Origin of the sequence: Streptococcus devriesei DSM 19639 (assembly GCF_000423725.1) — a bacterium.
GTDB lineage: Bacteria > Bacillota > Bacilli > Lactobacillales > Streptococcaceae > Streptococcus > Streptococcus devriesei.
Genome location: NZ_AUIN01000012.1, coordinates 1 through 115,343, shown reverse-complemented (window position 1 = coordinate 115,343; position 115,343 = coordinate 1). Strand labels below are relative to the sequence as shown.

At 42.1% G+C, this 115,343-nt stretch carries 104 protein-coding genes, 1 other RNA gene, 3 pseudogenes and 1 other annotated feature (1 of these 109 running past the window's edge); of the genes and pseudogenes, 101 read left to right on the top strand and 7 right to left on the bottom strand.

Annotated features, from left to right (window positions below; genetic code table 11):
• The 3 genes from tsf to G573_RS0102000 form a co-directional block, all read left to right on the top strand.
• On the top strand, positions 1 to 659 hold the 3' portion of the coding sequence (tsf, locus tag G573_RS0102010) for a translation elongation factor Ts (protein WP_027975155.1). The gene continues 388 nt to the left of window position 1, outside the view; only the last 659 of its 1,047 coding nucleotides appear in the window; its start codon lies beyond the left edge, outside the window; it ends in the stop codon at positions 657 to 659.
• A 304-nt stretch (positions 660 to 963) separates the two neighbouring features.
• Entirely contained in the window at positions 964 to 1,428 is a 465-nt protein-coding gene (locus tag G573_RS0102005) for a CtsR family transcriptional regulator (protein ID WP_027975154.1), read from the top strand.
• Positions 1,425 to 3,866, top strand: a complete 2,442-nt coding sequence (locus G573_RS0102000) for an ATP-dependent Clp protease ATP-binding subunit (protein WP_027975153.1) — start codon at positions 1,425 to 1,427, stop codon at positions 3,864 to 3,866. Before G573_RS0102005 ends, G573_RS0102000 begins: the two co-directional genes overlap by 4 nt.
• A gap of 84 nt (positions 3,867 to 3,950) precedes the next feature.
• On the opposite strand, the gene dusB is transcribed toward G573_RS0102000, so the two are convergent.
• Both dusB and hslO read right to left on the bottom strand, forming a co-directional pair.
• Positions 3,951 to 4,931 (bottom strand): tRNA dihydrouridine synthase DusB, encoded by a 981-nt coding sequence (dusB, locus tag G573_RS0101995; RefSeq protein ID WP_027975152.1) that lies wholly within the window; start codon positions 4,929 to 4,931, stop codon positions 3,951 to 3,953.
• Complete coding sequence (hslO, locus tag G573_RS0101990) at positions 4,918 to 5,790, bottom strand: Hsp33 family molecular chaperone HslO (RefSeq protein WP_027975151.1); 873 nt, start codon at positions 5,788 to 5,790, stop codon at positions 4,918 to 4,920. The genes dusB and hslO overlap by 14 nt, the downstream gene beginning before the upstream one ends.
• 154 nt (positions 5,791 to 5,944) lie before the next feature.
• Between hslO and G573_RS0101985 the strand changes: the two genes are divergently transcribed.
• Complete coding sequence (locus G573_RS0101985) at positions 5,945 to 6,547, top strand: nitroreductase family protein (protein ID WP_027975150.1); 603 nt, start codon at positions 5,945 to 5,947, stop codon at positions 6,545 to 6,547.
• 99 nt (positions 6,548 to 6,646) lie between these two features.
• Here G573_RS0101985 and gshAB read toward each other — a convergent pair whose 3' ends face one another.
• Entirely contained in the window at positions 6,647 to 8,917 is a 2,271-nt protein-coding gene (gene gshAB, locus G573_RS0101980) for a bifunctional glutamate--cysteine ligase GshA/glutathione synthetase GshB (protein ID WP_037586699.1), read from the bottom strand.
• 321 nt (positions 8,918 to 9,238) lie between these two features.
• Between gshAB and G573_RS0101970 the strand changes: the two genes are divergently transcribed.
• The 22 genes from G573_RS0101970 (at position 9,239) to ulaG (ending at position 34,101) form a co-directional block, all read left to right on the top strand.
• Positions 9,239 to 10,531, top strand: coding sequence for an adenylosuccinate synthase (locus G573_RS0101970; protein WP_027975148.1), 1,293 nt, complete (start codon positions 9,239 to 9,241; stop codon positions 10,529 to 10,531).
• A 296-nt stretch (positions 10,532 to 10,827) separates the two neighbouring features.
• Complete coding sequence (locus tag G573_RS0101965; protein ID WP_027975147.1) at positions 10,828 to 12,765, top strand: BglG family transcription antiterminator; 1,938 nt, start codon at positions 10,828 to 10,830, stop codon at positions 12,763 to 12,765.
• Positions 12,766 to 12,800: 35 nt separating this feature from the next.
• Positions 12,801 to 13,274 carry a PTS sugar transporter subunit IIA gene (locus G573_RS0101960; protein ID WP_027975146.1) on the top strand — a complete coding sequence of 158 codons (474 nt, stop codon included), beginning with the start codon at positions 12,801 to 12,803 and terminating at the stop codon, positions 13,272 to 13,274.
• Positions 13,275 to 13,287: 13 nt separating this feature from the next.
• Positions 13,288 to 13,587, top strand: coding sequence for a PTS sugar transporter subunit IIB (locus tag G573_RS0101955; RefSeq protein ID WP_027975145.1), 300 nt, complete (start codon positions 13,288 to 13,290; stop codon positions 13,585 to 13,587).
• 37 nt (positions 13,588 to 13,624) lie between these two features.
• A complete protein-coding gene (locus G573_RS0101950) occupies positions 13,625 to 14,893 on the top strand; it encodes a PTS galactitol transporter subunit IIC (RefSeq protein WP_027975144.1) in 1,269 nt (422 codons plus the stop codon).
• A gap of 32 nt (positions 14,894 to 14,925) precedes the next feature.
• The gene (locus G573_RS0101945; protein ID WP_027975143.1) at positions 14,926 to 15,993 is read left to right on the top strand and encodes a zinc-binding dehydrogenase; all 1,068 of its coding nucleotides are present in this window, start codon (positions 14,926 to 14,928) and stop codon (positions 15,991 to 15,993) included.
• Between the two features lie 165 nt (positions 15,994 to 16,158).
• On the top strand, positions 16,159 to 18,522 hold the full coding sequence (locus G573_RS0101940; protein ID WP_027975142.1) for a phosphoketolase family protein: 2,364 nt from the start codon (positions 16,159 to 16,161) through the stop codon (positions 18,520 to 18,522).
• Between the two features lie 375 nt (positions 18,523 to 18,897).
• Entirely contained in the window at positions 18,898 to 20,355 is a 1,458-nt protein-coding gene (locus G573_RS0101935; RefSeq protein ID WP_027975141.1) for a PTS ascorbate transporter subunit IIC, read from the top strand.
• A gap of 65 nt (positions 20,356 to 20,420) precedes the next feature.
• Positions 20,421 to 20,699: a PTS sugar transporter subunit IIB gene (locus G573_RS0101930; RefSeq protein ID WP_027975140.1), complete on the top strand. Its 279-nt coding sequence runs from the start codon at positions 20,421 to 20,423 to the stop codon at positions 20,697 to 20,699.
• Between the two features lie 87 nt (positions 20,700 to 20,786).
• A complete protein-coding gene (locus G573_RS0101925; protein ID WP_027975139.1) occupies positions 20,787 to 21,272 on the top strand; it encodes a PTS sugar transporter subunit IIA in 486 nt (161 codons plus the stop codon).
• 38 nt (positions 21,273 to 21,310) lie between these two features.
• Positions 21,311 to 21,976, top strand: a complete 666-nt coding sequence (locus tag G573_RS0101920) for a 3-keto-L-gulonate-6-phosphate decarboxylase UlaD (protein WP_027975138.1) — start codon at positions 21,311 to 21,313, stop codon at positions 21,974 to 21,976.
• Between the two features lie 3 nt (positions 21,977 to 21,979).
• On the top strand, positions 21,980 to 22,843 hold the full coding sequence (locus tag G573_RS0101915; protein WP_027975137.1) for an L-ribulose-5-phosphate 3-epimerase: 864 nt from the start codon (positions 21,980 to 21,982) through the stop codon (positions 22,841 to 22,843).
• Positions 22,844 to 23,554: an L-ribulose-5-phosphate 4-epimerase gene (locus tag G573_RS0101910; RefSeq protein WP_027975136.1), complete on the top strand. Its 711-nt coding sequence runs from the start codon at positions 22,844 to 22,846 to the stop codon at positions 23,552 to 23,554.
• A gap of 225 nt (positions 23,555 to 23,779) precedes the next feature.
• The gene (locus tag G573_RS0101905; protein ID WP_027975135.1) at positions 23,780 to 24,034 is read left to right on the top strand and encodes a hypothetical protein; all 255 of its coding nucleotides are present in this window, start codon (positions 23,780 to 23,782) and stop codon (positions 24,032 to 24,034) included.
• Positions 24,035 to 24,127: 93 nt separating this feature from the next.
• Positions 24,128 to 24,337 (top strand): Blp family class II bacteriocin, encoded by a 210-nt coding sequence (locus G573_RS0101900; RefSeq protein ID WP_027975134.1) that lies wholly within the window; start codon positions 24,128 to 24,130, stop codon positions 24,335 to 24,337.
• Between the two features lie 23 nt (positions 24,338 to 24,360).
• Positions 24,361 to 24,771, top strand: coding sequence for a hypothetical protein (locus G573_RS0101895; protein ID WP_003089710.1), 411 nt, complete (start codon positions 24,361 to 24,363; stop codon positions 24,769 to 24,771).
• 1,074 nt (positions 24,772 to 25,845) lie between these two features.
• Entirely contained in the window at positions 25,846 to 26,094 is a 249-nt protein-coding gene (locus G573_RS0101880) for a hypothetical protein (protein WP_245543126.1), read from the top strand.
• Positions 26,095 to 26,336: 242 nt separating this feature from the next.
• On the top strand, positions 26,337 to 26,516 hold the full coding sequence (locus tag G573_RS10825) for a hypothetical protein (protein ID WP_037586696.1): 180 nt from the start codon (positions 26,337 to 26,339) through the stop codon (positions 26,514 to 26,516).
• A gap of 674 nt (positions 26,517 to 27,190) precedes the next feature.
• Entirely contained in the window at positions 27,191 to 29,476 is a 2,286-nt protein-coding gene (locus G573_RS0101860) for a peptide cleavage/export ABC transporter (RefSeq protein ID WP_027975131.1), read from the top strand.
• A 14-nt stretch (positions 29,477 to 29,490) separates the two neighbouring features.
• Positions 29,491 to 30,435 carry an HlyD family efflux transporter periplasmic adaptor subunit gene (locus G573_RS0101855; RefSeq protein ID WP_027975130.1) on the top strand — a complete coding sequence of 315 codons (945 nt, stop codon included), beginning with the start codon at positions 29,491 to 29,493 and terminating at the stop codon, positions 30,433 to 30,435.
• 412 nt (positions 30,436 to 30,847) lie between these two features.
• Positions 30,848 to 32,530, top strand: coding sequence for a BglG family transcription antiterminator (locus G573_RS0101845; RefSeq protein ID WP_027975129.1), 1,683 nt, complete (start codon positions 30,848 to 30,850; stop codon positions 32,528 to 32,530).
• Positions 32,531 to 33,009: 479 nt separating this feature from the next.
• Complete coding sequence (ulaG, locus tag G573_RS0101830; protein ID WP_027975127.1) at positions 33,010 to 34,101, top strand: L-ascorbate 6-phosphate lactonase; 1,092 nt, start codon at positions 33,010 to 33,012, stop codon at positions 34,099 to 34,101.
• 22 nt (positions 34,102 to 34,123) lie between these two features.
• On the opposite strand, the gene G573_RS11685 is transcribed toward ulaG, so the two are convergent.
• Positions 34,124 to 34,255, bottom strand: coding sequence for a hypothetical protein (locus tag G573_RS11685; protein WP_281168687.1), 132 nt, complete (start codon positions 34,253 to 34,255; stop codon positions 34,124 to 34,126).
• Positions 34,256 to 34,381: 126 nt separating this feature from the next.
• Between G573_RS11685 and tkt the strand changes: the two genes are divergently transcribed.
• The 44 genes and pseudogenes from tkt to G573_RS0101600 all read left to right on the top strand — a co-directional run bounded on the left by tkt (position 34,382) and on the right by G573_RS0101600 (position 80,220).
• Positions 34,382 to 36,355: a transketolase gene (gene tkt, locus G573_RS0101820; protein ID WP_027975126.1), complete on the top strand. Its 1,974-nt coding sequence runs from the start codon at positions 34,382 to 34,384 to the stop codon at positions 36,353 to 36,355.
• A gap of 165 nt (positions 36,356 to 36,520) precedes the next feature.
• Positions 36,521 to 36,763: a binding site (T-box leader), on the top strand.
• A 51-nt stretch (positions 36,764 to 36,814) separates the two neighbouring features.
• On the top strand, positions 36,815 to 38,200 hold the full coding sequence (locus G573_RS0101815) for a cation:dicarboxylate symporter family transporter (protein ID WP_027975125.1): 1,386 nt from the start codon (positions 36,815 to 36,817) through the stop codon (positions 38,198 to 38,200).
• Between the two features lie 87 nt (positions 38,201 to 38,287).
• On the top strand, positions 38,288 to 39,025 hold the full coding sequence (locus tag G573_RS0101810) for a cyclase family protein (RefSeq protein ID WP_027975124.1): 738 nt from the start codon (positions 38,288 to 38,290) through the stop codon (positions 39,023 to 39,025).
• 1,159 nt (positions 39,026 to 40,184) lie between these two features.
• Positions 40,185 to 41,090: a helix-turn-helix domain-containing protein gene (locus G573_RS0101800; RefSeq protein WP_027975123.1), complete on the top strand. Its 906-nt coding sequence runs from the start codon at positions 40,185 to 40,187 to the stop codon at positions 41,088 to 41,090.
• Between the two features lie 471 nt (positions 41,091 to 41,561).
• Positions 41,562 to 43,025, top strand: a complete 1,464-nt coding sequence (locus tag G573_RS0101795; protein WP_027975122.1) for a BglG family transcription antiterminator — start codon at positions 41,562 to 41,564, stop codon at positions 43,023 to 43,025.
• Positions 43,015 to 43,431, top strand: coding sequence for a PTS sugar transporter subunit IIA (locus G573_RS0101790; protein ID WP_027975121.1), 417 nt, complete (start codon positions 43,015 to 43,017; stop codon positions 43,429 to 43,431). The genes G573_RS0101795 and G573_RS0101790 overlap by 11 nt, the downstream gene beginning before the upstream one ends.
• 14 nt (positions 43,432 to 43,445) lie before the next feature.
• A complete protein-coding gene (locus tag G573_RS0101785; protein WP_027975120.1) occupies positions 43,446 to 43,757 on the top strand; it encodes a PTS fructose transporter subunit IIB in 312 nt (103 codons plus the stop codon).
• Positions 43,758 to 43,772: 15 nt separating this feature from the next.
• Complete coding sequence (locus G573_RS0101780; RefSeq protein WP_027975119.1) at positions 43,773 to 44,225, top strand: PTS sugar transporter subunit IIA; 453 nt, start codon at positions 43,773 to 43,775, stop codon at positions 44,223 to 44,225.
• Between the two features lie 10 nt (positions 44,226 to 44,235).
• Positions 44,236 to 45,335: pseudogene (locus G573_RS10820) on the top strand (PTS fructose transporter subunit IIC).
• 18 nt (positions 45,336 to 45,353) lie between these two features.
• A complete protein-coding gene (gene alsE, locus G573_RS0101770; RefSeq protein ID WP_027975118.1) occupies positions 45,354 to 46,040 on the top strand; it encodes a D-allulose 6-phosphate 3-epimerase in 687 nt (228 codons plus the stop codon).
• A 273-nt stretch (positions 46,041 to 46,313) separates the two neighbouring features.
• A complete protein-coding gene (locus G573_RS0101765) occupies positions 46,314 to 48,200 on the top strand; it encodes a BglG family transcription antiterminator (RefSeq protein WP_027975117.1) in 1,887 nt (628 codons plus the stop codon).
• The gene (locus tag G573_RS0101760) at positions 48,187 to 48,642 is read left to right on the top strand and encodes a PTS sugar transporter subunit IIA (protein ID WP_027975116.1); all 456 of its coding nucleotides are present in this window, start codon (positions 48,187 to 48,189) and stop codon (positions 48,640 to 48,642) included. The genes G573_RS0101765 and G573_RS0101760 overlap by 14 nt, the downstream gene beginning before the upstream one ends.
• Before the next feature lie 11 nt (positions 48,643 to 48,653).
• Positions 48,654 to 48,968, top strand: a complete 315-nt coding sequence (locus G573_RS0101755) for a PTS fructose transporter subunit IIB (RefSeq protein ID WP_027975115.1) — start codon at positions 48,654 to 48,656, stop codon at positions 48,966 to 48,968.
• A gap of 18 nt (positions 48,969 to 48,986) precedes the next feature.
• The gene (locus G573_RS0101750; RefSeq protein ID WP_027975114.1) at positions 48,987 to 50,021 is read left to right on the top strand and encodes a PTS fructose transporter subunit IIC; all 1,035 of its coding nucleotides are present in this window, start codon (positions 48,987 to 48,989) and stop codon (positions 50,019 to 50,021) included.
• Positions 50,022 to 50,556: 535 nt separating this feature from the next.
• Positions 50,557 to 51,828, top strand: a complete 1,272-nt coding sequence (locus tag G573_RS0101745; protein WP_027975113.1) for a class II D-tagatose-bisphosphate aldolase non-catalytic subunit — start codon at positions 50,557 to 50,559, stop codon at positions 51,826 to 51,828.
• Positions 51,829 to 52,009: 181 nt separating this feature from the next.
• On the top strand, positions 52,010 to 52,507 hold the full coding sequence (locus tag G573_RS11610) for a DUF2798 domain-containing protein (protein ID WP_027975112.1): 498 nt from the start codon (positions 52,010 to 52,012) through the stop codon (positions 52,505 to 52,507).
• A gap of 137 nt (positions 52,508 to 52,644) precedes the next feature.
• A complete protein-coding gene (gene polA, locus G573_RS0101735; RefSeq protein WP_027975111.1) occupies positions 52,645 to 55,281 on the top strand; it encodes a DNA polymerase I in 2,637 nt (878 codons plus the stop codon).
• 32 nt (positions 55,282 to 55,313) lie between these two features.
• The gene (locus tag G573_RS0101730) at positions 55,314 to 55,748 is read left to right on the top strand and encodes a CoA-binding protein (protein ID WP_027975110.1); all 435 of its coding nucleotides are present in this window, start codon (positions 55,314 to 55,316) and stop codon (positions 55,746 to 55,748) included.
• A gap of 249 nt (positions 55,749 to 55,997) precedes the next feature.
• Positions 55,998 to 57,140 carry a tRNA guanosine(34) transglycosylase Tgt gene (gene tgt / locus G573_RS0101725; RefSeq protein WP_027975109.1) on the top strand — a complete coding sequence of 381 codons (1,143 nt, stop codon included), beginning with the start codon at positions 55,998 to 56,000 and terminating at the stop codon, positions 57,138 to 57,140.
• Between the two features lie 397 nt (positions 57,141 to 57,537).
• Positions 57,538 to 58,548: a YdcF family protein gene (locus G573_RS0101720; protein WP_027975108.1), complete on the top strand. Its 1,011-nt coding sequence runs from the start codon at positions 57,538 to 57,540 to the stop codon at positions 58,546 to 58,548.
• Positions 58,549 to 58,656: 108 nt separating this feature from the next.
• Positions 58,657 to 59,433, top strand: coding sequence for an MBL fold metallo-hydrolase (locus G573_RS0101715; RefSeq protein WP_027975107.1), 777 nt, complete (start codon positions 58,657 to 58,659; stop codon positions 59,431 to 59,433).
• The gene (tadA, locus tag G573_RS0101710; RefSeq protein ID WP_027975106.1) at positions 59,433 to 59,903 is read left to right on the top strand and encodes a tRNA adenosine(34) deaminase TadA; all 471 of its coding nucleotides are present in this window, start codon (positions 59,433 to 59,435) and stop codon (positions 59,901 to 59,903) included. Before G573_RS0101715 ends, tadA begins: the two co-directional genes overlap by 1 nt.
• Positions 59,904 to 59,934: 31 nt before the next feature.
• Positions 59,935 to 60,020: signal recognition particle sRNA small type (ffs, locus tag G573_RS11205), an RNA gene on the top strand.
• 78 nt (positions 60,021 to 60,098) lie between these two features.
• Positions 60,099 to 60,995 carry a helix-turn-helix domain-containing protein gene (locus G573_RS0101705; RefSeq protein ID WP_027975105.1) on the top strand — a complete coding sequence of 299 codons (897 nt, stop codon included), beginning with the start codon at positions 60,099 to 60,101 and terminating at the stop codon, positions 60,993 to 60,995.
• 227 nt (positions 60,996 to 61,222) lie between these two features.
• Positions 61,223 to 61,972, top strand: a complete 750-nt coding sequence (locus tag G573_RS0101700; RefSeq protein WP_027975104.1) for a hypothetical protein — start codon at positions 61,223 to 61,225, stop codon at positions 61,970 to 61,972.
• Positions 61,973 to 61,982: 10 nt separating this feature from the next.
• A complete protein-coding gene (locus tag G573_RS0101695) occupies positions 61,983 to 62,561 on the top strand; it encodes a CPBP family intramembrane glutamic endopeptidase (protein WP_027975103.1) in 579 nt (192 codons plus the stop codon).
• Between the two features lie 9 nt (positions 62,562 to 62,570).
• Positions 62,571 to 63,026, top strand: a complete 456-nt coding sequence (locus tag G573_RS0101690; RefSeq protein ID WP_027975102.1) for an Msa family membrane protein — start codon at positions 62,571 to 62,573, stop codon at positions 63,024 to 63,026.
• Positions 62,992 to 63,858, top strand: coding sequence for an ABC transporter ATP-binding protein (locus G573_RS0101685; protein WP_027975101.1), 867 nt, complete (start codon positions 62,992 to 62,994; stop codon positions 63,856 to 63,858). Before G573_RS0101690 ends, G573_RS0101685 begins: the two co-directional genes overlap by 35 nt.
• Before the next feature lie 2 nt (positions 63,859 to 63,860).
• Positions 63,861 to 64,610 carry a hypothetical protein gene (locus G573_RS0101680; RefSeq protein WP_027975100.1) on the top strand — a complete coding sequence of 250 codons (750 nt, stop codon included), beginning with the start codon at positions 63,861 to 63,863 and terminating at the stop codon, positions 64,608 to 64,610.
• A 7-nt stretch (positions 64,611 to 64,617) separates the two neighbouring features.
• Positions 64,618 to 66,327: an ABC transporter ATP-binding protein gene (locus tag G573_RS0101675; RefSeq protein WP_027975099.1), complete on the top strand. Its 1,710-nt coding sequence runs from the start codon at positions 64,618 to 64,620 to the stop codon at positions 66,325 to 66,327.
• Positions 66,328 to 66,391: 64 nt separating this feature from the next.
• Positions 66,392 to 67,102 (top strand): SDR family oxidoreductase, encoded by a 711-nt coding sequence (locus G573_RS0101670; protein ID WP_027975098.1) that lies wholly within the window; start codon positions 66,392 to 66,394, stop codon positions 67,100 to 67,102.
• 736 nt (positions 67,103 to 67,838) lie between these two features.
• Positions 67,839 to 68,456, top strand: coding sequence for a phosphate-starvation-inducible PsiE family protein (locus G573_RS0101665; protein ID WP_027975097.1), 618 nt, complete (start codon positions 67,839 to 67,841; stop codon positions 68,454 to 68,456).
• A 138-nt stretch (positions 68,457 to 68,594) separates the two neighbouring features.
• Positions 68,595 to 69,944, top strand: coding sequence for a glucose-6-phosphate isomerase (locus G573_RS0101660; protein ID WP_027975096.1), 1,350 nt, complete (start codon positions 68,595 to 68,597; stop codon positions 69,942 to 69,944).
• A 216-nt stretch (positions 69,945 to 70,160) separates the two neighbouring features.
• Complete coding sequence (locus tag G573_RS0101655; RefSeq protein WP_027975095.1) at positions 70,161 to 70,961, top strand: SDR family oxidoreductase; 801 nt, start codon at positions 70,161 to 70,163, stop codon at positions 70,959 to 70,961.
• 20 nt (positions 70,962 to 70,981) lie between these two features.
• Positions 70,982 to 72,847 (top strand): BglG family transcription antiterminator, encoded by a 1,866-nt coding sequence (locus G573_RS0101650; RefSeq protein WP_027975094.1) that lies wholly within the window; start codon positions 70,982 to 70,984, stop codon positions 72,845 to 72,847.
• On the top strand, positions 72,847 to 73,326 hold the full coding sequence (locus G573_RS0101645) for a transcriptional regulator GutM (RefSeq protein WP_027975093.1): 480 nt from the start codon (positions 72,847 to 72,849) through the stop codon (positions 73,324 to 73,326). The genes G573_RS0101650 and G573_RS0101645 overlap by 1 nt, the downstream gene beginning before the upstream one ends.
• Positions 73,327 to 73,689: 363 nt before the next feature.
• On the top strand, positions 73,690 to 74,232 hold the full coding sequence (gene srlA, locus G573_RS0101635) for a PTS glucitol/sorbitol transporter subunit IIC (protein ID WP_027975092.1): 543 nt from the start codon (positions 73,690 to 73,692) through the stop codon (positions 74,230 to 74,232).
• A 120-nt stretch (positions 74,233 to 74,352) separates the two neighbouring features.
• Positions 74,353 to 75,357, top strand: coding sequence for a PTS glucitol/sorbitol transporter subunit IIB (srlE, locus tag G573_RS0101630; RefSeq protein ID WP_027975091.1), 1,005 nt, complete (start codon positions 74,353 to 74,355; stop codon positions 75,355 to 75,357).
• Between the two features lie 38 nt (positions 75,358 to 75,395).
• Complete coding sequence (locus G573_RS0101625) at positions 75,396 to 75,761, top strand: PTS glucitol/sorbitol transporter subunit IIA (protein WP_027975090.1); 366 nt, start codon at positions 75,396 to 75,398, stop codon at positions 75,759 to 75,761.
• A 186-nt stretch (positions 75,762 to 75,947) separates the two neighbouring features.
• Positions 75,948 to 76,508 (top strand): DUF4352 domain-containing protein, encoded by a 561-nt coding sequence (locus G573_RS0101620; protein WP_156888784.1) that lies wholly within the window; start codon positions 75,948 to 75,950, stop codon positions 76,506 to 76,508.
• A gap of 102 nt (positions 76,509 to 76,610) precedes the next feature.
• Complete coding sequence (gene dapD, locus G573_RS0101615; RefSeq protein WP_027975088.1) at positions 76,611 to 77,309, top strand: 2,3,4,5-tetrahydropyridine-2,6-dicarboxylate N-acetyltransferase; 699 nt, start codon at positions 76,611 to 76,613, stop codon at positions 77,307 to 77,309.
• A 187-nt stretch (positions 77,310 to 77,496) separates the two neighbouring features.
• Positions 77,497 to 78,630 (top strand): N-acetyldiaminopimelate deacetylase, encoded by a 1,134-nt coding sequence (locus G573_RS0101610; RefSeq protein WP_027975087.1) that lies wholly within the window; start codon positions 77,497 to 77,499, stop codon positions 78,628 to 78,630.
• Positions 78,631 to 79,025: 395 nt separating this feature from the next.
• Positions 79,026 to 79,562: a 5-formyltetrahydrofolate cyclo-ligase gene (locus tag G573_RS0101605; RefSeq protein ID WP_027975086.1), complete on the top strand. Its 537-nt coding sequence runs from the start codon at positions 79,026 to 79,028 to the stop codon at positions 79,560 to 79,562.
• A complete protein-coding gene (locus G573_RS0101600; RefSeq protein WP_027975085.1) occupies positions 79,549 to 80,220 on the top strand; it encodes a rhomboid family intramembrane serine protease in 672 nt (223 codons plus the stop codon). The genes G573_RS0101605 and G573_RS0101600 overlap by 14 nt, the downstream gene beginning before the upstream one ends.
• Before the next feature lie 28 nt (positions 80,221 to 80,248).
• Here G573_RS0101600 and galU read toward each other — a convergent pair whose 3' ends face one another.
• Both galU and G573_RS0101590 read right to left on the bottom strand, forming a co-directional pair.
• Complete coding sequence (gene galU, locus G573_RS0101595) at positions 80,249 to 81,169, bottom strand: UTP--glucose-1-phosphate uridylyltransferase GalU (protein ID WP_027975084.1); 921 nt, start codon at positions 81,167 to 81,169, stop codon at positions 80,249 to 80,251.
• A gap of 4 nt (positions 81,170 to 81,173) precedes the next feature.
• Complete coding sequence (locus G573_RS0101590) at positions 81,174 to 82,190, bottom strand: NAD(P)H-dependent glycerol-3-phosphate dehydrogenase (RefSeq protein ID WP_027975083.1); 1,017 nt, start codon at positions 82,188 to 82,190, stop codon at positions 81,174 to 81,176.
• Positions 82,191 to 82,438: 248 nt separating this feature from the next.
• Here G573_RS0101590 and G573_RS0101585 point away from each other — a divergent pair, with 248 nt between their 5' ends.
• The 31 genes and pseudogenes from G573_RS0101585 (at position 82,439) to G573_RS0101435 (ending at position 114,986) form a co-directional block, all read left to right on the top strand.
• Positions 82,439 to 82,882: a dUTP diphosphatase gene (locus tag G573_RS0101585; RefSeq protein ID WP_027975082.1), complete on the top strand. Its 444-nt coding sequence runs from the start codon at positions 82,439 to 82,441 to the stop codon at positions 82,880 to 82,882.
• Between the two features lie 41 nt (positions 82,883 to 82,923).
• Positions 82,924 to 83,019: pseudogene (locus G573_RS11200) on the top strand (cysteine hydrolase); the annotation flags it as partial.
• Positions 82,977 to 84,377, top strand: coding sequence for a DNA repair protein RadA (radA, locus tag G573_RS0101580; RefSeq protein WP_027975081.1), 1,401 nt, complete (start codon positions 82,977 to 82,979; stop codon positions 84,375 to 84,377). The pseudogene G573_RS11200 and the gene radA, both read left to right, overlap by 43 nt.
• A gap of 95 nt (positions 84,378 to 84,472) precedes the next feature.
• Positions 84,473 to 84,967 carry a beta-class carbonic anhydrase gene (locus G573_RS0101575; RefSeq protein ID WP_027975080.1) on the top strand — a complete coding sequence of 165 codons (495 nt, stop codon included), beginning with the start codon at positions 84,473 to 84,475 and terminating at the stop codon, positions 84,965 to 84,967.
• Positions 84,968 to 84,989: 22 nt separating this feature from the next.
• Positions 84,990 to 85,463, top strand: a pseudogene (locus tag G573_RS10815) (AIM24 family protein); the annotation flags it as partial.
• A gap of 211 nt (positions 85,464 to 85,674) precedes the next feature.
• Positions 85,675 to 87,132 carry a glutamate--tRNA ligase gene (gene gltX / locus G573_RS0101565; RefSeq protein ID WP_027975079.1) on the top strand — a complete coding sequence of 486 codons (1,458 nt, stop codon included), beginning with the start codon at positions 85,675 to 85,677 and terminating at the stop codon, positions 87,130 to 87,132.
• 234 nt (positions 87,133 to 87,366) lie between these two features.
• A complete protein-coding gene (locus tag G573_RS0101560; protein ID WP_027975078.1) occupies positions 87,367 to 87,891 on the top strand; it encodes a transcription repressor NadR in 525 nt (174 codons plus the stop codon).
• Positions 87,892 to 87,959: 68 nt separating this feature from the next.
• On the top strand, positions 87,960 to 88,502 hold the full coding sequence (locus G573_RS0101555) for a hypothetical protein (RefSeq protein ID WP_027975077.1): 543 nt from the start codon (positions 87,960 to 87,962) through the stop codon (positions 88,500 to 88,502).
• Positions 88,503 to 88,633: 131 nt separating this feature from the next.
• Entirely contained in the window at positions 88,634 to 89,896 is a 1,263-nt protein-coding gene (locus G573_RS0101550) for a hypothetical protein (RefSeq protein WP_027975076.1), read from the top strand.
• 240 nt (positions 89,897 to 90,136) lie between these two features.
• The gene (locus tag G573_RS0101545) at positions 90,137 to 91,336 is read left to right on the top strand and encodes an argininosuccinate synthase (RefSeq protein WP_027975075.1); all 1,200 of its coding nucleotides are present in this window, start codon (positions 90,137 to 90,139) and stop codon (positions 91,334 to 91,336) included.
• Between the two features lie 249 nt (positions 91,337 to 91,585).
• On the top strand, positions 91,586 to 92,962 hold the full coding sequence (gene argH / locus G573_RS0101540; RefSeq protein ID WP_027975074.1) for an argininosuccinate lyase: 1,377 nt from the start codon (positions 91,586 to 91,588) through the stop codon (positions 92,960 to 92,962).
• Positions 92,963 to 93,056: 94 nt separating this feature from the next.
• The gene (gene rnpA, locus G573_RS0101535) at positions 93,057 to 93,416 is read left to right on the top strand and encodes a ribonuclease P protein component (RefSeq protein WP_027975073.1); all 360 of its coding nucleotides are present in this window, start codon (positions 93,057 to 93,059) and stop codon (positions 93,414 to 93,416) included.
• Positions 93,400 to 94,215: a YidC/Oxa1 family membrane protein insertase gene (locus tag G573_RS0101530; RefSeq protein ID WP_027975072.1), complete on the top strand. Its 816-nt coding sequence runs from the start codon at positions 93,400 to 93,402 to the stop codon at positions 94,213 to 94,215. Before rnpA ends, G573_RS0101530 begins: the two co-directional genes overlap by 17 nt.
• A gap of 12 nt (positions 94,216 to 94,227) precedes the next feature.
• Complete coding sequence (gene jag, locus G573_RS0101525) at positions 94,228 to 95,223, top strand: RNA-binding cell elongation regulator Jag/EloR (RefSeq protein WP_027975071.1); 996 nt, start codon at positions 94,228 to 94,230, stop codon at positions 95,221 to 95,223.
• Positions 95,224 to 95,719: 496 nt separating this feature from the next.
• Complete coding sequence (gene rpmH / locus G573_RS11195) at positions 95,720 to 95,854, top strand: 50S ribosomal protein L34 (RefSeq protein ID WP_002885866.1); 135 nt, start codon at positions 95,720 to 95,722, stop codon at positions 95,852 to 95,854.
• Between the two features lie 276 nt (positions 95,855 to 96,130).
• A complete protein-coding gene (locus G573_RS0101510; protein ID WP_027975069.1) occupies positions 96,131 to 98,554 on the top strand; it encodes a helix-turn-helix domain-containing protein in 2,424 nt (807 codons plus the stop codon).
• 178 nt (positions 98,555 to 98,732) lie between these two features.
• A complete protein-coding gene (locus G573_RS0101505) occupies positions 98,733 to 100,586 on the top strand; it encodes a glycoside-pentoside-hexuronide (GPH):cation symporter (RefSeq protein WP_027975068.1) in 1,854 nt (617 codons plus the stop codon).
• 394 nt (positions 100,587 to 100,980) lie between these two features.
• Positions 100,981 to 102,081: a Gfo/Idh/MocA family protein gene (locus tag G573_RS0101500; RefSeq protein ID WP_027975067.1), complete on the top strand. Its 1,101-nt coding sequence runs from the start codon at positions 100,981 to 100,983 to the stop codon at positions 102,079 to 102,081.
• Between the two features lie 30 nt (positions 102,082 to 102,111).
• Entirely contained in the window at positions 102,112 to 103,182 is a 1,071-nt protein-coding gene (locus G573_RS0101495; protein WP_027975066.1) for a Gfo/Idh/MocA family protein, read from the top strand.
• A gap of 402 nt (positions 103,183 to 103,584) precedes the next feature.
• Positions 103,585 to 104,499 carry a sugar phosphate isomerase/epimerase family protein gene (locus G573_RS0101490; protein ID WP_027975065.1) on the top strand — a complete coding sequence of 305 codons (915 nt, stop codon included), beginning with the start codon at positions 103,585 to 103,587 and terminating at the stop codon, positions 104,497 to 104,499.
• A gap of 13 nt (positions 104,500 to 104,512) precedes the next feature.
• Positions 104,513 to 105,517 carry a sugar phosphate isomerase/epimerase family protein gene (locus G573_RS0101485; protein WP_027975064.1) on the top strand — a complete coding sequence of 335 codons (1,005 nt, stop codon included), beginning with the start codon at positions 104,513 to 104,515 and terminating at the stop codon, positions 105,515 to 105,517.
• A 10-nt stretch (positions 105,518 to 105,527) separates the two neighbouring features.
• Complete coding sequence (locus G573_RS0101480) at positions 105,528 to 105,920, top strand: C-glycoside deglycosidase beta subunit domain-containing protein (protein WP_027975063.1); 393 nt, start codon at positions 105,528 to 105,530, stop codon at positions 105,918 to 105,920.
• 229 nt (positions 105,921 to 106,149) lie between these two features.
• A complete protein-coding gene (locus tag G573_RS0101475; RefSeq protein ID WP_027975062.1) occupies positions 106,150 to 106,473 on the top strand; it encodes an ATP synthase subunit B family protein in 324 nt (107 codons plus the stop codon).
• Positions 106,463 to 108,460, top strand: coding sequence for a V-type ATP synthase subunit I (locus tag G573_RS0101470; RefSeq protein WP_027975061.1), 1,998 nt, complete (start codon positions 106,463 to 106,465; stop codon positions 108,458 to 108,460). The genes G573_RS0101475 and G573_RS0101470 overlap by 11 nt, the downstream gene beginning before the upstream one ends.
• Position 108,461: 1 nt before the next feature.
• Positions 108,462 to 108,938, top strand: a complete 477-nt coding sequence (locus G573_RS0101465) for a V-type ATP synthase subunit K (RefSeq protein WP_003089546.1) — start codon at positions 108,462 to 108,464, stop codon at positions 108,936 to 108,938.
• Between the two features lie 45 nt (positions 108,939 to 108,983).
• Positions 108,984 to 109,568: an ATP synthase subunit E gene (locus G573_RS0101460; RefSeq protein WP_027975060.1), complete on the top strand. Its 585-nt coding sequence runs from the start codon at positions 108,984 to 108,986 to the stop codon at positions 109,566 to 109,568.
• Positions 109,569 to 109,579: 11 nt separating this feature from the next.
• On the top strand, positions 109,580 to 110,596 hold the full coding sequence (locus G573_RS0101455) for a V-type ATPase subunit (protein ID WP_027975059.1): 1,017 nt from the start codon (positions 109,580 to 109,582) through the stop codon (positions 110,594 to 110,596).
• Positions 110,586 to 110,906 (top strand): V-type ATP synthase subunit F, encoded by a 321-nt coding sequence (locus G573_RS0101450; protein ID WP_027975058.1) that lies wholly within the window; start codon positions 110,586 to 110,588, stop codon positions 110,904 to 110,906. Before G573_RS0101455 ends, G573_RS0101450 begins: the two co-directional genes overlap by 11 nt.
• Before the next feature lie 229 nt (positions 110,907 to 111,135).
• On the top strand, positions 111,136 to 112,911 hold the full coding sequence (locus G573_RS0101445) for a V-type ATP synthase subunit A (RefSeq protein ID WP_027975057.1): 1,776 nt from the start codon (positions 111,136 to 111,138) through the stop codon (positions 112,909 to 112,911).
• Between the two features lies 1 nt (position 112,912).
• Positions 112,913 to 114,310: a V-type ATP synthase subunit B gene (locus G573_RS0101440; protein ID WP_027975056.1), complete on the top strand. Its 1,398-nt coding sequence runs from the start codon at positions 112,913 to 112,915 to the stop codon at positions 114,308 to 114,310.
• 46 nt (positions 114,311 to 114,356) lie between these two features.
• On the top strand, positions 114,357 to 114,986 hold the full coding sequence (locus G573_RS0101435) for a V-type ATP synthase subunit D (RefSeq protein ID WP_027975055.1): 630 nt from the start codon (positions 114,357 to 114,359) through the stop codon (positions 114,984 to 114,986).
• Between the two features lie 68 nt (positions 114,987 to 115,054).
• On the opposite strand, the gene G573_RS0101430 is transcribed toward G573_RS0101435, so the two are convergent.
• Positions 115,055 to 115,343: transposase (locus tag G573_RS0101430; protein WP_027975054.1), on the bottom strand; the 289-nt coding region annotated here is incomplete at its 5' end.

The window sequence follows — 115,343 nt, the reverse complement described above, 5'->3', positions numbered from 1 at the left end:
CAGCAACAATTGGTGAAAAAATTTCTTTCCGCCGTTTTGCCCTTGTTGAAAAGGCAGATGACCAAGTCTTTGGTGCTTACCAGCACAATGGCGGTAAAATTGGTGTTGTAACAGTGCTTGAAGGTGCAGACGAAGCCCTTGCTAAACAAGTAGCTATGCACGTAGCAGCAATGAATCCGACTGTCCTTTCTTATCAAGAATTGAGCGAAGAATTTATTCATGACGAATTGGCTCAAATGAACCATAAGATTGAACAAGACAACGAAAGCCGTGCCATGGTCGATAAACCAGCGCTGCCGCTTCTTAAGTACGGTTCAAAACTGCAATTAACTGATGAGGTTATTGCTCAGGCTGAAGAAGACATCAAAGCTGAGCTTAAGGCTGAAGGTAAACCAGAAAAAATTTGGGATAAGATTATTCCAGGTAAAATGGGCCGCTTCATGCTCGACAATACTAAAGTTGACCAACAATACACCTTGCTGTCCCAAGTTTACATCATGGATGACAGTAAGACAGTTGAAGCTTACCTTGAATCAGTAAACGCTAAAGCAATCAGCTTTGTCCGTTTTGAAGTTGGTGAAGGTATTGAAAGAGCTGCTAACGACTTTGAAAACGAAGTTGCTGCAACAATGGCTGCTGCCTTGAACAACCAAGACTAACAGTCCGTTTAAGACTGAAATAAAAATCGGAATTCCTCTAGGGTTCCGATTTTTTATAATGTCATCCTGAAAATAAGGATTAAAAAACAGTGTGATAGCTGTCGCTAAGCTTTTAACCTGCTTCAAGGTTTGCTGATAGTGACTGCGTCTTCACGGTCTTAGGGACCTGCATGCAGCCACGGCTGCTTTAAAAGCTGCTGTTATCATAGAATTATAACTTTCAAGGCTCCTGCTTTCCAAAAGTACTATTTTTCGGTATAATAAGGTCAGTTATAGTCAAAGTGACTGGGAAGGAGTCGATATCATGACATCAAAAAATACGTCTGACAGTATTGAAGAATATATCAAAAAGATACTGGCTCAGTCTGGTTTTGCAGAAATTAAGAGAAGTGCTTTAGCGGACAGTTTCAGCGTTGTTCCCAGTCAGATCAATTATGTTATTAAGACGCGTTTTACTGAGAGCCGCGGCTATATTGTTGAGAGTAAGAGAGGCGGCGGCGGTTACATTCGAATTGCTAAGATTCGTTTTTCAGACCAGCATCAGATGCTTAATAATCTGGAAGCAAATATTGGTGAGCAAATCAGCGAGCAGGTTTTTGCAGATATTATTCAGCTTCTCTTTGATGAAAAAATTATCAGCGAGCGTGAAGGGAATATTATTTTGGCAGCTGCCGGAGACGATGTTCTAGGTGCAGACAGTCCTAAAATCCGAGCCCGCATGCTTCGCAGGATATTACAACGTTTAGACAGAAAAGGATACCATCTATGACCGATTATTCATTGAAAATGCAGGAAGTATTCCGACTGGCTCAGTTTGAGGCTGCTCGTTTTGAAAGTTCCTATCTTGAAAGCTGGCATGTCCTTCTTGCCATGGTTGAAATTGACAGTTCAGTAGCCGGTTTAAGCTTTGCTGAATTTGAAGACGATGTCCAATTTGAAGATTATCAGGCAGCGGCTATTTTGGCAGTTGGCAGAAAGCCTAAGAAACCGAGCGGAGACATTACTTTGCTGGAGCAGTCCAATGCCCTAAGCAGGATCTTATCAGAAGCTTATGCAATCAGCCAGGCAACTCATGCTAAAGAAGTCGGGACAGAGCATGTTTTATTTGCCATGCTGCTCAACCCCAATTTGCTGGCAACGCGGATTTTAGAATTGGTCGGCTTTCAAATCAAAGATGACGGCGAGTCTGTTCGCCTGCTTGATTTGCGCAAGGCTGTTGAACGCTATGCAGGTTTTTCAAAAGAGGATATCAAGGCCATTTTTGAAATGCGCAAACCTAAGAAAAACAAAAATAGCGGTCAATTTTCTGACCTGATGAAACCGCCCAGCATGACAGGTGAACTGGCAGATTTTACACGGGATCTTACTGATCTGGCCCGCAAAGGACGCTTAGAGCCTGTTATTGGCCGGGAAAAAGAAATTTCGCGCATGATTCAGATTTTAAGCCGCAAGACAAAAAACAATCCGGTTTTAGTCGGTGATGCCGGAGTTGGTAAAACAGCACTGGCTTACGGTCTTGCTCAGCGCATCGTGGACAGTGCCGTGCCTTTTGAATTGGCAGATATGAAAGTCTTAGAGCTGGATATGATGAGTGTTGTAGCGGGAACACGTTTCCGCGGTGACTTTGAAGAACGCATGAATCAGATTATTGCAGATATTGAGGCGGACGGGCACATTATTCTCTTTATTGATGAACTGCATACCATTATGGGCTCTGGCAGCGGAATTGACAGCACGCTTGATGCGGCTAATATTCTCAAGCCGGCTCTGGCACGCGGCAGTCTTAGAACGATTGGCGCAACGACCCAAGAAGAATACCAAAAGCATATCGAAAAGGACTCTGCTCTGTCCCGCCGCTTTGCCAAGGTAACCATTGAAGAGCCGAGTGAAGAAGAAGCTTACCAAATTTTGCTTGGCTTAAAGAAAAATTATGAAGACTATCACCATGTGACGATTTCTGATGGAGCTGTCAAAACGGCAGTTAGAGCAGCGCACCGTTACCTGACCAGCAAGAATTTGCCCGATTCAGCTATTGACCTGTTAGATGAGGCCAGTGCTACAGTGCAGGGTTTGGTGAAAAAAGAGGCTCCTGCCTTTTTGACAGATTTGGATCAAGCGATTATTGATAAAGATATAACTGCTGCCCGCCGTTTATTAAAAAGAGAAGAAAAACCTCTGCTTAAAAAACGAGTGGCAGTCAGCGAAGATGCGATTTTAGAAACCTTGAGCAAACTTTCCGGAATTCCGGTAAGCAAGATGACTCAGGCAGACAGTAAAAAGTATCTCAATTTAGAAAAGGAACTGCATAAGCGGGTGATCGGTCAAGATACGGCGATTTCTGCAGTGAGCCGGGCTATCCGCCGAAATCAGTCGGGCATTCGAATCGGCAAACGTCCGATTGGATCCTTTATGTTTCTGGGGCCTACAGGTGTCGGTAAAACAGAATTAGCCAAGGCTTTGGCAGAAGTTCTTTTTGATGACGAGTCGGCACTCATACGTTTTGATATGAGTGAGTACATGGAAAAATTTGCTGCCTCACGCCTCAACGGTGCTCCTCCGGGATATGTCGGCTATGAAGAAGGAGGCGAGCTGACCGAAAAAGTTCGCAACAAACCCTATTCTGTACTGCTTTTTGATGAAGTTGAAAAGGCTCATCCGGATATTTTTAATGTCCTTTTGCAGGTACTGGATGACGGTGTTCTGACTGACAGCCGCGGCCGCAAGGTTGATTTTTCAAATACGATTATTATCATGACCTCAAATCTCGGAGCAACAGCTCTGCGTGATGATAAGACTGTCGGTTTTGGAGCCAAGGATTTTTCTCATGATTATCAGGCTATGGAAAGCCGTATTTTAGAAGAACTCAAAAAAGCTTACCGTCCTGAATTCATCAACCGTATTGATGAAAAGGTTGTTTTCCATAATCTTACTGAGGAAAACATGCGTGATGTTGTCAAAATTATGGTGCAGCCGCTGATTTCTCATCTGGCCGAGCAAGGTATTACCCTTAAATTCCAGAGCTCAGCGCTTAAACATTTGGCGCAGATCGGCTATGATGCGGAAATGGGAGCGCGGCCGCTTCGCAGAAGTCTTCAGACCGAAGTCGAAGATAAACTGGCTGAGCTTGTTCTCTCCGGGGAACTGGCCAGCGGTCAGACACTGAAAATCGGTATTCAAAAAGATAAACTCAAATTTGATATTGTCTGATATATAAAACAAGGAGATCGGAACTTTTTTCCGGTCTCCTTTGTTTAGTATTGTGTAGAACAGCTTAAGGTAAAGATTGTACTGTCAGGACTGAATCTGAGCAAAAATGCTGCTCACTTCAGTAAGGGTTTCTGCTCGGGATACGGCAGATCGGATTTTAGCTGCACCAGATGTCCCGCGGAGGTAGTGCGGTGCCAGACCGCGAAATTCTCTGACAGCGATAGTCTCTCCTTTAAGATCGACTAAGCGTTTCAGATGGTCTTGGGCAATGTCCAGCATTTTACTAAAGGGCAGATTGTCTAAGACTTCTCCGGTTTCAAAATAATGGTTTATCTGGGTAAAGATATAAGGATTGCTTCTAGCAGCGCGGCCCACCATAACAGCATCGGCACCTACCTCATCAATCATAAATTTAGCATCTTCGACAGAGCGGATATCCCCATTAGCAATGAAAGGAATCTTGGTGAGGGATTTGGCTACTTTAGCCAGTGTTTCATGGTCGCATTTGCCGGTGTACATTTGTTCGCGCGTACGTCCGTGCATAGCTAAGGCAGCAACGCCGGCAGATTCAGCTGCTAAGGCATTTTCAACGGCTAAGGAAGGCTCTGACCAGCCTGTCCGCATTTTGACGGTCAGCGGAATATCAAGGACAGATTTAACCGTTGAGACAACGGAATAAATCTTGTCAGGATCCTTGAGCCACATGGCCCCTGCTTCATTTTTAACGATTTTATTAACCGGACAGCCCATGTTAATGTCAACAAGGTCAGCCTGAGTGTTGGCCTGAATGAATTCGGCTGCGCGTGCTAAGCTGTCACCGTCGCTGCCAAAGAGCTGGATGGAAACAGGATGCTCTTCCTCATCAATATGAAGCATGTGCAGTGTTTTTTCGTTGTTGTACTGAATTCCCTTGTCAGAGACCATTTCCATCACCACAAGTCCTGCTCCGAATTCCTTAGCAATGGTGCGGAAAGCAGAATTAGTGACACCAGCCATGGGTGCTAAGACAGTTCGATGGGGGATTTCTACGTTGTCAATCATAAATGAGCTGTTAAGCTTGGTCATGAATCATCTCCTCTAAATCATTTTCATTAAAGTTGTAGGTTTTTCCGCAGAATTGGCAGACAATTTCTGCTCCCTGATCTTGCTCTTTCATTTCTTGAAGATCGTGAGCAGGCAGGGTTTTAAGAGCTTCTTCAAAACGCTTGCGCGAGCAGTCGCAGGCAAAGCGAATTTTTTCTTCAGAGAGCACCTTGTAGCCGTCTTCGCCGTAAAGTGCCAAAAGCAGAGCTTCAATAGGATTATCAGATTCCAAAAGGCTTGAAATGGCAGGCATCTCTTGGATCCGTTTTTCATAGCGGCTGATTTCTTCATCAGAAGCGCCGGGCAGAGCTTGCAGCATGAAACCGCCGGCTACCTTGACCTTGTCTTGGTCATCCAAAAGAACATTTAAACCGACTGCTGAAGGTGTTTGTTCACTTTCTGTCAGATAGTAGGCCAGATCTTCTCCGATTTCTCCAGAGACTAAAGGCGTAGATGAGGTATAGGGATTGCTGATACCGTAGTCTGTGATAACGACGAACTGCCCATTTCCCATGAAAGGACCGACAAGTACTTCGCCTGTTGCGGTTTTTTTAATGTCAACCCCTTTATTTTGAATGTAGCCTTTGACATTGCCCTTGGTATCACCTACTGAGATGATATGTCCAAAAGAAGAATCGCCAATGACTTTGACGGTTACCTTACTGTCACCTTTTTGATTGGCTGCCAGAATTTGATTGGCAATAAGTGTGCGGCCTAAGGCGACGGTAGAGCTTGAAAGGGTTTGATGTTTTTCCTGTGCTGTCCGAACTGTCTCAGTGCTGTCCAGCACATAAGCACGGAAAGCCCCTGATTGTGAAATTGATTTAATAAGTTTATCCATGTCTTTTATTTTAACATAAATTGGGGGAAGTGGCAGGCTGGGAACTTTGTAAAAAAGTTTGCGGGCAGTTTTACAAAAAACAAGCAAATTAATTGCTACTAATTAGTAATAAATGTATAATAGCCTTACAAATACAAATGGAGGATATTACAATATGTCAAACTTTTTAGATTTACAAACACAACGTCGCAGCATTTATGCCTTGGGTAAAAATGTTTCCTTATCAGAAGCTGAACTTACGGACTTGATTAAAAATGCCATTAAGCAAGCACCTTCAGCCTTTAACTCACAAACCAGCCGAGCAGTTATTCTGTTTGGTGAAGAATCTGAGAATTTCTGGAATAAGATTGCTTACAGTGAATTAGAAAAGGTAACGCCAGCTGAGGCTTTTGAAGGAACAAAAGCTAAATTAGAAAGCTTTGCAGCCGGTGTCGGAACCATTCTCTTTTTTGAAGATCAAGACATCGTTAAAAATCTGGAAGAAAACTTCCCGCTTTATGCGGACAATTTCAAGCCATGGTCTGAACAAGCACACGGCATTGCACTTTATGCAGCTTGGCTGGCTTTAGCAGAGCAAAACATTGGAATGAGCGTTCAGCATTACAATCCTCTGGTTGATGCTCAGGTTGCTGAAAAATATGGTTTGCCGGCTAATTGGAAACTGCGTGCTCAGGCACCGTTTGGTTCTATTGAAGCTCCGGCAGGCGATAAAGAATTTGCAGCCGACGAAGACCGCTTCAAAGTTTTCGGAGCTTAATCAGGAAAATCCTTGCAAAGCAAGCTTTTACATGCTTTAAAAATAAAAGCGACATGCAAAACAGATTTACTTACTGTCAGCATGCCGCTTTTTTTCGTTTTAGTCGAAATGAATAGGAACTTCAGGGAATAGTTTAGCCAGTATTTTTCCGGTGATAATTTGTCCCGGGCCTTCCTGACAATAGGTATGCATGTACATAGACGGATTAAAATTGAGCTCAATGCAGGTACAATGCGGATTTTCCTTGCTTGCTGTTAGAGCTGTATCCGGAATAATCAAGTCAACACCGCAGGCCCAAGCTCCCATGGCCTTAGCCATATCAGCCGCCAGTTGTTTGTAGCTAGGATCCATAGTTTCTGTAACATCAATAGAATCGCCGCCTGTTGAAATGTTTGAGTTACCTCTCAGGTTAACCTTAACCCCGGCTGGTAAAATACTTTCCGGTGTGTAGCCTTGCTGCTGCAGCATGAGGCGTTCAATGTCACCGAGTTCGATGATTTCAAGCGGTGAGCGGTGATTTCGGCCCCGCAGCGGGTTTTTATTTTTTTGCTCAACCAGCTGAGAAACAGTGCTGTGACCATCACCAACTACATTTGCGGCAACCCGCAGCAGAACAGCTTCACATTTGCCATCGAGGACAAAAAAGCGATATTCAGTACCGGCGACAAATTCTTCAACAAGGACAGAAGAGTCTTCAAGAAAGGCAATATCCAGAGCTTTTTCATAATCAGTCAAGCTGGCCGGCGCTTCAAAAATGGAAATGCCCAGACCGAAATTAGTTGATTTGGGCTTGACAACGATTGCCTGCTTTTCAATTTGCTGATAATAGCGCAGAGCTTCATCTTTGCTGTCAAATTCTGCTCCGGCAGGAACCGGATAGCCGTGCTCTCTTAGGATTTTTTTGGTCACGACTTTGTTAGCCATGGCTAAGGGAACAACATAATTATCTTTAGAGGTCATGTTGCCGTTTTTGACGTATTCCGTATGACTATCGTGCCAGAGCTTAAGAAACTGATCGCTCTCATCCAAAATGTCAAAATGAATGCCTTTTTGGATAGCATCAAAAAGCAGCATTTGTGTGGAAAGTTCCATGGTTTCATAGCCTTTGAGCGCATAGTAAGCCTCCCAGGCATAGTCATGATACTCCTTTCCTTTTTGCTGACCGAATGTTTCCAAGGACAGCTTGTCAATGTGTTCTAAAAGGCGGCCGCCGACAGTCAGTTCGGGATTATTGACTTGCTCTTTGATGTCGGTCAAAAGCTGTTCATAATAAGCCGGCAGCCCGAAGTGCTCAATAAGTTCTTCCATAGCTGTCAGGATATTTTGGTAAGGAGCTTCTTGCGGCAGTTTGTCCAAAGGATGGCTGAGCGCGATTTTTTCGTTAAGTTCTGCAGCCTTCTCCACTGTCTGATTGACTTCCTGAGGAGCGTCGAGCCAAAGCATAGCTAAGGTAAAGAGGTGGACGCTGTCAATGGTTTCCTGTGTAATCCCGCGGTTATCAAACGGGTTTAGATCAAAGCAGCGGAATTCTAAGTAAGTAATGCCCTTGGTGAGATAGTCTCGGCTGTACTTGCTGCCGCGCAGGCGAACAGCTGAGTAAAATTCTTTCTCGGCAGATAAGGCGCCTGTGTCAACATAACGTTCAATGCTTGCGACGTAATTTTCCAGCCGATCAAAAGGAACCTTGACATCTGAGGTATTGACATAGCCTAAATGACTGTTTCTGAGCGAACGAACAGGGGCGGTTAATTCTTCTTCAAAGAAGCCTTGTTCGGCCAAGGGGCTGGCGCCATAGAGATAAGTCAAAAACCAGCGATAGGTCAGGAAATTTTGAGCTAATTTTAAATAGAGATCGTTTTTAAAGGCGATCAGAGACTGATAGCCGCTGCGCTCAAACAGTGATTTAAGCAGGTCGGCACCTAATTCGATATTGTAATGAATACCCGACATAGATTGGAGCATCTTGCCGTATTTTTCAGCCAGATGCTGACGGTAGGATAGCTCAAAAGGGTCTTCTAATCGAGCAATTTCAATCTCATCTTCTCTGATTTGCGGCGGCATGGATAAGGGCCAGAGGTACTGATCGTTATCTATGCTGCGCTGAGCGACATCGGTAATAGCTCCTAAAAAGCGCAACACTTCCTTGCTTGATTTAGCAATAGGGGTGATTAATTCTAGCTGAGGTTCGCTGTAGTCTGTTTGAATGTATGGATGATAGCTGCGAGATCCTAGTTTATAAGGATGAGGAGTCTGTGCTAAGCGCTGCGTCTTTTGATCAATACGCAGGCTCTCTCTTTCCAGTCCAAAAGTAGCTTGTAAGACGGGGAGGTTCTGCGGACTTTGCTGTAAAATCTGATCAATGTTTGACATATTCTTTCTCCTAAAAGATATTCTAGTTCTAGTTTACAAGAATGTTCGGAAAAACGCATGTTTCTGATACGAAATATTGAAAAACAGTCAGAAATTTCTTATAATAAATTGTAAGGCAAACCTGCAGGTGAAATTCCTGCCATGTTATAGCTGCTTAATAAGTTTGAGACCCTGCTGCTGGCAGAAATTTTCATTGGTTTCTGCTTTTATTTTGGCTTTCAGTATGTCTGAGGAGTGCCGGAGCTTAGGCAATCTGCTTTTTAGGGGTTATAGTTTTTAAGAAAGGATGAGGACTCTCTTTGTCAGAGTTCGTATCAGCATATGACATCAGTAGTAGTAGTTGGAACCCAGTGGGGAGATGAAGGCAAGGGGAAAATCACCGATTTTCTGTCAGCAGATGCCGAAGTAATTGCACGCTATCAAGGCGGTGACAATGCCGGTCATACGATTGTTATCGACGGTAAGAAATTTAAACTGCACTTGATTCCGTCAGGAATTTTCTTCCCGGAAAAAATTTCAGTTATCGGCAACGGTGTAGTAGTCAATCCTAAATCTTTGGTTAAGGAGCTGACTTATTTGCACGAAGAAGGCATTACGACAGACAGTCTGCGCATTTCTGACCGCGCTCATATCATCCTGCCTTATCATATCAAACTTGATCAGCTGCAGGAAACCGCTAAGGGAGACAACAAAATCGGAACGACCAATAAAGGAATCGGACCGGCTTATATGGACAAAGCAGCGCGTGTGGGCATTCGGATTGCTGATTTACTGGATAAAGATATTTTTGCAGAGCGCCTGCGTACTAATTTAGAAGAGAAAAACCGTCTTTTTAGCAGAATGTATGAATGTGAAGAAATCGCTTTTGAAGAGATCTTCGAAGAATATTATGCCTACGGTCAGGAAATCAAACAATATGTGACGGATACTTCCGTTATCTTAAATGATGCGCTTGATAAGGGCAAACGTGTTCTTTTTGAGGGTGCACAAGGGGTCATGCTGGATATTGATCAAGGAACCTATCCTTTCGTGACATCTTCTAATCCGGTTGCTGGCGGTGTGACCATCGGATCAGGTGTTGGTCCAAGTAAAATCAACAAGGTTGTCGGTGTCTGCAAGGCCTACACCAGCCGTGTCGGTGACGGGCCTTTTCCTACCGAACTCTTTGATGAAGTTGGAGAGCGCATCCGTGAAATTGGTCATGAATATGGAACAACGACAGGCCGTCCGCGCCGGGTAGGCTGGTTTGACTCAGTTGTTATGCGCCACAGCCGCCGTGTATCAGGCATTACCAATCTCAGTCTCAACTGTATTGATGTTCTCTCAGGGCTTGAGACAGTTAAAATCTGTGTCGCTTATGATTTGGACGGTCAGCGTATTGACCACTATCCAGCCAGCCTTGAGCAGCTCAAGCGCTGCAAGCCAATTTACGAGGAGCTGCCGGGTTGGTCTGAAGATATTACGGGGGTTCGCAGCCTTGAAGAGCTGCCGGAGAATGCCCGCAACTATGTTCGCCGCGTCAGTGAACTTGTCGGGGTTCGCATTTCGACATTTTCTGTCGGACCGGACCGCGATCAAACCAATATTTTAGAAAGTGTCTGGGCTAATATTTAGCAAGGACGGTTAACTGCATCAGTTTAACAAGAACAGAAGGCAAAATGACTTTTTGCTTTCTGTTCTTTTTTTGTCTGCTTTTTTTGAAAATAATACTTGCAGAAAATAGATTTAATGAATTAGAAAATATTACGTTATTAATTTAATTAAATATTTATGAGAAAATTGAGGGGGTTTGCATTAAAGCGATAATAGCGGCATTAGCAGCGCTTCCACATTAATGGAGAAGTAACTTGGCTTTGTTTTGTAAACGCAAACATTTATAATGAAACATATCAAAGAAAGGGGAATGACGTGTGAATTACAGACAGATAAGTATTTTACGAGATTTACTGTTAGTCGATGATTTTATCGCTGGCAAAACACTGGCTAATAAGTACTCCGTCTCGACAAAAACCATCTACTCAGACCTGTCTTTCTTAAACAAAGAGATAGAAGAACTGTCTAATAAAATCGAAAAAATTCCTCGGCGCGGCATACGTTTAGCCGTTAATGCCAATGAAAAAAAGCGTTTGGCAGATTTGTTAAATCATTTTCAGGCTGAGGAAATTAAGGACATTTCCAGAGAATATCTGCTGCTGAAATCTCTGTTCTTTGATCAAAAGGAGATTGACATTATTGATTGGTCTGTTCAGTATTTTGTTAGTGAAACATCCGTAAGAAGGGATATTGATAAACTAGAAAATAAATTTACAGGTTATAAGATTCACATGGAGCGCCATAACGGCAAGTACAGCATTGTCGGGCAGGAGCAGGAAATAAGAAAGTTTCTTAGAAACTATTTAATAACAGAATTCCATTTGGGACTGCATACGGTGACACACAACAGCCAGTTTGTCTATTTCTTCCCCAAAGAAGAAATAGAACGGGTTATTTCCATTGTAAATCACTATGCATCGACCTATCATTTCATACTGAGTGAGCAGTACAGCATTTATTTGATTGTTGATTTGCTGGTTGCAAAGATGCGCTATTTAAATGGCAATACAATCATATCAAATGATATGGTTCATTTCATTGAAGATCTTTCTTACTACGAAGTCTACACCTTTGCCGGTGATCTATTCAGGGAATTTGTCGGGCTTAAAGACAAGCCCATGCCGCTCTTGGAGATTATTAATCTATCTTACACCTTATTGTCCGTTGGTTATGAAACCAATGATTTGATTGTTGGAGATCAGATTAATAATATTATCAAAAATCTGATTGAGCGCGTCAGCCAATTGCTCAGTATTGATTTGAGCGGCGACAGACACCTTTTTAAGATGCTGATCAGTCACGTGCAGCCCATGATCTTTCGTCTGAAAAACAGAATCATGGTCAACAGTGACATCACAGAAGAAATCAAAAAGAAGTACAGTGTTCTCTACAATATTGTTTGGCTGTCCTGCCGTGAGTTGTCGGACGCCTTCTCAATTGATATGACAGACGGGGAAATGGCCTTTTTGACAGTGCATTTTGAAATAGCTATTGAAAAGCTGGCTAAACCTTTGATGATTTATGTGGTCTGTCCTCAGGGCTTAGCAACAACTGAGCTGATTATGACATCGTTATCGCATGTTATCTCCAACTTTGACCATCTGATAAAAATTGATGCCAGTGAATTAACACCGGACAAAATAAAACAGGCGGATATGATTATCAGTTCTATTTCACTGTCGGATATGGACGTGGATGAATCCAAGGTTATTTTTATCAGCCCGGTTCTGACTGATGCTGATTTGGAGAATTTGCAAAATCAGTATTTACAGCTCCAAAAAGGGAACAGGCGCGTCTTATCCGTCATCGAAAATAAAGAGGCTTATACGAAATCGCTGGTTCATAAACTGATTGGCAAAAATGTCTTTTTGAAAGTTGACCAAAAGACGGTTAATGATTGCATCAACTTTTTAGTTGAAAAATCGAGCGTTCAGAATCGCCAGAATCCCTTGTACCGTAAGTCGATATTGATCCGTGAGGAGTTAGGGAGCACCAGTGTTTATACCGGGATAGCTCTTCCGCACGCCCTGCCGGTCGCTGTGAGCGAGTCACAATTGGTGATGATGACATTGAAAAAGCCTATTCGCTGGGGAAGTAACATGGTTAAAGTGATTATGTTAATTTCGATGTCTCAGGAAGATGAGTTTTTTTACAAGGACGCCTTAATCAGCATCTATTCTAAAATTGACAGTTCAGAATACATTGATAAACTGTGGTGCTCGCCGACTGTCAGTGACTTTATAGAGTTATTGTAAAAAAACAGCTAATAATAACGGAGGAGGTTAGCATAATGGCTGAAAAAATGAAACTTGAAGATTATATAAGACCAGAACTTATTTTTGTTAATGAAAATTTTAAGTCAAGCAGTGATATGTTTGAAACAATCTATAAAAAAGCTTTTGATTTAGGTTATGTTCATGACACTTTTCTTGACAAAATCATAGAACGGGAAAAGAATTTTCCAACAGGACTGCAGCTTGAAAAAATGGGTGTTGCCATCCCTCATACAGATGCTGAGTGCATCAAACAAGAGTTTGTCGCGATTGTCACCACTCAGCCGATTTCTTTTGTCAGTATGGAAGATTTTAATCAATCGGTGGCAGCTGAGATCGCTTTCGTTTTAGGCTTGAAAGAGCCCCATGCCCAGCTTGAAATGCTTCAGTCATTGATGGGCTTATTGCAGAATGCAGAATTATTGACGCAAATGAGAAATGCGCAGTCTGCAGATGACATTATAACTATTGTAAAAACAAATAACATTTAAAGGAGACGTCATTATGTCACAAGTTAAAGTATTGGTAGCCTGCGGAGCAGGCATAGCAACTTCTACCGTTGTTATGAAAAAAATTGAAGATTTGTTTGCACACAACAATATCGATGCGCAAATCACACAGATTAAAATCGCCGAAGCTGCGTCTAAGCAAGATTCAAACGATTTATTGATTACGACAACCATGCTGCCGACAGAGTATAGGATCCCTGCAATTAAAGCCATGGCTTTCTTAACAGGAATCGGACAGGACAAGGTTGAGGCTCAGATTTTGGAAGAAGTGGCTAAGATACAGGCTAATAAATAATTTGAAGTACCTAATTATCATTTAAAAGGAGACGGTTATGGATACATTAACAACTGTTGTTCAAGGGATTTTGAATATGGGATCAAGCGTTGTGCTTCCGATAATCATTTTTACTTTGGCAGTCATTTTTCGAGTTCCGGTACGAAATGCGATCACTTCAGGGCTAACTGTAGGGATTGGTATGTTAGGGATTAGCCTGGTATTAGGACTCTTATCCGACAATGTTGGTCCTGCAGCGCAGGCCATGGTTGAAAGGTTTGGTTTGGAGCTTACCGTTGTGGATGCCGGCTGGCCGGCAGTTTCGGCGGCAACATGGGCTCAGCCGATTGCAGCGGTGATGATACCGGTTATCTTGATTGTTAACTTAATCATGCTGGCCTTCAATTGGACAAAGACACTCAATATTGATATTTGGAATTATTGGCACATGAGTGCTGCCGCAGCAACTGGCTACATTGTCACTAAAAGCTTCTTCTGGGGCATTGTCTGCGGGATTGGCTACACGATTATTGTTCAAATCATTGCCGATAAAACAGCTCCTTATGTTCAAGAATACTATGGACTTGAAGGGGTTTCGATATCAACAGGTTCTGCTCAAGGCTATGCGATTCTAGGTATTCCAATTGCCTGGGCTGTCAGCAAAATTCCCGGTATCGGCAAACTCGATGTTGAGCCTGAAACCATTCAAAAACGCTTCGGTATCTTTGGTGAACCAATGATCATGGGGATTATTATCGGCGGAGCGCTTGCTATCTTGGGTGGCTATGATATCACGAAAATTCTTCAAACAGCTATGGCCATGGGTGCCGTTATGTTTATTCTGCCGCGGATGGTTAAGATCCTCATGGAAGGACTTATCCCAATTCAGGAAGCTGCTCAGTCAATGCTGCAAAAACGCTACGCTGATCGCGAAATCTTCTTGGGAATGGATGCAGCCCTTGCAACAGGTTCTCCAGCAGCACTGTCAACAGGTCTGTTGATGGTTCCAATTACCCTGCTTATTGCTGTTTTGCTGCCAGGCAACCGCGTACTGCCTTTTGCCGACTTAGCAACGATTCCTTTCTTCGCTGCCTTGGTTGTACCAACTCGAAAAGGAAATATCCTGCACTCTGTTATTGCTTTGACGGTTGTTATTACCTTTGCTCTGTGGATGGCAACTGACTTTGCCCCTGTAATGACTAAGATGGCAGAAGGGGTTGTCAAATTCCCTAAAGGAGCATCACAAATTTCTAATTTTGACACAGGGGGAAATCTCCTTAACTGGATTTTCTTAAAACTCTCAGAATTAGTTAAATCAGTATTCTAATGTAGATCATTAATAGTATGGAGGTCATTTAAATGAATATTCCTAAGAAAATGCAAGCTGTAGTAAAATCAGCCCCCGGTTTTGATAACATGTCTCTGGAAGAAATCGATGTTCCAGAGGTCAAAGGGGACCGTGTATTGATGAAAGTAGCCTACACAGGTATTTGCGGGACCGATATTCATACCTACAAAGGCGAATATAAAAACGCTGTCACTCCCCTAGTGCTGGGACATGAATTTTCCGGACAGGTTGTGGCTGTCGGCGAAGACGTTACCAAGGTCAAAGTGGGTGACCGCGTTACCAGTGAAACAACTTTTGATACCTGCGGCGAGTGTGTTTACTGCAAAGAAAAACAATACAACCTATGTGAAAAACGCTCCGGAATTGGAACCAAAGCTTTCGGCAGCATGGCTAATTATGTTCTGACACGCGAAGAAAGCGTGCATATTCTTCCGGATAATGTCAGTTATAAATTGGCAGCTATGTCAGAACCTCTGGCTTCTTGTGTACACGCCATGTATCAGCTGACACCGCTTGATTTTCATGATACCGTTTTGATTATCGGTCCCGGACCTATGGGTTTACTGTCCCTGCAGATTGCCAAGGAAATCGGAGCCTTTACCATTGTTTCGGGGGTTACTAAGGATGCAGACCGGCTGAAAATTGCTAAAGAGTTAGGCGCAGATATTGTTGTCAACACACAAGAAGAAGACTTAGCTAAGATTGTAGCAGATGTCACCAATGGCGTGGGAGTAGATAAAGTCTATGACTGCTCAGGTGCTATTCCTGCTGTCAATGCTGCCCTTCCTCTGATTCGTAAGGGCGGTGTGCTGCAGCAAGTAGGACTTTTTGCAAAAGATATGAATGAACTTGATGAAAGAACGATCATTCAGCATGAAATCACTTACCAAGGCTCACGTTCACAAAATCCATACGACTGGCCAATTGCTATTCATTTGGAAAGCAAGGGCGCTATCAATGAAGACAAAATGGTGACTGCTGTTTTTGACTTGGAACATTGGCGTGATGCCTTTGAAGCAATGATGGCCGGTAAAGAGCTGAAAGTTCTCATTGCTTCTAATCCCGGAGAATTAGACTAAGGTAAAAAAAGAGTCTGGAAATAGAGTTACAGTTGGCTGATCTCATCTTTGAGCTATCCTTAGATTGTGAAGATGAGACACCTTCTTCCTCTTAAATGACTGACTCCCAGACTCTTTTTCTGCAAATGTATATGTTCATAAAATCACAAGGAGAGAATAAGAAATATGAATTTTGAATCAGATGACTATTTGAAAAAAGTAGATGCGTGGTGGCGTGCAGCCAATTACCTATCAGCAGCTCAGATGTATTTGAAGGATAATTCTCTTTTAAAAAGAGAACTTGTTCAAAATGACCTCAAAGTCCATCCTATCGGACACTGGGGCACTGTTCCGGGGCAAAACTTTATCTATGCTCATTTAAATCGGGCAATTAATAAGTATGATTTAGACATGTTTTATATTGAAGGGCCTGGACACGGCGGACAGGTGATGGTGTCTAATTCCTATTTGGACGGCAGTTACACTGAATTAAACCCTGAGATTACTCAAACAGAGGAAGGCTTTACCAAGCTCTGTAAAATCTTCTCCTTCCCAGGCGGCATTGCTTCGCACGCGGCTCCTGAAACACCGGGCTCTATCCATGAAGGCGGTGAATTGGGTTACGCCATGTCACATGCGACCGGTGCGGTACTGGATAATCCGGATGTCATCGCTGCGACGGTTATCGGAGACGGCGAAGCCGAAACAGGTCCTTTAATGGCCGGCTGGCTGTCAAATACCTTTATCAATCCTGTTAATGACGGTGCTGTTCTGCCGATCCTCTATCTCAATGGCGGAAAAATCCACAACCCAACCATTCTTTCCCGCCGTACAGATGAAGAACTGCAGCAATTCTTCCAAGGCTTGGGCTGGGATCCGATTTTTGTTGAAGTTAAGGAACCTACTCTAAAATCTCATCAGGTTATGGCAGCAAAACTTGATGAAGCTATTGAAAAGATTAAAGCTATTCAAACTCAAGCCCGCAAAAATCCGGCGGAAGAGGCAGCTATGCCGGCATGGCCAGTGCTTGTTGCTCGTATTCCTAAGGGTTGGACAGGTCCTAAAGAATGGGAAGGAACACCTATCGAAGGGGGCTTCCGTGCGCACCAAGTTCCTATTCCGGTTGACGCTCACCATATGGAACATGTTGATGCTCTTTTGAAGTGGCTGAAATCTTACCGGCCTGAAGAGCTGTTTGATGAAGCGGGACGGTTGGTTCCTGAGATTGCCGCTATTTCACCAAAAGGTGACCGGCGGATGTCAACCAACCCAATCACCAATGCAGGTGTCCTTAAGCCAATGAATACGGCTGACTGGAAAAAATTTGCCATTGACACCGCAAAACCGGGTGCTGTAGTTGCTCAGGACATGATTGAATTTGGGAAGTATGCAGCTGATTTGGTTGAAGCAAATCCTGATAATTTCCGTATTTTCGGTCCTGACGAATCAAAATCCAATCGCCTGAATGAAGTCTTCAAAAAGACCAACCGGCAATGGCTGGCTCGCCGGGATGACAGCTATGATGAATGGCTCAGCCCAGCTGGCCGTGTGATTGATTCACAGCTGTCAGAACATCAGGCAGAAGGATTCTTGGAAGGCTATGTTTTAACAGGACGCCATGGTTTCTTTGCATCATACGAATCCTTCCTGCGTGTGGTAGACACGATGATTACTCAGCATTTCAAATGGCTGCGTAAATCCAAAACGCATACGACCTGGCGTAAAAATTATCCATCCTTGAATTTAATTTCAACCTCAACTGTCTTCCAGCAAGATCATAATGGCTATACCCACCAAGATCCGGGCATTCTGACTCATTTATCAGAAAAAACGCCTGAATTTATCCGTGAATATCTGCCGGCAGATACCAACTCTTTACTGGCCGTGATGGATAAGGCTTTAAAAACCGAAGATAAGATCAACTTGATTGTAACTTCTAAGCACCCTCGTCCGCAGTTCTATTCTGTCCAAGAGGCACAAGAGCTGGTTGAAAAAGGCTACAAGGTGATTGACTGGGCTTCTACCGATAAGGGTCAGGAACCGGATGTGGTCTTTGCGGCTGCAGGAACGGAGCCAAACTTAGAAGCCTTGGCAGCTATCAGCATTTTGCACAAAGCATTTCCAGATCTGAAAATTCGTTTTGTCAATGTTGTTGATATCCTGAAGCTGCGTCATCCTAGCGTAGATGCAAGAGGCTTGAGCGATGAAGAATTCGATGCCGTCTTTACAGCAGATAAGCCTGTTATCTTTGCCTTCCATGCTTATGAAGGAATGATTAGAGATATCTTCTTCACCCGCCACAACCATAATCTTCATGTCCACGGTTACCGTGAAAATGGAGATATCACCACGCCGTTTGATATGCGGGTCTTATCTGAATTAGACCGCTTCCACTTAGCTCAGGATGCTGCTGTAGCTTGCTTGGGAGATGGGGCTGCTGCCTTCGCCCAAACGATGGATGAGAAAGTTTCTTATCACAGACAGTATATCCGGGAGCATGGTGATGACATTCCGGAAGTGAATCAGTGGCAGTGGGAAAAGTTGGACTGATGACTGCCGCTTACTAAGACGCTGATACGATTTGCTGAAAAACTCCGCTTTCTTTAAAAAGCGGAGTTTTTTGAATGCTTTTAGACGAAGAGTAGGCAGAACATATCTTTTTATAGAAAGAGATAGGTTTTTTCAGAGCTTGATAGAGGATTTTTATATCCGCTATCAGGCTCTTTTTTTATTGCTAAAATATTTATTTTTCAAAGCAGCATATAACTGCCTAGGTTCCAGAAGACTCCTTTTGATGACGTCATAAAATCTTTCAGCCCAATTTTGAACACTCGCATGTGTGATTATTGGTCTTGTTGTTAGCGTTTTCAGCAATTATAATAAAGCTATAAAACGTAACAAACTTTTTAGAAAAGAGGAAAAACAATGAACATTCTTTTAGATGTCCTTAACTGGTTCTCGCAAAATATTTTGCAAAAACCGGCCTTCTTCGTTGGTTTGCTGGTGCTTATCGGCTACCTGCTTTTGAAGAAGCCTTTACATGATGTTTTTGCAGGATTTGTCAAAGCGACAGTTGGTTATATGATTCTGGATGTGGCCGCTGCTGGTCTGGTAACCACTTTCCGCCCTATTTTGGCAGCTCTTAATTACAAGTTTAATATCGGTGCGGCGGTTATTGACCCTTACTTTGGGCTGACAGCAGCCAATGAAAAAATTGCTCAGGAATTTCCTCAATTTGTCGGTACGGCAACATCAGCCCTCTTGATTGGCTTTTTCTTTAACATTCTTCTTGTTGCTCTTCGTAAAGTAACAAAGATTCGCACTCTGTTCATCACAGGACACATCATGGTGCAGCAGGCTGCAACCGTTACCTTGATGGTTATTCTATTGATTCCGGCTTTCCGCAATCAATTTTGGGGAACCTTAGCGGTGGGTATTATCTGCGGTCTCTACTGGGCGGTCAGCTCTAATATGACAGTTGAACCAACTCAGCGTCTGACCGGCGGAGGCGGTTTTGCTATCGGGCACCAACAGCAATTTGCTATTTGGTTCGCTGATAAATTTGCGCCAAAACTCGGTAAAAAAGAAGAAAATCTGGATAACCTCAAACTCCCGGCTTTTCTCAACATTTTCCACGATACAGTCGTTGCCTCAGCAACCTTGATGCTGGTTTTCTTCGGTGCTATTCTGGCGGTCTTAGGTCCGGAAATTATGGCCAATCCTAAGGTCATCACAACAGGAACCCTGTTTGATCCGACGAAACAGTCTTACTTTATGTATGTTATCCAAACAGCCTTCACCTTCTCCGTTTATCTCTTCATTTTGATGCAGGGTGTACGTATGTTCGTTGGTGAGCTGACCAATGCCTTCCAAGGGATTTCTAACAAACTTCTGCCCGGTTCATTTCCGGCGGTTGATGTGGCAGCATCCTATGGCTTTGGTTCGCCAAGTGCAGTGCTCTTTGGTTTTGCAACTGGTCTCATCGGACAGCTGATTACCATTGTTCTGCTCATTGTCTTTAAAAATCCAGTCTTGATTATTACAGGATTCGTTCCGGTCTTCTTTGATAATGCGGCTATTGCGGTTTATGCGGATAAGCGCGGCGGCTGGAAAGCAGCTGTGATTCTATCCTTCATATCAGGTGTGCTCCAAGTTGTTCTGGGTGCAGTAGCAGTTGCTCTTCTTGGTCTTGCTAACTTTGGCGGTTACCATGGTAATATTGACTTTGAAATTCCATGGGTACCATTTGCCTATCTCTTCAAGTATGCCGGTTCTATTGGTTACGCGCTTGTGGCTCTCTTCTTGCTGGCTATTCCGCAAATTCAGTTTGCCAGAGCAAAAGACAAGGAGGCTTACTATCGCGGAGATGTCCAAGGACAATAGCATCTTAATCACATTTAAACAGAATTAATATTATCATAAGCAAAAATTTTAGAGGAGGAATTATCATGGTTAAAGTTCTTACAGCATGCGGCAATGGCATGGGATCATCTATGGTTATCAAGATGAAAGTTGAAAATGCTCTTCGGCAGTTAGGCGTGACGGATATCGAGTCAGCTTCCTGCTCAGTCGGCGAAGCTAAAGGGTTAGCTGCAAATTATGATATTGTTGTGGCTTCAAACCACTTGATTCATGAATTGGACGGACGGACAAACGGTCATCTGGTAGGTCTTGACAATTTAATGGACGATAATGAAATTAAAACAAAATTACAAGCAATTTTGTAATGATCTAAGGTAAGAGGGTGTTTTCAAAATTTGGAAACACCTTCCACTTTAAAAAAGATAAAGAATTTTGGTAAGAGAGGTTTTTTGATGAACTTAACAAAATCATTTAAAGAAAATAACTCCATTCGACTGGGGCTGTCAGCGAAAACGTGGGAAGAAGCTGTAAAATTATCTGTTCAGCCCTTGATCGACAGCGGTGCAGTCACAGAAAAATATTATGACAATATTATTGCTTCTACAGAGGAGCATGGTCCTTACTATGTCCTCATGCCAGGGATGGCTATGCCCCATGCAATGGCTGGTGAAGGAGTCAATCGTGACGCTTTTTCACTCATTACTTTGACAGAACCAGTGACATTTTCAGATGGGAAAGAAGTGTCGGTGCTGCTGTGCCTAGCTGCTACTAGTCCCGCTATTCATACGTCTGTAGCCATTCCGCAGATTATTGCCCTCTTTGAACTGGAAAATTCAATCCAGCGCCTGCTGGACTGTAAAACACCGGAAGACGTGCTGGCTATGGTTAATGAATCCAAAAGCAGTCCTTATCTTGAAGGCTTGGATTTAGATTCTTAAAACAGCCTCTTTGTATCTTTAATGAAAGGAAGATAAATATGACCAAACAATTACCAAATTTACAAGTTGCTCTTGACCATTCTGATCTGCAGGGTGCTGTTACAGCAGCTGTTTCGGTGGGACAGGAAGTGGATGTTATTGAAGCAGGGACTGTCTGTCTGCTCCAAGTCGGCAGCGAACTGGTAGAAGTACTTCGCAGCCTTTTTCCTGACAAAATCATTGTTGCTGATACCAAATGCGCCGATGCCGGCGGAACGGTGGCAAAAAACAATGCTGTTCGCGGGGCTGACTGGATGACCTGTATCTGCTGTGCCACCATTCCAACCATGGAAGCAGCCCGCAAAGCTATCGAAGAAGTCCGCGGAGACCGCGGTGAAATTCAGATTGAACTTTATGGCGATTGGACTTATGAGCAAGCGCAGCAATGGCTGGATGCTGGAATTTCGCAAGCCATTTACCACCAATCGCGCGACGCCCTTCTTGCCGGTGAAACGTGGGGAGAAAAAGACCTTAATAAGGTTAAAAAACTGATCGACATGGGCTTTCGTGTATCTGTTACAGGCGGCCTCAGCGTCGATACCTTAAAACTCTTTGAAGGAGTGGATGTCTTTACCTTTATCGCCGGCCGCGGTATCACCGAAGCACCGGATCCGGCAGCCGCTGCACGTGCTTTCAAGGATGAAATTAAACGAATTTGGGGGTAGATTATGACACGTCCAATCGGTATTTACGAAAAAGCAACTCCCAAGCATTTCACTTGGCTGGAGCGGCTCAATTTTGCCAAGGAATTAGGCTTTGACTTTGTAGAGTTATCCATTGATGAAAGCGATGAACGTTTAGCGCGTCTCGATTGGTCGAAAGAAGAGCGTTTAGACTTAGTTAAAGCTATTTTTGAAACGGGTGTGCGGGTGCCAACCATTACCTTCAGCGGCCACCGCCGCTTCCCGATGGGGTCCAATAATCCTGACAAGGAAGCGCGTGCTATGGACATGATGAAGAAGTGCATCATCTTTGCTCAAGACATCGGCATTCGTAATATTCAGCTGGCAGGCTATGATGTCTACTACGAAGAAAAATCGCCTGAAACCAGAGCTCGCTTCATTAAAAACCTGCGTCAGGCCTGCACCTGGGCAGAAGAAGCTCAGGTCATTCTTTCCATTGAAATCATGGACGATCCCTTCATCAATTCGATCGAAAAATATCTAGCCATTGAAAAAGAGATTGATTCTCCTTACCTTTTTGTCTATCCAGATACGGGTAATGTTTCAGCCTGGGGAAATGATCTCTGGAGTGAATTTTATATGGGGCATCAATCCATCGCAGCCCTTCACCTAAAAGACACTTATGCTGTTACGGAAACTTCAAAAGGCCAATTCCGTGATGTGCCGTTTGGGCAAGGCTGTGTTGACTGGGCAGCCATGTTTGAGGTGTTAAAGAAAACAAACTACAACGGCCCGTTTCTGATTGAAATGTGGTCAGAAAACTGTGAGACCGTTGAAGAAACACGGGCAGCTATCAAGGAAGCGCAGGATTTCCTTTATCCACTAATAGAGAAAGCGGGGTTACGATAAATGTTAGTACCAGAATTAAGAAAACGTGTTTACGATGCTAATATGGAGCTACCAGTTCATGGTTTGGTAAAATTTACCTGGGGCAATGTCTCGGCCATTGACCGCGAGCAAGGCTATATTGCTATCAAACCATCAGGTGTTGCTTACGACAAGCTCTCTCCTGAAAACATGGTCGTGACTGACCTTGACGGAAATATCGTTGAAGGCGATCTCAACCCATCGTCTGATCTGCCAACCCATGTTGAGCTTTATAAGGCATGGCCTGAAATCGGTGGCATTGTCCACACTCACTCAACCGAAGGAGTAGCCTGGGCTCAGGCCGGCCGTGATATTCCTTGTTACGGAACGACTCATGCAGATACTTTTTATGGTCCGATTCCTTGTGCCAGAGCGCTGACAGCCGAGGAAATTAACGGAGAATATGAAAAAGAAACCGGCAAGGTTATCATTGAGGAATTCGCTAAGCGCAGTCTGGAGCCTTTAGCCGTTTCAGGTGTGACAGTGCGCAACCACGGCCCATTTTCTTGGGGCAAGGATGAAAAATCAGCTGTTTACAATGCCGTTGTTTTGGAAGAAGCCGCTCGTATGGCTCGCTATACCGAAGCAATCAATCCTGAAGTTGAAGAAGTGCCGCAGGCATTGAAAGACAAACACTATCTGCGCAAACATGGGAAAAACGCCTACTATGGGCAAAAGGGAGATAGCCACTAACAAATCTTTGTAAGAAAAAATTCAGAAGTCTGAAACAGTATGTTTCAGGCTCTTTTATTGAGGATGAGTAGAACTGTAAAAGTATTAAAGAAACGCTATGATTTATCAGAAATTTTATGCATTTCTTTCGTTTTATTACCATGACTGTTAAAATTCTGGAATATTATTGTGTGTGTCGTTTTAAAATGTTAAAATGGCAGCAATATTTAGAAAAGGAGAAGTTTTATGAATGTAGTCACTTTAGATTCAATGGCATTTGATCATTTTGAGGTAGTAGATAGGAGTTCGCTTTCTGAAATTGAAGGAGGAAACTTTGGGGAAGGTATGCTCGGCGCTGCTACTACATTTGGGTGTGCTGGAGGATGTGCTGAAGGAATTGCAGCGGTAGCTGCGGGGACAGCCACTGTTGCAACTCCTATTGGTTGGGGAGCATTAGCTATCGGCGCTGCAGCTTATACTGTTTATGCTTTTACTCATTGATTGACTGGACTAATTAATATAACCCTTACATAATAATCTTGATAAAACATACAAAGGAGAAAAATTATTATGAACACAACAACATTAGACACAATGGCATTCGAGAATTTTGATGAAGTAGATATGAATCATCTTGCTAGTATTGAGGGAGGATTCGATATAAAAGGGGTTGCTGGTTCTTATCTTGCCATGGGAACTGCCATTCTCGGGGGACTATCGTGTACTACTCCTGTTGGTGCTGCGTTCTATCTAGGTGCTGAAGTCTGTGCAGGTGCTGCAGCCGTTTACTATGGCGCTAATTAATAATTGGGATGGGATACATTAATATGATAATAAAAGATGAAAAAACACGAAGGCTAATGACTTTGCTTTCTTGGCTTTTGCTTGCTACAAGTCTTGCCTTGATCGAATGGTCAAATTCAAAAATCATAGCAACAATAATATTTATTCTTATTACAGCCATGGCTCTTTTCAGCTTTTTTTCTATAAAGAAAGCCGAAGAAAAAAATAATGAGAGAGATCAAAAAGCAAATGATTCAATCGCTAATACACGGGAGAATCAAACACGAAAGATAATTTATTTGCTTTCTTGGTTTGTACTTGCGACAGTCACTGCTGTCATTATATGGCGCTATTCAAAAATTATAGCAGCCTTGGTATTTATTCTTATTACAGCCATGGCTCTTTTCAGCTTTTTTTCTATAAAGAAAGCCGAAATGAAAAATAATAAAGATTAATAAATTAATAGTTATCAGAAGTTTTACACTTGCTTTTCGCTTTATTCCCATCAACGTTAAAAATCAGAAATATTATTGCACCTGTCATTTTAAAGTGCTAAAATGACAGCAATATTTAGAAAAGAAGAAGTTTTATGAATGCAGTCACTTTAAACTCCATGGCATTTGATCATTTTGAAACAGTAGTAGAAGATTACCTTGCTGGAGTTGAAGGCGAAGGACTTCTTGGCGCCGTTGCCTATGGACTTTGTCAAGGAGCTGTGGGTGGCATTTCTGGTTTTGGAGCTGGCCTCGGGGCAAGGCATTGCATTGGCGCGAGTTTCTCCGCCTATGGCAGCAGAAGCAGCCCCTTGGCTAATTGGAGTTGGGACTATTGCAGGTGCTGTGGGTGGATTGGTACAGGGATCCGCTGAAGGTTGGAAAAACGGATGGTAATAACATGTGGAGTATTTTAAGTCGTCTTTTTATGATTAGCTGCATAGTATGTCCGTTAATCGCTGCTTATGGCAAAGGTACAATCATTAGGCTGATTTCTTTTGGGGTCTTTGTATTAGAGTGTATTGCAATAACATTTTATGGTTTATATTTGTTATTTTTTTAACAAGAACTGATTGTAAGTTAAATGTCACTCTAGTATAACTGTTTACGAAATTCTGGATGATTCTCATGATTGATAATTGATGTCCGATGGGAACGATAGGTGATAATATGCAGAATGTCAATTTTTACTTAACCATGTTCATTTTTCTAGTACTGCCGCTAATTGCTGCGGCTAGTAAGAGCAAAGCTGTTAAATTATTATGTTTCGGACTTTTTATGTCATTTTGCATAGCCCAATTTATTGTTATGCTCTCTTCGTTTTTTTAATGAATTAAAAAGTCAATTAGTTTAACTAATCTGCCATTTGGCGTTTTTTAAAAAAGCTAAATGGCATTAATAAAATAATAATCGTCAGAAAATTTTATTATTTTTTGCGATTTATTACTATCTGTGTTAAAAAACAGAAATTTTATTGCATCTGAAAAATTGAAGTATTATAATGGCGATATTAGCAGGTAAAAAAAGACTAATTTGATGAATTCATTAGCATTTGACAATTTTGAAGCACCCGGAGAAGATTATCTTGCTGGAGTTGAAGGTGAAGGGCTGGATGCTGTAATTGGTCTAGGCATCACTGAAGGGATTGCCAGAGTTGCTACAGGGTTTAATGTGGAAAGTAAAGGTCTGTTAATTCCTGGTCTTGGTGAACTGACGACTGGTGGTATGATTATTGGAGGAACCGTTGGCCTTATCCATGGGGTTATCACGGGATGGAATATGTGATAAGTAGAGTAGGTGATATAATGAAGTTTGGCGGTAATATTATTTTGTTTTTTACGCTGGCTCTAGTGATTTGCTCGACCGCATCGGTTATCGCCTCTTCCAGCAGCAGTCAAAGCGTTAGGCATATCTGCACTGCAATTGTAATTCTTGTGCAGTTTTTATTGTTAGCTTATATTGGTTTTTCTTATTTAAAAAACAAAAATAAGTAAGGTCACATGATTTTTAAGGAGGTGTACAGTTTAATGATGATTAAAGTCATGCTGAAAAAAGCTTTGCTGCCGCTTTTTGTGGGGCTGGCCTTGATTGCTGTATATACTCCTATCAGAACTGTGCAGTATATTGCTGTAGGATTAATGGTGTTAGAAAGTCTTTCTTTCATTGTAGTGGATGGGAGAAGGCTACTTAAAGCTATCAAACATTGAAATCATTCTGTTAGCTGGTCTTGGTAGTGTAGGAGGAGCCGCAGGAGGATTTGTTGCAGGAGCAGCTGTAAATACTTGATAAATAGAATAGTTAAGGAGGTGTACAGTGTTATCACCTAAGCTTTCTCGTTTCGTTTTGGCAAGTTACCTTATTATATTGCTTATACCTTTGCTGTTTCCGCATGTAAAAAATATTAATCTGATTGCGTTTTCTATAATTATGTTAGAAAATTTACTAGTAATAGCTCTTTATTTAAAAGATAAATATTTTTCCTAAGTTTAGTAGATTATTTCCGCTTTCTCGTGATCTGATTTCTTTTTTACTATTAAAGGTCAGGTCCTTTTTTGTATAAGGTACTGTGTTTAGAAAAAGCGATTAATAGTTTTTACCGTTTTATGTATTGAATCAATAATCACTCCTATTATTTGCTGAATCAGTACATTTTAAGGATTACAATGACGAATAGTCAAGTGAATAGAAAATGCAGAATTTTTAGCAGAATGTTTGACTGTACTGAAACTTGGAAGCTGCTCGTCTGTTCGGCTTAGCAGAGGATCCAGTAAATATCATATGAATTATAGCTGGTAATTTAGTTTCCTGAGTTCTCCTTTGAACAGGGTCGGATTATTTTTCTAAAAAAAGCTAGTTTAAATTTATTTTAGAGAGACATCTTATGAAACAAACAACTTTTTACATCATTTTAATTATCGTTTTGGTGGTTGTGGTTAACATTCTTTTAGAGGTAATCAAGCGATTTTTGAGGCCGGGAGCGCCTGTTCAGGCACGGCCGGAAGGTACTTCTCGTCTTTTCTGGCGCAGACATTATAAGATGGTGCCTCAGATTGATACCAGAGACTGCGGTCCGGCTGCTTTGGCTTCTGTGGCTAAGCATTATGGTTCGGATTACTCTATTGCCCATCTGCGGGAGCTGTCAAAGACAGATAAGCAGGGGACAACGGCCCTTGGTATCGTTGAAGCTGCTAAAAAGATAGGCTTTGAGACGCGTTCAATCAAAGCAGATATGACACTTTTTGATTATGATGATCTGACCTATCCTTTTATTGTTCATGTAATCAAAGGAAAGCGCCTGCAGCATTATTATGTAATCTATGCTAATGAAAAGAACAGTCTTATTATTGGCGATCCGGACCCTTCGGTCAAGGTGACAAGAATGAGCAAGGAACAGTTCCAATCAGAATGGACAGGAGTTGCTATTTTTCTGGCGCCTCAGCCCAGCTATAAACCGCACAAAGAGCGTAAGAACGGCTTGGCCAGCTTTTTCCCGCTGATCTTTAAGCAAAAAGCGCTGATGACTTATATCATTCTGGCCAGCTTAATTGTAACCTTGATTGATATTGTCGGTTCTTACTATCTTCAAGGTATATTGGATGAATATATTCCCGATCAGCTGATCTCGACCTTAGGCATCATTACTATTGGTTTGATAATTACCTATATTATCCAGCAGATGATGGCCTTTGCCAAGGAATATCTTTTAGCAGTTCTGAGTCTGCGCTTGGTGATTGATGTCATCTTGTCTTATATCAAGCATATTTTTACCCTGCCTATGTCTTTCTTTGCGACAAGACGTACCGGGGAGATTACATCTCGCTTTACTGATGCGAATCAAATTATTAATGCGGTAGCTTCCACTATCTTTTCTATCTTTTTAGACTTGACTATGGTGATTTTGGTCGGCGGTGTCTTGCTGCTGCAAAACAGCAACCTTTTCCTCTTGACGCTGCTGTCAATTCCAATTTACGCTGTCATCATCTTTTCTTTCTTAAGACCTTTTGAAAAGATGAATCATGAGATGATGGAAAGCAATGCTGTAGTCAGCTCTTCTATCATTGAAGATATCAATGGTATGGAGACTATTAAATCACTTACCAGTGAAGATGCCCGCTACCAAAGCGTTGACAGTGAATTTGTTGATTATCTGGAGAAAAGCTTTAAGCTGAATAAATACACTGCCATTCAAAATGCCCTCAAAACAGGTGCTAAGCTTATTCTGAACGTTGTTATTCTCTGGTACGGTTCGCGGCTGGTTATGGATAATAAAATTTCTGTCGGTCAGCTTATTACCTTCAATGCCTTATTGTCCTACTTTTCAAATCCTATTGAAAATATTATCAGTCTGCAGACCAAGCTTCAGTCCGCCCGTGTTGCCAACACACGTCTGAATGAGGTTTACTTGGTTGAATCTGAATTTGAAAATGGGGGAGAACTGTCAGATAGGAGCTTCTTAGATGGTGACATCAGCTTTGAAAATCTCTTCTACAAATATGGTTTTGGGCGTGATACTCTGTCAAATATCAATTTAACCATCAAAAAGGGAGATAAGGTCAGTATTGTCGGCCCCAGCGGTTCCGGTAAGACGACTCTGGCTAAGATGCTTGTCAATTTTTATGAACCCAACAGAGGTATTGTCCGTATCAACGGCAATGACTTAAAGGTGCTTGATAAGACAGCCCTGCGCCAGCATATTAACTATCTGCCTCAGCAAGCCTATGTGTTCAGTGGTTCCATTATGGATAATTTGACACTGGGAGCCAAAGAAGGAACAACTCAGGAAGAAATCATTCGTGCCTGTGAGATGGCTGAAATCCGCTCAGATATTGAGCAAATGCCGCTGGGCTATCAGACAGAATTATCAGATGCTGCGGGTGTTTCCGGCGGTCAAAAGCAGCGTATTGCCCTGGCCAGAGCACTCTTAACCAAGTCACCGGTTTTAATCCTTGATGAGGCGACCAGCAGTCTGGATATTCTGACCGAAAAGAAAATTGTTGATAATCTTTTGCAGATGACGGATAAAACCATTATCTTTGTTGCTCACCGCTTGAGTATTTCCCAACGGACTAACAATGTTATCGTCATGGATCAGGGACGGGTAGTTGAGCAGGGAACACCTGAGAGCCTTTTGGCTGCTAAGGGTCTCTATTATGAGCTGTTTCATTGAAAGTGAGGAATAAGATGGATCCTAAATTTTTACAAAGTGCAGAATTTTATAGGAGGCGCTATCATAATTTTGCGACCCTCTTGATTGTTCCTTTGGTCTGCTTGATTATCTTTATAATAGTCTTTCTTTGTTTTGCCAAAAGGGAAATTACCGTTACATCTACAGGTGAAGTGGCTCCGACAAGAGTGGTATCGGTTATTCAGTCCTACAGTGACACATCTATTATTAAAAATAATCTGGATAATAATGCCAGTGTGAAAAAGGGCGACCTGCTGATTGAGTATTCAGAAAATGCCAACTCCAAACGGCAGGCTGAACAAAGGAAGATTGTAGAAGAACGGCAAAAACGAGCAGAAGAAGCAAAGAAAAAAGATAAGAAGACAGATAAAAAAGATACTGATAAAAAAAGCAAAAAGAAGTCTGAAAACAAAGATTCTAAAAAGACTGACAAAAATCAAGATAATAAAGACAGCAAAAATAAGAAAAACGAAAAGAAAGATTCCGGTGATACACCTGAACAAAAGAAAATTGCTATCTTTGCTGCAGACGACGGAATCATCCATGTCAATCCCAAGTATGAAGGGGCAAATCTCATTCCTAAGTGGGCCGAAATCGGTCAGCTCTATCCTGATATCCGAAAGACCAAGAAAGTTTTGATTACCTATTATGTCACTTCTGATGATGTCGTTTCTATGAAGAAGGGGCAAAAGACCCGGCTTTCTTTGGAAAGAAAGGGAAACGATAAGGTTACTCTTGAAGGTAAAATTAATAATGTTGCCTTATCAGCTACCAGAACTAAAGACGGCAATCTCTTTAAGGTAACAGCCAAAGTGACTGTTTCTAAAAAAGACAGTAAGCTTGTTAAATACGGTATGACTGGCAAAACCGTTACAGTAACGGATAAAAAGACCTACTTTAACTACTTCAAAGATAAACTGCTGCATAAGCTTGAAAATTAAGCTTGCTTCTTTGAAATACTTGGCCTGTCAGCAGGCTTTCTGTGATAGGCTGATTCACTGTCTGTTGGGCTTATAACAAGCTGACTCATTGTAAAATAGTAAAAGCCTGCTTTTCCTATAAGGAGAACAGGTTTTTTGCATGATTAATTTATAGCATGCGGCCTAATAACAGCTGGAGCAACATCCGGTCAGTTAAAGAAATGAGCTTGGCTCTTTTAAAAGTATGTTATAATGAAGCTAATATAGTATTTTAATTTGTTTTTCATGATTTTGCCGGTGCTGCTTGGAAATGGCTCTTTTGAGCAACCAAAGATTCCTGAATCCAGCTTTCCGTCTTTATCAGAATGAACTGTCAATTTGTGCATTTGCTTTGCACTGCAAAGCTGCGATAGATTAATAAAGGATGTGAAAAATGATTATCCTGGATCGAAATAGTTATGATCTTTTGGCCTATCTCATTGAATTAGAGGAGCCGGAGACTGTTATGACTATTTCAAAAGTTTTAGGCCAGTCGAGGCGCAAAGTTTATTACCATTTAGATAAAATAAATGAAGCCTTACCGCCTCAGATTCCTAAAATTATCAGTCATCCGCGGGTGGGAATTCTCCTGTCTCTTAAGCAAAAGGAAGCCTGCCGAACCCTTTTAGCCGGTTTGGATGATTATTCTTATGTCATGAGCGTGCATGAACGAATGCTTCTTAGCATTACTTACATTGCTGTTTCCAAAGACCGTGTGACAATTGAGAAGCTTATGCAGTTAAATGACGTTTCCCGCAATACGATTTTAAACGATCTTAATGAAATTCGTGAGAAGCTTTCTTTTGAGCAATACAGTATCCAGCTGCAAGTTACCAGATCTCAGGGCTATCATCTAAAATGCCACCCCCTGTCTAAAATTCAGTATCTTAATAAACTGCTCTATACCATTTATATGGACAGCAACCCCAACTATACTGCCATGGTTCGGGATAAATTGCGGAATTTTACGGGGCTGTCCGGCTATTTTTCAGGTGATATTTCTTCCTTTATGGACAAGGAGCTGCAGGCATCTCAGAAATTGCTGGGGAAAAAGATTAATTCTCAGGATATCCGTTTGATGGTTGAGACGCTGCCTTATCATATTTTAAGCTATCGTAATCTGAAGTTGTCTGAGGCAGAACAAAGCGACTTACTGCAGGAATTTTCGCCCATTAAAGAACGAAAAGAGTATGAGATTGCCAAAAATCTGACTGGGAATCTCAAAAAAGAATTTGGTATGGAACTTGATGAAATTGAAACATCCTTGGTTGCCGTTTTGTTTCTGTCTTACCGCAAGGACCGGGATACCCATTTGGAAAGCCATGATTATGATGATATGCGCCGGGTTCTGGGGAATTTTATCAATACTTTTGAATTGGATTACCATGTTCATTTTCAAAATAAAAAGCTGTTGCTCGATCAGCTGCTGACGCACTGCAAAGCTCTGCTCTTTCGAAAAACCTACGGCATCGCAGCCAATAATCCTTTGACCGAACAAATCAAAGATAAATATGCCGACTTATTTGCCATGACCAAGGCCTGTATCTCTATTTTAGAAGAATCTTGGTTTATCAAAATGAATGATGATGATATTGCCTATATTACGATTCATATTGGCGGCGAATTAGAGCATGCTGAATCGAAGCCGACACCGCCGGCAACGCTGGCCCTGGTCTGTGATGAGGGTATCGGTGTTCAAAAGCTGTTCATGCAGCAGTGCAGCCAGTACCTGCCCCATAGTAAAATTGAAGCGGTTTTAACGTCTGAGCAATTCTACAGTATTACTGATATTATTGCGGTTGATCTGGTTATTTCAGCTGCTGATAAGCTTGAGACCAAGCTGCCGACGCTCTTTGTTCATTCCATTTTGACGGATGATGATGCGATTAAACTAATCCGCTTTGCCAAGCAGCACGCTCAGGCAGGACAGGATGATTTTGATAAAAAATTAGAAAGCTATATCCGCCATTATGTCAAAGACGATGATGACTGCTATGTTTTGAAAACAAAAATTGAGCGCTTAATTAACCAAGAGCTGCTTTATGATACACAGCTGAAAACTGCAACTGAAAACTAGCTCTGGTTTGAAGCAGGCTTGCAGTCAAAAAACCGCAGCTAAAAGCCTGCGGTTTTTTGTTAAGCTTACATCCAGCTGATGTCTGGTTGAATTCGTTTTGCTGTATAGAAATTTTGAAATGTTATAAGATACGTACAAAATCATGCACCAGTCACAGTGCCGTTTTTTGCTTTCTTGATTTAACAAATACTCCTTTCTTTATTTTACCTAACGGCAGACTTCAGCTTTGGAATATTAAAGCAGTGTCCTGTTCAGCACTGCCAAGTAGAAGGAACCTTTTTAGCCTTCTAATACTACTATTCGTAATTGCACTTGATTTTTCAGCTAAAAAATTGGAAACAGCATAGTTTATTGATGAGACCTTTAAAAACAGTCCAAATGTGAACACAAATTTGTGTTTTATTTGGTCTTTTTTTAGGATTATGATAGGGGTATCATAAAAGTGTATAAAATATATCCATATAGAGGAGGAAGCGTCAATGGCTAATGTTAAAGACATTACAAGAGAATCATGGATTTTAAGCACTTTTCCTGAGTGGGGAACTTGGCTCAACGAAGAAATCGAAGAAGAGGTCGTTCCTGCTGATAATTTTGCCATGTGGTGGCTGGGCAACTGCGGTGTCTGGATTAAGACGCCGGGCGGTGCCAATGTTGTCATGGATCTTTGGTCTAACCGCGGTAAATCAACCAAGAAAGTGAAAGATATGGTACGCGGCCACCAAATGGCTAATATGGCCGGTGTGCGCAAATTACAGCCTAATCTGCGCGTGCAGCCCATGGTTATTGATCCTTTTGCCATCAATGAACTGGACTACTATCTGGTTTCCCACTTCCATAGTGACCATATTGACATTAATACAGCTGCGGCCATTGTTAATAATCCAAAACTGGATCATGTTAAATTTGTCGGCCCTTACGAATGCGGGGAAATCTGGAAAAAATGGGGTGTCCCAGAAGATCGCATCGTTGTTATTAAACCGGGTGAATCTTTTGAATTTAAGGATATCAAAGTAACAGCTGTTGAGTCCTTTGACCGGACTTGTCTGGTAACTTTACCGGTGGACGGTGCAGATGAGCAAGATGGTGAGTTGAAAGGTTTAGCTGTTACAGATGAAGAAATGGCTCGCAAGGCTGTCAACTATGTCTTTGAAACACCTGGCGGAACTATCTATCACGGTGCTGATTCTCACTTCTCAAACTATTTTGCCAAACACGGTAAAGACTTCAATATCGATGTTGCCATCAATAACTATGGTGACAATCCGGTTGGTATTCAGGATAAAATGACCTCTATTGATCTTCTTCGTATGGCTGAAAACCTGCGTGCAAAAGTCATCATTCCGGTGCACTACGATATTTGGTCTAACTTCATGGCGTCAACCGATGAAATTTTAACGCTTTGGAAGATTCGCAAAGAACGTCTGCAATACCAATTCCATCCATTCATCTGGGAAGTTGGCGGTAAATACACTTATCCACAAGATAAGGACAGAATTGAATACCATCATCCGCGCGGCTTTGACGACTGCTTCGAACATGACTCCAACATTCAGTTCAAAGCCTTGCTGTAATTGATTTTGGCTGCTTATGTTTTTAAAGTAAGGAAACTTTGGCTGGTGCCGCCCCCTTACTTGTCTGAGCGGCAGAAGCAAAGCAAATTCGGGCAGCTGTCCATCTAACTGCTTTTGTCAAATCCGTAGGCAGGATAGCTGCTAAAATGACCATTTATATCCGCATATCGGCTCGATGTGTGGATATTTTTTAAAAGAAACCGGCTTGCTTTCTTAAGAATGATGGAAGAAGTAAGCGTTTTATGCTAAAATAAGGGTATCACTTATAAAGGAGAATATTATGTCAGATTTATCGGTTAATGCCATCCGTTTTTTGGGCGTGGATGCTATTGAAAAGTCGAAATCAGGCCATCCGGGTGTTGTTATGGGGGCTGCTCCTATGGCTTACAGCCTGTATACAAAGCACTTAAGGGTTAGTCCGAGTCAGCCAAACTGGATCAACCGTGACCGCTTTGTATTGTCGGCAGGCCACGGATCCATGCTTTTGTATGCACTCTTGCACTTGTCAGGCTTTGAAGACGTGAGCATGGACGAAATCAAACAATTCCGCCAGTGGGGTTCCAAAACACCGGGACATCCTGAATACGGCCACACTGCCGGTGTTGATGTGACAACCGGTCCGCTCGGCCAAGGCATTTCGATGGCTGTTGGTTTGGCACAGGCAGAGCGCTTCTTGGCAGCCAAATACAACCGCGAAGGCTATCCTATTTTTGATCACTATACCTATGTTATTGCCGGTGATGGTGATTTTATGGAAGGTGTTTCGGGTGAAGCTTCTTCCTATGCTGCTAAACAAAACTTAGATAAACTGATTGTCCTTTACGATTCCAATGATATTTGTTTGGATGGTGAAACACAGGCTGCCTTTACCGAAAATATCCGTGCCAGATATGAGGCTTATGGCTGGCATACCAGCTTGGTTGAAGACGGTACAGATGTTAATGCCATCAGCCTTGCTATTGAAGAGGCTAAAAGTGCCGGCAAGCCAAGTTTGATCGAAGTGAAAACAGTGATTGGCTACGGCGCTCCGACTAAGGGCGGAACCAATGCTGCTCACGGTGCACCGCTTGGAGAAGAAGAAGCGGCTGCAACCCGCAAAGCTCTTGGCTGGGATTACGCACCGTTTGAAGTACCCGAAGATGTTTATGCTGACTTTAAGGAAAATGTTGCTGACCGCGGGGAAGCTGCTTATGCCGCTTGGTCAAATCTGGTAGGAGAATACCGTCAGGCTTATCCTGAAGAAGCACGTGAAGTTGAAGCCATTATCTCAGGCAAAGATCCTGTTGAAATCAAGGAAGCAGACTTCCCTGTCTATGAAGACGGCTTCTCCCAAGCAACCCGCAATTCTTCACAGGATGCTATCAATGCAGCGGCAGCTGTCCTGCCTAATTTCCTTGGCGGATCAGCCGACCTGGCTCATTCTAACATGACCTATATTAAAGAAGACGGACTTCAAGATGCTGATAATCCGCTCAACCGCAATATCCAGTTTGGTGTGCGCGAGTTTGCTATGGGAACTGTTTTGAACGGTATGGCTCTTCATGGGGGCTTGCGTGTTTACGGCGGTACCTTCTTTGTCTTCTCAGATTACCTGAAAGCTGCTGTGCGTCTGTCAGCTCTTCAAGGTGTGCCGGTGACCTATGTCTTTACCCATGATTCGATCGCTGTCGGTGAAGACGGCCCTACCCATGAACCGATTGAACATCTGGCTGGTTTGCGTGCTATTCCTAATTTGACAGTTTTCCGTCCGGCAGATGCGCGTGAAACACAGGCTGCTTGGCACTATGCTCTGACAAGCAAGACTACGCCAACAGCTCTTGTCTTAACCCGTCAAAACTTAGCCGTTGAAGCAGGGTCAAGCTTTACGGCGGTTGCTAAGGGTGCTTATGTCATCTATGAAACAGGTACTGATTTTGACACGATTCTTCTGGCGTCCGGCTCAGAAGTCAATCTGGCTGTTAAGGCGGCAAAAGAACTTGAAGCCCAAGGCAGCAAGGTACGTGTTGTATCTGTTCCGTCAACCGAGCTCTTTGATGCTCAATCCGATGATTACAAAGAAGCTATTTTACCAAATTCAGTACGCCGCCGCCTTGCTATTGAAATGGCAGCTACACAGCCTTGGTATAAATATGTCGGTTTAGACGGTAAGGTTCTTGGTATTGATAAGTTCGGTGCCTCAGCTCCGGCTGCTGAAGTCATTGAAAAATATGGCTTTACGGTGGATAATATTGTCAATATTGTGAAAAGCTTATAAGACTGACATCAATTAAGATATTAAGGGTCTTCGCCAAAGGCGGAGGCCTTTTGATTTTGCCGGGAGTTACTCCTATAAATTTTAATTATGGCAGTCCATAAGTAAGGTTAATGGCTGAATTGGTTGATTTCAAAGGGTTTTACGGCTATAATAAAAACAATTAAATACATCATGCTGATAAGAAAAAGTAAAAGTTTTCCGCTAAGCAGAGAGTCTTCGTTAGGTGTGAGAAGATTAGCCGGTCGCTTTGAACATGGTCTTTGAGTGATAGCAATCAAGGAAGTTTTTTCTGAAATTGCTACGGGTAAGCCCGATACAGCTTTCCGGTATACTTAGGTGTACTGATGGAGTTGGTATTTGTGAGAATGCCATAAATTCAAGGTGGTAACACGTTTTAACGTCCTTGCAAGGCAGCAGCTTTGCAAGTTTTTTATTTGGATGATGTCAAAGGAGGATTTTATGAATGATACATTTTCAACATTAATTATTGTAGCAGCAGCGCTTGTTTTATTAGCGGTCTTAGCTTTTGTCCATAGAAAAAGAGTGGGCTTTACGAGTTTAGTCTTGCTGTCGCTGGTTTTAGGAGCGGCTTTTGGCTTTGTCCTCCAACTGATTTTGGGGGCAAAAAGTCAGGTTTTAGCCCAAGCTCTTGATTGGATTGGGATTGTTGGAAACGGCTATGTGTCTCTTCTTAAGATGCTGGTCGTTCCCTTAATCTTCCTATCCTTGGTTGGGGCTTTTACGCAGCTGGAAGTAAGGCAAAATCTTAAGAAAATTACGGGGATTGCCTTGAGTGTGCTGCTGGGAACAACAGCTATTGCCTCTTTGATAGGTTTTTTCACGACAGTCCTCTTTAAGCTGCAGGGAGCTAATTTCACCGGAGGAGCAGGCAAAGAAGCTCTGGCCAGCATTCAGGAACACCAAGGTGAAATCAAGGGGCTCACGCTGCCTCAACAGATTGTCAGTTTTCTGCCCAGCAATATTTTTGCCGATTTTTCCGGCAGTCGGGCTACCAGCACGATAGCAGTTGTTATTTTTGCACTTTTGGTCGGTTTTGCTTATTTGTCTGTTCAAAAAAGTGAACCTGAGTATGCAGCCGTTTTTGCCAAGGGGATAAAGGCACTGCAGCTGATTATCAACCGGCTTGTTAAATTGGTTTTAGCACTGACACCTTACGGAACCTTTGCCTTGATTACCAATACCATTGCTGTCAACTCTCTGGCTAGTATCGGTCATCTGGGACTGTTCATTGCAGCTGTATACACAGCCTTGATTCTCGTTTTGCTGGTTCATACGCTGCTATTGCTCATCAATCGTATTAATCCATTCTTATACTATAAAAAGGCACTGCCGGCCCTGCTTTTTGCCTTCAGTTCGCGTACCAGTGCTGGAACTCTGCCCTTAAATGTCAAAATTCAGACAGAGTCTCTGGGTGTCAGCCCGACCGTTGCTAATTTTGCTGCCAGCTTTGGTCTGACGATCGGACAAAATGGCTGCGCCGGGGTTTACCCGACCATTGTTGCTACCATTATTGCACCGACTGCCGGTATCAATATCTTTTCTTGGCAGTTTATCTTGATGCTTGTTCTGATTGATGTCATTGCCTCTTTTGGTGTTGCCGGTGTTGGCGGCGGAGCCTTGTTTACAACTTTGATTGTTTTAGGAGCGCTCAATCTCCCTGTAACAACTCTGGGCGTTTTGATTGCAATCGATCCGATTGTGGATATGGGCCGGACTTTGGTAAATGTTAACGACAGTATTTTAGCAGGGCTGATTACGGCCAAACAGACCAGTCAGCTGGATACTGCTATTTTAAATGATGCCACTGCTGTTCATTCCGTATAGAGTGAAAAAATTTGCTGTGTTTATAGATGAGTTGTTGGCTTATCATCTGCCAACCGGCACACATTGTATAATAAAGGAGAAAATATTATGACAAATCTACTAGCAGCCTATCAAACCTTAAAATCAGCTAAATGGGTGGATCTGACCCATCAAATTAATGACCAAAGCCCGCATTTTCCACTTCTGCCAGCTTTGGAAAAGAAAGATATTTTTACTTTAAAAGATGGTTTTCATGTGCAGCAGTTTTCTGTTGTCGGTCAGTATGGCACTCACATTGATGCCCCTATTCACTTTGTAGAAGGCGGCCGCTGGCTGGATGAGATTGATTTAAAAGATTTGCTTTTGCCCTTGATTGTGATTGATAAATCGCAAGAGGTAGCAGAAAATCCCGACTATGAACTCACAAAAGCAGATATTTTGGCTTTTGAAAGAGAGCATGGCAGCATTCCTGCCGGCAGTTTTGTGGCCTTTCGCAGTGACTGGTCAAAACGCTGGCCAGATCAAGAAGCCATTCGCAATCTTGACGATCAAGGAGTGCAGCATACACCCGGCTGGTCGCATGAGGCTTTAGAATTTCTGATCCATGAACGAAACATTTCAGCCTTGGGTCATGAGACCTTAGACACTGACAGCGGTATCCGGGCTGCCCAAAACGGCCGTTTAGCCGAAGAATATTATGTACTGGAGCAGGATATCTATCAGCTTGAGGTTCTGGCAAATCTTGACCAAGTACCCGCAACAGGAAGTCTGATAGCCATCGCTTACCCGCATTGGGAAAAAGCCACAGGTTCACCGGTCAGGGCAGTAGCTATTTTACCGGAGTGAGCCTAGGGAAGGGCAATTTAATATAATATTAATAATAAGGAGGAAGATTTGCTTAGAATCTTCCTTTTTTAATATCAGACGACATTAATGTCGCTATTTTTTTAGGACTTATTTTCTTACAATGGGGTTATAGAACTTTAAAAGGCTAGATTGAATAATTTCACAAGATTATTTTTCTTGAAATTGACATAAGAAGGGGAATGATATGACTTACAAAGGATATAAGATAAAAAACGACTTGCTATTGCAGTGAACAATGATGACTAGTCTATCTTTAATGACAGCAGGTACCATTGAGACGAAGACAAATAATCAGATTCAGTCAGTCCTCAGCAACTCCCCCTGATGACCAAGTATCAGCTACAGATGCTGTCGTTACTGATATGACGACATCGCTTAAAAATTAGCAAAGCCACCATATTCGCAAATATGAAAATAAAAAATCAGCTTTGAGAAAATAGTGACTTTGCTTCTAAATTAAGGTTGTTTATAAATGAATCGAAACTTAATAGTTGTGATTAAAAAAATAATAGTTATTCGAATAACTATATAAAGTGATGAATTTACTCAGTAGATTATCATTATTTATAATGTTACTGGTATTTTTATGGAAGTTTTTGGAGGAAATAATATGTCTAATACGTTTTGGTTTATTGTCCTTATTTTAGTTATAAGCGGCTCGTTTTCGTCAACAGCTTACAGAAAAAATAAAAAGAATAAGAAAAATAATGACAAAAAAGATAGGTAATCTTGATGATACTAATTGATTTGTAAAAGGGAAATATCTGTTATGAATACGAAGAAAATATTTGTTTTAATTGGGAGTCGACAGTAGGTGAACTGAGGGGAATTTAGTTTTTAAAACAAGTATTCAATAATCAAGTCATAGCGACAATATCCACTGAGCTTATCTGTGGATAGAGACTAGCAAGAAATTACTAAATCTCTCCTTAGAATTGATGGTGAGGAAAGAATTACCAGATACTAAGGAGAGATTTTTATGTCTAAAAAGCAGCAGCCATATTACTGTTGCATAATTGTAATATTCCTTAATATTAAGAAGCTATTTTTTTGGGTACAATTGATTTGAACAATTGGATTCATCTATAGGAATTGCATCACACTCTTTTAACCTTAATGGAAATTAGGAGATATGATTATGGTTATTAGAAAAAAAGAATTGGGACAGCTTATTAGGGATAAAAGAGAAGGTAAACGCTTATCACAAAGAAATCTTTGTGGGAACGAAGAGAAATTGACTATCCGTCAGTTGCAACGCATTGAAAAGGGGATATCCTTGCCGACATTAGAGAAGTTGGAGTATATTGCCAGGATGCTCGAGGTACCGATTTCTGATTTGCTTGGAGGAGGCGGCCTCCAACTATCTGAAGGTTATCTGGATATGAAAAATCAGATTGTTAAATTTCCAACCTATGGGGACAAGAAGCGCATCCAAAAAAAGATAGATTTGATTGAGGATATCTATGAGAAGTACTTTGATGTACTCCCAGAGGATGAGTTGCTTTTTTTAGACCTATCTGAAAAGCTCATGGGTGCGCTTCAAGGGGGTAAGCTGCCTGATATCAAAGAAATCTATGACGATGCCTTTGAACAAACCCTTCAAAAGAAAAAATTTGCTTTTAATGACTACCTTTACTTAGCTTATTTCTTGCAAAAATCTGCCTATGAAACCTACTACGATATAAAGACAGTTAAAAAAATTGCGCGAAAGTTGCTCCGGCAAGAACTTGAAGCAAATGAACTCTATAATGTTGAGTTACTATTAACAGTAACGAATATGGCAGCGGTCTATGCTTTGCATGGTGACTATAAGAGTGCTAAACCTCTTATTGATAAAGCTCAGCAGATTATTGATAGAACCCAGCTGTACACTTATAAACCAGCAGTAATAGAACTAGAAGCGATGTATAAAGTCAGGGAAGAAGGGAATAAGACTCGAGCGAAGGAACTCTATCATCAGGCTCTGATGTTGGGAGAAATCCTTGAAGATGCTGCTGTAATTGCCGATGTTAAGATGGAGATGGAAAAAGACGGAATCGACTAATTGATAGAGCCATGATTTTCAATAGCGACATTGATGTCGCTATTTTTTTAAAAGAAAACAGGTAGAATAAAATCATCAACTGAAAGAGAGAAATTTGTAAAATGAAAATGAAAGTAAGAAAAGTACTCGAAATTTTAACAATAGCTATCATGCTAGGGATAGTGATTCATTAAAATTTGATATCTGCCTTGAACTTAGATAATGGGACATAATAGTTAGAAAAGATTTATTTTGAAAAAGTATCTTTATATTCTCAGGTAGATGAGCGTAATTGTGGTGTGGTTGCTCTGGGAATAATTCCCAAGCAGTTCTCTTTATAATAATCAAAAATAAAGCTTTGTGACAGAGGCTTTATTTTTTTACTGTAATTTTATTAGATAATTCAAATAAATGTCTGTTGCTATGGACAATAATTAGTAAAATACTGGTAAGAAATATTGCTATCATAAGGATGTAAAGGAGGAAGCTTAGATGAGTCTGAAAGGCAAAAGTGAGGAACTCATATATCTCCTGCTAACTCAAAGGGATTTTATCACGTCTGATGTTTTGGCGCAAAAGTTAAAAACCTCAGCCAAGACTATTTACAGATGGGTTAAAAGCATCAATGAAGCTTTGCCGGACGGTCCCTTGATTATCTCTGAAAAAGGAAGGGGGTACAAGCTGGACTATGATCGCTACTTGCTGCTGTATGAAAATAAGCTGCATGTCGATTATTCGCCCCAGCAAAGAAGAAATAAGCTAAAACAATTATTGCTCCTGCAGGCACCAAAGCCCGTCAGTGTTTTCGATGTTATGGAGGAGTTCTTTTTAGGGGAATCTGTTTTGATTGCCGATGAGAGGATTATTGCTCAGGAGATTGAGAAATTTGATCTGAAGCTGCTGCGCAAAAAGCGAACGCTGGCTGTTGAGGGAAAAGAAGAAAATATCCGCCGCGCGATACTGGCAGGTATTCAGCACGATCAATTATTAGATTTTGTTGACTTAAAAGAACACTCTGATCTGGATATTGACGAGAAAGATGCAGCCTTTATTCTTTACCAGTTAGAGATCATTGAGAGACGTCTCTCGGGTAAAATTCCTTATCCCTATAACATCAACATCTTTTTGCACTTGTATATTTTGATGGAACGGATCAGGGCGCATCAAACCTATGCCTACGATATGGGAAAAAAGGAATTAAAGGAAATATCTGATGTCTTGCTGGATATATCTCAGGAAGTCATCAAGCATTTGGAGAGTTACTTGCAGCTGCCGATTCCAAGGATTGAAGTCTATTATCTTTATCAGTACCTGTCAGCTTCAAGGCTGGAAAAGGCTAGTTCTGAAAGTATTTCATTTTCAGAAGAAGTGGTGAGCATCACGCGGACTTACCTGAAGCTGATGAATCAAAAATGGGCCTTTGATATTGATAATGAGGATATTTTCTTTGATCTGGCTAATCATATCAAACCCATGCTCAAGCGCTTGGAACAAAAGATTATGGTGCAAAATGGCTTACTCAGTCAAATCAAGCTGGTGTATCCTAATCTTTTTGACAGGGTTTATCAGACGTCAGAAGAAATCAGCCAGATTTATCATCTGGCACCCATTTCGGCGGATGAAAATGGCTTTATAACCCTTTACTTTGCCAAATTGCTGGAGACTAGTAGCCGTAAACTGAGAACCTTGATTGTCTGCACAACTGGTATTGGTATTTCAGAATTGCTGCGGGTTAAAATTGCCAATAATTTTTCAGAATTGGAAATTGTTGATGTTATCGCTTCGCGTGAGGTTGAACACTTAGAGGAAACCTACCCTGCGATTGACCTGTTAATCTCAACCATTCCCCTTAAGCAATCGCCATCTTATCACTTTTTATTAGTAACGGGGATGTTTACTGCAGAAGATCAGGAGCGGCTGCGGCAAAAGATTGGAGAAATCAAAAATGAGCGCTGAATTAGTTAAACAAGTGTTTGTCGGAAAATCTTTTCAAAAAGCGGAAGAGGTCTATCACTTTTTAGCTGAGCAGATTGATGCTTCTATCAGTCAACATTTGAAACAGAAACTGTTTTTACGTGAAAAACTGGCTAATATTCAGATTGACAAGCAGACAGTCCTGCCGCATCTTGAATCAAGCGAGCTTAGGCAAAGCCAGCTTTTGATTCTGCGTTTAGCTGAGCCTATTGAGGACTGGAGTGAGACCATCAAAAACATCAGATTAGTGATCTGTCTGGCTTTGAAAACGAATGACGAAAGGGCTGTTAAAGATGAGATCAGACACTTTATGACAAATCTGGCAGATGATGCTTACGTTGACAAGCTGTTAACAGACAGCAAAACAACTATCGAAAAGAATTTATAAACAGGAGGAAGACTATGAAAATCGTTGGAGTAGCAGCATGTACAGTCGGGATTGCCCATACTTACATTGCTCAGGAAAAATTAGAAGCGGCAGCTAAAAAAGCGGGTCATACGATCAAAATCGAAACGCAAGGCACTATCGGCATTGAAAATGAGCTGAGCCCTCAGGATATTGCAGAAGCCGATATTGTTATTCTAGCCATTGATGTCAAGATTTCCGGAGAAGAGCGCTTTGCTGGCAAAAAGACGGTCAAAGTTCCGACCGAAGTCGCTATTAAGTCGCCTAATAAACTGATTGCCAAACTGGCAGAAGTCGCCGCTCAATAATAGGAAGGACAAGCAATGGAAGCAAAGGATGCTATTGATGTCAAATTGATTGACACTCATTTATCGGTAAAAACCAAAGAAGAAGCTCTTCGGGTTTTGTCCGGCCTGATGTTTCAGGAAAACAAGATTTCTGATCAGGAAGCCTTTATCAAAGATGTCTATGAACGTGAAACGCAGGGTCAAACAGGTATCGGCAATTTTGTAGCGATTCCGCATGGCAAAAGTCCCTTTGTTACTGTTCCTGCTGTGGCCATTGGTATTAATGACCGGGAAATTCCTTGGGAGAGCCTTGATGGCAAAGGCGTGCGCGCAGTGATTCTTTTTGCGGTTGGTTCGGATGCTAAGGCAGCGAGGGAACATTTGAAGCTGCTCGCTCTTTTTGCTAAAAAATTAGGCAGCGATCAGGTCGTAGCAAGGCTCTTACAGGCTGAAAGCCCAGAAGATGTTTTGACTGCATTTTCATCATAGGAGGAAAGAAATGAAAGATTTATTGAAAAAAGCTAATTTGAAAGGCCATTTGCTGACAGCTATTTCCTATTTAATCCCCATCGTTTGCGGGGCTGGCTTTTTAGTTGCCATTGGGATGGCTATGGGCGGTCAGTCTCAGGATGCGCTCATCATCGGGAAATTTTCATTTTGGGATGCTATGGCAACCATGGGAGGCAAGGCTTTGGGTCTCTTACCTGTTGTTATTGCGACTGGGATTGCCTTCTCTGTTGCCGGAAAACCGGGAATTGCACCGGGCTTTGTTGTCGGTTTAATTGCTAATAGTATCAGCGCCGGTTTTATCGGTGGCATTTTAGGCGGTTATATTGCTGGCTTTCTGGCTCTTTATCTATTAAAAAATCTCAAAGTTCCCAACTGGGCAAAGGGCTTGATGCCAACCTTGATTGTGCCCTTTGTGACAGCCTTTGTCAGCAGTCTGATTATGATTTACCTGATTGGCGGTCCGATCAGCGCCTTTACCAGCTGGCTGACAACCTTCTTAAAAGGTCTCAGTTCATCATCCCGTATTGTCTTTGGCGGTGTTGTCGGAGTGCTCAGTGGTGTTGATTTTGGCGGTCCGCTCAATAAGACGGTCTATGCCTTTGTCTTGACCCTTCAGGCAGAAGGCGTCAAAGAACCTCTGACGGCCCTGCAGCTAGTCAATACGGCTCTGTTGGTTTCGGTCTGGCTTATTTTATTGCCAAACTGATGAGAAAAAACATCTACAGCAAGGATGAAATTGAAACGCTGAAATCAGCTGTTCCCATGGGGATTGTCAATATTGTTGAAGGGGTCATTCCCATTGTCATGAATAATCTGATACCGGGCTTGATCGCAACCGCCATAGGAGGCGCAGCGGGCGGTGCTGTATCTATGACTATGGGAGCCGATTCATCAGTGCCTTTTGGCGGGATTCTGATGATTCCGACCATGACACGGCCGCTGGCCGGGATTTGCGGATTGCTGATCAATATTTTGGTAACAGGCTTAGTTTATGCCGTGATCAAAAAGCCTGTTTCCGAAGAAGCAACAGCGGAAGTCAATCCAGAGGATGAAGCAGATATCAGTCTTGATGACTTTGAAATTCTATGAGAAAGCGAGGAAGTAGAGATGTCAGCAGTTGAAATATCACCTTCTTTGATGTGTATGAATCTGGATAAATTTAAAGAAGAGCTTACGTTTCTTAATCAGCATGCGAGCTCTTACCATATTGACATTATGGACGGGCATTTTGTTCCCAATATTACGCTGTCTCCCTGGTTTATCGGCGAGGTCAGAAAGCTCTCCAACCTGCCCTTGTCCATTCATCTGATGGTTAGCGATCAGGCCTTCTGGGTGGCTGAAATGATAAAGATGAACTGTGAGTGGATTTGCATGCATGCCGAGGCTCTTAACGGCTTAGCCTTTCGGTTAATCGATCAGATCCATGATGCCGGTTTAAAGGCGGGAATTGTTCTTAATCCTGAAACACCAGTAAGTGCCATTCTGCCTTATATTGACTTGCTGGATAAGGTCACCGTGATGACGGTTGACCCGGGTTTTGCAGGGCAGCGTTTCTTAGAATCAAGCTTGGAGAAAATTGTTGAGCTAAGACATCTAAGAGATGAGCACTCTTACCATTACGTGATAGAAATGGATGGTTCGTCCAACCGCAAAACCTTTAAGCGCATTGATGAGGCGGGACCGGATATCTACATTGTCGGCAAGAGCGGCTTGTTCTCCCTGACGGATGATATTGCGCAGTCATGGGCAATCATGGAAAAAGATTATGAAGAGATGACGGGGAAAAGGCTGTGAAAAGCTTTTACAAGCGAGCTGCTCTTTCTTTAAAATACTTATAAAATCTTAAAAGTTGCAGGAACTTCCTGCAGCTTTTTGTTATTTACAGGGCTGTAAGGGATTGTTTATAATGAATTTATCACAAGGGCAGCTGCTATAGTGAATGCTAACTGGTTTGACAGAATTTCGGCTTGTTTGGTTTGTGGCCTTTTCCTGCGGGAAATTTTCTCGTCTGAAGCTGCTTAAATCCACTATAAGTAATAGGTAGGTGTGTCAGGAGGTGATTTGGAAATGCTCACCAAAAGACAGTTAAAATTGCTGGGTCTGCTTGAGCAGGAGCCGTCGTTTCAAACGGCTGCCCATTTAGCTGCAAAATTGGGGATTTCTGAGCGAACGGTGTACACAGAAATGAAAGCGCTTCAAAATTCTGGTATGAGGATTATTAGAAAGCGCGGTGTGGGCATTGCTGTTGATAAAAAATTGGGCAGCGAAAACCCGGCAGAAGACGAGGATCAAAGCCTGAAAAGAAGAGTTGCCATCATGATTCGGCTGATTTTCAAAGGTCAAACAGTAACCTTTAATGCCTTATCCGAGGAATACTTCGTCAGCAAAACCTCTATCAAACAGGATTTCACGTTTATCGAAAAGACTTTGGGCAAGGGTAATGACTTCCATCTGCTTAGCAATCATAAGGGCACCAGAGCTGTTTGGAAGGACTCTGAAGAAAAGCTCAATGCTCTGCTTAATTTTAATCAGCTCCTGATCGAGCACGCCCAGTCTCTAAGTCCGTTACCGTTAGAAGATGATATCGATATTCTGTTGACTTCTTATCCTCACGAAGCTGTGGGGGTCTGTACAAATATCCTGTACAGCTATATCAAGGAGAACATTAATACCATCTCTGAGGTTTACATTCAAAGTTTTCTCAGTGTTCTCATTGCCCTAGTTTATCAGCTTTTGCAGGGAGAGCACTTGTCTGTAAAAGAGGGGCTTTTGAATCAAAAAACACATGCCTTTTATATTGACAGTGCGGTGAAAATTTTGCATAAAGCATCTGTGCGCTTAGGCTTCGCCTACACAAACGGCGATATCGAATATTTATCCTACATGCTCCTTAATTACCGCTTTGAGCCGATTCCGGCAGCTTACGTCGATGATGGTTTGGTTGAGCGTTTGATCGAAGAGGTGTCACAGGCTTTAACGATTGATTTTTCAAGTGATGAGCATTTGCTGGAGCAGTTAAAAATTCACATTCCCGCCATGCTCCAGCGCCTGCAGTCGCATACCTTTGTCAAAAACCCTTTTACAGAGCAGATAAAACTGGAATACTCAGTGGTCTTTAATATTTTATGGCTGCTGATGACGGATTTTAGTGATGAATTGGGGCTTGACATCAATGAGGATGAGATTGCTTTTTTGACGATTTACTTCCAGCTGGCGATTGAAAAAGCCGGTATCAGCCGAAAAATTTTAGTGATCTGTCCGACAGGTATTGTGACCTCAGAATTGTTAATCAATCGCATCAAAAATGCCCTGCCTTCGCTGGATACGCTGGAAGTTGCTTCGGTGCCGGAAGCCGCAGAGCTCGATCTAAACCAATATGATTTTGTTTTGACCACGGTCAAGCTAAAGCATCAAGAAAGCAATTGTTACTATGTTTCACCCTTTATCAGCAATAGGGAGCTTATCAGTATTTTCAGTGAAAAAACCAAACCGAACAAGATTTTGGCTAAATCGCCGGAAATTCTGAAGCACTACATTTTGCCGCATTTGGTTTTCACTGATAAAAAATATGCTTCCAAAAAAGATGTCATTTTAAGTGTTGGCGAGCATTTGGAGGAAGAAAAGCTGGTAACCGGAGATTTTAAATACGACGTTTTGAAGCGTGAAGAGCTGGGCGGAACTGACTTGCCCTTAGGTGTTGCCGTTCCTCATGGCAAGCCGGTGCATGTTTTAAAAACCTTTGTTGCTCTCATTACCAGCTGTAAAAAGTATAAGTGGAATACTTACTATGTTGATACTGTTTTTATGATAGGAATTGCCCAGAAAGATTTAAAACAAGCCAGGGCCATTATTGCCAGCATTTATCAGATTATTAATGATGAAGCAAAATTGAAGACACTCAGACAGGAAAAAGACGTTAAGGAGGTTTTAAAGATCGTTTATGGAAAAGACTGATATTATCCGGCAGGAATTGATTTTTCTTGATTATGACAGTAACAGCAAGGATCAGATTATTAAACTGATTGCCAAAGCAGCCGAGGCTATTGACTATGTCAGCGATGCTGATTTGTTTTTTCAGGCGGTTTTAAAAAGGGAAGCTGAAGTGCCGACAGCTATCGGTTATAGCATTGCTATTCCGCACGGGAAAACAGATGTCGTCAAAAAGCCTTTTATCGCTTTTTTACGGACTAAGAAAAAATTTAGGTGGAGTCAAGAAGATAATGAAAAGGTTCAGCTGATTTTTCTGATCGGGGTTCCGGAGACAGGGACTGAAAAACTGCATTTAAAGTTCATTTCGCAGGTCAGCAAAAAGTTATTGGACGAACACTTCCGAGAGGAACTGCTGCAGCAAGATAAAGACAAGGTTTTTCAGCTATTAAATGCGATTGATGTATAAGGAGGTTCAAAATGAAAATAGTTGCCGTAACAGCCTGCCCGACAGGCATTGCCCATACTTACATGGCTCAGGAGGCGCTTGAAAAAGAGTGTGAAAAACGCGGTTATGACTACCAGGTTGAAACGCAAGGCGGTATGGGGATTGAAAATGAATTGGAACAAGAAACTGTAGATGAGGCAGATCTTGTGATTTTAGCTATCGCCGTTGAAATTGAAGGACAGGATCGTTTTGATGACAAGCGAGCTCAGGGAAAGGTTCTGACAATTGATCCGGGAGAGGCTATTAAACATCCGTCTAAGGTTTTAGATCAGGCAGAAGCACTATAAAAATAAGAGGGTGAAATAATGAATAAAAAAATATGGAAAGACTTGCAAAAAGCTTTCAACACTGGGGTTTCTTACATGCTGCCTTCGGTTGTGGTCGGCGGTGTTTTTCTGGCAATCGCTTTGTCGACCGGAAAGCCAACGGACAAAGGGATGGAAATCACCAATCAATTCATGAAAAATTTAAATGATCTGGGAGCTGCCGGCTTTGCCATGATGATTCCGCTTTTGTCGGGCTATATCGCTTATTCCATTTCCGGAAAGCCGGCTCTGGCTCCGGCTATGATTCTAGGTTATATTGCCAACAATCCGATCGGTGCTGATCAAGTCAAAACAGGTTTTTTAGGAGCTATGCTCTTGGGTGTGCTGACAGGCTATTTTGTCAAATGGACTAAGACTTGGAAGACACCGCAGCTAGTCAGAACCTTGATGCCCATTTTGATTGTTCCCATCATAACGACCTTTGTTTTGGGGATGGTTTACATCTATATCATTGCTGTTCCGATCGGTCTTGTCATGGATTGGCTGGTGAAAACACTAGGTGAGCTGCAGGGAGGCAGTGCCATTGTTTTGGGCTTGATTATCGGCGCTATGACAGCTGTTGATATGGGCGGGCCCATCAACAAGACAGCAACAGCTTTTACGCTTGCTTTGATGGCAGAAGGCATCTATTCGCCTAACGGTGCTCACCGGATTGCGGTAGCTATTCCGCCTTTAGCTGTTGCCATTTCGACCTTTATTGATGGCAAGAAGTACAGCAAAGAAGACCGTGATTTGGGGCTGTCTGCTTTCTTTATGGGTCTTATTGGTATTACCGAAGGTGCCATACCTTTTGCGGTAAAGGATATGAAACGTGTCCTGCCCGCGATTATTATCGGCAGTGCTGTCGGCGGTGCTCTTGGGATGGTGAATAATGTTGAGGCCCTGGTACCTCACGGCGGTTTAATCATTTTGCCTGTTGTTAACGGAAAGCTCTGGTATATTATCGCCATGCTGATTGGAACCTTGATTTCGGTCGCTATCCTGCATTTTACCAAACCGGATATTGAAGAATGAAAAATTATTAACTGAACACGGGCTAAAATCCTAGTAAAAAAGATAAACGTCCTTGTGTCTTGGGGACACGACGTCTGCTTCCTATTTTTATACGGATTTGAAACGCCCTTAGCGACACGTCGTTTGCTTAGTCGATTTTACTAAGCAAACGAAGTTAGCGGGAGAGGCAGCCAAATCACTATGGTGATTGGCGTTTGTTATCAAGTGAGAAACACTTAGATAACAATCCTCTGCCGTATCTTAGTAATTGAACACGGCTACGACACTGTGCAAAAAGATACACAACTGTTTCAACTTTAGTTGATTACAGGTGTGGATACTTTTAAGTATAAAGACTTCCTAGATGCTAGGCATCTTCGTCAGCTTTCCTATTTTGCTGTGTGTCGCTTACGCCTTTGTATCTTGTTAATTGAACACGGGCTAAAAGCGTCGAGAAAAAGACAGCCTGCCTTATGCGCAAAGCGCATGGCGCGAGGCTCCTATTTTCTTCTCGCTTTCTTAACGCCCTTTGTATCTTAAATAAAGGAGGAACATCATGACAAAACTTTCAATTAAAGAGACCGTTCAAGGACTCTTGGAACTGCAGAAAACCGGCGAAAGTGCCACTCTTTTAGGAATCGGCCCCATGTCTAAAAACTGTGTGCAGGCAGCCTTGGAACTCTCGCAAGAAGATGACTATCCGGTCATGTTTATTGCCAGCCGCAATCAGGTTGATTTGGATGAGCTTGGCGGAGGCTATGTTAACGGCTGGAATCAATTCACCTTTGCTCAGGCGGTCAAAGAAGTTGCAGAAGATATTCATTATGACAATCTTTACTATCTCTGCCGCGATCACGGCGGCCCCTGGCAGCGTGATAAGGAGCGCAACAGCCACTTGCCAACAGATGAGGCCATGAAACTGGGAGAGCAGTCTTATGTGGGAGACATTGAAGCAGGCTTTGACCTGCTTATGATTGATCCGACTAAGGATCCTTTTGAAATCGGCAAGGTCATTCCGCTTGATACCGTTTTAGAACGCACAGTTGCCCTGATTGAATTCTGTGAGAATGAACGCAAAAAACGCAATCTGCCGGAAATCGGTTATGAAGTCGGCACGGAAGAAACAAATGGCGGTTTAACCTCAACTGAAACCTATGAAACCTTTATCAAACAGCTACAGGCAGAGTTAGGCAAGCGAGGTCTGCCCATGCCAACTTTTATCGTCGGCCAGACAGGAACCCTGACGCGAAAGACAGAGCAAGTCGGACATTTTAATTTTAAAAATGCCTATGATCTGGCTCAAATGGCGAAAAGATACGGTGTCGGTCTCAAAGAGCACAACGGTGACTACCTCGATGATGTTACGCTCTTAGAACACCTGCCTTCAACCATTACAGCAACCAATGTAGCACCGCAGTACGGTACGGAAGAAACAAGAGCCTATCTCAATTTGGCTCAAGTTGAAGCCAAATTAGTTGAATACGGCTTGGTTAAAGAAGCTTCCAAAATTCGCGAAACCCTGCTGGTAAAAGCGATTGAAAGCCAACGCTGGAGAAAGTGGATGGTGGGAGATCAGGTCAATCTGACAGTTGAAGAAATCAAAGCAGATGAGGCCCTGTCGGAAGAAATTTTGGACATTGCCGGTCACTATACTTTCAATGATCCTGCTGTAAAAGCGGAAATTGAAAAGCTTTATGCCAACTTAGCAGCTCACCATATTGACGGCAAGCGCTATGTCATTGATCATATCAAGCGGCCTATCAGAGACTATGCAGAGTGCTATAACTTGAAAGGTGTTACCAGCCGTATTAAAAATCTCAAAATCTAAAGACATACAGCCTGCTTGATTTCACAGATAATATAACGATCAGCCTATCAGAAACTCTTGATAACGTTTTTGATAGGTTTTTTGGTTTGAAATACTATTTCAGAAAATTTTCAAAAAAGAACTTACGTGGCCGTGTAAATTATGATATGCTAGTTTTCAGAACAAAAAAAGGAGGCGAGTAATGCCAAGAAATTTTAAAGAAGCCATGCTTTTTACAACGATGATGTGCGGGTTAATGGTGCTGGGAATGAGTGCCTATAATTTAACAGTGGTCGGCCATTTCAGCTGGAAAGCCCTAGCTTTGGGCTATATCCCCGGATTTGTCCTTGCTTTTCTAGCTGATACTTTACTAGTGGGTCCGCTGGCCAAAAAGATTGCCTTTCGTTTTTTGAAAGATCATCATAAACGCTGGCAAAAAATCGTAACAATCTCAGGCTTGATGATTCTTGGAATGGTTTCTATCATGTCTTTATATGGTTTGCTGATTAATCGGGTTGCCTTGACGCTGCCGGTTTATCTGGGAGCCTGGCTGACAAACTTTGTGATGGCAGTTCCCTTAAATTTTCTGCTTGTGGGACCTGTTTCACGCTTTATCTTAGGCCATCTGCAAAAGCCCTTCCCTAATGAAGACAAAGTGGAAGATTTTGACGATGACGATGAAATACCAACCATTATTTAAGTAAACATAGCTATAAAAATGAGACAGGATGCAGCGAAATGTTCCTGTTTTTTCTTTTGGCTTTTCTTAGGGCTTAACAGCTTCATGCTAATGAGTTTTAAACTTTTAAACAGTGAGAATTATGTTACAATAGAGCTATGACAAACAAGAAAAAATTACTGTTAATTGACGGCTCTTCTGTCGCCTACCGTGCTTTTTTTGCACTCTACAATCAAATTGACCGTTTTAAAAATCCTGCCGGTCTTCACACCAATGCTATTTATGGTTTTCACCTGATGCTGGATCATATGATCAAGCGGGTAGAACCTACGCACATTTTGGTCGCCTTTGATGCGGGCAAGACTACGTTTAGGACTGAGATGTTTACGGATTATAAGGCCGGACGTGATAAAACACCGGCAGAATTTCGCGAACAGCTCCCCTATATTCGTGAAATGCTGACAGCGCTCGGTGTGCCTTTTTATGATCTGGAAAATTATGAAGCCGATGACATTATTGGAACGCTGGATAAACTGGCAGAAAATGAAGATGAGTATGACGTAACGATTGTCAGCGGAGACAGAGACCTGATTCAGCTGACTGACAGCAATACGACCGTTGAGATTTCTAAGCGGGGTGTTGCAGAGTTTGAGGAGTATACGCCGGCTTATCTCAAGAAAAAAATGGGACTGACACCCAAGCAGTTTATCGATCTGAAAGCACTCATGGGAGACAAGTCGGATAATATTCCGGGGGTCACCAAGATTGGCGAAAAAACAGGGCTGAAATTGCTGCATGAACACGGCAGTTTGGAGGCCATCTATGAAAACTTGGATAGCTTTAAGGCCTCTAAGATGAAAGAAAATCTGGTCAATGATAAAGAGCAGGCTTTTTTGTCGAAAACCTTAGCGACGATTGATGTTCAGGCGCCAATCACCATTGGTTTGGAAGATATTGTCTACGCCGGCCCCCAATTTGACAGTCTGGCTAAATTTTATGATGAGATGGACTTCAGGCAGTTTCGTTCGCAGCTGGGCTCATCGCCTAAGGCTGAAAATTTTGAGGCTGATTATACTGAGGTCAGCCAGCTCAAAGCAGACATGTTTGCAGACGATCAGTTCTTTTATTTTGAAATTTTAACCGACAACTATCACACAGAAGATATCATCGGTTTTGCCTGGGGCAACAAGCAGGCTATTTATGCCAGCAGTGACATCAGCCTGCTCAATGATGAACTCTTTAAAAAAGTTCTGTCAAAACCCATCAAGACCTATGATTTTAAGCGCAGCAAAGTTTTGCTCCATCATCTGGGAATTGATCTGCCGACAGCCAGCTTTGACAGCCGCTTGGCCAAGTATCTGCTGTCGACTGTTGAAAACAACAATACGTCTACCATTGCCAGACTCTATACGGATTTGCCGCTTGCGACCGATGAAGAAATTTACGGAAAAGGTGCCAAACGGGCGGTTCCTGACAAGGATACGCTGCTCAGCCATTTAGCCAAAAAGGTCAGTGTCCTGATTGCCAGTGAAGAGCCCATGCGCAGCAAACTCTCTGACAATGACCAGTTAAGCCTGCTCTTTGAAATGGAGCTGCCGCTGGCCAATGTCCTTGCTAAAATGGAAATCGCCGGCATCTCCATCAAGGAAGAAACGCTCAAAGACATGGAGCGGGCCAATGAGATTGAACTGGAAACCCTAACGCAGGAAATCTATGCTTTGGCAGGAGAAGAGTTCAATATTAATTCGCCTAAACAGCTGGGGGTTATTCTCTTTGAAAAATTAGGCCTGCCCTTATCGGCGACCAAAAAGACAAAGACCGGCTATTCGACAGCTGTTGATGTTTTAGAACGCTTGGCTCATCGCTCACCCATCGTAGCTAAAATTTTGGAATACCGTCAGATTGCCAAACTTCAGTCGACCTATATTATCGGGCTGCAAGAAGCGATTTCTTTTGATGGTAAGATTCACACCCGCTATTTGCAGGATTTGACACAGACCGGACGCCTGTCCAGTGTTGACCCCAATCTGCAAAATATACCTGTTCGCCTAGAGCAGGGCCGCTTGATTCGCAAGGCCTTTGTTCCGGAATGGCCGGACAGTGTCTTGCTCAGTTCGGACTATTCACAGATTGAACTGCGGGTGCTGGCTCACATTTCAGGAGATGAGCACTTGATTGCGGCCTTTAAAGAAGGAGCTGATATTCATACTTCCACAGCTATGCGTGTCTTTGGTATTGACAAGCCGGAAAATGTGACACCGAACGACCGCCGCAATGCAAAGGCTGTTAATTTCGGTGTGGTTTACGGCATTTCAGACTTTGGTCTGGCTAATAATTTGGGCATCAGCCGCAAGGCCGCCAAAAATTATATTGACACTTACTTTGAACGCTATCCGGGTATTAAAAACTACATGGATAGAGTTGTCAGAGAAGCGCGTGACAAAGGCTATGTAGAGACGCTCTTTCACAGACGGCGTGAGCTGCCGGATATCAACTCGCGCAATTTCAATATTCGCTCCTTTGCCGAGCGTACAGCCATCAATTCCCCTATTCAGGGAAGTGCAGCTGACATTCTCAAAGTAGCTATGATTAATCTGGACAAGGCGCTGACGCAGGGAAATTACCAAGCGCGCATGCTGCTGCAGGTGCATGATGAAATTGTCCTTGAGGTTCCCAACAAAGAACTAGAGCCTGTCAAACGGCTGGTCAAAGAAACCATGGAATCTGCTATTGAATTATCCGTACCGCTTGTTGCCGATGAAAATGCCGGTCAGACTTGGTATGAAGCTAAATAATGTACTGTCAAAATAAATGAAGGAGGTTATCCATGACCTATCAATTTCAAAATCCCAGTCAGGAAGTCATTTTTGATTATTTAAAAGTGGCTAAGACTATTGCAGTTGTTGGCCTGTCTGCCCGAGAAGAAACAGCTGCCTATGAGGTTTCTCAGGTGATACAAAGGGCCGGCTATAAGATTATTCCTGTCAATCCGAGAGCTGCGGGCAGCACGATTTTAGGTGAAAAAGTCTATGCCCGCTTGCAGGATATTACTGAGCCGGTTGATATTGTTGACGTTTTTCGCCGCAGCGAATTTTTAGCAGACGTGGCCCGTGATTTTATCGAAACAGATGCCCGTGTTTTTTGGGCTCAGCTGGGTCTGGAAAGTGAAGAGGCCGAAAAAGTCCTGCGTGAGGCAGGACGCAACGATATTGTCATGAATCGCTGCATTAAGATTGAATATCAAAAAATGGCTAATCAATAAGTAAGAAATAATGTGAGCATGGGCAGATAACTGCCTTTTCCAAAGACTGCAAGATTTAATTGTGAAAGTTTTTAATGAATAGCACAAAGTCAGAAGGCCGGGGCAGAAGTGTTCCGGTCATTTCTCATACGTCATTTACAGCTAAAAGCCTCCTGTAAAAAATGAGTGGATTTCATCTTGTGACAAGCTCAGCTATTTTTGATAAAATTTATAAGGTTATGTCCAAATAATTGGAAACAAGGAGTAAAAATGACAGATTTGCCCATTCAATATCGCTTAATAAAAAAAGAAAAACACACGGGAGCCCGTCTGGGAGAGCTCATCACGCCTCACGGAACTTTTCCGACCCCTATGTTTATGCCGGTGGGAACCCAGGCAACCGTTAAAACACAGTCTCCCGAAGAGTTAAAAGAGATGGGTTCAGGAGTTATTCTGGCTAATACGTATCATCTGTGGCTGCGCCCCGGAGATGAGCTGATTGCGCGGGCAGGCGGACTGCATCAGTTTATGAACTGGGATCAGCCTATTTTGACAGACAGCGGCGGTTTTCAAGTTTATTCGCTGGCTGACAGCCGCAATATCACTGAAGAAGGTGTAACCTTTAAAAACCATCTCAACGGTGCTAAAATGTTTCTGTCACCGGAAAAGGCTATCTCTATCCAAAACAATCTGGGTTCAGACATCATGATGTCTTTTGATGAATGTCCTCAATTCTACCAGCCCTATGATTATGTTAAAAATTCGATTGAGCGGACCAGCCGTTGGGCAGAACGCGGTCTCAAGGCTCATCAGCAGCCGCAGGAACAAGGCCTCTTTGGGATTGTTCAGGGAGCCGGTTTTGAAGATCTCAGACGTCAATCCGCAGCTGATTTAGTCGCTATGGATTTTCCGGGCTATTCTATTGGCGGTTTAGCAGTTGGTGAATCACATGAAGAAATGAATGCTGTGCTTGATTTCACAACACCTCTCCTGCCGGAAAACAAGCCGCGTTACCTGATGGGCGTAGGAGCGCCTGACAGCCTGATTGACGGCGTTATCCGCGGTGTTGACATGTTTGACTGTGTCCTGCCCACCCGGATTGCCAGAAATGGAACCTGCATGACCAGTGAAGGGCGTCTGGTTGTCAAAAATGCCCAGTATGCAGAAGACTTTACGCCGCTTGATCATGACTGTGACTGTTATACCTGCAAAAATTACACGCGCGCCTATCTGCGCCATTTGCTTAAAGCTGATGAGACTTTCGGTCTGCGCTTGACCAGCTATCATAATCTCTATTTCCTGCTTAATCTCATGCGAAAGGTCCGTCAGGCCATTATGGATGACAACTTGCTTGAATTTCGTGAAGATTTTGTCGAACGCTACGGCTACAATAAGTCCAAACGCAATTTCTAAACGGGCCGAAAATGTATCATTACAGACAGAAATTGCTTTGACTGGAGCAAAATCCACTTGTGGGTACAGCTCCAGTCTTTTTAGGTGTCAAAAATTAAGAGATTGGGCAGTCGCTTTTGAACATAGTTTTGGATTTCTTATTGGTCGCCCAGTGCTTACCGGCCGGCTTACAAAAGTGTAAGTTTGGTTTATGATTTTTCCAGTAAAATAAAGGTAGAAAATGGCTGCCGCTGATTTGGCAGCAGATTTGTAGCGAAGGAGGATCAACTGATGACAAAAGCCGATCGCTTAAGATACTTTATTATGATTTTTATGCTCTGTGATTTAATCCTGCTTACCTTAATCATTTGCTGGTACTGCATGTGATTGTCACTTAGAAGATTTATAAGGAGAAGCAATGTTAGAAGTCATTACGCTGATACTCTTTATGGTGCTGGCTCTTTCTATATATCACGATGCCCGCAGTCTGATCAATCCAGTTCTGTTAATCATCTTTTTGTTTTTTGCCTATATCACGGCTGTTAGTTTTTTCTACCGGCAGGGCTACACAACGGCTTACTTGATTTTCGTACTGGGATTTCTGCTGGTTCCTGCTTTTCTCTTTTTTAGCGGCCTGTTTCTCATTTATAATGGTTTTATCCTTTTGAAAAGGGAGGGGCGCTCAAAGACTAATTTCTTATCCCTTTTTCTGGGAATCGCTATCCTAGGCTTCTTTCTTTTCGTTTATTTGGGCTCATCTTTTTTGAAAAATCTTTCACAAAACAGTTTGCTCTATTTTCTCTACTTTCTTTTGATATTTACGTTTTTACTGTTTGGAATGTCCTTTGTTGCTTTTATGCTCTATTCCATTTTGTATCTGATTATTCCTAAAAATAAGCACTATGACTTCATTATCATTCACGGGGCAGGACTTAGAAACGGAAAAGAGGTAACGCCTTTACTGCAAAAGCGAATTGATAAGGCGCTTGAGGTCTTTCGAAAATCCAGCAATCCCAAAGCTAAGCTGATTGCAAGCGGCGGTCAGGGACCTGACGAAAAGATTTCAGAAGCCAGAGCCATTGCTGCTTACATCAGACAGCAAGGGGATATTCCCAGCAATAAAGTTCTTTTGGAAGAGAAGTCACGCTCAACCTATCAAAATCTGTTGTTTTCAAAAGAGCTGGCTGAAAAAGAAATGAGTCATCCGCGGTTTCTCTTTGTCACCAATGCCTACCATGTTTTTCGGACCAGTGTCTATGCGCACGGGCTTCACATGTCCGGGGACGGTTTAGGCTGCTCAACAGCTGCCTACTATATTCCCAGTGCCTTTATCCGGGAATTTGCAGCGATTGTTGTCCGTCTCAAGTGGGTTTTTATTGCTATTTATGCAGTCTTTATAGGACTTTTAATAATTAGCTGTTTGAGATAAAACACTTAGAGGGTCTGTTTCAGAGAAGTTCTTTGAAGCAGGCCCTTGTTTAGTTGTTGCAGGAAATTTGCTATAATAAAGCTAACAGGAAATAAAGAAGGTGTTTTTATGAAGTTAACAACCATTGGCTGCTGGGGAGCCTATCCTTATCAAGATGCGGGAACAACCTCCTATCTTTTAACGGGACGCGATGGCTTTCAGCTCTTGATAGACTGCGGCAGCCGTGCTGTCAATGAACTGGAAAAGGAAATCTCGCCCCTTGATTTGGATGCTGTCATTATCAGTCACTACCACCCGGATCATGTCGCTGATTTAGGGGTTCTGCGTCACTATTTCCAGCTTTATCCTAAGCATCTGTGGGAACCAAAAATTCTGCCGATTTATGGTCATGATGAAGACAGCCAAGAGTTTGCTAAGCTGACACTTGACGGTGTTTCTAACGGGATTGCTTATGATGTTAAGGGCACTGAGAAAATTGGCCCCTTTGACATTACTTTCATTAAAACTGTGCACCCTGTCGTTTGCTATGCCATGCGCATTGTCGAGCGTGAGAGCGGCCAGGTTCTTGTTTTTACAGGGGACAGCGGTTATTTTGACGGACTGGCTGATTTTGCTAAGGATGCTGATGTGTTCCTTGCGGATGTCTACCTTTATGAAGGCAATGAAAACCACCCTGCCCACCTGACGTCCAAAGAAGCAGGACAGATTGCCGCCCAAGCAGGGGTCAAAAAATTAGTGCTGACACACATGCCGCCGCTGCCGCCCGCAGGGATTGCCCCAGACAATCATTTGGAAGTCCTCAGAAGCCAGACTGAGACTTACTCAAAGGGTATTCCTGTAGAATTGGCAGAGCCTCATAAATCATGGGAAATCGGTGAATGCTGATGACCGACTTCACTCAGGAAGAAAAAGAATTTTTCATGGCAGAAGCCCTGAAAGAAGCTCAAAAATCATTGGCCAAAGAAGAGATTCCTATCGGCTGTGTCATTGTTAAGGACGGGCATATCATCGGTCGCGGGCACAATGCCCGTGAGGAGCTGAGTCAGGCCATTATGCACGCCGAAATCATGGCCATCACAGAGGCCAATAAGCATGAAAACAGCTGGCGTCTGCTGGATACGACCCTTTTTGTGACAATTGAACCTTGCGTCATGTGCAGCGGTGCGATTGGCCTTGCCCGTATTCCGCAGGTCATCTACGGAGCTGCCAATCAAAAATTTGGCGGTGCCGGCAGTCTCTATGATATTCTGACAGATGAGCGGCTCAACCATCGGGTACAAGTGGAAACAGGAATCCTCGAAGAAGAATGTGCCAGAATTATGCAGGAGTTTTTTAGGCAGAGGCGAAAGTCTTAAGTTGGCAGTTTGCTCAATCTATGTTATAATACTCTTGGAGCAACATCTGCGCGTGAAGCGGGTCAGGGGAGGAATCCAGCAGCCCTAAGCGATGTCAGGTGTGTGCTCTATTTTTTAATGTAAGAAGAGACCATAACTAGCCAGAGTCATTTTATAAATTCAGGATAGCAAGCGATATAAATTTAGTGGAAAAGTATGAGTATAAAAGAAACAATTGGGAAAAAGATTCGAGAAGAGCGTGAGAAAAAGGGATTATCGCGTGAACAACTGTGTAACAGTGAAGAGGAGCTGACAGTTCGTCAGCTGGTACGTATTGAACTGGGACAGTCGTTACCTTCTATTGTAAAATTGGAATATATTGCAAAAGTGTTGGAAACTGATTTAGGAACCTTACTTGCGGGTGAAAATATTACGATACCGGATGAGTATTTTACCATGAAGTATCAGCTTTTCAAATTTCCCACTTATGGGGATCCTGAGCGTCTGGAACAGAAAACGCAAATGATTGAAAGCATCTATGAAAAGTATTTTGAAATTTTGCCAGAAGATGAGCTTTTTACTTTGGAACTGTTAGATAATGCTCTAGATTATATTTCGACAGGTAAAACAGCAGCGGCTGAAGTTATTTTTGAAGATTTTTTTAAGCAGTTGTTATTAAAAGAAAGGCATACATTCAATGATTTATTATTGATATCGTGTTATGCTGTTCAATACCAAGATAAAAATTATAATAAAAAAACGTTAAAAACATTGGAAAAAGCTATTTTGAAGCAGGAAGTCTCAGGTGATGAATATTATAATATTGAACTTTTAGGAGCATTGACAGCCGTAGCAGGCGTTTATCTGGATCATGCTGAGTATTCTAAATTGAAAAACTTAGCAGACAGAATGCATGAAGTGATTGCGGAGACACAGCAGTACAGTGCTAAGCCTATAGTATTAATTTATGAGGCTAAATACTATCTCTATAGTGAACAAAATAAGGAGAAAGCAAAAGAATGCTATGATTTAGCTGCTTTGCTGGCTCAGAATTTTGGTGATGATATTTTAGAGACAAAACTTAAAGCTGAAAGAAAAAAAGATCAGGTATAGAAAAATAAGGCCATGACATTTATGTCATGGTCTTATTATTTAGCTTTTTTTATAATAAGAGCATAAAGTTTGAAGCAACAGGTTAAGTTTAACTTAATTGGTGCTTTGGCTACAAAGGTAAAAAATATCATTGGTAAAATAAATTAATTGAGAAGAGATAAGCGGCAAAGTTCGCTTATCTATAACTCAATTAAATTTTGGGAAAATACAATTAAAAAGAGGAAAAAATGAAACAAGTCTTTACACCGATTTACAAATCAATACTAAAGCGCAGGGAGATAGCAGCTTTCTTGTTTTGTTCTCTCTATCCGCTGCTGGCTTCGGCAGTCAGTCTGTTTCAGACAGGATTAAAAAGTATGGCTCATGGGAGAAGACTGAGCTTTTTGGAGTATTGGTCTATTAATGTTCAAACACAGTGGCAGTTAGCCATACCAATTTTATTGTTAGCCTATGCTGTTACGACTGTTTTTTATACTGAAATCCATTCTGGTATTTTATTTTTATATAAAGATCTAGAAAAAAAGGTGATTTTTAAAGCAAAAATCCTGAGTCTCATCAAAATCTTAGGCATTTTTACGGTACTGACTTTTTTGGCATCGCTTTTGTCTTATTACACTCTGATGCTTTATCAAAGTTACATATCAGGGCATCTTTTTCCTGAAAATTGGTCTATTGTTCAGATGAGTTTACTGACTATTTTGTCGCGAATGATTATCTATGTGATTGTTATCTTGCTGGTATCAGCTTTATCCAGTCACTATAATAATTCCATCTCGGTTTTAGCAGGTTTGTTTTTTATGTTATTAGCAAATGTAGCACCGCAGCTACCGCTGGGAAGGTATCTCTTTCCAACAGGGTATGCTGGAACAGGAATGCCTTTTCTTCTTTCGCTCATTTTGATGTGTCTGATCAGCTCGATTTATATAATATCAACTTATAGTTTAGGACTTAAAAAATTTGAACAAATTGAATTTTAGGATGACGAATATGCTAGCAAAAAATAGAATTGAACATCTTATTTTAATCTTGGCACTCATCTTGTTAGCTGGTTTAATTTATAATTTAGGCAATATAGTCATGATTTTGATCCCTGAATTGCAGCAAGAGCTGGGAATGACAGTGGTCAAATTTCTATCAATGACTTTAGGGTTTATTGTTATTCCAACATGGATTGCTAAAAAGATCGATTTAGATGTCAAGAATATACCTGTTAAATTAAATAAAAAATCAGCAATTGTACTGCTGCTCTTAGTTTTTCTATTTAATTTCTTAATTTTGAGATCACATGAACTATATACGGCATTGATTGTAGCAACATGTGAAGAGTATCTTTTCCGCTATTTACTTTATGGTATTTTAGTAAGAACATTTAATAAAAATCAAGCGATTATTATTACTGCAGTTTTATTCGGGGTGCTGCTGCATCTTAATGGGAATTTATTAGTAAATATTTTTACTAAAATACCTGCAGGAATTATTCTGTCACAGCTTGCTGTTAGGTTTGGTTTACAGTATTCCATTTCTTTCCATTGGCTTTACAACATGGCTGTTGGCAGATTATTTTAAGGAGGACATATGATTATTATTACGATTTTAGGTATTATTTTTTATACTTTATTAGCATTCTTAACAGCATCTTTTTTAGGAAATATTTCAACCTTGTTATTTATCGGACTCTTTTATTTATTACCGCTGGTTGTAAATGCTATTTCTGTCAATTTGGCTTCTTTTAAGAAGAAAAAGCGGCTGCTCCCGCTTACCTTAATTTTTCCAACCTTATCTCTATTATCCTATACGCTATTTTCAAAATTGGTTTTATCAGGGTCAGCTTGGGAAAATTTTGTGGAGCGTAACAGTGTTCAAGCACATGATTTTTCTGTAGAAATCAGCGGCAATTTATTGGATATGTCGCAAATTATATTTGTGACTCTGCTGTACTTCAGTCTTTCAGGGCTCAATTATCTCATTCAAAATAAAAAGAAAGGAAAAAACAAGAATGCTCAAGATCGAAAATTTATCCAAACAATTTAAGGGAAACGATTTTTATTCACTTCAAGATGTGAGTTTAATGGTCAATCGAGGAGATATCGTTGGTTTAATCGGAAAGAACGGTGCTGGGAAATCTACCCTTCTCAAATTAATTGCTAAATCGATCAAACCCAGCAGCGGACGGATAATGTATTTGGGAAAGGATATTAGTCAACGGCCAAACGCTCTGGAAGATTTTGGTGTAATGATCGATCCTGTTTTTTATCCAGAAATGACTGTAGCTGACAATTTAAAATTCTATTTGGATCTTCATGGGAAAAAAGAATACTATGAAAATATCGAAACTATTTTAAAGTTAGTTGATCTATGGAAAGTACGCCATCGCAAGCCCAAAGGATTTTCTTTTGGAATGAAACAGCGCACTGCCTTGGCCATTGCCTTGGTCGCAGAACCGGAGTTTCTTTTGCTGGATGAGCCGTTTGTCGGTTTAGATCCAATCGGTGTGCGGCAGCTGATTGATATTCTGAAAAAATGGTCAGAAGAACGGAATATTTCAATGATTATTTCCAGCCATCAATTGGGAGAGTTGGAAGCCTTGTGCAACCGTTATATTTTTATTGAGAATGGCCGCCTCGCTGAAGAATTTGAAAAGCAGCAGGCTCCAAGTGTAATTGTCAATGTAACAGCGGCAGCTAAAAATCTTGATCTACCGTCTTCTATAGAGGTCAGAGACGATCTCACAGTAGAAATTCCAACAGATTTGGATGCTAAAACACTGAATCAGATATGGTTCCTTTTATCCAGCAAGGAGGCTATTGAAGGAATAGCTGTCAAAGAAAACCATCTGAGCGATTTTTTCGGAAGTGAGGAATAATCATGTCTGTTTTCTATCCTATTTTACGTTCAGTCCTTAAGCGCAAAGAAGTGAAGGTGTTTTTGGCACTTAGTCTGACCCCACTTCTTTATTTCCTTTCAACATTTTTAAAAACGAAATTGTTTTCTTTTTCCGGGCCTGCCGGCAGTAAAATTGCCTTTTTTGATTTCTTTTACGGTCAGTTTAATCTGCAGTTTAATTCTATTATTTCATCATTGGCGCTGGCTTTTCTGGCAATCAGTGTGTTTCGGACAGAGATCTCTGCGCATATTCTTTTTTTATACAAGGATATTGACAAAGGAAAAATATTTCTATCAAAAATTTTCAGTCTGATGACTGTCGTATTACTGTATTGCGGAATTTACTTCTTAGCAGCTCTGTTTACCTATTATACACGCGTAGCCCATCTTTCTTATGGCAGTCTTCAGTTTTGGAGTGATGATTTCACTTATTCCATTATTTCAAGTCTTGGTGTTGTTTTGGCTTATGTCCTTGTAGTCATGCTGTCCAGTCTGGCCTCTTTATATCTGAGCAACGGAATAGTCATTACCCTGATTTTGATTTTCAATATCTTTATGAGTTTGTCTGGTATTATTGCTGGGCTTCATTGGCTGTTTCCTGTAGGTTATGCCGATTTTGCAGAAGCAAATGGTCTGGAGATAGGCTTGCTGGCAATTACAGGGCTGACTTTTTTATACAGCGCACTTATCTATTTTTGCAGCCTGCATAAATTTAAAAACTTAGAATTTTAGGGGAATTATGGCATATAGAGAATTATGGTATTTAATTTATAAAAAAATGCCTAAAGCTTATTTTGTAATTGGTGTTGTTTTAAGTGTTATCAGTACAATCGCTGCTTTATGGCTACCCCAAATGATTAGCCAGCTGCTAAATAGGAAAATCCTAGAAAAGATTTTATCGCATAAATTACTATTAGTGGCGATGCTGGCATTTTTTATCGGAGTCTATATTCTAAGAGGTTTATCCAGTTATTTAGTAGGTCTGAGCGGGAATAGAGCTATGGTCAAACTGCAGCGATACTTTTTTAACCATATTTTAAATCTACCGGTTACTGCTTTGGATAGCTTCCAATCAGGCGATTTATCAAGCAGAATCACCTCTGATATATCTGGTTTGGTTAGAATTGCGACTGTTGTTTTTCCTCAATTATTTCTTAACATACTATCCATTATAGGAGGAGTTGTCTTTCTGTTAAGAATTAACGTGCAGTTAACGTTGGTTAGTTTGTCATTGGTTCCTTTGATAGTCTTTGTATTATGGCCTCTTAATAAAAAATTAGAATATTATTATCAAAAGCATCAGGAATATTTAGGGAAAATTTCTGGCGAAGTCAATCATAAGTTAAATCATATCCGCCTAGTAAAAGCTATGCTTGCTGAAGAAGATGAAAAGAAAGGAATCAGCAGGCTGCTGAATGATTTCATGCTAAACTTCAATAAAGTGTTGATTGTTATCGCTGCTGAATCTTCTTTGATAAGCAGTATGATTTTATTTATTATTGTGGTCTGTCTGCTTGTGGCAGGTGTCGAAGTTTCAAGAGGCAGTATGAGTTTTGCAGCTTTGACGGCTTTTATTTTATATATTACACAAATGATAGAGCCAGTCTCAGATTTATCAGATCTGTTTTCAGAACTAGCCGAAATACGCGGAATCTCTTATAGAATTATGGAAATTTTACATTTAGAAAAAGAGAAAACACTGTCTGACGATAGTAATTTAGAAGGCAGCATTGTTTTTGATAACGTTTCTTTTTCGTATGATAAATCCAAAAAAGCTTTAAACAACGTAAGCTTTAAAATTGATTCCGGGCAGCACATAGCGATTGTAGGTCCCAGTGGTTCTGGGAAGAGCACTGTCTTTTCACTGTTAATGAAATTTTATTCTGATTATCGGGGATCTATCAAAATCGGCGGAAGAGAATTAAAAGAACTCAGTCATTATGAAGCAAGAAAAAACTGCAGTTATGTGTCCCAAGAGAATACGATGCTTCAAGGCACCATTTTAGATAATTTGATGTATGGTAAAAATAAAAAGACCGCTCATTTTAGAATAGGTCGTATATTATCAGATTTAAAGCTGACTGATATGGTTGTTAACTTATCAAAAGGATTAGACACCCCAATTACTGAGACAGGAACTGGCCTATCTGAGGGACAGAAACAGCGGTTAAATATAGCCAGAGGCTTCATGTCTGACAGCAGTATCTATTTACTGGATGAAGTGACTGCCAATCTGGATGTTGAAACGGAATCTTATGTTGTTAAGGCCATTCAAAAATTAGGGAAACATAAAACCATCTTGACAATTGCTCACAGATTGAAAACGATAAAAAATGCTGATGCTATTATGGTCTTAGATGAGAATGGCAGCATCAGTGATATCGGGAAACATTCAGATTTGACTAAGAGAAGTATCTTATATCAGCGTTACCTGCAAGATCTAAATTGATTGTTATCAAATATATTGATTTTATGATAGCGAATGTCTATAGAAATAAAGAGAGGAGTAATCAATGGCAACTAAAAATTTATTATTAATTGGATCAGAAAGTTATGTTTGCCAAGATTTTCTGGAACGATACGGTCATCAATACAATGTTATTGCAGGAATTGATTTTCCTAAAACATCTGAGCGTGTGAAAAATTATTTATCGGTTGATTTTCGCGACGATAATTCATTTGAAAAAATCGAATCTTTTTTGAAAAAGCTGAGTTTAAACTTTTCGCATATTATTTTTGCGTCAGGCATTAATTATATGAACAATGTTTTTAGCGTGACATCTAAAGATTGGGATGCAACATTTAATGTCAATGTCAAGGCAGCCCTATTTTCAATGAAAGCTGTTTACGATTATTTATCAGAAAAAGCTGCAGTCGTTTTTATTGCTTCACAAGAGGGCGTTGTTGCTAACAGCATGCGAGCAGATCATGGGCCTTCTAAAAGCGCCTTAATTCATTTGGCTAAAAATTTATCAGTAGATTATTCCTTGGTAGAGGATAAAGATATTAGAGTCAATGCTATATCGCCCTTCTATATAAAAACAGCTGCCAACAGTGATTTATTAGACTCTTATTTCGGACAGCGTCTGCAAGCTAGGATTCCTTATCAAAAATTTGTTGATTTAGAAGACGTCAGCCATTCCATCCAATTTTTATTAAGTGAGCAGAGCAAGTCAATTAGAGGGCATAATCTCATCTTAGATTACGGCTATACCATTGTGTAACAAAAGTAAGTACTAATTAAGACGCTGACAATTAAATTTTATTAAAATTTAAAAGTGCTGATTGATCCGGCACTTTTCTTTTGCTTTGTCACCCTATCTTTTCCGCTGAATATCAGTTATAATAAAGTAAAGCTTTTTTAGAAAGCGTTTAATTGAACACAGGCTAAAAGCGTCGAGAAAAAGATAGCCTGCCTTATGCGCAAGCGCATGGCGTTAGGCTCCTATTTTCTTCTCGCTTTCTTAACGCCCTTTGCGACACGTCGTTTAGTTGGTCGATCTTACTAACCAAACGACGTTAGCGGGAGAGGCAGCCAAATCACTATGGTGATTGGCGTTTGTTATCAAGTGCAAAGCACTTAGATAACAATCCTCTGCCGTATCTTGTTAATTGAACACGGCTACGACACTGTGCAAAAAGATAAAGACTTCCTAGATGCTAGGCATCTTCGTCAGCTTTCCTATTTTGCTGTGTGTCGCTTACGCCTTTGTATCTTGTTAATTGAACACGAGCTAAAATCCTAGTAAAAAAGATAAACGTCCTTGTGTCTTAGCGACACAGCGTCCGTTTCCTATCTTTATACGGATTTCTTTACGCTCTTAGTATCTTATGTAATTGAACACGGGCTAAAAGCGTCGAGAAAAAGACAGCCTGCCTTATGCGCAAGCGCATGGCGCGAGGCTCCTATTTTCTTCTCGCTTTCTTAACGCCCTTTGTATCTTAATTAAAGGAGGTTCTATGCGAAAGTTTTTACAGGTAAGTTTTTATGAAATGTCATTTTATGTTGAAATCTTGATTTCTTTCATTTTAATGATTGTGCTTGTCATTTCAACATCTTTTTTAGCTGTGGATGTTCTGGGAATTTTTACTTCTCAGAGGTCTATTGAAGACTATCTGCAGAATTTTCTCAATCAGGCCATGAGTATTGCCATCGGCGTGGAGTTAATAAAAATGCTGAGCAAGCATACCTCGGCTACTATCATTGAGGTGCTGCTCTTTGCCATTGCCAGACATGTCGTTATCGATCAGAGCAACAGTCTGAATTCTCTGTGGAGTATCTTAGCCATCGTGGCTCTGTTTGCGACGCGCAAATATCTTTTTACTAATTTTGATGATTCGACCAACATTATTGTCCGGGGAAGTCAGAAGGTTAAGATTGCCAATGTTTTGGCGCGTGTCAATCTGGAAGGTAAAAACGGTGAATTGCTCAGAGATTTTGTCGTACGGCATTTGGAAGCTGAGGAAAAGCATGTCACCATTGGTGCAGCTGTTTATCTGAATGATGTTGCTTTGCGGGTTGACAGTATGAAAGACGGCGTCATTACACGGGTGGAAATCATCAAGTCACTTTCGTAAAGCGACTGAAAATTTCGATCAATTTTCAGAAAGGGAATGATTATCTCTTTTTTGTGAAATCGTACTCAAAATCATTGAAAAAACCCTTACAAAAGAGTATGATAGTAAAGAAACTGAAATTTACAAGGGAGTATGAACATGACACATATTAAATTTGATTATTCTAAAGTATTGGACCAATTCGTAGCACCGCACGAGCTGGACTACCTGCAAATGCATGTGACAGCTGCGGATGCGGCTCTTCGCAATGGTACCGGACCGGGTGCGGAAATGACCGGTTGGCTCAACCTGCCGGAAGATTATGACAAGGAAGAATTTGCCCGCATTCAAAAAGCGGCTGCTAAAATTCAATCTGACAGCGACGTTCTCATTGTCATTGGTATCGGCGGTTCTTACTTAGGAGCGCGTGCAGCCATTGATTTCTTGAACAGTTCATTTGTCAACCTGCAGTCTTCTAAAGACCGCAAAGCACCGCAAATTCTGTATGCCGGAAATTCTATTTCTTCAAACTACCTTGCTGATTTGGTGGATTACGTGGCCGACAAAGATTTCTCAGTCAATGTTATTTCAAAATCTGGTACAACAACAGAACCGGCTATCGCATTCCGTGTTTTCAAAGATCTTTTGGTTAAAAAATACGGCCAAAAAGAAGCCAACAAGCGTATCTATGCGACAACTGACAAAGCTAAAGGGGCTGTTAAGGTTGAAGCAGATGCCAGCGGCTGGGAAACCTTCGTTGTTCCGGACAGTGTCGGCGGACGGTTTACTGTTTTGACACCTGTTGGCCTGCTTCCAATTGCAGCAAGCGGTGCAGATATTACCAAATTGATGGAAGGTGCCAATGCTGCGCGCAAAGACTATTCTTCAGACAAGATTGCTGAAAACGAAGCTTATCAGTATGCTGTGATTCGTAATATTCTTTACAGAAAAGGCTATGTGACAGAAGTTCTGGCTAACTATGAACCAACACTCCAATATTTCAGTGAATGGTGGAAACAATTAGCCGGTGAATCAGAAGGTAAGGACCAAAAAGGAATATATCCGACATCAGCTAACTTCTCAACAGACTTGCACTCACTTGGACAATTTATCCAAGAAGGCTACCGCAACTTATTTGAAACAGTTATCCGTGTGGATAAACCGCGGAAAAACATCTTGGTGCCGGAAGCTGCAGAAGATCTGGACGGTCTTGGCTACCTGCAAGGCAAGGACGTTGACTTTGTTAACAAAAAAGCCACTGACGGTGTGCTTCTTGCCCATACCGACGGCGGAGTGCCAAATACTTATCTGACTATTCCTGAACAAGATGAGTTCACGCTTGGCTATACAATCTATTTCTTTGAACTTGCTATTGCCCTGTCAGGCTACCTCAATGGTGTCAATCCATTTGACCAGCCGGGTGTTGAAGCTTATAAGAAGAATATGTTTGCCCTACTTGGCAAACCGGGATTTGAAGATCTTGGTGCTGAACTCAATAAACGTCTTTAAACAAATAAGAATATACATCAGAGAATCACTCACAGTGGTTCTCTTTTTTTGCCTGATTGAAGACTTTATTTGCTATTGGGACGATTATAGGATTGGACAGTTTTAATTAGTACACTAAATTTTGCTGCTTACAAAAAAAGACTGTCTTAATTATTTTTTGAAAGCGTTTTATAATAAAGGCACAAAAATAATTAAAACAGTAAAGGAGTCACCAAAATGACAGATTGGCTAAGTATTGCAGGTAAAACTGTCGTTGTCACAGGAGCCTCATCCGGGATTGGCCGGGCAGTTGTTGAAGAATTACTCGCCTTAGACGTCAATGTCGCCAATTTTGATATTGCCGACAACGATCTTAAGCATGACCATCTTTTGTTTCAAAAGGTGGATGTCACTTCCCGTGAGCAAGTAGAAGCTGCTGTAGCAGCAACGATTGAAAGATTTGGAACCGTTGATGCCGTTGTTAATAATGCAGGCATTAACATTCCGCGGCTGTTAATTGACCCTAAAGCCCCTCATGGCAAGTACGAACTGGATGATGCTGTTTTCGATAAGATCACGACGATCAATCAAAAAGGCCTTTATCTGGTCAGTCAGGCTGTCGGCCGGGTGCTTGTTGATAAGAAAGAAGGCGTTATTATCAATATGGCCTCAGAAGCAGGACTTGAGGGTTCTGAAGGTCAGAGTGCTTATGCGGCTACCAAAGCGGCGGTTTACAGCTATACCCGCTCATGGGCTAAAGAACTGGGCAAACACAATGTTCGTGTCGTTGGAGTAGCTCCCGGCATTATGGAAGCAACTGGTTTGAGAACGCTTGCCTATGAAGAAGCACTCGGTTATACTAGAGGCAAAACGGTTGAAGAGATTCGTGCGGGCTATGCGTCGACAAGCACAACCCCACTTGGTCGCAGCGGTAAGCTGAGCGAAGTGGCTGATCTTGTGGCTTATCTCCTTTCTGAGCGTTCCAGTTATATTACTGGCGTGACCATCAATGTGGCCGGAGGTAAGACACGCGGATAAAAATTATAGGATGGTAAAAGGTGGCATTAGTTAATCGTTGGTATCGTATCTTAGATACCTTAATAGCACAGCACAGCGTCACTTTAGAAGATCTGCGGGCAGATCTTAATGTCAGCATGCACACCTTGCAAAAGAGTATTGAGCAGCTTAATGACCTATTAGACGCTGACATTCAAATTAGGCAGAGAGGCAATCAGCTCTTTCTTGAAGTTTATGATTATGCCAGGCTTGAGGATATTATGGCAGGAAGTCTCAGAAAAGAAAGCGACTTTAATTCTGCCAGCAAGCGCTGCTCTTATCTGATCAAACAGCTGATAAGAAGCACCTCGCCCCTTCTTATTGATGATTTGGCTGAATCAATCGGTGTCAGCCGAACGACAATCAATAAGGACTTAAAGCAGGTTAAGAGTTTAGCCAAGGGCTATCACATTCATATTGTAGGCAAGCCCAATCACGGTTTGGAGATTGTTGGTGAAGAACTAAATCTGCGGCTCTTTTATATCCATTATGTCTACTCTTATTTTGATTCGGATACGCTGACAGATGAGACGCTTGATTTTTTGGAAAACTTATATAGCGACTTTAAGATTCCCAGAAAAACACAGGAGCTGCTGACCAAGGTCGTCTCTATCACGATAGCGCGTATCAAGCGGGGCAAACCGCTGGAAGATTTTATCAAGTATTATACAAACGAAGTTAAGCAGTCGTCGTTTGTCGAAGCGCTGATTTATCATATTGCAATGGCTTATCAGATTTCGCTGAGTCAGTATGAACAAGATTTTCTGGTCTTTCCGCTGAATACACAGTTTATTGACGGCTTAACTTATACGCAGACGCATATCAAAGATTTACAGGCTCTCTATCAGCGCCTGGTTAAGCGTATCAAGGAGACCTTGCTGCTTAGTTTTGATGAAGAACGCTTGTTTGTGGAAATCCATACCCACTTAAAATTTTTAATTAACCGGCTTATTTTTCGGGTTCAGATCAATGATATTTTCCACGGAGAAATTCAGCAGAAATACCCTCTAGCATTTGAAATGGCTAAGGTTGCCGGAGAAGAGCTGAAAAGCCACTTCGGCTATCAGCTGGAGCAGTCAGAAATGAGCTATCTGGCCCTTTATTTTGAAATGATTTTACACGAAAATGAGCCTGCTTCTGATGGGAAGAAACGCAAAATTGCTGTTGTCTGTACGACAGGCAGAGGGACAGCAAACATGATTTATCGGCAGCTGATGCGGGTGCTTGGGCATGACATCGAAATTGTTCAGTATTCAGAAGAAGCTTTTAATCCCAGAGCAGATGACGACTATTTTGCCATCTTTACGACAGTTCCGCTGAAATTCAGCAACCTGAAATCGCCTGTTATTCATATCACCAATTTATTTGATGACCAATGGCTGCGCGAAGAATGGCAGCGGGTCAAGCACTATCATCAAAAGAACCTCAAGACGATTAATCTGCAGTTTGTCAGACTGTTAAATTCCGCAAGCTACAAAGATTATTTGAAGCAGATGGCAGACCTTTTAGGGGCTAACCAATTAGTGGACAGTGACTTTAGCCGGCGCATTTTAGAGCGGGAAGAAAAGCAGTCAACAGTCTTTGGCAACGGCATTGCCTTTCCCCACACGGTCAATCAGACACAAGGGAAAACCATTTTAATGCTGGGTCTGCTGGAAAATGGTCTTAGGGTTAACAATGAGCTGGTGGAATTTGTCTTTTTGGTAGCTATTCCTCAAGAAGTTGAATCGCAAATGGAAAGCGAATTGTTAGAACTCTATGATGATATTTTCAGAATTGCCGGTGATGATGATCTAAAAGATGACTTGAGAAAGGTAAAAACGCAAGCCGATTTTATTGCTTTAACCAGACAGAAAGGAATTTTCTAATGAATGCTATGATTGTTTTTGGAAGCATAGTGCTTGCTGCCTATGCCTTGCAGATCATGTTTGGCTTGAGACAGATTAAGCATTTCAACCACGTTTATGCCGCCTTGCGGCGTCAGGGACGTGTAGCCATAGGCCGCAGAGCCGGTAGGGTGAAATCAGGCACGATTGTCATGTTTGCTCTTGATAAAAAAGGCCGTGTTTTAGATGCACGGAAAATGCAGGGCGTGACCGTAGCCGCCCGTTTTAAAAAGATGCCTTCCTATATCGGAGAGGACATCCATTATTTTGACAGCTATAATCCCTTGGTGCGTCAGGAAAATAAGCTGCTGCAGATCGCGATTGAAGATGCCAGAGAAGTCTTTCTAAGAACAGAGGCCGGCGTTTACAAAGATGTGCCTAAGGCTGCGCCTTTGGTTGATATTGGCCTGCACGCCAAGATGCTCTTGGCTCGTCTTAAGTTGCAATTTAAAAAATCATAATTGAACACGCCTACGACTCTGTGGAAAAAGAAAAAGTTTCCTAGATGGACACAGCATCTTCGTCAACTTTCCTATTTTCCTTTGAGTCGCTTAACGGCTTAGTATCTTGGTTAATTGAACACGGGCTAAAAGCGTCGAGAAAAAGACAGCCTGCCTTATGCGCAAAGCGCATGGCGTCAGTCTCCTATTTTCTTCTCGCTTTCTTCACGCCCTTAGCGACACTTCGCTTGGTTAGTCGATTTTACTAACCAAGCGAAGTTAGCGGGAGAGGTAGCCAAATCACTATAGTGATTGGCGTTTGTTATCAAGTGCGAAGCACTTAGATAACAAGCCTCTACCGTATCTTAATAAAAGGAGTTTGTTATGAAGTATATTACAAAATTTGCTGAAGGTTTCATGAAACTGTTCCAAGCCGGCGGTGACAATTTTATCAGCTGGATGTCAGGGATTGTTCCGGTAGTCTTGATGCTTTTGGTAGCCATGAATGCGCTGATTGCTTTGCTGGGAGAAGAACGAGTCAATAGACTGGCTCAGATTTCTGCTAAGAATCCAGTCAGCCGCTACATGATTTTGCCCTTTATTTCAGCCTTCATGCTGGGGAATCCGATGGCTATCAGCATGGGACGCTTTATGCCGGAATATTATAAACCAAGCTACATAGCGTCACAAATGCAGTTCTGCCATACCTCAAACGGGGTCTTCCCTCATATTAATCCGGGTGAATTATTTGTCTGGATGGGAATCGCCTCAGGGATAAAGACACTGGGTCTCAGCCAAATGGATCTGGCTATCCGCTATTTGCTGGTTGGTTTGATTATGAACTTTATCGGCGGCTGGGTAACCGACCTCACAACCGCTTGGGTCTGCAAACAGCAGGGAGTGACTTTAAGCAAGACTCTTGATTGATAGATCAGACAGAGTTTTTTAGCTTTAGTTTTAGACAACTGTAAGGAGCTGGGCTGCGGTGAGAAGTAAAAAAATTCCGCAGAATCAGTTAAGCTTAATGAATTGAAAGAGAGAAGCCTTATGACATACAGAAGCATTAAAGTTGTAAAAGGAAGCGGCGGTTTTGGCGGACCGCTGACCATCACACCGACAGAAGAAAAACACAAGTTTATTTACATCACAGGCGGCGGCGAAAAGCCGGAAATCGTTGATAAAATCGTTGAATTGACAGGGATGGAAGCTGTTAACGGCTTTAAAACTTCTATTCCGGATGAAGAAATAGCTCTTGCCATTGTGGATTGCGGCGGCACCCTTCGCTGCGGCATTTATCCTAAAAAAGGCATACCGACCATTAATATTGTAGCGACTGGGAAAAGCGGACCTCTGGCACAATATATTACAGAAGATATTTATGTATCGGCCGTAGGTCCTGAACAAATCACTGCTGCCCAAGCTAGCGATGAAGCCGCTGCTCAGGGACAGTCTCAGCCGGCAGAACCCAAAGTTCAGACGGAAAGTTATGACACCAGTAAGAAAATTACGGAGCAGCGCGCTGAAAGCAGCTTCATCGCCCGTATCGGTATGGGAGCCGGTAAAGTGGTTGCCGTCTTCAATCAGGCAGCGCGTGATGCCATTCAAACCATGCTGAACACCATTCTGCCTTTTATGGCTTTTGTATCCCTGTTAATCGGTGTTATCCAAGGCTCCGGTATTGGCAATTGGATTGCTAAGCTGATGATTCCGCTGGCAGGTAATATCTGGGGATTGATACTCATTGGCTTTATCTGTTCACTTCCTTTCTTGTCACCATTACTTGGCCCCGGTGCTGTTATTTCACAAATCATTGGAACCCTTATCGGTGTTGAAATCGGCAAAGGAACCATTCCGCCGCAAATGGCTCTTCCAGCTTTATTTGCCATCAATACGCAAAACGGCTGTGACTTCATTCCGGTTGCCCTAGGGTTATCAGAAGCCGATGCTGAAACAGTAGAAGTGGGTGTACCATCCGTGCTTTATTCACGTTTCTTAAACGGTGTACCAAGAGTTATTGTGGCATGGCTGGCAAGCTTTGGTTTATATCAATAAAAAGAGTATAATAGCAATAAAAAGGAAGTGAGAGAAAAATGACTAAAATTTTTGAAGCCAAGGTCCTTAAAGTCGGTCCTGAGGCAGCTGGCATGATTAAGGATGCCAACATGCTGATTCTCTTTGGCGAAGAAGCTCCGGAAGATTTGGCAGAGTACTGCTACAAGATTGACAATAAAGACTTATCGGGAACGATAGCAGCAGGCGGCCGGCTGGTTATTGATCATCAAGAATTCCCGATTACCGCAGTCGGTGATGTCGTTGAAAAGAATTTAAAAAATCTGGGCCATATTACCATCTCCTTTGATGGTTCAAGCGAAGGCTCGCTCCCGGGAACCCTCCATGTTCAGGCAAGCAATCCCGCCGTCCTGGGAGCCGGCTCGATCATTCAGCTGTTCAGCTAAAGACAAGTTTCTTCAAAACAATCTGACCTAGTTTTGGAAATCTAAAAGACAAGACCAAGCGTTATAAAAGACCTCTTTAGGAGGTTTTTTATTTTGTGTGTAAATATTCTGTTACAGTATTGACATTGTATAGAGATAAACATATAATGATTTTGTAAAGGCTTTCAAAACAGGAGGATGGAAATAATGAAAAAAAGTTCTGCAAAGCATTTGGTAGCAACTATGATAGGAGCTGGAGTTCTATCGATGTCTATAATGTTAGGAGAATTTACACCACTGTATCCAAAGAATACTGACTACATTTCATCTGCAGTAGTTCACGCAAAAACAAAAAAGAGAAAAGTTTACAAAAAAGGTCAGCTTGTGAAAGTTGGTAAAGTAGAATATACAATCAATTCTGTAACAACAAGCACTAATGTAGGCGGTGAATTTGGTGATAATGCTTCTGGGACGTTCCTTATTTTAAATGTTACAATTACCAATAAAGGTACGGAACCATTAACTATTTCTGATGACTTTTTTACTTTGATGAAAGGTAAAACCAGTTATTCTGCAGATTCATCTGCAGGTGTTTTTGCAAATGAAGATGCAAACTTTTTATATTCTGAATTGAACCCAGAGAACTCAATGTCTGGAAATATTGTTTTTGATATTACTCCAGAGACTGCCAGTGATCCAAAACTTATGGTTAAGGTCCAAACAGGTATTTGGGGAACTCAAACGGCCAAAATTTATGTTAATCAGTAATATTTAGATCTCGTTTCGGGGTCTTTTTTATATGCCTCTAGCAAAACTATAATTTTCTGCTATAATAATAACTAACTACTTTTGAATTTGGAGAAATCATATATGACTGCACAAAAAATGTCAGCGCAAGAAATTATTGCGTTTATTGGAAATGCTGAAAAGAAGACTAATGTCAAGGTAACTTTTGAAGGGGAGCTGGCTGGAGCTGTGCCTGATTCTGTTGTCAAATTGGGGAATGTTCTTTTTGGTGACTGGAAAGATGTTGAGCCTTTGCTGGCAAAACTGACTGAAAATAAGGACTATGTCGTTGAGCAAGACGGCCGCAATTCAGCGGTTCCTTTGCTTGATAAGCGTCATATCAATGCCCGCATTGAACCGGGAGCAATCATTCGTGACCAGGTTACTATTGAGGACAATGCTGTTGTTATGATGGGAGCTGTTATCAATATCGGTGCTGAAATTGGTGAAGGAACGATGATTGACATGGGTGCTATTCTTGGCGGACGTGCAACTGTCGGCAAAAACAGTCATATCGGTGCCGGAGCTGTTCTTGCCGGTGTCATTGAGCCTGCTTCAGCAGATCCTGTTCGCATCGGAGACAATGTTTTGGTTGGTGCCAATGCCGTTATTATTGAGGGAGTGCAAGTAGGCAGCGGTTCAGTTGTGGCAGCCGGAGCGATTGTTACTCAGGATGTTCCCGAAAATGTTGTGGTAGCAGGTGTTCCTGCCCGTGTCATCAAAGAAATTGATGCACAGACACAGCAAAAAACAGCACTTGAAGATGCTCTGCGCAACCTCTAAAGATTCTAGCTGCTTGATTTGCCAGCAATTGTGATTGGTCTAAGGACAGTTATGCAGCGTTTATCTTTCATGAAATGAAGGTACTGCTGCTCATTTGGTGTTGGTATTTCTGCTTATTGATCAAAGAGGTTTTTCATATAAAAATAAAGCTTGTGTTTGCCACAGGCTTTTCTTGAAAGGACTAAAGATGATACTTGACCTTATTAAAATTCGCCGTGATTTGCATCAGATTCCGGAAATCGGTCTGGAAGAAGTTAAGACGCAGGCTTATCTCCTTGAGCGGATTGGTGAGATAACTGCCGGAAAAGATTTTGCAGAACAGCGCACTTGGCGCACGGGAATTTTAGTCTTCTTAAAGGGCTCGGCACCTGAGAAAACCGTTGGCTGGCGTACAGATATTGACGCTCTGCCTGTGACAGAAGAGACAGGACTTGCCTTTGCCAGCACCCATGAAGGCCGGATGCACGCCTGCGGCCATGATATGCACATGACAGTTGCTCTGGGGCTTTTAAATGAACTTGTAAAAACTCAGCCTAAAAATAATCTTCTCTTTCTTTTTCAGCCGGCAGAAGAAAATGAGGCCGGCGGTATGCTCATGTATGAAGACCATGCTTTTGGTACTTGGGAGCCTGATGAATTTTACGGCTTGCATGTTCGTCCTGACTTTAAGGTCGGAGATATTGCGACCAATAGGGGAACTTTGTTTGCCGGAACATGCGAGGTTTTTATCACTTTCAAAGGCAAAGGCGGACATGCGGCCTTTCCGCATGAGGCTAATGATGCTTTAGTGGCAGCTTCTTACTTTGTGACGCAGGTACAGACCATTGTTAGCCGTAATGTTGACCCGATTGAAGGCGGTGTTGTCACTTTTGGTTCTATGCATGCCGGTACAACCAACAATGTCATTGCTGAGACGGCGGCCCTGCACGGGACTATTCGCACCTTAACGCAGGAGATGAGCCTGTTGATTCAAAAGCGCGTACGTGAAATAGCAGAAGGTCTTGCAGCTTCTTTTGGCCTAGATGTCGATGTGGTTTTAAAACAGGGCGGCTATCTGCCGGTCGAAAATGATCCCAAGCTTGCTCAAAATCTCATGACCTACTTTGAACAAGCAGAGGGAGTTCATTTGATTGACTGCCCGCCGGCTATGACAGGGGAAGATTTTGGTTATCTGCTCCACAAGATTCCCGGTGTGATGTTCTGGCTAGGAGTTGATACACCTTATGCCCTGCACCACCCCAAAATGAGTCCTAAAGAAGAAGCTCTGCCGTTTGCTGTTGAAAAAATCAGCGGTTTCTTAAAGACAAGAGCTGAAGAATAATAAAAAAAGCTTTCCTGATGTTCAGTTTATGGACTGATATAAGGAGAGCTTTTTTATTATAAATTTCTAATATAAACTGTTATGAAAAAGGGAAGAGCACCAGCTTTCGCTGATGCTCTAGGAGATTTATGAAAAAGGGGAAATAAATTAGGAAAGTTTATCTCCCCAACCACTTGGGGAAGTGGTTGTTTTAGGATGATTAGATTATATAAGACAAACCTTAAAGAAACCTTAAACTAAAATTTTTATTTTATTAAAAGCAAAAAGACTGATTCTATCAGATTTACAGGCTGAGAGAAACAAAAATTTTGAATTCGTTCTCTTAAGTTGTTGGGGCTGCTTGTTGGTCTGAGTTAATAATAGGAAAAATGATTTAATCGTGTTATTATATTAGCATGACAAAAAAAGAACTAAGAGCTCAGATGATAGAGCATCTAAAAAAGCAGGATAAGGCTGTTAAGGCTCAAAGAGACAGGGAGCTGTTCCATAGGTTTATTGGACTTGAGTCCTATCAAAAAGCTCAGACTTTAGCAACCTATCTGGCTTTTCCGTTTGAATTTGATACATCCTTGCTGCTTGAACAGGCACAAAAAGATGGAAAACAAGTAGTGATTCCAAAGGTCTATGGCCAAGGGAAAATGGTTTTTGTTTCCTATGATGCTGCTGATTTAAAAACCAGCACGTTTGGTCTTAAGGAGCCCAGAAGCAATCAGGCTGTTGATAAGTCGCTGATTGATCTTATCCATGTTCCGGGACTTGCTTTTAATCATGACGGTTATCGTCTTGGTTTCGGCGGCGGCTATTATGACCGCTATCTGGCTGACTTTACAGGCAGTACGGTCAGTACCGTCTACCCTTTTCAGACGCTTGCTTTTGAACCCAGTCAATTTGATATTCCAGTGAAAGAGGTATTACGATATGGAGAGCTTTAAAAAATATCCTGCAACCTTATTTTTATTAGTGCTGACAACGCTGGTTTTTCTGGCTATGCAGATCGTTTATTTCGGTCAGGCAACGGAAACTCTTGCAGTCTTTAATTTTGGCGGTATGTACGGTGATGTGGTGGTTCAGATGCCCAGCCAGCTCTGGCGGTTAATAACTCCGATTTTTGTCCACATTGGCTGGGAACATTTTTTATTTAACAGTCTGACACTGTACTTTGTAGGCCAGCTGGCCGAGAGCATCTGGGGTTCTGGAAAATTTCTGCTTCTTTATCTTTTATCTGGGATAATGGGAAATATTTTCACCCTCTTCTTTACTCCAAGTGTGGTAGCAGCCGGTGCTTCGACATCTTTATTTGGCTTATTTGGTGCTATTGTGATCTTGGGCTATTTCGGCCATAATCCTTTTTTAAAACAGCTGGGACGTAATTATCAGGCCTTGATTGCCATTAATCTGCTTTTTAATCTCTTTATGCCCAGCGTGAGCATTGCCGGCCATTTGGGCGGAATTATTGGCGGACTGGTTTCCGCTATTATTCTGCCCAGTCGGACAGAAAAAGGTGCTTTTAAGCCCGGTCAGCGTTTCCTGGCTCTCCTGCTTTATTTAGGCCTTGCTCTGGGCCTGCTGTTTTTGGGCTTCCATCGCTGATGTTCGTAAAGATAAAAAGAACTCGAGGTTACTTCGAGTTCTTTTGTTTATTTTCTTTATCTAATTCTTTACCGAGGTTAATAATATAAGACTTCAGTTCATCTTTTACTTGAGGGTGCTTCAAGGCGTAATCAATTGAGGTCTTCATGAAGCCGAATTTATCGCCGACATCATAGCGTTTGCCGGTGAATTCACGCGCGAAAACGCGCTGCGTTTTGTTCAGGGTATCAATAGCATCCGTCAGCTGAACTTCATTGCCGGCACCGGGTTTTTGCGTTTCCAGAATGGTAAAGATTTCAGGAGTCAGCAAATAGCGGCCGATAATAGCCAAATCGCTGGGAGCCTCTTCAGGGGCAGGTTTTTCAACGAAGGTATCAACGCTGTAAAGGCCATTTACTCCTTCGCCCTGCGGAGCGATGACTCCGTAAGCAGAAACCTCATCGTGCGGCACCGGCATAACAGCAATGGTTGAAGCATGGGTGTGGTCGTAGTCGTTAATCAGCTGGCGTGTCAAAGGAACGGCCTGCTCATCTGTAATATCCATGAGATCATCACCCAGCATCACAACAAAGGGTTCATTTCCAACAAAGGCCTTGGCCTGCAAAACAGCATCACCAAGTCCGCGCGGATGGCTCTGACGAATGAAATGCAAGTTAATAGCAGTCGTGTCATTGACGAGCTTGAGAAGGTCTGTTTTTCCTTTTTGTTCAAGGTTGTATTCCAGTTCAAAGTTGGAATCAAAGTGGTCTTCAATAGAACGTTTTGATTTACCGGTAACAACCAAAATATCCTCAATGCCTGATTTTAAGGCTTCTTCCACGATAAACTGAATAGTTGGCTTATCAACGATGGGCAGCATTTCTTTGGCAAGTGCTTTGGTGGCCGGCAGGAAACGTGTTCCCAGACCTGCTGCGGGGATAACTGCTTTTCTCACTTTTTTATTTGGCATACGACTAACTCCATTCATTTTCTGCTTTGAATTCGTTGGACATCATTGACGTGATGGCTTCCTTGATGTTTCTGCCTTCATAGATGGATTGATAAATGGCACTGGTAATAGGCATGTAGACATCAAGTTCCTTGGCAAGTTCATAGGCAACTTTGGTAGTTGAAATACCTTCAATGACCATTCCCATATTTTTTTCAATGTCTTCTAATTTTTCACCGCGGCCCAAAGCGTCTCCTGCACGCCAGTTACGCGAATGGATTGAAGTTCCGGTAACAATTAAGTCACCGACACCCGAAAGACCGCTGTAGGTCAGCGGATCGGCACCTAATTTTACTCCCAGCCGGGTAATTTCGGCTAGGCCGCGCGTAATGACGGCTGCCTTGGCATTGTCACCATATCCCATGCCGTGCAGTGCTCCGGCTCCGACGGCAATAATGTTCTTGAGGGCGCCGGCGGTTTCGACACCGATGACATCCGGATTGGTATAGAGACGGAAGTAGTTGTTGCTGAAAAGCTTTTGCACGTATTTAGCAGCTTCTAAATCTTTTGACGCTGCTGTTATCAGGGTAATATCGCGAACAATGGTCTCTTCAGCATGGCTGGGACCGGAGACAACGACGATATCGCTGCGGAGTTCAGCTGGAATTTCTTCTTCGAGAATGACAGATAAACGCTCATGCGTTCCCGGCTCCAATCCTTTGGATGCATGCATGATAATGACCTTGTGGTCAAGCAGCTCTGCCACTTGCTTGGCAACTAGACGAGTGACCTTTGTGGGTACGACAAAAAGGATAGCATCAACATCCTTCAGGGCTTCTTTTAATTCTTTGTAGGCTTTAATCTTATCATCTAAAACCACATCTTTGAAATACCGTTTGTTGGTGTGATGTTCGTTAATTTCATCAATTTGCTCAGGGATATTGCCCCAGATACGAACCTCATGACCGTTGTCATTAAGGACTTGCGATAAGGCAGTTCCCCATGACCCGGGGCCCAATACGGCAATTTTTTGTCTCATCATTTTTCTCCTATATTTCATGGAAAGTTAACCTCATTATATCATAAAGCTAATTCATTTGTCTTTACTTAGTTGAAAGGAAATCATTATTCTTTGCATCCCTGCTGAAGCGCTGCCAGAAAATCAGCTTATATGGGTGACAGGGATTTTACTTTTGTTTTGCGAATAAATCATTTATAATAGAAGAAATTGAGAAACATTATTATCATTTAGTCTTATGTTTATCACTAAAAAGGCTTAAGGAGTGCCCAATGAAAGTTCGCGGATTTGAATTAATTTCTGACTATAAGGATAAAGACCTGCTGCCCAAACGAGAAACAGCTCATGCAGCCGGCTACGATTTAAAGGTGGCAGAGAGAACGGAGATTCCGGCTGGAGCAATCGTTCTGGTGCCGACAGGGGTTAAGGCCTATATGCAGGCTGGTGAGGTACTTTATCTGTATGACCGCTCATCCAACCCACGCAAAAAGGGCTTGGTGCTGATCAATTCGGTTGGCGTTATTGACGGAGACTATTATAACAATCCTAACAATGAGGGGCATATCTTTGCTCAGATGCAAAATATCACGAATGAGTCAGTTGTCTTAGAAGCCGGAGAACGTATCGTACAAGGTGTCTTTATGCCTTTTCTGGTAGCAGATGATGACGAAGCAAAGGGCACCCGAACCGGCGGCTTTGGCAGCACAGGAAAGTAAGAAATGGCTGATTATTTGCTGGTTATTGATATGCAGACGGACTAGCCTGTCTTGGTGTCATAAACAAGAAAAAATTTCAAAAAACACTGCAGCAATGGCAGGCTGCTGGAATAGCAAGGAAAGGAGAACAATCATAGCTAAGAAAAAAACGACTTTTGTCTGTCAGGAGTGCGGTTATAATTCGCCTAAATATTTAGGCCGCTGTCCAAACTGCAGCAGCTGGTCTTCCTTTGTTGAAGAAGTAGAAGTTGCTGAGGTAAAAAATGCGCGTGTATCTCTGACAGGCGAAAAAACAAAACCGGTTAAGCTCAATCAAGTAACTTCCAATCAAGTTGCAAGAATCAAAACAGAAATGAGTGAATTCAACCGCGTCTTAGGCGGCGGTGTTGTGCCGGGCAGTCTTGTACTTATCGGAGGGGATCCCGGAATCGGGAAATCAACCCTGCTTTTGCAGGTATCTACTCAGTTGGCCAATAAGGGATGTGTTCTCTATGTCTCAGGAGAAGAATCAGCTGAGCAAATCAAGCTGCGCAGTGAGCGTCTGGGAGATATTGACAATGAATTTTACCTCTATGCTGAGACTAATATGCAGGCTATTCGAGCTCAGATTGAGCAGATCAAACCGGATTTCCTGATCATTGATTCTATTCAGACCATTATGAGTCCGGAAATTTCCAGTGTTCAAGGGTCTGTCAGTCAGGTTCGTGAGGTAACTGCAGAGCTGATGCAGCTGGCTAAGACCAATAATATCGCTACCTTTATCGTCGGTCATGTGACCAAGGAAGGTACTCTGGCCGGCCCCAGAATGCTGGAGCACATGGTAGATACGGTTCTTTATTTTGAAGGGGAGCGTCAGCATACCTTTCGTATTTTGCGGGCGGTTAAAAACCGCTTTGGCTCTACCAATGAAATCGGCATTTTTGAAATGAGAGCAAGCGGTCTTGTTGAAGTGCTCAACCCCAGTCAGGTTTTTTTGGAAGAGCGCTTAGATGGGGCGACAGGCTCGGCTATTGTTGTCACTATGGAAGGGACAAGACCGATTCTGGCTGAGGTGCAGGCCTTAGTAACACCGACTGTATTTGGCAATGCTAAGCGCACGACAACCGGCCTTGATTTTAACCGTGTCAGCCTGATCATGGCTGTTTTGGAAAAGCGCTGCGGACTTCTCTTGCAAAATCAGGATGCTTATCTCAAATCTGCCGGCGGTGTCCGCTTAGATGAGCCGGCTATTGACTTGGCGGTTGCGGTAGCTATTGCCTCGAGCTATAAGGAAAAACCGACCAATCCTCAGGAATGCTATATTGGTGAAATTGGGCTGACAGGTGAAATCCGCCGGGTCAATCGCATTGAACAGCGCATCAATGAAGCTGCAAAACTCGGCTTTACTAAAATTTATGTTCCCCAAAATGCTTTGACAGGCCTGACCACTCCTCAGAACATTGAGGTCATTGGTGTTACCACTGTCAGCCAAGTGCTGAAAAAAGTATTTGGCTGATTTGGCAGTGACAAGCTATCCCAAAAATGGTATGATACAGCCTAGGCTAGTTGCCTTAAAGACTTATTTGACTGACTTGAAGCAAAGGAGTAACAATGTCTTATTTTGAGAATTTTTTAAAAGCTAACCAAGCTTATGTTGACTTGCATGGGACAGACCATCTGCCCATTAAGCCCAAAACCCATGTTGCCATTATAACCTGTATGGATGCCCGCCTGCATGTGGCTCCGGCTTTAGGCTTGGCTCTCGGCGATGCACATATTCTGCGCAATGCCGGCGGCCGTGTGACAGATGATGTCATCCGCTCCTTGGTTATCTCTGAGCAGCAGCTGGGAACAAGTGAAATTGTTGTTCTGCACCATACTGACTGTGGGGCTCAGACCTTTACAAATGAAGAGTTTGCGCAGCAGCTGCAGCAGGATTTGAAAGTTGATGTGTCAGATTATGATTTTTTACCTTTTACCGATATTGAAGACAGTGTGCGAGAAGACATGGCTCTTTTGCGAAATTCTCCCTTAATTCCTGAGAGTATCACTATTTCAGGGGCTGTTTATGATGTGGATACAGGCAGAGTTACAGAAGTTAAATAAAAGCGGGGGTAACCCCACTTTTAATGCTGATGACGGCAAACTCGCTTTAGCGCCTTCTATGCCCGGGCAGGTCATTGCTCTGGAATTGGGTGAAAAACAGTACCGCCTCAATGACGGCGCCTTTCTTGCCTTAGATGGGTCTGCCCAGTATAAGATGGAAGCTCAGAGTATCGGCCGAGCTATTTTTGGCGGCCAAGGAGGATTCTTTGTCATGACAACGCAAGGTCGGGGTACTCTTTTGGTAAATAGTTTTGGTTCCATTAAAAAGCTTGAGCTGCGGGGAGAGACAATTACGATAGATAATGCTCATGTGGTGGCTTGGAGCCGTGACTTAGACTATGACATCCATTTGGAAAATGGCTTCATGCAATCCATTGGCACGGGTGAAGGTGTTGTCAATAGCTTCCGCGGAACCGGCGAAGTCTATGTTCAAAGTCTCAATTTGCAGCAGTTTGCCGGTGTTCTGCAGAATTTCATAACAAGCAGCAAGGGCTAAGCCCTCCTGACAGGAGATAAAATTCCTTTTGTTTACCAAAAGGGATTTTTTTCGCCCAAATCTTGAGGATGTGCTATAATAGAAACGATTGATTTTTATAGGCACAGTAAAAAAGCATAGAGACGGGCTTCCCATGAATAATTGAAGGGGATTTTTGCTAAGTTTTCCGTCTTGCAGATAGCCTGTGCCATCTAAATAATAGGAGAGAGAAATGGCAAACAAGATTCGTGTGCGCTATGCACCAAGTCCTACAGGATTATTGCACATTGGAAATGCGCGGACAGCGCTCTTTAACTACCTTTATGCCCGTCATTACGGCGGTGATTTTATTATCCGTATTGAGGATACGGACCGCAAACGCCATGTTGAAGACGGCGAACGCTCACAGCTGGAAAATTTACGCTGGCTGGGAATTGACTGGGATGAAAGCCCGGAAACGCATGAAAATTACCGTCAGTCAGAACGTTTGGAACTGTATCAAAAATACATTAATCAGCTTTTGGAGCAAGGTAAGGCCTATAAATCTTATGTGACTGAGGAAGAATTGGCCACAGAGCGTGAACGCCAAGAGGCTGCGGGTGAAACGCCCCGTTATATCAATGAATTCCTTGGCATGTCAGAAGAAGAAAAGACTGCCTACATTGCAGAACGCGAAGCTGCAGGGATTGTTCCGACCGTTCGTCTGGCAGTTAATGAATCCGGTATTTATAAATGGCATGACATGGTCAAAGGCGATATCGAATTTGAAGGCAGTAACATTGGCGGCGACTGGGTCATCCAAAAGAAAGATGGTTATCCGACCTACAATTTTGCAGTTGTAGTGGATGATCACCTGATGGAAATTTCTCATGTTATCCGCGGAGATGACCATATTGCTAATACCCCTAAACAGCTCATGGTTTACGAAGCACTCGGCTGGCAGCCGCCGGAATTTGGGCACATGACGCTGATTATCAATTCTGAAACGGGTAAGAAGCTTTCAAAACGGGACACAGATACGCTTCAATTTATCGAAGACTATCGTCAAAAAGGCTACCTGCCGGATGCCGTTTTCAACTTTATTGCCTTGCTGGGCTGGAATCCCGGCGGTGAAAACGAAATCTTTTCTCATGACGAATTGATTGAGCTCTTTGATGAAAAACGCCTTAGCAAGTCTCCGGCCGCTTTTGATCAGAAAAAGCTGGATTGGATGAGCAATGAATACATTAAGCATGCTGACTTTGCTATTGTTTTTGCGATGGCAAAACCTTATTTGCAGGCAGCTGGCCGTTTGACGGACAAAGCTGAAAAAATGGTCGAACTTTACCAGCCGCAAATGAAATCTATCGATGAAATTGTACCGCTGACGGATCTTTTCTTTGAAGATTTTCCGGAGTTGACAGATCAAGCCAAAGAATTCATGACCGGTGATACGGTGCCGACAGTTCTTGAAGCGTTCAAGGCTAAATTAGAAGCCATGCCAGACGAAGACTTTCAGTCTGAAAATATTTTCCCGCAAATTAAGGCTGTTCAAAAAGAGACCGGTATTAAGGGTAAAAATCTCTTCATGCCGATCCGAATCGCTGTTTCTGGCGAAATGCACGGCCCGGAATTACCGGATACTATCTATCTGCTCGGCAAAGAAAAATCAATTGAACATCTGACTTCTATGCTGGAAAAGATTAAATAAAATGTTTGCTGACAGGCTGACTTGCTTTTGCCTTGCGGCAAACGAAAAGCCGGTAATTATTGCACAAAATATAATAAGAATGGGGCTGAGCTGCTTTTGCTCAGTCCCTGTTTTCTTGAAAAAACAGAGCAAGTCCCCTGTTTAAAGGGCTGCCGCTAACAACAATTAACAGGATTTGATATAATGAAAGTAAGTAGACATCAGAAAACTTATTGCTAAAACCAGAGGTGACGAATGAAAGCTAAGGAGCGCCGTCAGGCTATTTTAGAAAAATTAGAAAAAACAGAGCAGCCGCTTTCTGCCGGCCGTTTGGCTGAAGAACTGGGGGTCAGCCGGCAGATTATTGTAGGCGATGTGGCTCTTTTAAGGGCTGAAAGCCACGATATTATGGCAACCCATCGGGGTTATCTTTTGGCTGAGCGTTTGCAGGTTCCTAAATCGTATTATCATGGGAAACTGGCCTGTAAGCACAGTGCTAAGGAGGTGCGTCTGGAATTAGAGACAATCGTCCAAAATGGCGGAAAAGTACTGGATGTTGAAGTAGAGCACCCTATTTATGGAATGATTACAGCTCCTTTGAATATTGACAGTCAGGATGAGGTAGACTATTTTATGGATAAGCTGTCTCGCTATCACGGAACCTTACTAAGCAGTCTGACAGGAGGCATTCACCTCCATAGGATATCCTGCCGAGACAAGGAAACATTTGAAAAGATTTTTCAAAATCTCAAAAAAGAGGGGCTGGTATTCGAAGATTAGATATGTGTCTTGACACATGTAAAGATATGGTGTAAACTTAAATCAATACGAATGATTAAGGAGTTATCATGTCTGCTTCCCCCATCTCGAAACAACGTATCCAAAAGCTGACCCTGTCTGCGGTGCTGATCGCTTTTGCTGTCTTGATTCCGCTGGTCATGCCTGTTAAGGTGATTATCGGGCCCGCCTCATTTACCTTGGCCAGCCATGTTCCAGTTTTTCTTGCTGTATTTATATCACCGGGAGTTGCTATTGCTGTTGCTCTGGGAGCCGGATTTGGCTTTTTTATGGCTGGATTTCCTTTTGTTATTGTTATGCGCGCCTTCTCTCATCTGCTTTTTGCTGTGGTTGGTGCCTATCTGATTCAAAAACATCCTGATTTTCTGCTTAACTGGCGAAAAACGCTGTTTTTGGCATTGGGGCTCAATGCTATCCATGGTCTGGCTGAATTTTTGGTGGTTTTGATGCTGACAGTCTCCGGTTCTGTGCCTATGTCTTATTGGCTGACTTTAATTGTGTTAATCGGAATCGGGTCTGTCATTCATGGGCTGATTGATTTTTATTTGGCCTATTATTGCTGGAAATTTCTCAAGACAGCAAAAAGTATTTAAAAAACGATTAGGCAGTTCTGTCATTTGATTGCAGGGCTGCTGGTTTTTGTAAACCTGTGTTAAAATTTAGGGAAGCATTGAAAAAAGCCCTTGATTATAGTACAATAAAGGAAAAAAGTGAAGGAGACACCATGGCAGAAGAATTTAATAATGGAAATGTTCCAGAAAACAATGCCCCTGAAAATCCAGCCGGAGGGGCTCCTGTACCGGAAAACCAAATGGCTCAGCCGCAGGATCCCAAGCCAGCAGAGCAATCTGTACCAGAGCAAACGTTAGGAGAAGCCGCAGCTCAGCAAGAAGCTCAAGGTCAGCCGCAAACGCCTGCAGGAGCAGCGGAATCTGCAGCGCCTCAGCAAGAGTACGTTCAGCAGGCTCAGCCAAGCTTTGAACAGCCGGTTGTTCCTCCAACTGTTAATCCTGCATTTCAAAGTGCTCCAGCTCGTAAAGAACTGATTGTTCTCCCGATTATTTCATTTGTTGTTTCGGCGATTACCCTTCTTCTAGCTTGGTTGGCACCGCTTCCGATTATTTATGTCATTATTGCTTTCTTAGCACTTATCTATGCTGTTGTCAGCTTGATTGTCAATCTTAAACGCAAAAAAGTTTTATCTATTATTGCTGTTGTGCTGGCATCGGTAGTCTTTTTAGCCAGCGGTGCTGCTGTCTTTGTCCGTCAGCCTAAGGATGATCAGGTTAAAACTGAAAAGCAAGAGAAGAAAAAGGATAAAGATGAAGATATAGATGACGAAGACATTGATGACGACGAAGATGAGGACAAAGAAGACAGTACTGATATTCAAGACTATATTGCAAGCAGTTCTGATTATGAGTACAAATGGACTGAGTCTAAGTTTGGAGATTTAGAATTTTCCGGCTATTCTAATAAGGAAGGATCCACGGTCAAGTCTGTTCTTAAGAAATTCGGCAAGGCTTCAGATGCTACCATTAATGATGATACTCTGACTTTGAGATATGAAGGAAACAACGACGATGAAAGAGTGCGGCTTTCCTTTGAAAAGCAATACAATGGTAAGTTTATTCTTTCAAGCGGAACAATGTATTACAATTCACCAAAAGTTAAAACAACTTCAAGAGGTTCATACAAGTCTAATTGGACGCAAGGAGATGTTGACGCCTTAACTGTCGGTGACAGAGAAACTGGTTCAGGCGGTGCGAAATTAGATGATATCATCAAAAAGCACGGCAATCCTGTCGAAGCAAGAGCGATGATAACAAACTATGGCCGAGGTGTCAGAAAGTCCTTAAAGGTTCTCTACAGTGATTACTCCGGCTCTGATAAATCTAAACTGTCTTTCGTATCGCTGGAATTTGCAGAACAATCCAATGGTGATTATTTATTAATTTATAAGTATCCGAAAGGATCGAATAATTGATTTATCATAAGGATGAAAAAGGTTGGAACAAAGATTCCGGCCTTTTTCTTTGCTGTACCCTTATTCACAGTAGATAGCTCAGCTCTTATTTTATGCTTCATTTGGGACATTAAATGGCAAAAAAATACATAAAAATAAATATTTTTCGAAAATATACTTGACTTTTGAATAAATATGCAATATAATAAAGTCATTCTTTGAATAATTAATCAAAATTCAAAATAGAAAAGAGTTTGTTTTATGTCAAAAGAAAAAGTTATCTTAGCCTATTCAGGCGGTCTTGATACGTCGGTTGCTATTACCTGGCTGAAAAAAGATTACGATGTTGTTGCTGTTTGTATGGATGTCGGTGAGGGTAAGGACTTAGCCTTTATTCATGATAAGGCTCTTAAAGTCGGTGCTGTTGAGTCCTACGTCCTTGATGTCAAGGATGAATTTGCTGAGGAATATGTGCTACCGGCTTTGCAGGCTCATGCTTATTACGAACAAAAATACCCATTAGTTTCTGCTCTCAGCCGTCCGATTATTTCTAAAAAGTTAGTTGAAATTGCTCACCAAACAGGAGCAACGACGATTGCTCACGGCTGTACCGGCAAGGGAAATGACCAGGTACGTTTTGAAGTCGCTATCGCAGCTCTTGATCCTAAATTAAAGGTTATCGCTCCGGTTCGTGAGTGGAAGTGGTCGCGTGAAGAGGAAATTAACTATGCCAAAGAAAACGGCGTTCCTGTTCCGGCAGACCTTGATAATCCTTATTCAGTGGATCAAAATCTTTGGGGACGGGCTAACGAGTGCGGTGTCCTTGAAAATCCTTGGAATGAAGCCCCGGAAGATGCTTTTGGGATTACAAGTTCTGTTGAAGAAGCTCCCGATACACCGGAATATGTGGAAATTGAATTTAAGGCCGGCAAACCAGTCGCACTTGATGGCACAGAAATGAAGCTGGCTGATTTAATCCAAAAACTCAATAATTTAGCCGGCAAACACGGTGTTGGACGGATCGACCACGTGGAAAACCGTCTGGTGGGCATCAAGTCGCGTGAAATTTATGAATGTCCCGGTGCTATTACCCTCTTGACAGCTCATAAAGAAATTGAAGATTTGACCTTAGTGCGTGAGGTATCTCATTTCAAACCGATCCTTGAAAATGAACTATCCAATCTCATCTACAATGCTTTGTGGTTTAATCCGGCGACACAAGCTATTATTGCTTATATCAACGAAACACAAAAAGCTGTTAATGGGACCGCCAAAGTCAAACTTTACAAAGGTTCTGCTAAGGTCGTTGCACGGAAATCACCAAATTCACTGTATGATGAAAATCTGGCAACCTACACGTCTGCTGATACCTTTGATCAGGATGCAGCGGTTGGTTTCATTAAACTTTGGGGGCTGCCAACGAAAGTGAATGCTGAAGTGGCCAATCAAAACAAGCAATAAAAGGGTTTGAGTGATTTGTTATCATGAAAAGCGCATGCAATTATTTAGAAAATATTATCAGATAAAAGGACACAGTGATATCCATCTGAAACTCTTTTCTACCCACTCGTAAGTGTAAACAGAGAGTTACACCGAGCTTAAATAAACCTGTCCGCAGAGAGGCAGGATTTAAGAAGATAAGTGCAGTGACACTGATGGGGCTAGTTTTTCTAGCCTTTTTCTATAATAGAAATAGGATGAGGATATAAAATGACAGAAAAAAAACTTTGGGGCGGCCGCTTTGAAGCAGGGCTGGAGAAGTGGGTGGAAGAGTTCGGTGCCAGTATCACTTTCGATCAAAAGATGGCCGAGTTTGATATTAAGGGCTCTTTAGCTCATGTCAGCATGCTGGGACAGACAGGGATTATTCCGCAGGAGGATGCAGATACCATCAAAGCAGGTTTGGAGGAGCTGCTGCAGGAATACAAGGCCGGACAGCTGGTTTTTGATGTCTCAAACGAAGATATTCACATGAATATTGAGACGCTCCTAACTGAAAAAATCGGTCCGGTGGCAGGAAAGCTTCACACGGCACGTTCAAGAAATGACCAGGTAGCAACGGACATGCATCTCTACCTAAAAGCTAAACTGGCAGAAGTAGTGGAAAAACTGAGTCATCTGAGACAAACTTTGCTCAGCCTGGCAGAAAAGCATATCTACACTATCATGCCGGGCTACACACACCTTCAGCATGCCCAGCCGATTTCTTTTGGGCATCATCTGATGGCTTATTACAACATGTTTACCCGTGACAGTGAGCGCTTTGCTTTTAACCAGCAGCATACAGACCTATCGCCGCTCGGTGCAGCTGCTCTGGCAGGAACGACTTTTCCGATTGACCGGCAGATGACAGCTGAGCTGATGGGCTTTGCTAAACCGTACAGCAATTCGTTAGATGCGGTGTCTGACCGTGACTTTATTTTGGAATTTCTCGCAAATGCCAGCATTTTAATGATGCACATGAGCCGTATCTGTGAAGAACTCATTAATTGGTGCAGTAATGAGTATCAGTTTGTTACCCTATCGGATACGTTTTCTACCGGTTCTTCGATTATGCCGCAAAAGAAAAATCCTGATATGGCTGAGCTGATCCGCGGCAAATCCGGCCGTGTCTTTGGCAATCTTTTTGGTCTTTTAACGGTTATGAAGTCTCTTCCTCTGGCCTACAATAAGGACCTGCAGGAAGATAAGGAAGGTATGTTTGATACAGCTGAAACCATCACTGTTGCCATTGATATTCTTGCCGGAATGCTGGAATCAATGACCGTCAATGATGCCCACATGGCTGAGTCTACCGAGAAAGACTTTTCAAATGCAACTGAACTGGCTGATTATTTAGCTGTTAAGGGACTGCCATTTAGACAGGCCCACGAAATCGTTGGTAAGCTAGTCTTAGAATGTACCAAGAACGGGCACTACCTGCAGGATGTTCCCTTTGAGCGCTACCAAGAAATCTCAGACCTCATTGAAGAAGATATCTACACGGCTCTTCAGTCTAAGACAGCTGTAGAACGCAGAAATTCACTGGGCGGAACCGGCTTTGATCAGGTCAAAAAGCAAATTGAAGAAGCTAAGAAAGTCTTTTAAGAGCATAGGAAAGAAACCAAAAATTAATGAGATTTTTGGCTTTTTTTCATTTTATGATATAATAAGAATACTTTAAATTAATTGGAGTCATGTTTTGAAAAAAAGCTATCGCGTTAAGAGTGATAAAGATTTTCAGGCTATTTTTACTGAAGGACGCAGCATTGCCAATCGCAAGTTTGTTGTCTACAGTTTAAAAAAAGATCAAAGTCACTATCGTGTTGGGCTTTCGGTTGGGAAAAAGTTAGGAAATGCTGTCACTAGAAATGCTATCAAACGAAAATTACGCCATATTCTTATGGAACTAAGTCCCAATCTGCAGTCGCATGATTTTGTCATCATTGCCAGAAAAGGGACTGAAGAGCTTGATTATCAGGCACTGAAAAAAAATCTTATCCATGTTTTGAAACTGGCTAAATTGTATCAGGAAGGAACGACGAGTGAAAAGGAAATATAAATTAATGGGCTTGGCGTCTGTTGCGCTTTTATTTTTGTCAGCGTGCGGCCGCAGCCAGGTAAGTCATCAGTCAGAAGGGGCGTGGGAGAAGTTTGTTTATTTCTTTGCGGAAATTATTCGCTTTTTCTCTGTCAATGGCCGTATCGGCATTGGGATCATTATCTTTACGATTTTGATTAGGACAGTTCTCTTGCCTTTGTTTAATATGCAGCTGAAATCCGGACAGAAAATGCAGGAGATTCAGCCTGAGCTGAAAGCCCTGCAAGCCAAATATTCCGGGAAAGACAGAGAAAGCCGGATGCTTCTGGCTGAGGAGAGCCAAGAGCTCTATAAAAAATATGGTGTCAATCCTTATGCCAGTCTTTTTTCTCTGCTTATTCAAATGCCGGTGCTCTGGGCTCTCTATCAGGCTTTGACCCGTGTTGAATTTTTAAAGACGGGATCTTTTCTCTGGATGGATATTGGCGATAAGGATCCTTACTTTATCCTGCCGGTTCTGGCGGCAGTGTTTACCTTCTTGTCATCTTGGCTGACCAATAAGGCAGCAAAGGAGCGAAATGGCATGATGATAGCAATGAACATTATTTTGCCAATTTTCATTCTGCTGGTCGGTTTTAATCTGGCAAGCGGGGTTGCCCTTTACTGGGTAGTTTCCAATGCCTATCAAGTCTTCCAGATTCTCCTCTTAAATAATCCATTTAAGATTGTGGCAGAGCGCGAGCGCATTGAAAGAGAGGCGCGTGAGCTGGAAGCTAGGAAAAGACGTGCTAAGAAAAAAGCACAGAAGAAGAGAAGATAAGGAGAACAAATCATGGTATTGTTCACAGGAAAAACTGTTGAAGAAGCTATTGAAAATGGTTTGAAACAAATGGGAATTTCCCGAATGAAAGCTCATATCAGGGTTATTTCACGTGAAAAAAAGGGTTTTCTTGGCTTCGGCAGAAAATTAGCCCGTGTTGAAATCGAAGGTATCAATGAGAAGACGGCTCATAAAGCAGATCAAAAAGCGGTCCGCGGAGTGCCTGAGGAAGTCAATAAGCAAAATGCTCCTGTTTCCAGCAGCGCTGAGGACACAGTAGCTTTAAATAAACTCTCTAAGGCCATCAAAGAGATTGAAAAAGAAGATGGACAGCCCTTGGATGAAGACCTCAAAGAACAGCTTTTAGAGCGTAAAATTTCGCCGCAGGAAGTCCTGACAAAAAGCCAGCCAGCCAGAAATCAAGAAAAGCCTTCTGCAACTCAGGCTGCAGCACCTGCTGAGAAAGCTGAAACACCTAAAGCTAAAACGGATCAAAGTTTTGAGGAATTTGTGGCTCACGAATTCGACGAGGTTGAAAGCAGCGCTGACATTGCTCTGGCCGGGGAAGCTGTCTTACAGTATGTTCAAAATATTATTTATGAGATGGACTTGGAAGCAAGTATTGAGATGACCAATAACCGCCGTCAAATCAATCTTCAGATTGAAACACCGGAAGCAGGACGCGTGATTGGCTATCATGGCAAGGTCTTAAAATCTCTGCAATTACTGGCTCAGAATTTTCTTCATGACCATTATTCAAAACATTTTGCGGTGTCTTTGAATGTCCACGATTACATGGAACATCGGACAGAAACCTTGATTGACTTTGCTCATAAAATTGCCAACCGGGTTTTAGATTCGGGGAAAGCTTATCAAATGGATCCTATGAGCAACAGTGAGCGTAAGGTTGTTCACAAGACCATTACGGGGATTGACGGCGTCGAAAGCTATTCCGAAGGAAATGACCCTAATCGCTATGTAGTAGTGGCCTTGAAAGACCAAGGCTAAGACCTATGAATGGTTATCAGCCAACTATTTAAATGCTAATAAACAGCGGGACTGGATACAATATTTCCAGTCTTTTTTAGTGCCGTGAAGCTGCTTTTCTCTAATAACAGATTTGCAGTTTTAGGCTGGTATACAGCAAAAATGCCGGAAATTTTCCGGCAGCCTGATTAAGAAAGTGCTTGCCGTTTCGTGTGAAATAGATTGTCCAGAGATGTGGACACAAAAGCAGAAAAACAGCCGCCGGTTTTGTGCTACACTGTATGTGTGAAGGAAAGGAGGAACAATGGAGCTTACAAAGAATGAACAGCAGAGCTTTAATAACGATGATTTATTCTGGTTGCTTGTGATTGAACCTCTTATTTCCCCAAAGAGATACAAATGAAAAGTATACCTTGACACCGGTCTTTCTTTGTTATAAAATAGTCTAGTATGTTTAGTAACTGATCACATAATAGCCGGCTAAACGAATACGAAAATCTATGAGGAGGTATTCAGCGTGAAACGTACTTATCAACCAAGTAAAATCCGTCGTCAGCGCAAGCACGGATTCCGTCACCGCATGTCAACTAAAAATGGCCGCCGTGTTTTGGCTGCACGCCGTCGTAAGGGACGTAAAGTCTTGTCTGCTTAATTTTAGCTGTTAAAAATGTTTCAGCTGCCAGCAGCTTTGCCGACCGCTTTAAAAGCATTTTTATCTGACTAAAAGCATATTTGACATATAAAACAAACCCAACAGTGCTCGAGGCTGTTGGGTTTTTGTTATGCGGCATAGCAAAAATAGTGTCTTATTTACGGTGTACGACTTTAAGATAGTTTTAAACTTCAAGGTATTTTTTAGTATTTCAAACTGGAAAATGCTATAATAAATTAGTCATAGAGAAAACGCATTCAGAAATGAGGGTTTAGTATGAATTTTTCAAATCCATGGGATAATATAAAGATTAAAACAATGAATCATAAGGAAGTTATTCAATATTTTGATTCTAGGATTCATATTATTTATGTTCTGCTTGGAGAAGCTGCTTTGAAAAATCAGGAGCAGATCCTAACACTTAAGAGGGATGATTTTTATATTCTGTCAAAGGCTGAAAAGTATGAACTAACTGTAAAAAATAAGGGAAAGGTTTTTTATTTTACCCTAGATTATTTCATCAAAAATAAGAATGACAACTATGTCTATGCCTTTAAAGGTGACAGTATCAATAAGCCCAGAGCCACGGACACTGAATTACTGTATAATCTCAAGCAACTCTTGCTGCTGAAGACACTTAAGGATTCCAGCAATTTTTCTAAAATTTTTAAGCAGTATTTTACCCTGATTACCCTGCTTGAACAATATTATCAGATTGAGCTGCGAAGCAATGCCGACCAGAGTATCAAGGGGCAAATTGAGGATCTAAAATTTTACATTGACAATAATTTTGAAAAGGACATCAAGCTGTCTGATTTGGCCGATCAGCTCTATATTACCGAGCAATACCTTTCACGTGTTTTTAAGGAACAAAATGGTATTGGCATTTCAGAATATCTGATCAAACGGCGCTTATCCAAGGTACGGCAGCTCCTTTTGGAAACCGAGGACAGTATTACTGATATTGCCTTTTCAGCAGGCTTTTCTAATATTAATTCCTTTAATCGTATTTTTAAAAAGTACCAAGGGATGACCCCCAGCCAATACCGTTATGAAGCTAAAAAAGAGCTTCGAGTGACACGCTCAGCAGAAGAGATTAATCTGGAAGACTATGATATTATTCAAGAATATTTAAAAGAAGAGACTTTACATCCTGACCTTAAGCAAATTACTATCAGTCAGGATAAGAAAATTCCTTTTAACAAGCAAAAACTCATGATTAATCTAGGATATGCAGGGGATCTCCTGCATAACTCTCTGGTTAAGGAAATCGGCTATACATTGGCTTATACTTCTTTTTCTTACGGCCGTATCTGGGGACTGCTCAGCGATACTATTTTACGGCAGAAAGATGACTATTTTGACTTCAGTAAAGTAGATGAAATCATTCAAAATATTTTAGATCTAAAATTAACACCTTTTTTAGATTTAGGCTTTAAAGGAAAACAAATTCATGAATCTGTTTCGAAAATCGTCAGTCAGGAAGAATTTCGTCTGCCCTACAGCGATATGCAGGCAGTTTTAGCACGTTATGAAGCTCTGTTAAGACATCTGCTTAATAAATTTGGCTACGATGAGCTTGCTTCGTGGAAAATCGAAATTTGGAAACCCAACGCTTATGTGCTGGACACTTTGAAGCAGACTGACTTGGCTGTTTTATATGATAACGGTCATCCGGTTGATTTGCGGGAGAATGCTGGCTATTATCTGTTTTTCTCACAGATTAAAAGGAAAATTCAAGATATCATTCCAGACATAGCGGTTGGCGGCAGCGGTATCAGTCTTGATTTGGAAGCCAAAGATTACCGGCAGTTTATTGACAGCTGGTCTCAGCAGGAAGAAAAACCCGATTTTTTAAGTCTCAGTATTTTTCCGCTGGATACTTTAAAACAAGAATATACCAGTAAACAAAATCAAGTGCTTATTTCAGCTAATTCAGATTTTCTAAAACTAAGCTTGCAAAAGGCCAGAACGTTACTTGATGAATCGGGCTTATGCTCACAGCTTATTGTCTCGGAATTTAATATCACCAACAGTGCACGTGAGATTATCAATGACTCGGCCTTTAAGGGTCCCTATATTTTAAAAAATCTGCTATCTATGCTAGATATTTGTGATTTAATCGGTTATTGGCAGTTGGCTGATATGTCCTTTGCTACTTTTGATGTTAATCAAAAAGAAATTTTTGGCGGTGCCGGACTTATTTCCAAATCGGGAATAGCCAAACCCAGTTTTTTTGCTTTTGATTTCTTTAACAGTCTGGGAGACAGTTTGCTCTATCAGGCAAATGGGATTGTTGTCACTCAAAAACGCAGCAAAATAATGATTTTACTCTATCACTACTGCCATCTCAACAGTTTGTATTATTATTCCAGTCAGGAAAAATTTAATAAGACAACGATTGCTTCTATGTTTGAAAATGATGGCAAAAGCAAGTATCTATTTCGCTTTGAAAAACTTACAGAATCCAAAGAATACAAATTTAAGATAAGACGCATCGGAACTGAGGACGGCTCCTTTTTAACGGAGTCAAATCTTTTAAGTTTAAAGGATAACTTCAGCCGCGAAGAAATTAATTATTTAAAATTTAGATGTATTCCTACTTTGACGCGGGAAGAGAAAAAAGGACGCAAAGATGGCCTAGAATTTCAGGTAGAGTTAGCACCACATGATATGGTCTTTATTGAACTTGATCAGTAATGTTTAAAAAAACATGTTATTTTTTTAAACTGCTTAGCTTCCAGTTGCTATAGATAGCAAAAAAGTATTAGTTTCAGACTGATAATGCAGAAGTAAATCGCTTACATTTTTGTTTTAATAAAAGAGTAATAAAAGTTGCAACACTTACATTATTAAAATTAAAATGGAGGTTTCCAAGATGACTAATCAAAGTCAGAAATTAAGCAAATTCAGCATGATTATGTATGGTATGGGAGACTTGGCCAGTCAGTTTGTTTGGACTTTTGTTGGAACGTATCTGACTGTTTACTATACAGATATTGTTGGCTTAGCTCCGGCTGCTGTTTCAGCTATTATGTTGATTGCCCGTTTATATGATGGTTTTAATGATCCTATTATGGGGATGATTGCTGAACGTACACATTCTAAATGGGGGCGCTTTAGACCTTATATTTTGTTTGGCTCACCTTTTCTGGCGATTTTCAGTGTGTTAACCTTTACCGGACCTTTTGGGCATGGTTCCGCCGGAGTTGCTTGGGCAGCATTCACCTACATCATGGCCGGAATGCTTTATACCTTGGTCAATATTCCTTACGGTGCTATGGCTGCAGTCATGTCAACTGACGACCAAGAGCGCAATACGCTGAATGCTTTTCGGTCGATAGGGATGAATGTGGGAATGATTATTGTCAATTCTTTATCAGCTCCTATCATGCTCTTTTTCTCTCATGGCGCTAAAACGGCAGATAGTTCAGGCTACCTGATGACTGCCTTAATCTATGCAGTAGTGTCTTTGCCAATGTTCTTAGGAGTTTTTAAAACAGCTAAGGAAGTGGTCAAACCAATTCGTGCTGAAAAGGTACCGCTGAAAGACACCATCAAAAATATTGTTGGCAATAAATACCTGATGATTGTTTTTGGAATCATGATGCTGCAGATGACGGCCTATATGGGACGGATTGCCATTACATCTTATTATGTTATCTATTGTTTGGGCAGCTTTACGCTCATCTCTCTTTTGATGACGATTCCGTCTATCGGAGGTGCTCTGTGCTCGCTGTTTATAGTTCCTCTGGTTAAACGTTTTGGTAAAAGAGCGGTTCTAGCAGGTTCGCTTTTGCTGCAAGGCTTAGGATTGCTGTTGGTTTATTTCTCTGACTTCTCTAATATTACTCAGATTATTATTGGCCATATTATTTTTGGGATTTTCAATATGGGCTATCCCATTACTTTAACCATGGTTGCTGATTCTGTTGATTATCAGGAATTAGAATCCGGTGTTCGGACAGACGGTACTGCCTATGCAACCTATGGTTTGGCTACTAAGATTGGCAATGCGCTTGGCGGTGCTGTAGGTGTTTTGGTACTGTCTTACATGGGCTATAAGCCCAATGTTGCTCAAAGTGCCAGTACTCAGCAGGGGATTAATTTAATTGTTAATCTTGTTCCGGCTGTTCTCTTTGTTTTGGCTGCTGCTGTTGCTTACTTCATGTGGGATTTATCAGCAGAGCGGATGGATGATATTCATTTTCAACTGGAAGACAAGCGTGCTATTCGTGCCAGCGTTGATGAGGTTGCCGAAGATTCTCTGCAAATCAGCGACGAAACGCTTTTAGCACCGGTATCTGGTCGATTTGTTGCTCTCGAAGCTGTTAACGATCATGTTTTTGCCAGCGGAGCTCTCGGTCAAGGTATTGCCATTAAACCAGATTCCAGCATTTTACTGGCTCCTGCAGATGGAGAGGTCACTAATGTTTATCCTGCCGGTCACGTCTATAACCTGCGTACAGATAAAGGAGCTGAGATACTAATTCATATTGGTTTGGGAACTGTTGCTCTTGATGGTAAAGGTTTTGCTAAGACGGTTAAAATCGGTGATAAAGTTAAGGCCGGTCAACAGCTTGGAGCCTTTGACAGAGATGTTATTGAAGAGGCAGGCTTGGATGATATTGTTTTAGTTCTGGTGACAAACACAGGCGATTACTCGCAAATCAAATCCATAGCTTCAGGCATCCTAACGTCAGGTGCAGAAGTTTTGACATTAGACAAATAATTCATGAAGAAAAGGGCTGAGCAAAAATTGCTTTTAGCCCTTTTCTTGTGATGAGAGTTTAGCATCACTATTTAGAAATACAAAAGCGTTAGAAAACTTCAATTATCCACTTTGAGGCTTCTAACGTTTTTTATATGAAAATCCGATTATCAGCTATTAAAATATGGCTAAAAGTGAGAGATTTCCTGCTTTTTATTTTTAGGCAGCATGGAAAATGAAAAGTTTAAAAAAGTGATGATTTACTTGATACTTTTTTAATTTTTGCCTTTAAAAATTTAAAAATGTGACAATAAATAAGAATTCAAGAATTGAAATATGATGAGATTTTAGGTTTACCGGCTTTTATAATAATAACTGTAAACGATAAGAAAACTAATTAAGGGAGGAACCTATCATGAGTAAATTGAAATTCGGTATTATCGGATGCGGGGGCATTGCCAACAGCAAGCACTTTCCGGCTTTAGCAAAACTGTCAGATAAGCTGGAAATGGTAGCATTCTGTGATATTATCCCGGAACGCGCCCAAAAGGCTGCTGAGGAATATGGTATCCAAGGGGCACTTGTTACAACTGACTATCGTGAAGTAGCCAATCATCCTGATATCGATGTTATTCATGTTTTGACACCAAATGTGTCACACTCAGAAATCACTGTTGCATCACTTGAAGGCGGCAAACACGTTATGTGTGAAAAACCGATGGCTATCAATTACAAAGAAGCCAAAGCTATGCTTGATGCGGCCAAACGTACAGGTAAAAAATTAACTATCGGCTATCAAAACCGTTTCCGTGCGGATTCTCTTGCCACTAAGGACGCCTGTGAAAAAGGGGAACTTGGTGATATTTACTTTGCTAAAGCGCATGCTATTCGCCGTAAAGGCGTTCCGACATGGGGTGTTTTCCCAGATAAATCGAAACAAGGCGGCGGACCGCTGATTGATATCGGTACTCATGCACTGGACCTTACTTTGTGGTTTATGGATAACTATAAACCTAAAATGGTTTTGGGGTCTACCTATCAAAAATTGAAAGACAATCCAATGGGGAACATGTTTGGTCCTTGGAATCCAGATACTTTTGAAACAGAAGATTCGGCCTTTGGTCTTATCAAAATGGAAAACGGTGCAACTATCTTTCTTGAAGCTGCTTGGGCTTTAAATATGATTAATCCTAAGGAAGCTCAAGTTACCCTGTGTGGTGACCAAGGCGGTGCAGAAATGTTTGGTGCAGCCTTTATGGACAAAGGTTATGTTGTCTTTAATAAGGCGGCTCATGGTCAATTGGAAGAAACCAAACCTTCTGAAGCCGGCGGTGTCTTTGGATTTGCAGGAACTAGTCTTGAACAGCGCGATGCTGAAGCACAGCAATGGATTGATGCTATTATCAATGACACTGAACCACTTGTCAAACCAGAACAGGCAATCGTTGTTACTCGTATTCTGGAAGCAATCTACAAATCAGCTGAAACAGGTGAAGTGGTTGTTTTTGACGATTAATCAGAAACAGATTGGCATGAGGTATGGAACATGACAGAAAAGAAATTACATTTTGGAATTATCGGTTTTGGTTTTATGGGGCAGACTCATGCCAAAATGATTACAGAAGAATTAGACTATGCCGAATTAGTTGCAGTCTGTGATATTAATAAAATACAGCTGGAAAATGCTAAGGAAGGCTATGCAACTTATCTAACAGCAGACGAATTGCTTAAAGATGATGCCATTGACACGGTTATTATCGCTGTTCCCAACCATCTGCACTTGGAGATGGTCAAAAAAGCGGCCGCTGCGGGTAAGGATATCATTTGTGAAAAGCCGGCAGCTCTGAATGCTGAAGAATTTGTTCAAATGCAAAAAGCTGTTGCAGAAGCCAGTGTACGCTTCACCATTCACCACCAGCGTCGCTGGGATAAAGATTATCGAATTGCACGTGATGTTTATCAAAGCGGAACTTTAGGTGATACGTATACCATTCAAAACAGTCTTTACGGATTTAATGGCAATATGCATGACTGGCATATTTATCCTGAGTTTGGCGGTGGTATGCTTTATGATTGGGGCATCCACCTCCTTGACCAAATGCTTTTTATGGTTGACAGCGACATCGAAACGGTCTATGCAACGGTCAAAAATGTTATCAATAAAGATGTGGATGATTATTTCAATATTCAGCTGCAGTTTAAAAATGGGGTGACAGGACAGATTGAACTGGGAACTTATTTCCTTAGCGATGAAGATGGTTGGTTTGAACGCCATTGGTTCCTTGGAGGCAATGAAGGCAGTGCTAAGATTGATGGCTTCCATCCAAAGGGAAAAATCACTCGTACAACTGATTTGCTCCGCAATGTTCCCGGTCAAATTACCATGACAGCAGCAGGTCCAACTCGTTCATTTGGTCCTGCGCCAGAAGGCCGTATTGTGACAGAACCTCTTCCAGAAGTTAATGTTAGTCATAGAAACTATTTTGATGAGTATTATAAATATTTGACTGGTGAGGGGGAGCTGGTTGTTAAGCCAGAACAAATTCTTCGTTTGATGAAACTAATGGATGCTATTCGTGTATCTGCTAAAGAACACCGCAGCATCGCATTTGAATAAGAAATAATCTTTTGAAATTACTTGGATACGGTGTCACTGTCAACTTGCCTAACTTTAGTTATACCTGCATCTCAGTTCCTTGTCTGAAAGTAATTTCATTTGACTATACGCTATTATAGTCATTTAGTAGTTTAAAAACAGTAAGGAAAACTGTTTATCAATTTATAAAAACGATGAGGTTATTCCTGAAGCCAGTCGCCGCAGTGGTCAAAGAATTGTTAGCTTTTCTAACAATATAGGCAAATGGAAAGATTTTCATTTAGCCATGAAACCGCAGGTTTGCTGGCATGCCGAACCACATAAGGCGGACTGGACTAGGAAAATTGTTTTTAAACTAAACAACTATATTGGGAGCTCGATGCTTAAGTGGCTCCCTTTCCATTAAAGAGAAAGAGTGAAACTATGAAATTAGGATTAGTGTCAGCCATTTTGGATAAATCAAATTTTTACGAATTGATTGACGTTTGCGCTGAAAATGGTTTGGAATGTGTAGAAGTGGCTTGCTGGCCGCAAGAAAAAGCAGCGCGTCGTTACGCTGGTGTATCACATATTGATGTTGCCAACTTGACTAGGGAGAAAGCAGATGAGCTCAAGGCTTATGCTGCTGATAAAGGGGTTGAAATTTCCTCACTAGCTTACTACCCAAATCCTTTGGATGAAGATTTGGAAAAACGTCAGACTGTTATTGACCACCTTTACAAAGTGATTGATGCCTCAGCGCTTATAGGCGTTAATATGGTGACCACCTTTATCGGCCGGATGCCAAGCAAACCTGTTTCTGAAAACTTAGAAGAAGTTAAAAAAGTTTGGCCGGCTATTATTGAATATGCAGCCGATAAGGGTGTTAAAATTGCCATTGAAAATTGCCCTATGCTTTTCACTGAGGATGAATGGCCAGGCGGACAAAATCTCTTTACCACACCGGCTATCTGGCGTCAGATATTTGAGATTTTACCTTATGACAATTTTGGTATTAACTATGATCCGTCACACTTTGTCTGGCAGCAAATTGATTACATCGCTCCTTTGTATGAATTTAAAGACAAAATCTTCCATGTACACTACAAAGATATTAAGCTTTTCCCAGATAAGCTAAAAGATGTCGGTGTGATGGCGACGCCTCTTCAATATATGAGTCCTAAATTGCCGGGGCTTGGTGATGTTGATTGGGGCAAATATGTGTCAGCTTTGACTGATATTGGCTTTGATGGCTATACTTGCATTGAAGTTGAAGACAGGTCTTTTGAAAAAGATGATCAGGCTGTGCGTAATTCAATTGCACTGAGTACACGTTATCTACGTCAGTTTGTCATTTAGAAAAGAGGGAAATATGAGTATTAAAACAGCTGTAAGCCTTTATAGCTTACAAGATGAATTTATGAACGGCCGGATGTCTTTGGAAGATATCATGGCCTACCTTGATGAAAATCAAGTGCAAGGATTTGAAATTTTACCAGACCAAATGCTGCATGGCACGCCACATCCAAGTGAAGAAACCTTGGCTGAGTGGGACCGCATCATGACAAAAACGAAATCAAGACCTGTTTGTGCTGATGTTTTCTTAAACACCAATCTTTATAACAACCGTACTTTAACCGAAAAAGAATGTGTTGACTTGCTGATTGATGAAATCAAGCTAGCTCACCGTCTTGGTTTCAAGCTGATTCGTTTGGTGTCAATGGTGCCAAGTTTCGTCATTGAACCCTTGCTTCCATACGCAGAAAAATATGATGTGGCCTTTGCCCTTGAAATTCATGCTGGTATGAGTTTTAACGAACCCGCTACAGCAAAATTCATTGAAGAAATGAAACGCGTCAACTCGCCTTACTGCGGTATTGTCGTTGATACAGGTATTTTCTGCCATGCTATTCCACGCGTCTTTAATAACTTCAATGAAAAAGTTTTAGGTGTTGATCGCGGTGTGATTGATCTGTTCAATGCACAATTTGATAAAGGGCTTGATGGTACACACTTAATTTCTCGTGACCGTAAGATGGTTCCTGAGTTGGAAAAATTTGCAACTCCTAAGAACATGCCTTACATTATGCTGGCAGACGGCTATGAAAACACACCATTGTCTGCACTTGATGAATTGATGCCTTATATTAAGCACTTTCATTTTAAACTGTGGGAAATGACAGAAGAGGGTATCGAATATTCTATCGACTACAAGAAGATTTTGCAGTATCTCCACGATCATCATTACGATGGTTATGTCGCAACCGAATATGAAGGCAATCGCTGGATTTTGCCGGGCAATCCGATGGTAGAAAAAGAACAGGTAGCTGCTCATCAAAAACTCTTGCGTGACCTGATTGCTGAAATTGAAGGATAGGAGGGAACAAATGTTTGATAATAATGTTTTTAAAAAGGATTCTTGTAAAAATACAGTAGTAGACGGCAAAACTGTCGGTTTTGAATTGGAAACATATATTACTTATTACCGTGCCATCCCTTTATCAATGGTTAACGATATTCGTGTTAAAGTTGATGGGACTGAAGTACCGCGTGAGGCTATCCGCTGCAGTGCAGAAGGAAAAGATTGGTTCACACTTGATGAAATGACTACTGTGACCACCTACAAATGGGAATATGATGTTCCTTTGAAGATTCGGGTTATCCAAGATGGTGGTCTTCCGGCTGGTGAACACGATGTTGAGCTGACCGTTATCACACGGACTGCCTACATCCCTATTCCGATCCAAGGGGTCAATACACGCAAGGTTACTATTGCCTAAATTTTCAGCCTGTTCCTAAACTCTTGCATATACTGTGCAGGAGTTTTTTTGCAAGGGACATCAGTTCATCTTTGCGGCTGTCATTAAAATGAAAGGATTAGACTGATATGCAGTCACATCAGCGATCGATGCGATTTTCAGCCAAAAAATCCTAAAAAACTTTAATTTTAGCGGTTCAAGCTGTCAGAATTTTGGTAAAATAGACATAACGTTGAAAGGGGGTGGCAAGGTGGCAAACTCCATTTTAGAAACGATGCAGACGATTGAAGCAGAAGCTAAGGCAGTTCTGGCAGATTATGATAACCAGATTCAGGCGCTCCGTGCTCAGTCTGCAGAGGACTTAGAGCAAGTAAAATTGGATTGTGACCAAGAAACAAAACTTCAGGTATCAAAACTAGAAGCAGTATTAACCCAGCAAAAAACAGATCTGCAGGCGAGTTTGGCAGAGACGATTGCTAAAAATGATCAGCATGTTCGCTCCGTTCTGTCGGATAAAAAGGCAGGTCTCGTTCAGCAAATTGTGGACAGGGTGGTAGAAAAGTATGGCAATTAGTCAAATGAAAAAAATTTCCATCGTTTTTGCCAAGGATAAGCTGGATGCTGTTTTATTGACCTTGCAGCGCTTAGAAAACCTGCAGGTGCGAGAGATTGCTCAGATGGAAAATTGGCAGGAAGTCTTTGAACGCTCAGAGGTCCAGCTGCCGGCTATTTATCAGGCCGATCAGGAGAAGGGAAAGAGACTTGAAGGCGAAGAAGCCCTCCATTATCTTTCTCAGCGTCAGCAGCATCTGGAGACGACTATTGATAAGCTGCGCTCTTTCATACCAAAAGAAAGCTTTCTGACGGCTCTGCGTAAGGAAGCTTCCTCACTTTCTTTTGAGGAATTGGAGCATTACGGCAAGGACCAGCAGGCTGAGCAGGTGATTGATCAGGTTAATCAAAGAATCAGCCGTCTTCATGTTCTTGACGGACAGATTGCTGAAAATGAAACTGATATTGCCGGCTTAAGCAAGTGGAAAGACTTGGAAATCACCCCCAAAGAATTACAGAAATTTGATTTTGTGACTGCTGCTGTGGGAACTATTCCTAAGACGATTGATGACAATCCTTATCGCGAGCTGCGGGAGAATCCCGATGTTCAGTGTCAGGAAATCTTTAATTCAGAAGTTGAATACGGTCTTCTTATTTTCTTTGATAAAAAGGCTGATCTCCATTTGGAAGATTATCACTTTAAACCTTTTGAGTATGAGAGATCAGTACTTCCGGCGCAGGCGATTGAACAAATGCAAAGGGATGTTGAAGAATGGTCCAAAGAAAGGCAGCAGCTTTTAGAGGAACTGCAGCATTCGCAAAAAGATTTGGAAGATTTAGAAGCTGAAACAGATTATCTTTTGAATCTCTATTCCCGCCAAGAGGCTAAGAAGAAACTGGCCAGCACAGAGCACTTGGTTGCTTTGGAAGGCTGGGTAGAAAAGGATCAGGTGGCGCGCCTGCAGGCCGAACTGGCACGGGAGTTTGGCGACAGCATTTACCTTCAAGAGGTAGATGTAGAAGAGTCAGACTGGGAAAGGGTTCCGATTAAGCTGCGCAACCATCCCTTGGTTGAGCCCTTTGAGCTGGTGACAGAGATGTATTCTCTGCCTAAATATTATGAAAAGGATCCAACACCGATTTTAGCTCCCTTTTACTTCACCTTTTTTGGGATGATGGTGGCTGACTTAGGTTACGGACTGCTTTTGTTTACAGCGACTTTCCTAGCTTTAAGGTATTTTCATCTTTCCAAAGGAACCGCTCGTTTTGCCAAATTCCTTAATATTTTGGGCGTTTCGGTTTCCCTTTGGGGACTTATCTATGGCTCGTTTTTCGGCTATACGCTGCCTGTCGTGCTGATATCAACAACGACAGATGTTATGACGATTTTGGGGCTGTCGGTAGCCTTTGGCTTTATAACAGTGGTAGTTGGGCTGCTTTTAGGCGGTTTCCAGAAAGTCAGAATGAAGAAATATGCAGAAGCCTATCATTCCGGATTTGCCTGGTGTCTCATTTTGATTGGCATCTTACTGTTGGCATTGGGATTGATGCTGCCTCAGCTATCGGCATTGATGACTGTTGGTGCAGTGTTGGCTGTTGTTAATGCTGTAGGGGTTGTGATTGCTTCTGTTATTGAGGCAAAAAGTCTGGCCGGCATCGGCTCGGGGCTCTTTAATCTCTATAATATCTCGTCTTATGTTGGTGACTTAGTCAGCTTTACCCGCTTAATGGCTCTGGGGCTGTCGGGAGCAAGTATCGGTTCAGCTTTCAATTTGATTGTCGGTCTTTTCCCGCCGCTGGGACGCTTTACAGTCGGTGTGCTCATCTTTGTGCTTTTACACGCCATCAATATTTTCCTGTCGCTTCTGTCGGGTTATGTGCATGGTGCGCGTCTTATATTCGTTGAATTTTTCGGTAAATTCTATGATGGCGGAGGTGAAGCCTTCAAGCCCCTGAAACCTGTTGAAAAATATATCAAAATAACTAAAACTCATTTGGAGGACAAATAAAATGGAACATTTAGCAAGTTACTTCTCATCACACGGCGGTGCCTTCTTTGCAGCTTTGGGCGTTGTTTTAGCTGTTGGATTCAGCGGTATGGGCTCTGCTTATGGTGTTGGTAAAACAGGTCAGGCAGCAGCAGCCCTTCTGAAAGAACAGCCGCAAAAATTTGCTCAGGCTTTGATTTTGCAGCTTTTGCCAGGGACACAAGGTCTCTACGGTTTTGTTATCGGCATGCTGATTTGGCTGCAGATTACACCGGATCTGCCGCTTGAAAAGGGCGTTGCGTATTTCTTTGTTGCGCTTCCAATTGCTTTGGTTGGTTATTTTTCAGCTAAACATCAAGGAAATGTGGCTGTCGCAGGGATGCAGATTTTGGCTAAACGCCCTGAAGAAACAATGAAGGGTGTTATCCTGGCTGCCATGGTAGAAACCTATGCGATCTTGGCCTTCGTTGTATCCTTCCTGCTGACGCTTCGTGTGTAGACTGATCTTCTTACCGCAGCAAAATGATAAGAAGGAGGACGTCTTGTGAGTGAAGCAAATCCATTAAAGACATCAATTATTGAACAAGCACATCAAGAAGGACAGCTGAAATTAGAGGCTGCAAAAAAACAAATTCAAAACGATTTTGAAGACCGCAAGGCGCAGCTTCAGACAGAAAAAGCCAATGAGCGCCAAAGTCAGCTGAAAGAAGTCAATCAAAGCTTTCAAATAGAAGCTCAGCAAATCAAAAATCAAGAGCGCCAATCGACCTTGGTATCAAAGCAAAAAGTCCTAAAAGAGCTCTTTGCTTCAGCTCTTGAACAGATGGAAAACTGGCGTCAGGAAGAAGAATTGTCCTTTGTCAAAAAGGTTCTTAGCAAATACGGGCAAAGGGCAGTTACTGTCCAGTTTGGCCAGCTAACGGCTGATAAATTGGACTCAGGCGTTTTGCAGCAGCTGCAGGCTGATTTTCCCCATGTGACCTTTGACGACCATCCTATTGCTGATGAGGCCGGTTTGGTTATATCACTTGGGAAAATTGATGACAATTACCTGTATGCCAACTTGATTGATTCGATCTACAAAGAGGAGAGCTCTCGTATTGCTGCTGACATTTTCAAAGAGGATTAGGAGGATTTGAGATGGATGCAAGTCAATTCTCACAAATTAACACGACTATCAGTGTTAAAGAACGAGAGCTTATTACTCTGGATCAATTTGAAAAACTCCTGCAGGCTCCTGATACTGAAAGCTTGGCGCTTTTGCTGCAGGCAACCTCTTACCGCCTGTCAGTAGCTGATTTAGAAGATCTCAATCTGATTGATCAGCAATTAACATCAAGACTGGCCAAGGAATATGCCTGGGCTTTTGCTGAATCGCCGGATCAGGACATCGTCAGCATGTTTGCTCTGCGCTATGTTTACCACAACATTAAAGTTTTCTTCAAAACCAGAGCTACCAAGCAGGAGTTAAAGCATCTGCTAATTCCTATCGGCTCTCAGCCTTTGGAAGCTTTGGAGCATTTGATTTCAACCTTTAGTTCGGAAAATTTCCCGGAATTTATGGTGAATGAACTGGCTATGATATGGGCGGAATATGAGGACTATAAAGATATTCGGGTTTTAGAAATCGGAACAGACTTGGCCTATTTCAAGCATTTAAAGCGTCTGGCCAATCAGGTGGAATTGGAGTCAGAAGTCTTCAGTCAGGCAATTAGATTGATGATTGATTTTTACAATGTTATCACTGTCCAGCGTGCGCTCTCTCAGGGAAAGCCTCAGAGTTTTATGATGCAGCTGCTTTCTGACGAGGGGAGTCTCTCAGCCAGAGAGTTTATTGAGCTGGGTGAAAAGCAGGAGCTCATCTCTTGGTTCACTCAAGTTAATCCCAACCATTTCAATACGGATTGGGCGGAATTTGAAGATAAAATGCGCCAAGGCAGCATATCAGCAGTGGAATTAGAGTATCTTTATGACCTCATGCAGTTTCAGCTGCTGGATCCGGCTAAATACACTGTCGAAGGACCGCTGGTTTTAGCGCGTTACTTGCTCTGCCGGGAATTTGAGGTTAAAAATTTACGTCTGCTTTTATCAGCAATCAGCAATCAGCTGCCGCTGGAGCTGGTTAAGGAAAGGATAAGGCCGATTTATGGACAGTAAAAAATACAAAATTGGTGTGATTGGAAATCGTGATGCCATCCTGCCTTTTCGTATGATAGGTTTTCAGACCTTTCCTGTTAATCAGGCACAGGAGGCCATTAATCAACTGCGAAAGCTGGCCAAAAATGACTATGGTATCGTTTATTTGACAGAAGATATTGCTGCTGAAATTCCTGATACGATTGCTTACTATGACAGTCAGGTCACACCGGCTCTTATCCTCATTCCGACCCACAAAGGAACAACAGGGCTTGGTTTGCAGCGGGTACAGGACAATGTGGAAAAGGCCGTCGGCCAAAACATTCTCTGATGCTTCGCCAAGTGAGGTACCATAAGAGCAAAAATAGATTAGTCGAAAGAATTCAAGTCAGCAAAAAGAAAGAACTTTCTAAACATAAACACAGCTCAATACTGTATTATAGGCGGAGCTGTCTCAGTTAGCTGTTTTTTCAAAAGACAGCTATAAAAGCTAAGATTTTAGAGCTGCGGTCTGTTTTAACGCTGTGTTTTGAGAGCTGTATCTTAATGGAGGAAACATCTTGAGCCAAGGAAAAATTATAAAAGTGTCAGGTCCCTTAGTTGTGGCTTCTGGCATGCAGGAGGCCAACATTCAGGATATCTGCCGGGTTGGCCATCTAGGCTTGATCGGTGAAATCATTGAAATGCGCCACGATCAGGCTTCTATTCAAGTTTATGAAGAAACATCCGGTATTGGGCCGGGTGAACCTGTTGTTACAACGGGAAGTCCTTTGTCAGTAGAATTAGGACCGGGGTTGATTTCACAAATGTTTGATGGTATTCAGCGGCCGCTGGATCGTTTTAAAACAGCTACAGACAGTGATTTTCTGATTCGCGGTGTCACAATTCCAAGTCTTGACCGTGAGGTGAAATGGACCTTTAAACCAAGTCTTGAAGTCGGCAGCCAAGTTGTTTCCGGAGACATTTTGGGAGTTGTCCAAGAAACCTTGGTTGTTGAACACCGTATTCTGGTGCCCGACAAGGTATCCGGCAAACTCATCGCGATTTCAGCAGGTGACTTTACTGTTGATGATATTGTCTATGAAATCGAACAGGCTGACGGTTCTGTTTTCAAGGGAACGCTCATGCAAAAATGGCCGGTTCGAAAGAGCCGTCCGGTCGCTCAGAAATTGATTCCGGTTGAGCCTCTTGTGACAGGACAGCGTGTGATTGATACGTTCTTTCCTGTCACAAAAGGCGGAGCTGCTGCCGTTCCGGGGCCGTTTGGAGCTGGTAAAACGGTTGTTCAGCACCAGATTGCCAAATTTGCCAATGTTGATATTGTTATCTATGTCGGCTGCGGTGAACGCGGAAACGAAATGACCGATGTACTCAATGAATTTCCGGAATTGATTGACCCTAATACCGGTCAGTCCATCATGGAGCGAACAGTTTTGATCGCCAATACGTCAAACATGCCCGTGGCTGCGCGTGAAGCTTCTATTTATACCGGTATTACCATTGCTGAGTATTTCCGTGACATGGGCTATTCTGTTGCTATCATGGCTGACTCGACATCTCGCTGGGCAGAAGCGCTGCGGGAGATGTCCGGCCGCTTGGAAGAAATGCCGGGGGATGAAGGTTATCCGGCCTACCTTGGCAGCCGTATTGCTGAATACTATGAACGTGCTGGCCGTGCGCGTGTGCTTGGAAGTGACGGACGCGAGGGAACGATTACAGCTATCGGTGCGGTGTCACCTCCCGGCGGTGATATTTCAGAGCCGGTCACTCAAAATACCCTTCGTATTGTCAAGGTTTTCTGGGGACTGGATGCGCCGCTGGCACAGCGCCGGCACTTTCCGGCTATCAACTGGCTGAGCTCATACTCGCTTTATAAGGATGAGGTTGGCAAGTATATTGACAAGGTGCAAAATACGCGCTGGGCTGCTAAGGTGACCCGTGCCATGAATGTTCTGCAAAGAGAGTCCAGCCTTGAAGAGATCGTGCGTCTGGTCGGTATTGATTCACTGTCAGATCAAGACCGCTTAACCATGGCTGTCGCTCGGCAGATTCGCGAGGACTACCTGCAGCAAAATGCTTTTGATACAGTTGATACCTTTACGTCTTTCCCTAAGCAGGAAGCTATGCTGACTAATATTTTGACCTTTGCAGACGAAGCCGGCAAAGCTTTGGAATTAGGGGCTTATTACACTGAAATTATGGACGGAACAGCTGATGTTCGCAACCGCATCGCCCGCAGCAAATATATTTCAGAAGATCAAATAGAAAAGATTCAGGTGCTTGCTGAGGATGTGCGCGACAGTATCCATCAAGTGCTGGCAAAGGGAGGTATCTAGCATGAGTGTTCTTAAAGAATATCGTACAGTCAGCGAAGTTGTCGGCCCTTTGATGATTGTGGATCAAGTTGAAGGTGTCCAGTACAATGAGTTGGTTGAAATCAAGCTCCACGATGGTCAATTCCGCCAGGGACAGGTCCTGGAAGTTCAGGAAGACAAGGCCATGGTGCAGCTGTTTGAAGGTTCATCCGGAATCAACCTTGAAAAAGCCAAAGTTCGCTTTACAGGGCACCCGCTTGAGCTGCCGGTGTCAGAAGACATGGTGGGTCGTATCTTTAATGGTATGGGTAAGCCGATTGACGGCGGACCCGAGCTGATTCCTGAAAAGTATCTGGATATTGACGGACAGGCTATCAATCCGGTAGCGCGTGACTATCCTGATGAATTTATTCAAACGGGAATTTCAGCTATCGACCACCTCAATACCCTTGTCCGCGGACAAAAGCTGCCGGTATTTTCGGGTTCCGGTCTGCCCCACAATGAATTGGCAGCGCAGATCGCCCGTCAGGCAACGGTTTTGAATTCTGATGAAAATTTCGCCGTGGTTTTTGCAGCTATGGGAATTACCTTTGAAGAAGCTGAATTCTTCATGAATGACCTGCGTCAGACAGGGGCGATTGACCGGTCGGTGCTCTTTGTCAATCTGGCTAACGACCCAGCCATCGAACGTATTGCAACACCGCGTATTGCCCTGACAACAGCAGAATACCTGGCCTATGAAAAGGACATGCACGTTCTTGTTATCATGACGGACATGACTAATTACTGTGAAGCCTTGCGTGAAGTCTCTGCAGCTCGCCGTGAAGTTCCGGGCCGCCGCGGTTATCCGGGCTATCTCTATACCAACCTCTCAACGCTGTATGAACGTGCCGGCCGTCTGATCGGCAAAAAAGGTTCTGTTACCCAGATTCCGATTCTGACTATGCCTGAGGATGACATTACCCATCCTATCCCTGACTTGACCGGTTATATCACAGAAGGCCAGATTATCCTGTCACATGAGCTTTATAACAGCGGCTATCGTCCGCCGATCAATGTGCTTCCGTCACTGTCCCGGTTAAAAGACAAGGGAGCCGGTGAAGGGAAGACCCGCGGGGATCACGCAGCAACCATGAATCAGCTTTTTGCAGCCTATGCCCAAGGCAAGCAGGCAAAAGAACTGGCTGTAGTGCTGGGAGAGTCTGCCCTGTCTGAAACCGATAAACTGTATGTCAAATTCACCAATCGCTTTGAAGAAGAATATATCAATCAAGGCTTTTATACCAACCGCAGCATTGAAGAGAGCCTTAATCTGGGCTGGGAGCTTTTATCCATTCTGCCGCGAACAGAACTCAAGCGGATTAAAGATGATATGCTGGATCAATACTTGCCTAAAAGTCAAGAAAATACAGCTGATTAGATCAAAAGAGCTCCTGTCCATAGAAGCTCAAGGGAGGTGATAATCGATGGCACGCTTAAATGTCAAACCGACACGAATGGAATTAAGCAATCTTAAGGAGCGCTTGAAAACGGCAACCCGCGGGCACAAACTGCTTAAAGATAAACGTGATGAACTCATGCGTCGGTTTGTTGATTTGATTCGCGAAAATAATCGGCTCCGGCAGGAAGTAGAAGCTGCCCTAGTCAGCAACATGCAGGACTTCGTTGTGGCTAAATCGCTTGAAAATGACCTGATGGTGGAGGAAATTTTTGCGGTTCCGACAAAGCAGGTTCAATTGTTTATCGAAAAAGAAAATATTATGAGTGTCACTGTTCCCAAAATGCACAGCCAGATAGACAGTCCTTACGGCAGTGATGAAGGAGATGTCGTCTACAGTTATCTGGCCTCCAACAGTGAAATGGATGCAACTATTCAGAAAATGGACGGTTTGGTGGAAAAGCTCCTGCGTTTGGCGGAAGTTGAAAAATCCTGTCAGCTGATGGCGGATGAAATTGAAAAAACCAGACGCCGTGTTAACGGCTTAGAGCACTCAACCATCCCGCAATTAAAAGAAACCATTCATTATATCGAACTCAAACTTGAAGAAGCCGAGCGGGCCAATCTCGTTCGTATCATGAAAGTCAAAGATTATTAAAAATCCTGTTCTTTTTAGAAGAAGCTATTCTTTCTGGCTCTTTGTCAACTATAGTGGGTGATGAAAAGCTAAGTTCTGGAGAGAACCCAGTTGGTTCTCTCTTTTTTGCTGTTCAAGATAAGATAAATCCGTTTCTTGAAGTTAGGGAAATTACGATAACCAAACCCTTGACGCTTGATATCTTTGATAAGCTTGTTAGTTGCCTCGAGCTTGGCGTTTGAGTCATCTAGCTCGAGTGCGTTCGTAATATAGGGCCTGTATTTTTCAAAGGTCTTAAAAACAGTGAAAAATAGGGTGTTGACCGTCTCTTTGCAGTCGTGAATCAACTCGAAAAAGTGTTGGCTATTCTTTTTCTGG

Bases quoted from the DNA above. Each gene is read 5' to 3' on its own strand.
- G573_RS0102005 (WP_027975154.1), top strand. From the start codon at position 964: ATGACATCAAAAAATACGTCTGACAGTATTGAAGAATATATCAAAAAG.
- G573_RS0102000 (WP_027975153.1), top strand. From the start codon at position 1,425: ATGACCGATTATTCATTGAAAATGCAGGAAGTATTCCGACTGGCTCAG.
- dusB (WP_027975152.1), bottom strand. From the start codon at position 4,931: ATGACCAAGCTTAACAGCTCATTTATGATTGACAACGTAGAAATCCCC.
- hslO (WP_027975151.1), bottom strand. From the start codon at position 5,790: ATGGATAAACTTATTAAATCAATTTCACAATCAGGGGCTTTCCGTGCT.
- G573_RS0101985 (WP_027975150.1), top strand. From the start codon at position 5,945: ATGTCAAACTTTTTAGATTTACAAACACAACGTCGCAGCATTTATGCC.
- gshAB (WP_037586699.1), bottom strand. From the start codon at position 8,917: ATGTCAAACATTGATCAGATTTTACAGCAAAGTCCGCAGAACCTCCCC.
- G573_RS0101970 (WP_027975148.1), top strand. From the start codon at position 9,239: ATGACATCAGTAGTAGTAGTTGGAACCCAGTGGGGAGATGAAGGCAAG.
- G573_RS0101960 (WP_027975146.1), top strand. From the start codon at position 12,801: ATGGCTGAAAAAATGAAACTTGAAGATTATATAAGACCAGAACTTATT.
- G573_RS0101955 (WP_027975145.1), top strand. From the start codon at position 13,288: ATGTCACAAGTTAAAGTATTGGTAGCCTGCGGAGCAGGCATAGCAACT.
- G573_RS0101950 (WP_027975144.1), top strand. From the start codon at position 13,625: ATGGATACATTAACAACTGTTGTTCAAGGGATTTTGAATATGGGATCA.
- G573_RS0101945 (WP_027975143.1), top strand. From the start codon at position 14,926: ATGAATATTCCTAAGAAAATGCAAGCTGTAGTAAAATCAGCCCCCGGT.
- G573_RS0101940 (WP_027975142.1), top strand. From the start codon at position 16,159: ATGAATTTTGAATCAGATGACTATTTGAAAAAAGTAGATGCGTGGTGG.
- G573_RS0101935 (WP_027975141.1), top strand. From the start codon at position 18,898: ATGAACATTCTTTTAGATGTCCTTAACTGGTTCTCGCAAAATATTTTG.
- G573_RS0101930 (WP_027975140.1), top strand. From the start codon at position 20,421: ATGGTTAAAGTTCTTACAGCATGCGGCAATGGCATGGGATCATCTATG.
- G573_RS0101925 (WP_027975139.1), top strand. From the start codon at position 20,787: ATGAACTTAACAAAATCATTTAAAGAAAATAACTCCATTCGACTGGGG.
- G573_RS0101920 (WP_027975138.1), top strand. From the start codon at position 21,311: ATGACCAAACAATTACCAAATTTACAAGTTGCTCTTGACCATTCTGAT.
- G573_RS0101915 (WP_027975137.1), top strand. From the start codon at position 21,980: ATGACACGTCCAATCGGTATTTACGAAAAAGCAACTCCCAAGCATTTC.
- G573_RS0101910 (WP_027975136.1), top strand. From the start codon at position 22,844: ATGTTAGTACCAGAATTAAGAAAACGTGTTTACGATGCTAATATGGAG.
- G573_RS0101905 (WP_027975135.1), top strand. From the start codon at position 23,780: ATGAATGTAGTCACTTTAGATTCAATGGCATTTGATCATTTTGAGGTA.
- G573_RS0101900 (WP_027975134.1), top strand. From the start codon at position 24,128: ATGGCATTCGAGAATTTTGATGAAGTAGATATGAATCATCTTGCTAGT.
- G573_RS0101895 (WP_003089710.1), top strand. From the start codon at position 24,361: ATGATAATAAAAGATGAAAAAACACGAAGGCTAATGACTTTGCTTTCT.
- G573_RS0101880 (WP_245543126.1), top strand. From the start codon at position 25,846: ATGAATTCATTAGCATTTGACAATTTTGAAGCACCCGGAGAAGATTAT.
- G573_RS10825 (WP_037586696.1), top strand. From the start codon at position 26,337: ATGATGATTAAAGTCATGCTGAAAAAAGCTTTGCTGCCGCTTTTTGTG.
- G573_RS0101860 (WP_027975131.1), top strand. From the start codon at position 27,191: ATGAAACAAACAACTTTTTACATCATTTTAATTATCGTTTTGGTGGTT.
- G573_RS0101855 (WP_027975130.1), top strand. From the start codon at position 29,491: ATGGATCCTAAATTTTTACAAAGTGCAGAATTTTATAGGAGGCGCTAT.
- G573_RS0101845 (WP_027975129.1), top strand. From the start codon at position 30,848: ATGATTATCCTGGATCGAAATAGTTATGATCTTTTGGCCTATCTCATT.
- ulaG (WP_027975127.1), top strand. From the start codon at position 33,010: ATGGCTAATGTTAAAGACATTACAAGAGAATCATGGATTTTAAGCACT.
- G573_RS11685 (WP_281168687.1), bottom strand. From the start codon at position 34,255: ATGGTCATTTTAGCAGCTATCCTGCCTACGGATTTGACAAAAGCAGTT.
- tkt (WP_027975126.1), top strand. From the start codon at position 34,382: ATGTCAGATTTATCGGTTAATGCCATCCGTTTTTTGGGCGTGGATGCT.
- G573_RS0101815 (WP_027975125.1), top strand. From the start codon at position 36,815: ATGAATGATACATTTTCAACATTAATTATTGTAGCAGCAGCGCTTGTT.
- G573_RS0101810 (WP_027975124.1), top strand. From the start codon at position 38,288: ATGACAAATCTACTAGCAGCCTATCAAACCTTAAAATCAGCTAAATGG.
- G573_RS0101800 (WP_027975123.1), top strand. From the start codon at position 40,185: ATGGTTATTAGAAAAAAAGAATTGGGACAGCTTATTAGGGATAAAAGA.
- G573_RS0101795 (WP_027975122.1), top strand. From the start codon at position 41,562: ATGAGTCTGAAAGGCAAAAGTGAGGAACTCATATATCTCCTGCTAACT.
- G573_RS0101790 (WP_027975121.1), top strand. From the start codon at position 43,015: ATGAGCGCTGAATTAGTTAAACAAGTGTTTGTCGGAAAATCTTTTCAA.
- G573_RS0101785 (WP_027975120.1), top strand. From the start codon at position 43,446: ATGAAAATCGTTGGAGTAGCAGCATGTACAGTCGGGATTGCCCATACT.
- G573_RS0101780 (WP_027975119.1), top strand. From the start codon at position 43,773: ATGGAAGCAAAGGATGCTATTGATGTCAAATTGATTGACACTCATTTA.
- alsE (WP_027975118.1), top strand. From the start codon at position 45,354: ATGTCAGCAGTTGAAATATCACCTTCTTTGATGTGTATGAATCTGGAT.
- G573_RS0101765 (WP_027975117.1), top strand. From the start codon at position 46,314: ATGCTCACCAAAAGACAGTTAAAATTGCTGGGTCTGCTTGAGCAGGAG.
- G573_RS0101760 (WP_027975116.1), top strand. From the start codon at position 48,187: ATGGAAAAGACTGATATTATCCGGCAGGAATTGATTTTTCTTGATTAT.
- G573_RS0101755 (WP_027975115.1), top strand. From the start codon at position 48,654: ATGAAAATAGTTGCCGTAACAGCCTGCCCGACAGGCATTGCCCATACT.
- G573_RS0101750 (WP_027975114.1), top strand. From the start codon at position 48,987: ATGAATAAAAAAATATGGAAAGACTTGCAAAAAGCTTTCAACACTGGG.
- G573_RS0101745 (WP_027975113.1), top strand. From the start codon at position 50,557: ATGACAAAACTTTCAATTAAAGAGACCGTTCAAGGACTCTTGGAACTG.
- G573_RS11610 (WP_027975112.1), top strand. From the start codon at position 52,010: ATGCCAAGAAATTTTAAAGAAGCCATGCTTTTTACAACGATGATGTGC.
- polA (WP_027975111.1), top strand. From the start codon at position 52,645: ATGACAAACAAGAAAAAATTACTGTTAATTGACGGCTCTTCTGTCGCC.
- G573_RS0101730 (WP_027975110.1), top strand. From the start codon at position 55,314: ATGACCTATCAATTTCAAAATCCCAGTCAGGAAGTCATTTTTGATTAT.
- tgt (WP_027975109.1), top strand. From the start codon at position 55,998: ATGACAGATTTGCCCATTCAATATCGCTTAATAAAAAAAGAAAAACAC.
- G573_RS0101720 (WP_027975108.1), top strand. From the start codon at position 57,538: ATGTTAGAAGTCATTACGCTGATACTCTTTATGGTGCTGGCTCTTTCT.
- G573_RS0101715 (WP_027975107.1), top strand. From the start codon at position 58,657: ATGAAGTTAACAACCATTGGCTGCTGGGGAGCCTATCCTTATCAAGAT.
- tadA (WP_027975106.1), top strand. From the start codon at position 59,433: ATGACCGACTTCACTCAGGAAGAAAAAGAATTTTTCATGGCAGAAGCC.
- G573_RS0101705 (WP_027975105.1), top strand. From the start codon at position 60,099: ATGAGTATAAAAGAAACAATTGGGAAAAAGATTCGAGAAGAGCGTGAG.
- G573_RS0101700 (WP_027975104.1), top strand. From the start codon at position 61,223: ATGAAACAAGTCTTTACACCGATTTACAAATCAATACTAAAGCGCAGG.
- G573_RS0101695 (WP_027975103.1), top strand. From the start codon at position 61,983: ATGCTAGCAAAAAATAGAATTGAACATCTTATTTTAATCTTGGCACTC.
- G573_RS0101690 (WP_027975102.1), top strand. From the start codon at position 62,571: ATGATTATTATTACGATTTTAGGTATTATTTTTTATACTTTATTAGCA.
- G573_RS0101685 (WP_027975101.1), top strand. From the start codon at position 62,992: ATGCTCAAGATCGAAAATTTATCCAAACAATTTAAGGGAAACGATTTT.
- G573_RS0101680 (WP_027975100.1), top strand. From the start codon at position 63,861: ATGTCTGTTTTCTATCCTATTTTACGTTCAGTCCTTAAGCGCAAAGAA.
- G573_RS0101675 (WP_027975099.1), top strand. From the start codon at position 64,618: ATGGCATATAGAGAATTATGGTATTTAATTTATAAAAAAATGCCTAAA.
- G573_RS0101670 (WP_027975098.1), top strand. From the start codon at position 66,392: ATGGCAACTAAAAATTTATTATTAATTGGATCAGAAAGTTATGTTTGC.
- G573_RS0101665 (WP_027975097.1), top strand. From the start codon at position 67,839: ATGCGAAAGTTTTTACAGGTAAGTTTTTATGAAATGTCATTTTATGTT.
- G573_RS0101660 (WP_027975096.1), top strand. From the start codon at position 68,595: ATGACACATATTAAATTTGATTATTCTAAAGTATTGGACCAATTCGTA.
- G573_RS0101655 (WP_027975095.1), top strand. From the start codon at position 70,161: ATGACAGATTGGCTAAGTATTGCAGGTAAAACTGTCGTTGTCACAGGA.
- G573_RS0101645 (WP_027975093.1), top strand. From the start codon at position 72,847: ATGAATGCTATGATTGTTTTTGGAAGCATAGTGCTTGCTGCCTATGCC.
- srlA (WP_027975092.1), top strand. From the start codon at position 73,690: ATGAAGTATATTACAAAATTTGCTGAAGGTTTCATGAAACTGTTCCAA.
- srlE (WP_027975091.1), top strand. From the start codon at position 74,353: ATGACATACAGAAGCATTAAAGTTGTAAAAGGAAGCGGCGGTTTTGGC.
- G573_RS0101625 (WP_027975090.1), top strand. From the start codon at position 75,396: ATGACTAAAATTTTTGAAGCCAAGGTCCTTAAAGTCGGTCCTGAGGCA.
- G573_RS0101620 (WP_156888784.1), top strand. From the start codon at position 75,948: ATGAAAAAAAGTTCTGCAAAGCATTTGGTAGCAACTATGATAGGAGCT.
- dapD (WP_027975088.1), top strand. From the start codon at position 76,611: ATGACTGCACAAAAAATGTCAGCGCAAGAAATTATTGCGTTTATTGGA.
- G573_RS0101610 (WP_027975087.1), top strand. From the start codon at position 77,497: ATGATACTTGACCTTATTAAAATTCGCCGTGATTTGCATCAGATTCCG.
- G573_RS0101605 (WP_027975086.1), top strand. From the start codon at position 79,026: ATGACAAAAAAAGAACTAAGAGCTCAGATGATAGAGCATCTAAAAAAG.
- G573_RS0101600 (WP_027975085.1), top strand. From the start codon at position 79,549: ATGGAGAGCTTTAAAAAATATCCTGCAACCTTATTTTTATTAGTGCTG.
- galU (WP_027975084.1), bottom strand. From the start codon at position 81,169: ATGCCAAATAAAAAAGTGAGAAAAGCAGTTATCCCCGCAGCAGGTCTG.
- G573_RS0101590 (WP_027975083.1), bottom strand. From the start codon at position 82,190: ATGATGAGACAAAAAATTGCCGTATTGGGCCCCGGGTCATGGGGAACT.
- G573_RS0101585 (WP_027975082.1), top strand. From the start codon at position 82,439: ATGAAAGTTCGCGGATTTGAATTAATTTCTGACTATAAGGATAAAGAC.
- radA (WP_027975081.1), top strand. From the start codon at position 82,977: ATGGCAGGCTGCTGGAATAGCAAGGAAAGGAGAACAATCATAGCTAAG.
- G573_RS0101575 (WP_027975080.1), top strand. From the start codon at position 84,473: ATGTCTTATTTTGAGAATTTTTTAAAAGCTAACCAAGCTTATGTTGAC.
- gltX (WP_027975079.1), top strand. From the start codon at position 85,675: ATGGCAAACAAGATTCGTGTGCGCTATGCACCAAGTCCTACAGGATTA.
- G573_RS0101560 (WP_027975078.1), top strand. From the start codon at position 87,367: ATGAAAGCTAAGGAGCGCCGTCAGGCTATTTTAGAAAAATTAGAAAAA.
- G573_RS0101555 (WP_027975077.1), top strand. From the start codon at position 87,960: ATGTCTGCTTCCCCCATCTCGAAACAACGTATCCAAAAGCTGACCCTG.
- G573_RS0101550 (WP_027975076.1), top strand. From the start codon at position 88,634: ATGGCAGAAGAATTTAATAATGGAAATGTTCCAGAAAACAATGCCCCT.
- G573_RS0101545 (WP_027975075.1), top strand. From the start codon at position 90,137: ATGTCAAAAGAAAAAGTTATCTTAGCCTATTCAGGCGGTCTTGATACG.
- argH (WP_027975074.1), top strand. From the start codon at position 91,586: ATGACAGAAAAAAAACTTTGGGGCGGCCGCTTTGAAGCAGGGCTGGAG.
- jag (WP_027975071.1), top strand. From the start codon at position 94,228: ATGGTATTGTTCACAGGAAAAACTGTTGAAGAAGCTATTGAAAATGGT.
- G573_RS0101510 (WP_027975069.1), top strand. From the start codon at position 96,131: ATGAATTTTTCAAATCCATGGGATAATATAAAGATTAAAACAATGAAT.
- G573_RS0101505 (WP_027975068.1), top strand. From the start codon at position 98,733: ATGACTAATCAAAGTCAGAAATTAAGCAAATTCAGCATGATTATGTAT.
- G573_RS0101500 (WP_027975067.1), top strand. From the start codon at position 100,981: ATGAGTAAATTGAAATTCGGTATTATCGGATGCGGGGGCATTGCCAAC.
- G573_RS0101495 (WP_027975066.1), top strand. From the start codon at position 102,112: ATGACAGAAAAGAAATTACATTTTGGAATTATCGGTTTTGGTTTTATG.
- G573_RS0101490 (WP_027975065.1), top strand. From the start codon at position 103,585: ATGAAATTAGGATTAGTGTCAGCCATTTTGGATAAATCAAATTTTTAC.
- G573_RS0101485 (WP_027975064.1), top strand. From the start codon at position 104,513: ATGAGTATTAAAACAGCTGTAAGCCTTTATAGCTTACAAGATGAATTT.
- G573_RS0101480 (WP_027975063.1), top strand. From the start codon at position 105,528: ATGTTTGATAATAATGTTTTTAAAAAGGATTCTTGTAAAAATACAGTA.
- G573_RS0101470 (WP_027975061.1), top strand. From the start codon at position 106,463: ATGGCAATTAGTCAAATGAAAAAAATTTCCATCGTTTTTGCCAAGGAT.
- G573_RS0101465 (WP_003089546.1), top strand. From the start codon at position 108,462: ATGGAACATTTAGCAAGTTACTTCTCATCACACGGCGGTGCCTTCTTT.
- G573_RS0101455 (WP_027975059.1), top strand. From the start codon at position 109,580: ATGGATGCAAGTCAATTCTCACAAATTAACACGACTATCAGTGTTAAA.
- G573_RS0101450 (WP_027975058.1), top strand. From the start codon at position 110,586: ATGGACAGTAAAAAATACAAAATTGGTGTGATTGGAAATCGTGATGCC.
- G573_RS0101440 (WP_027975056.1), top strand. From the start codon at position 112,913: ATGAGTGTTCTTAAAGAATATCGTACAGTCAGCGAAGTTGTCGGCCCT.
- G573_RS0101435 (WP_027975055.1), top strand. From the start codon at position 114,357: ATGGCACGCTTAAATGTCAAACCGACACGAATGGAATTAAGCAATCTT.